The sequence below is a fragment of the Pseudomonas sp. SJZ080 genome (genome assembly GCF_007828295.1).
In the GTDB taxonomy this organism is placed as follows: Bacteria; Pseudomonadota; Gammaproteobacteria; order Pseudomonadales; family Pseudomonadaceae; genus Aquipseudomonas; species Aquipseudomonas migulae_A.
Genome location: NZ_VIUK01000010.1, coordinates 1 through 115,343 on the forward strand (window position 1 = coordinate 1; position 115,343 = coordinate 115,343).

At 57.6% G+C, this 115,343-nt stretch carries 82 protein-coding genes and 2 pseudogenes; 42 read left to right on the top strand and 42 right to left on the bottom strand.

The window, feature by feature from the left end; all coding sequences use genetic code 11:
* Nucleotides 1-174: 174 nt before the first annotated feature.
* The gene (locus FBY04_RS14915; RefSeq protein ID WP_084318863.1) at nt 175-1,056 is read right to left on the bottom strand and encodes a LysR substrate-binding domain-containing protein; all 882 of its coding nucleotides are present in this window, start codon (nt 1,054-1,056) and stop codon (nt 175-177) included.
* A gap of 160 nt (nt 1,057-1,216) precedes the next feature.
* Between FBY04_RS14915 and FBY04_RS14920 the strand changes: the two genes are divergently transcribed.
* From FBY04_RS14920 to FBY04_RS14945, 6 genes are all read left to right on the top strand, one after another.
* Nucleotides 1,217-2,854 carry a 5-guanidino-2-oxopentanoate decarboxylase gene (locus FBY04_RS14920; RefSeq protein WP_145315682.1) on the top strand — a complete coding sequence of 546 codons (1,638 nt, stop codon included), beginning with the start codon at nt 1,217-1,219 and terminating at the stop codon, nt 2,852-2,854.
* Complete coding sequence (locus FBY04_RS14925; protein ID WP_084318867.1) at nt 2,851-4,311, top strand: aldehyde dehydrogenase family protein; 1,461 nt, start codon at nt 2,851-2,853, stop codon at nt 4,309-4,311. The genes FBY04_RS14920 and FBY04_RS14925 overlap by 4 nt, the downstream gene beginning before the upstream one ends.
* 217 nt (nt 4,312-4,528) lie before the next feature.
* Nucleotides 4,529-5,632, top strand: a complete 1,104-nt coding sequence (locus FBY04_RS14930) for an extracellular solute-binding protein (protein ID WP_084318869.1) — start codon at nt 4,529-4,531, stop codon at nt 5,630-5,632.
* 142 nt (nt 5,633-5,774) lie between these two features.
* The gene (locus FBY04_RS14935) at nt 5,775-6,683 is read left to right on the top strand and encodes an ABC transporter permease (protein WP_084318871.1); all 909 of its coding nucleotides are present in this window, start codon (nt 5,775-5,777) and stop codon (nt 6,681-6,683) included.
* Nucleotides 6,680-7,528, top strand: a complete 849-nt coding sequence (locus FBY04_RS14940; protein WP_145315683.1) for an ABC transporter permease — start codon at nt 6,680-6,682, stop codon at nt 7,526-7,528. The genes FBY04_RS14935 and FBY04_RS14940 overlap by 4 nt, the downstream gene beginning before the upstream one ends.
* 17 nt (nt 7,529-7,545) lie before the next feature.
* The gene (locus tag FBY04_RS14945) at nt 7,546-8,601 is read left to right on the top strand and encodes an ABC transporter ATP-binding protein (RefSeq protein ID WP_084318874.1); all 1,056 of its coding nucleotides are present in this window, start codon (nt 7,546-7,548) and stop codon (nt 8,599-8,601) included.
* Between the two features lie 77 nt (nt 8,602-8,678).
* On the opposite strand, the gene FBY04_RS14950 is transcribed toward FBY04_RS14945, so the two are convergent.
* Entirely contained in the window at nt 8,679-9,608 is a 930-nt protein-coding gene (locus FBY04_RS14950) for an AraC family transcriptional regulator (RefSeq protein WP_145315684.1), read from the bottom strand.
* Nucleotides 9,609-9,942: 334 nt separating this feature from the next.
* On the opposite strand from FBY04_RS14950, the gene FBY04_RS14955 reads away from it, so the two are divergent.
* Nucleotides 9,943-10,296: a putative quinol monooxygenase gene (locus tag FBY04_RS14955; RefSeq protein ID WP_084318878.1), complete on the top strand. Its 354-nt coding sequence runs from the start codon at nt 9,943-9,945 to the stop codon at nt 10,294-10,296.
* Nucleotides 10,297-10,337: 41 nt separating this feature from the next.
* Nucleotides 10,338-10,568, top strand: coding sequence for a hypothetical protein (locus FBY04_RS14960; protein ID WP_145315685.1), 231 nt, complete (start codon nt 10,338-10,340; stop codon nt 10,566-10,568).
* Here FBY04_RS14960 and FBY04_RS14965 read toward each other — a convergent pair whose 3' ends face one another.
* The 8 genes from FBY04_RS14965 to FBY04_RS32775 form a co-directional block, all read right to left on the bottom strand.
* Nucleotides 10,569-11,198: a flavin reductase family protein gene (locus tag FBY04_RS14965; protein ID WP_084318881.1), complete on the bottom strand. Its 630-nt coding sequence runs from the start codon at nt 11,196-11,198 to the stop codon at nt 10,569-10,571. It abuts the gene before it with no gap.
* Between the two features lie 179 nt (nt 11,199-11,377).
* A complete protein-coding gene (locus FBY04_RS14970; protein WP_084318883.1) occupies nt 11,378-12,697 on the bottom strand; it encodes an MFS transporter in 1,320 nt (439 codons plus the stop codon).
* A 310-nt stretch (nt 12,698-13,007) separates the two neighbouring features.
* Complete coding sequence (locus FBY04_RS14975; RefSeq protein ID WP_145315686.1) at nt 13,008-14,333, bottom strand: sigma-54 dependent transcriptional regulator; 1,326 nt, start codon at nt 14,331-14,333, stop codon at nt 13,008-13,010.
* Nucleotides 14,327-16,093, bottom strand: a complete 1,767-nt coding sequence (locus tag FBY04_RS14980; protein ID WP_145315757.1) for an ATP-binding protein — start codon at nt 16,091-16,093, stop codon at nt 14,327-14,329. The genes FBY04_RS14975 and FBY04_RS14980 overlap by 7 nt, the downstream gene beginning before the upstream one ends.
* Before the next feature lie 103 nt (nt 16,094-16,196).
* Entirely contained in the window at nt 16,197-18,662 is a 2,466-nt protein-coding gene (locus tag FBY04_RS14985) for an RHS repeat domain-containing protein (RefSeq protein WP_256666906.1), read from the bottom strand.
* A gap of 293 nt (nt 18,663-18,955) precedes the next feature.
* Entirely contained in the window at nt 18,956-23,563 is a 4,608-nt protein-coding gene (locus tag FBY04_RS14990) for a SpvB/TcaC N-terminal domain-containing protein (protein WP_145315687.1), read from the bottom strand.
* Nucleotides 23,560-30,342, bottom strand: a complete 6,783-nt coding sequence (locus tag FBY04_RS32365; RefSeq protein WP_256666907.1) for a neuraminidase-like domain-containing protein — start codon at nt 30,340-30,342, stop codon at nt 23,560-23,562. Before FBY04_RS32365 ends, FBY04_RS14990 begins: the two co-directional genes overlap by 4 nt.
* 49 nt (nt 30,343-30,391) lie before the next feature.
* A complete protein-coding gene (locus FBY04_RS32775) occupies nt 30,392-31,918 on the bottom strand; it encodes a Tc toxin subunit A (RefSeq protein ID WP_256666908.1) in 1,527 nt (508 codons plus the stop codon).
* 281 nt (nt 31,919-32,199) lie between these two features.
* Here FBY04_RS32775 and FBY04_RS15000 point away from each other — a divergent pair, with 281 nt between their 5' ends.
* A complete protein-coding gene (locus FBY04_RS15000) occupies nt 32,200-35,973 on the top strand; it encodes a hypothetical protein (RefSeq protein ID WP_145315688.1) in 3,774 nt (1,257 codons plus the stop codon).
* A 116-nt stretch (nt 35,974-36,089) separates the two neighbouring features.
* On the opposite strand, the gene FBY04_RS15005 is transcribed toward FBY04_RS15000, so the two are convergent.
* On the bottom strand, nt 36,090-37,613 hold the full coding sequence (locus FBY04_RS15005; protein WP_084318891.1) for a fumarate hydratase: 1,524 nt from the start codon (nt 37,611-37,613) through the stop codon (nt 36,090-36,092).
* Nucleotides 37,614-38,001: 388 nt separating this feature from the next.
* Between FBY04_RS15005 and FBY04_RS15010 the strand changes: the two genes are divergently transcribed.
* The 4 genes from FBY04_RS15010 (at nt 38,002) to FBY04_RS15030 (ending at nt 43,924) form a co-directional block, all read left to right on the top strand.
* Nucleotides 38,002-39,108: a GGDEF domain-containing protein gene (locus tag FBY04_RS15010; protein ID WP_084318893.1), complete on the top strand. Its 1,107-nt coding sequence runs from the start codon at nt 38,002-38,004 to the stop codon at nt 39,106-39,108.
* Nucleotides 39,101-40,036, top strand: coding sequence for an iron-sulfur-binding ferredoxin reductase (locus FBY04_RS15015; protein WP_145315689.1), 936 nt, complete (start codon nt 39,101-39,103; stop codon nt 40,034-40,036). Before FBY04_RS15010 ends, FBY04_RS15015 begins: the two co-directional genes overlap by 8 nt.
* Nucleotides 40,037-40,065: 29 nt before the next feature.
* Nucleotides 40,066-40,815: an enoyl-CoA hydratase-related protein gene (locus FBY04_RS15020; protein ID WP_145315690.1), complete on the top strand. Its 750-nt coding sequence runs from the start codon at nt 40,066-40,068 to the stop codon at nt 40,813-40,815.
* Nucleotides 40,816-41,137: 322 nt separating this feature from the next.
* Nucleotides 41,138-43,924 carry an RHS repeat-associated core domain-containing protein gene (locus FBY04_RS15030; RefSeq protein ID WP_145315691.1) on the top strand — a complete coding sequence of 929 codons (2,787 nt, stop codon included), beginning with the start codon at nt 41,138-41,140 and terminating at the stop codon, nt 43,922-43,924.
* Between the two features lie 75 nt (nt 43,925-43,999).
* Here FBY04_RS15030 and pyk read toward each other — a convergent pair whose 3' ends face one another.
* A complete protein-coding gene (gene pyk / locus FBY04_RS15035; RefSeq protein WP_084318901.1) occupies nt 44,000-45,451 on the bottom strand; it encodes a pyruvate kinase in 1,452 nt (483 codons plus the stop codon).
* A 157-nt stretch (nt 45,452-45,608) separates the two neighbouring features.
* Here pyk and FBY04_RS15040 point away from each other — a divergent pair, with 157 nt between their 5' ends.
* Entirely contained in the window at nt 45,609-45,986 is a 378-nt protein-coding gene (locus FBY04_RS15040) for a hypothetical protein (RefSeq protein ID WP_084318903.1), read from the top strand.
* 242 nt (nt 45,987-46,228) lie between these two features.
* The gene (locus tag FBY04_RS15045) at nt 46,229-46,588 is read left to right on the top strand and encodes a PilZ domain-containing protein (protein WP_145315692.1); all 360 of its coding nucleotides are present in this window, start codon (nt 46,229-46,231) and stop codon (nt 46,586-46,588) included.
* On the opposite strand, the gene FBY04_RS15050 is transcribed toward FBY04_RS15045, so the two are convergent.
* The 5 genes from FBY04_RS15050 to algG form a co-directional block, all read right to left on the bottom strand.
* Nucleotides 46,585-47,916, bottom strand: a complete 1,332-nt coding sequence (locus FBY04_RS15050) for a DUF58 domain-containing protein (protein ID WP_145315693.1) — start codon at nt 47,914-47,916, stop codon at nt 46,585-46,587. The genes FBY04_RS15045 and FBY04_RS15050 overlap by 4 nt on opposite strands.
* Before the next feature lie 115 nt (nt 47,917-48,031).
* Nucleotides 48,032-49,033 carry a MoxR family ATPase gene (locus FBY04_RS15055; RefSeq protein WP_084318916.1) on the bottom strand — a complete coding sequence of 334 codons (1,002 nt, stop codon included), beginning with the start codon at nt 49,031-49,033 and terminating at the stop codon, nt 48,032-48,034.
* Nucleotides 49,034-49,708: 675 nt separating this feature from the next.
* Nucleotides 49,709-50,245, bottom strand: coding sequence for an HAD domain-containing protein (locus FBY04_RS33220; RefSeq protein ID WP_371927817.1), 537 nt, complete (start codon nt 50,243-50,245; stop codon nt 49,709-49,711).
* 164 nt (nt 50,246-50,409) lie between these two features.
* Nucleotides 50,410-50,859: an antitoxin Xre/MbcA/ParS toxin-binding domain-containing protein gene (locus tag FBY04_RS15060; RefSeq protein ID WP_145315694.1), complete on the bottom strand. Its 450-nt coding sequence runs from the start codon at nt 50,857-50,859 to the stop codon at nt 50,410-50,412.
* Between the two features lie 780 nt (nt 50,860-51,639).
* Nucleotides 51,640-53,157 carry a mannuronan 5-epimerase AlgG gene (gene algG / locus FBY04_RS15070; protein WP_145315695.1) on the bottom strand — a complete coding sequence of 506 codons (1,518 nt, stop codon included), beginning with the start codon at nt 53,155-53,157 and terminating at the stop codon, nt 51,640-51,642.
* A 584-nt stretch (nt 53,158-53,741) separates the two neighbouring features.
* Between algG and FBY04_RS32780 the strand changes: the two are divergent.
* Nucleotides 53,742-53,879 (top strand): annotated as a pseudogene (locus FBY04_RS32780) (transmembrane anchor protein); the annotation flags it as partial.
* Between the two features lie 397 nt (nt 53,880-54,276).
* Here the strand turns inward: FBY04_RS32780 and FBY04_RS15080 are convergent.
* The gene (locus tag FBY04_RS15080; RefSeq protein WP_145315696.1) at nt 54,277-55,359 is read right to left on the bottom strand and encodes a 2OG-Fe(II) oxygenase; all 1,083 of its coding nucleotides are present in this window, start codon (nt 55,357-55,359) and stop codon (nt 54,277-54,279) included.
* A 522-nt stretch (nt 55,360-55,881) separates the two neighbouring features.
* Here FBY04_RS15080 and FBY04_RS15085 point away from each other — a divergent pair.
* Nucleotides 55,882-57,256, top strand: a pseudogene (locus tag FBY04_RS15085) (transposase).
* 484 nt (nt 57,257-57,740) lie between these two features.
* Here FBY04_RS15085 and FBY04_RS15090 read toward each other — a convergent pair.
* On the bottom strand, nt 57,741-59,195 hold the full coding sequence (locus FBY04_RS15090) for a TrkH family potassium uptake protein (protein ID WP_145315697.1): 1,455 nt from the start codon (nt 59,193-59,195) through the stop codon (nt 57,741-57,743).
* A gap of 743 nt (nt 59,196-59,938) precedes the next feature.
* Here FBY04_RS15090 and FBY04_RS15095 point away from each other — a divergent pair.
* The gene (locus tag FBY04_RS15095; RefSeq protein WP_371927818.1) at nt 59,939-63,289 is read left to right on the top strand and encodes an Ig-like domain-containing protein; all 3,351 of its coding nucleotides are present in this window, start codon (nt 59,939-59,941) and stop codon (nt 63,287-63,289) included.
* Nucleotides 63,290-63,418: 129 nt separating this feature from the next.
* Here the strand turns inward: FBY04_RS15095 and nhaA are convergent, their stop codons facing one another.
* Nucleotides 63,419-64,756, bottom strand: coding sequence for a Na+/H+ antiporter NhaA (gene nhaA / locus FBY04_RS15100; protein WP_145315699.1), 1,338 nt, complete (start codon nt 64,754-64,756; stop codon nt 63,419-63,421).
* A gap of 228 nt (nt 64,757-64,984) precedes the next feature.
* On the opposite strand from nhaA, the gene FBY04_RS15105 reads away from it, so the two are divergent.
* Nucleotides 64,985-66,262 carry a DUF2254 domain-containing protein gene (locus FBY04_RS15105; RefSeq protein ID WP_145315700.1) on the top strand — a complete coding sequence of 426 codons (1,278 nt, stop codon included), beginning with the start codon at nt 64,985-64,987 and terminating at the stop codon, nt 66,260-66,262.
* Between the two features lie 6 nt (nt 66,263-66,268).
* On the opposite strand, the gene FBY04_RS15110 is transcribed toward FBY04_RS15105, so the two are convergent.
* The gene (locus FBY04_RS15110; RefSeq protein ID WP_145315701.1) at nt 66,269-67,591 is read right to left on the bottom strand and encodes a chloride channel protein; all 1,323 of its coding nucleotides are present in this window, start codon (nt 67,589-67,591) and stop codon (nt 66,269-66,271) included.
* Nucleotides 67,592-67,816: 225 nt separating this feature from the next.
* Here FBY04_RS15110 and FBY04_RS15115 point away from each other — a divergent pair, with 225 nt between their 5' ends.
* The 3 genes from FBY04_RS15115 to FBY04_RS15125 all read left to right on the top strand — a co-directional run bounded on the left by FBY04_RS15115 (nt 67,817) and on the right by FBY04_RS15125 (nt 71,251).
* Nucleotides 67,817-68,767 (top strand): TAXI family TRAP transporter solute-binding subunit, encoded by a 951-nt coding sequence (locus tag FBY04_RS15115; RefSeq protein ID WP_145315759.1) that lies wholly within the window; start codon nt 67,817-67,819, stop codon nt 68,765-68,767.
* Nucleotides 68,768-68,840: 73 nt separating this feature from the next.
* Complete coding sequence (locus FBY04_RS15120) at nt 68,841-70,868, top strand: TRAP transporter permease (RefSeq protein ID WP_145315702.1); 2,028 nt, start codon at nt 68,841-68,843, stop codon at nt 70,866-70,868.
* Nucleotides 70,865-71,251, top strand: a complete 387-nt coding sequence (locus FBY04_RS15125) for a DUF1850 domain-containing protein (protein ID WP_145315703.1) — start codon at nt 70,865-70,867, stop codon at nt 71,249-71,251. The genes FBY04_RS15120 and FBY04_RS15125 overlap by 4 nt, the downstream gene beginning before the upstream one ends.
* 102 nt (nt 71,252-71,353) lie before the next feature.
* Here the strand turns inward: FBY04_RS15125 and FBY04_RS15130 are convergent, their stop codons facing one another.
* Nucleotides 71,354-71,578, bottom strand: coding sequence for a hypothetical protein (locus FBY04_RS15130; RefSeq protein ID WP_145315704.1), 225 nt, complete (start codon nt 71,576-71,578; stop codon nt 71,354-71,356).
* Nucleotides 71,579-71,831: 253 nt separating this feature from the next.
* The gene (locus FBY04_RS15135) at nt 71,832-72,035 is read right to left on the bottom strand and encodes a hypothetical protein (RefSeq protein ID WP_145315705.1); all 204 of its coding nucleotides are present in this window, start codon (nt 72,033-72,035) and stop codon (nt 71,832-71,834) included.
* Between the two features lie 384 nt (nt 72,036-72,419).
* On the opposite strand from FBY04_RS15135, the gene FBY04_RS15140 reads away from it, so the two are divergent.
* From FBY04_RS15140 to FBY04_RS15160, 5 genes are all read left to right on the top strand, one after another.
* Nucleotides 72,420-73,100 carry a response regulator transcription factor gene (locus FBY04_RS15140; protein WP_145315706.1) on the top strand — a complete coding sequence of 227 codons (681 nt, stop codon included), beginning with the start codon at nt 72,420-72,422 and terminating at the stop codon, nt 73,098-73,100.
* Nucleotides 73,078-74,493 (top strand): HAMP domain-containing sensor histidine kinase, encoded by a 1,416-nt coding sequence (locus FBY04_RS15145; RefSeq protein WP_145315707.1) that lies wholly within the window; start codon nt 73,078-73,080, stop codon nt 74,491-74,493. The genes FBY04_RS15140 and FBY04_RS15145 overlap by 23 nt, the downstream gene beginning before the upstream one ends.
* A gap of 119 nt (nt 74,494-74,612) precedes the next feature.
* Nucleotides 74,613-75,788 (top strand): D-alanyl-D-alanine carboxypeptidase family protein, encoded by a 1,176-nt coding sequence (locus FBY04_RS15150; RefSeq protein WP_371927819.1) that lies wholly within the window; start codon nt 74,613-74,615, stop codon nt 75,786-75,788.
* A gap of 67 nt (nt 75,789-75,855) precedes the next feature.
* A complete protein-coding gene (locus tag FBY04_RS15155; protein WP_145315708.1) occupies nt 75,856-76,152 on the top strand; it encodes a DUF6388 family protein in 297 nt (98 codons plus the stop codon).
* A gap of 26 nt (nt 76,153-76,178) precedes the next feature.
* Nucleotides 76,179-76,712, top strand: coding sequence for an inorganic diphosphatase (locus FBY04_RS15160; protein ID WP_145315709.1), 534 nt, complete (start codon nt 76,179-76,181; stop codon nt 76,710-76,712).
* Nucleotides 76,713-77,297: 585 nt separating this feature from the next.
* Here the strand turns inward: FBY04_RS15160 and FBY04_RS15170 are convergent.
* From FBY04_RS15170 to FBY04_RS15205, 8 genes are all read right to left on the bottom strand, one after another.
* Nucleotides 77,298-77,726 (bottom strand): TetR family transcriptional regulator, encoded by a 429-nt coding sequence (locus tag FBY04_RS15170; protein WP_145315710.1) that lies wholly within the window; start codon nt 77,724-77,726, stop codon nt 77,298-77,300.
* The gene (locus FBY04_RS15175; RefSeq protein WP_145315711.1) at nt 77,723-79,621 is read right to left on the bottom strand and encodes an integrase; all 1,899 of its coding nucleotides are present in this window, start codon (nt 79,619-79,621) and stop codon (nt 77,723-77,725) included. Before FBY04_RS15175 ends, FBY04_RS15170 begins: the two co-directional genes overlap by 4 nt.
* A complete protein-coding gene (locus FBY04_RS15180) occupies nt 79,618-81,291 on the bottom strand; it encodes a hypothetical protein (protein ID WP_145315712.1) in 1,674 nt (557 codons plus the stop codon). The genes FBY04_RS15175 and FBY04_RS15180 overlap by 4 nt, the downstream gene beginning before the upstream one ends.
* A complete protein-coding gene (locus tag FBY04_RS15185; protein ID WP_145315713.1) occupies nt 81,291-82,439 on the bottom strand; it encodes a site-specific integrase in 1,149 nt (382 codons plus the stop codon). The genes FBY04_RS15180 and FBY04_RS15185 overlap by 1 nt, the downstream gene beginning before the upstream one ends.
* A 148-nt stretch (nt 82,440-82,587) precedes the next feature.
* The gene (locus FBY04_RS15190; RefSeq protein WP_145315714.1) at nt 82,588-83,751 is read right to left on the bottom strand and encodes a DUF4350 domain-containing protein; all 1,164 of its coding nucleotides are present in this window, start codon (nt 83,749-83,751) and stop codon (nt 82,588-82,590) included.
* The gene (locus FBY04_RS15195; protein WP_145315715.1) at nt 83,748-85,292 is read right to left on the bottom strand and encodes a DUF4129 domain-containing protein; all 1,545 of its coding nucleotides are present in this window, start codon (nt 85,290-85,292) and stop codon (nt 83,748-83,750) included. Before FBY04_RS15195 ends, FBY04_RS15190 begins: the two co-directional genes overlap by 4 nt.
* Nucleotides 85,279-86,256: a stage II sporulation protein M gene (locus tag FBY04_RS15200; protein ID WP_084318922.1), complete on the bottom strand. Its 978-nt coding sequence runs from the start codon at nt 86,254-86,256 to the stop codon at nt 85,279-85,281. The genes FBY04_RS15195 and FBY04_RS15200 overlap by 14 nt, the downstream gene beginning before the upstream one ends.
* Complete coding sequence (locus tag FBY04_RS15205) at nt 86,253-86,978, bottom strand: RDD family protein (RefSeq protein ID WP_084318924.1); 726 nt, start codon at nt 86,976-86,978, stop codon at nt 86,253-86,255. Before FBY04_RS15205 ends, FBY04_RS15200 begins: the two co-directional genes overlap by 4 nt.
* A 271-nt stretch (nt 86,979-87,249) precedes the next feature.
* Between FBY04_RS15205 and FBY04_RS15210 the strand changes: the two genes are divergently transcribed.
* Together FBY04_RS15210 and sbcB are read left to right on the top strand one after the other, a co-directional pair.
* On the top strand, nt 87,250-87,858 hold the full coding sequence (locus FBY04_RS15210; protein WP_145315716.1) for a hypothetical protein: 609 nt from the start codon (nt 87,250-87,252) through the stop codon (nt 87,856-87,858).
* A 273-nt stretch (nt 87,859-88,131) separates the two neighbouring features.
* Complete coding sequence (gene sbcB / locus FBY04_RS15215; protein ID WP_145315717.1) at nt 88,132-89,562, top strand: exodeoxyribonuclease I; 1,431 nt, start codon at nt 88,132-88,134, stop codon at nt 89,560-89,562.
* A gap of 87 nt (nt 89,563-89,649) precedes the next feature.
* On the opposite strand, the gene mvaT is transcribed toward sbcB, so the two are convergent.
* Nucleotides 89,650-90,027: a histone-like nucleoid-structuring protein MvaT gene (gene mvaT, locus FBY04_RS15220; RefSeq protein ID WP_007933316.1), complete on the bottom strand. Its 378-nt coding sequence runs from the start codon at nt 90,025-90,027 to the stop codon at nt 89,650-89,652.
* Nucleotides 90,028-90,366: 339 nt separating this feature from the next.
* Here mvaT and purU point away from each other — a divergent pair, with 339 nt between their 5' ends.
* Both purU and FBY04_RS32380 read left to right on the top strand, forming a co-directional pair.
* Nucleotides 90,367-91,215, top strand: coding sequence for a formyltetrahydrofolate deformylase (purU, locus tag FBY04_RS15230; RefSeq protein ID WP_017340494.1), 849 nt, complete (start codon nt 90,367-90,369; stop codon nt 91,213-91,215).
* An 85-nt stretch (nt 91,216-91,300) separates the two neighbouring features.
* Nucleotides 91,301-91,468: a hypothetical protein gene (locus FBY04_RS32380; RefSeq protein WP_178118286.1), complete on the top strand. Its 168-nt coding sequence runs from the start codon at nt 91,301-91,303 to the stop codon at nt 91,466-91,468.
* Between the two features lie 107 nt (nt 91,469-91,575).
* On the opposite strand, the gene FBY04_RS15235 is transcribed toward FBY04_RS32380, so the two are convergent.
* From FBY04_RS15235 to FBY04_RS15250, 4 genes are all read right to left on the bottom strand, one after another.
* Nucleotides 91,576-92,571, bottom strand: coding sequence for a lysylphosphatidylglycerol synthase transmembrane domain-containing protein (locus tag FBY04_RS15235; protein WP_145315718.1), 996 nt, complete (start codon nt 92,569-92,571; stop codon nt 91,576-91,578).
* A complete protein-coding gene (locus FBY04_RS15240) occupies nt 92,568-93,344 on the bottom strand; it encodes a DUF2334 domain-containing protein (RefSeq protein ID WP_145315719.1) in 777 nt (258 codons plus the stop codon). Before FBY04_RS15240 ends, FBY04_RS15235 begins: the two co-directional genes overlap by 4 nt.
* Nucleotides 93,337-94,458: a glycosyltransferase family 1 protein gene (locus FBY04_RS15245; protein WP_174602653.1), complete on the bottom strand. Its 1,122-nt coding sequence runs from the start codon at nt 94,456-94,458 to the stop codon at nt 93,337-93,339. The genes FBY04_RS15240 and FBY04_RS15245 overlap by 8 nt, the downstream gene beginning before the upstream one ends.
* Before the next feature lie 218 nt (nt 94,459-94,676).
* Complete coding sequence (locus FBY04_RS15250; protein WP_084318932.1) at nt 94,677-96,566, bottom strand: methyl-accepting chemotaxis protein; 1,890 nt, start codon at nt 96,564-96,566, stop codon at nt 94,677-94,679.
* A 173-nt stretch (nt 96,567-96,739) separates the two neighbouring features.
* Between FBY04_RS15250 and FBY04_RS15255 the strand changes: the two genes are divergently transcribed.
* Entirely contained in the window at nt 96,740-98,227 is a 1,488-nt protein-coding gene (locus FBY04_RS15255; protein ID WP_084318934.1) for a helicase HerA-like domain-containing protein, read from the top strand.
* 120 nt (nt 98,228-98,347) lie between these two features.
* On the opposite strand, the gene FBY04_RS15260 is transcribed toward FBY04_RS15255, so the two are convergent.
* On the bottom strand, nt 98,348-98,803 hold the full coding sequence (locus tag FBY04_RS15260) for a DUF721 domain-containing protein (RefSeq protein WP_084318936.1): 456 nt from the start codon (nt 98,801-98,803) through the stop codon (nt 98,348-98,350).
* A gap of 307 nt (nt 98,804-99,110) precedes the next feature.
* On the opposite strand from FBY04_RS15260, the gene secA reads away from it, so the two are divergent.
* From secA to FBY04_RS15280, 4 genes are all read left to right on the top strand, one after another.
* Nucleotides 99,111-101,846 (top strand): preprotein translocase subunit SecA, encoded by a 2,736-nt coding sequence (gene secA / locus FBY04_RS15265; RefSeq protein WP_084318938.1) that lies wholly within the window; start codon nt 99,111-99,113, stop codon nt 101,844-101,846.
* Between the two features lie 122 nt (nt 101,847-101,968).
* Nucleotides 101,969-103,186 (top strand): bifunctional glutamate N-acetyltransferase/amino-acid acetyltransferase ArgJ, encoded by a 1,218-nt coding sequence (gene argJ, locus FBY04_RS15270; protein ID WP_017340485.1) that lies wholly within the window; start codon nt 101,969-101,971, stop codon nt 103,184-103,186.
* A gap of 167 nt (nt 103,187-103,353) precedes the next feature.
* Nucleotides 103,354-103,986, top strand: coding sequence for a glutathione S-transferase family protein (locus tag FBY04_RS15275; protein ID WP_145315720.1), 633 nt, complete (start codon nt 103,354-103,356; stop codon nt 103,984-103,986).
* A complete protein-coding gene (locus FBY04_RS15280) occupies nt 103,983-104,933 on the top strand; it encodes a Nudix family hydrolase (protein WP_145315721.1) in 951 nt (316 codons plus the stop codon). The genes FBY04_RS15275 and FBY04_RS15280 overlap by 4 nt, the downstream gene beginning before the upstream one ends.
* A gap of 96 nt (nt 104,934-105,029) precedes the next feature.
* Here the strand turns inward: FBY04_RS15280 and FBY04_RS15285 are convergent, their stop codons facing one another.
* Genes FBY04_RS15285 through FBY04_RS15295 form a run of 3 tightly spaced genes read right to left on the bottom strand, consistent with a single transcriptional unit; the run spans nt 105,030 to nt 108,613 of the window.
* Nucleotides 105,030-105,611 (bottom strand): cob(I)yrinic acid a,c-diamide adenosyltransferase, encoded by a 582-nt coding sequence (locus FBY04_RS15285; RefSeq protein ID WP_084318944.1) that lies wholly within the window; start codon nt 105,609-105,611, stop codon nt 105,030-105,032.
* Between the two features lie 2 nt (nt 105,612-105,613).
* On the bottom strand, nt 105,614-107,650 hold the full coding sequence (locus FBY04_RS15290) for a HAMP domain-containing sensor histidine kinase (protein WP_145315722.1): 2,037 nt from the start codon (nt 107,648-107,650) through the stop codon (nt 105,614-105,616).
* Between the two features lie 45 nt (nt 107,651-107,695).
* Nucleotides 107,696-108,613, bottom strand: coding sequence for a putative 2-dehydropantoate 2-reductase (locus FBY04_RS15295; protein WP_145315723.1), 918 nt, complete (start codon nt 108,611-108,613; stop codon nt 107,696-107,698).
* 140 nt (nt 108,614-108,753) lie between these two features.
* On the opposite strand from FBY04_RS15295, the gene FBY04_RS15300 reads away from it, so the two are divergent.
* Together FBY04_RS15300 and FBY04_RS15310 are read left to right on the top strand one after the other, a co-directional pair.
* Entirely contained in the window at nt 108,754-109,239 is a 486-nt protein-coding gene (locus FBY04_RS15300; RefSeq protein ID WP_018926510.1) for a YajQ family cyclic di-GMP-binding protein, read from the top strand.
* 221 nt (nt 109,240-109,460) lie between these two features.
* A complete protein-coding gene (locus FBY04_RS15310) occupies nt 109,461-110,303 on the top strand; it encodes a mechanosensitive ion channel family protein (protein ID WP_084318951.1) in 843 nt (280 codons plus the stop codon).
* 77 nt (nt 110,304-110,380) lie between these two features.
* Here FBY04_RS15310 and FBY04_RS15315 read toward each other — a convergent pair whose 3' ends face one another.
* The gene (locus FBY04_RS15315) at nt 110,381-111,727 is read right to left on the bottom strand and encodes an OprD family porin (RefSeq protein WP_145315724.1); all 1,347 of its coding nucleotides are present in this window, start codon (nt 111,725-111,727) and stop codon (nt 110,381-110,383) included.
* A 903-nt stretch (nt 111,728-112,630) separates the two neighbouring features.
* Here FBY04_RS15315 and FBY04_RS15320 point away from each other — a divergent pair.
* The gene (locus FBY04_RS15320; RefSeq protein ID WP_084318955.1) at nt 112,631-113,056 is read left to right on the top strand and encodes an HIT domain-containing protein; all 426 of its coding nucleotides are present in this window, start codon (nt 112,631-112,633) and stop codon (nt 113,054-113,056) included.
* 3 nt (nt 113,057-113,059) lie between these two features.
* On the top strand, nt 113,060-113,266 hold the full coding sequence (locus FBY04_RS15325; RefSeq protein ID WP_008029236.1) for a SlyX family protein: 207 nt from the start codon (nt 113,060-113,062) through the stop codon (nt 113,264-113,266).
* Between the two features lie 85 nt (nt 113,267-113,351).
* Here the strand turns inward: FBY04_RS15325 and FBY04_RS33040 are convergent, their stop codons facing one another.
* Complete coding sequence (locus tag FBY04_RS33040) at nt 113,352-113,954, bottom strand: cold-shock protein (protein ID WP_017340476.1); 603 nt, start codon at nt 113,952-113,954, stop codon at nt 113,352-113,354.
* 310 nt (nt 113,955-114,264) lie between these two features.
* Between FBY04_RS33040 and FBY04_RS15335 the strand changes: the two genes are divergently transcribed.
* Together FBY04_RS15335 and FBY04_RS15340 are read left to right on the top strand one after the other, a co-directional pair.
* Nucleotides 114,265-114,735: a Dps family protein gene (locus FBY04_RS15335; protein WP_084318959.1), complete on the top strand. Its 471-nt coding sequence runs from the start codon at nt 114,265-114,267 to the stop codon at nt 114,733-114,735.
* A 256-nt stretch (nt 114,736-114,991) separates the two neighbouring features.
* On the top strand, nt 114,992-115,330 hold the full coding sequence (locus tag FBY04_RS15340; RefSeq protein ID WP_084318961.1) for a ribbon-helix-helix domain-containing protein: 339 nt from the start codon (nt 114,992-114,994) through the stop codon (nt 115,328-115,330).
* Nucleotides 115,331-115,343: the final 13 nt, after the last annotated feature.

The following is a 115,343-nucleotide window of genomic DNA, read 5'->3' on the forward strand; positions in this document are numbered from 1 at the left end:
CATGCGAATATTACTGATCAGACTGAATGCCATGCTGAGAGACGGCACCGAATGGCGGTGACGAATGGCAGGGTGAAGACAGTTGCTCCCACATTGGGTCTCCTGTGAACACAGAAATGTGAACACCGCAGATCAATTGTGGGAGCGGGCTTGCTCGCGAAGCTTTTGAGCTTTTCAGCGGTTCTGAGCCTGCTCCACCAACCACCCCATCAATTCGCGCAACTTCGGCGAAGGCGCCGGTTTCTCCGGGAACACCAGGTAATACGCCAACCCCGTTTTCACCTTCAATTCAAACGGCATGACCAGCCGCCCGGCACTCAGGTCATCGCCAATCAATGACCAATCGCCGATCGCCACACCGGTTCCTTGGGACGCCATCGACATCGCCAGGTCCAGGGTTTCGAAATGCTGGCCTTTGCTGACGTTGCTCAATTGAAGATCCGCCGCTTTCAGCCAGGCATTCCAGTCGCGCTCGTCCCGTGTCGGGTGCAGCAACAAGTGCTGTTGCAGATCCGCCGGCGTCTGCAACGCCATCGGCCCATCCAGCATCGGCCGAGAACACACCGGCGTCAGCTGCTCATCGAACAGCAGATAAGACGTCAACGCGCTGTCCGGCGGCGCGCCATACATCACCGCGGCGTCGAATTGCTCGCGGTGGAAATCCACACCGTGCTTGACCGTGGTGGTCAGCTCCACCGGCACATCCGGGCGTTCCCGTTGCCACTGCAAAAGCCGCGGTAACAACCAACGCATCACGCAGGTCGGCGCTTTGAGTTGCAGGGTTTCGCGCTTCTCGCCGATCTGCTCCACGGCCTCGTCGATCAAGCCGAAAATCTGCTGCACCCGTGGCAGCCATTCCCGACCTTCTGCCGTCAGGTCCAGCCCGCGAGCCTGGCGAATGAACAGCTCATAACCCAGATGTTCTTCCAGCCCGGCGATCTGTCGACTCACCGCGCCCTGGGTGATGAACAGCTGTTCGGCCGCACGGGTGAAGTTGCAGCACTGCGCGGTGATCAGAAAAGTGTGCAGCGCCGGCAGGGGAGGCAATCGTTTCATTGAGATCCAAGGTATGACGTGAGGACATGGCTAGTATGACTTTTTATCCATTGTTGCGGCTATGTGTCGCCCGTTCCAATGAGGCCATCCCTGGACCTGCCCATTCATCATAAACACTGCGCAGGCCCGGCGTCTCAAACGAACAAAAAGGGCAAAAGACATGGCGACGTGTGGCGAAGTATTGGTCAAGTTACTCGAAGATTACGGGGTTGAGCAGGTGTTCGGCATTCCCGGGGTTCATACCGTGGAGCTGTATCGCGGGCTGGCCCGTTCGAGCATCAACCACGTTACTCCGCGTCACGAACAGGGCGCCGGTTTCATGGCCGACGGTTATGCGCGCACCAGCGGTAAGCCGGGTGTGTGCTTCATCATCACTGGCCCGGGCATGACCAACATCACCACCGCCATGGGCCAGGCCTATGCCGATTCGATCCCGATGCTGGTGATCTCCAGCGTGCAGACCCGCAACCAGTTGGGCGGCGGTCGCGGCAAGCTCCATGAACTGCCGAACCAGAGTGCATTGGTCGGTGGCGTGGCAGCGTTCTCCCACACCCTGATGTCGGCGTCCGAATTGCCGGGCGTATTGGCCCGCGCTTTCGCCCTGTTCCAGGCCGGTCGCCCGCGTCCGGTGCACATCGAAATTCCGCTGGACGTGCTGGTCGAAGAAGCCGATGACCTGCTCACCAGCCTGCCGGTCAACATCGATCGTGCCGGTGCTTCGCCAAGTGCGATCAGCCGCATGACCGACCAGCTCGCCGGCGCCAGGCGCCCACTGATTCTTGCCGGTGGCGGTGCCATCGATGCCGCCGCTGAATTGACTGAACTGGCTGAACTGCTCGACGCGCCGGTGGCGCTGACCATCAACGCCAAAGGCATGCTCGCATCCAGCCATCCGTTGCTGATCGGTTCGACCCAAAGCCTGGTCGCGACCCGCGCCCTGGTGGCCGAGGCCGACGTGGTGCTGGCGATCGGCACCGAACTGGCAGAAACCGACTACGACGTCACCTTCGCCGGTGGCTTCGAGATTCCCGGCGTGCTGCTGCGCGTGGACATCGACCCTGACCAGACCGTGCGCAATTACCCGCCGAAAGTCGCCCTGGTGGCCGATTCGCGCAATGCTGCCCAGGCCTTGTTGAGCGCGCTGTCGCACAAGTCGCTGGCCGAGCGCAGCAACGATTGGGGCCAGGCCCGTGCCGCACGTCTGCGCGAAGATCTCGCCGCCACTTGGGATGCCCCGACCCTGGCCCAGACCCGCTTCCTCGAAACCGTCCTGCACGAATTGCCGGACGCCGTGTTCGTCGGCGATTCGACCCAACCGGTGTACACCGGCAACCTGACTTTCAACCCGGAACGCCCGCGCCGCTGGTTCAACTCGTCTACTGGCTACGGCACCCTCGGTTACGCCTTGCCGGCGGCGATTGGCGCCTGGCTTGGCGGCAGCGTTGAAAACGGCACGCGTCCTCCGGTGGTGTGCCTGATCGGTGACGGCGGCTTGCAATTCACCCTGCCGGAACTGGCCAGCGCCGTTGAAGCGCGCACGCCGGTGATCGTCCTGCTGTGGAATAACCAGGGCTACGAAGAGATCAAGAAATACATGGTCAACCGAGCCATCGAACCGGTCGGCGTAGACATCTACACCCCGGACTTCATCGGTGTCGCCAAGGCGTTGGGCTGCGCGGCTGAAGCGGTCGACGGCGTTGATCAGTTGCGCACTGCGCTGCGCTGCGCCACCGATCGCCAAGGCCCGACCCTGATTGAAATCGATCAGACGTCGTGGATGAAGGCGGTGTCGAAATGAATTTCTCTGCGAATTTACCGACCACTCTCGATGGTCTGTTCATTAACGGCAAATGGTCCGCCGGCAGCGAACACCTGCGGGTGATCAACCCGGCCACCGAAGCGCTGTTGACCACCGTGAATGGCGGCGATGCGCACTCGGTCGATCAAGCCGTGAAGGCTGCGACCGAAGCCTTCAAGGCCTGGTCGCAAACCACCGGTGCCGAGCGTGGCGCGATCCTGCGCAAAATCGCCGCAGGCGTGCAGGGCGGTCGCGAGCAGTTGATGCAGTTGCAGTCGAGCAACAACGGCAAACCGCTGTTCGAAGCGGCCATTGACGTCGATGACGTGATCGCTACGTTCGAGTACTACGCCGGTCTGGCCGAAGGCCTCGATGCGAAACAGGACAGCGCAGTCGAGCTGCCCACCGACGACTTCAGCGCCCGTGTGCGCCGCGAGCCGTGCGGTGTGGTCGGCCTGATCGTGCCGTGGAATTTCCCTATGGTGACCACCGCCTGGAAACTCGCACCGGCCCTGGCCGCCGGTTGCTGCGTGGTGCTCAAACCTTCCGAAGTGACGCCACTGCCGGAGCTGGAACTGGCGGCGATCATTGCCGACGCCGGGTTGCCGAAAGGCGTGTTCAACCTGGTCTGCGGCACCGGCCTGGCAGTGGGGGCGCCGCTCTCGGCAGACCCGCGCATCGCCAAGATTTCTTTCACCGGCAGCAACGCAGTCGGCGTGCAAGTGATGCAACGCGCCGCCGAAACCGTGAAGGGCGTGAGCCTCGAGCTGGGTGGCAAATCTTCGTTGCTGGTGCTCAAGGACGCCGACATCGCATTGGCGGTGGAAGTGGCCTGCGGCGGTGGCTTCTTCAACGCCGGGCAAATGTGTTCGGCCACCAGCCGTGTGCTGGTCGCCGATGAGCTGGCCGACGAGTTCCTCCTGCGCCTCAAGGCCCGCGCCGAAGCCATTCGCGTCGCCGACCCGTTCGACCCGAACGTGGAAATGGGCGCGCTGGTCAATCAGGCGCAATACCAACGCGTGCTCGGCCATATCGATCGCGGTTTGAGTGCCGGCGCCAAACTGATTTGTGGCGGCAATCGTCCTGCAGATCTGACCCGCGGATATTTTTTGCAGCCGACGATTTTCACCGAAGTGCCCCTCGACAGTGCGTTGTGGTGTGAAGAGATTTTCGGCCCGGTGATCTGCGTGCGCAGTTTTGCCTCTGAAGCCGAGGCGATTGCCCTGGCCAACGACAGCCAGTTCGGTCTGGTGGCCAGTGTGGTGACGCGCGACGCCGAGGCGGCAGATCGGGTCGCCAACGCTTTGCAGGCGGGACTTGTGTGGATCAATGCGCCGCAAGTGATCTTCCCGCAGACCGCCTGGGGTGGCTACAAACAGAGCAGCATCGGCCGCGAATTGGGGCCGTGGGGCTTGCAGGCTTTCCAGGAAATAAAACACGTGGTTCGCGCGGTCTGACGGCACGAAAAAGGTGAGCGCATGCCTCGTATCGAGGCATGCACTGGCGTCATGGCTTCAATGAATTTTTATCGATAGTCAGGTGTTTTACACGACCTCAGGATGAACTCACTGGTTCAGCCAAGCCCCCGAAAATACAAGGGATAACGCTGATCCGGCCGCGCGGATGCAACAGTTTCGACCTGCCTTATACCTACAAAAACAAAGGGAGTCCGTAATGGGCGAGCATGATCTGAACAGACGTCAATTTATCAAAACCGTGGGCGTGGCCTCGGTGGCAGCGGCGGCCATGAGCTTGCCCTTCGTCAAGGCCAACGCCAGCGACACCCGTTTCCAGGGCAAGACCCTGCGCTTGCTGACCTGGTCCGATGACACCGGGCTGGCAGCGCTGCGCAACATCGCGGCGACCTTTGAAGACAAGTACGGCTGCAAGGTCATCGCTGACCGCACCGGCAGTACCTCGGAAATGGTCGCCAAACTGAAGGCCGCCGGTGATCGTCCACAGTACGACATCATCACGTTGGCCGGTGTCGGTGCCGAAGGTCTGGCCGCCGCCAACCTGCTGGAAAAACCCGATCTCAACCGCATTCCCAACCTGGTCGACGTGCCGGAGAAATACCGCACTGGCGCCAATGGTCACGGGATCGGTTACCTGCTGTGGTGCAACAGCCTCGTCTACAGCACCCGCACTATCAAGGAAGCGCCGGACAGTTACGCCGCCCTGTGGGACGCGGAGCTGTCGCCGAACATCTTCCTGCCGCCGCCGAACTGGACCGAGGCCATGGACCTGATCATCATCGCCGCCAAACTGGCCGGTGGTGACGAGCACAACATCGAGCCAGGCTTCAAGAAACTCGCCGAGCTGAAAGATCGTGTGGTGACCCTGGGTGAAAACCCGAACCAGATCGCCGAGCTGTTCCGCACCGGCTCCCTGGACATGGGCGGCCTGTATGCCCCGGCGTTCTTCCCGAAACAGATCCGCGATCCGGCCTACGGCCTGGGTGCCACATTCGGCATGAAGGAAGGTTTCTACACCGACCTGATGTTGTCGGTGATGCCGAAGAATCGTCCGGGCGATACCGACATGACCTACGCCTTCATCAACCACTCTCTGGACCCGCTGGTGCAGGGCAAGATGGCTGAAGACATTTACAACGGCCCGGTCAACGCCAAGGCGATCATCTCCGCCGAAGCGCGCAAGAGCCCGTACATCCTCACGCCTGAGCAGATTGCCGAGAAAGCGATCATGCACGACAACGCCTTCCTGGCCTCTGTGCATGACCAATGGATTCGTCGTTACACGGAAATCTTTTCTTCCTGATCCGTAGGAGCTGCCGAAGGCTGCGATCTTTTGATCCTGTTCTTCGGCGGTATTGAAAAGATCAAAAGATCGCAGCCTTCGGCAGCTCCTACAGGTGCCAGGCGCGAGATATTCCTGATCTTCCATTGACGAGACCCTTGCTATGGAACACCAACCTCTGACTCATCCGGTCGTTACCGCTCCGGCGCGCGCCCACCGGGGTGTTTCGCCGACGACTCGCGCCTGGTTTTTCCTTTCGCCGTCGATGCTGTTTCTGGGCGTGCTGATTGCCGCCAGTCTGCTGGTGCTGCGCATGAGCGTGGGCACCAAAGGTGCGGAATGGACCGGGTTCAGCCTGGCCAGCTATGCACAGTTGCTGGAACCGTATTACCTCAAATCCTTGCTGCTGACCTTGCGCCTGGCGCTGATCAGCGCAGTGATCGCCGTGGTGCTGGCGATCCCGGTGGCCTACACCATGTCGCGCCTGACCTCACCGTTCGTGCGCCGGATCTTCCTCGCCGCCGTGCTGTTGCCATTGCTGGTCAACCTGCTGCTGCAAAGCTACGGCTGGCTGGTGATTCTCGGCCCGGGCGGGATGCTCAACCAAGCGCTGATGGGCCTGGGTCTGATCAAGCGCCCGATCATGCTGCTGTACAACCAGAACGGCGTGCTGATGGGCCTGGTGCAAACCGCGTTCCCGCTGGCCGTGTTGCCGATTGCCAGCGCCATGCGCGGCGTCGCCCGTACCTACGAAGAGGCCGCCGCCACGCTGGGCGCCAGTCGTTTGCAGGTGTTCCGTCAGGTGGTGTTGCCGATGAGTTTTCCGGGGATCATTACCGGTGCGACGTTGGTATTCGCCTACAACGCCAGCAGTTTCGTGGTGCCTTTGCTGCTCGGTGGCCGGCGCGTGCCGATGCTGGCTGTGATGGTCCATGACCAGATTGCCCCGCTGATGAACTGGCCCGCCGCGTCCGCCGCCGGTGTGGTGCTGATCGTCACCACGCTCGCGATCATGACCTTGTCCGAATACATCACCGGCCGTCGTCGCCGCATGCTGGAGGCTTCGCAATGAGCGCTGTGATCAAGAAGCGTCATTCACTGTTGCCGGGCGAAACCGGCAAGTTCGCCGGCATTCTCTCGGGTTTCATTCTGCTGCTGGCGGTGCTGCCGATCCTGACCATGATCGTCATGTCGTTCAGCGGCGCGTCGAACCTCGACTTCCCGCCGAGCAGCTACAGCCTGCAATGGTACAAGGCCGCCTGGCACACCTTTGTCTCGCCGGACTCCAGCGATGTGCTGAGCCTCGGCAAAGCCATGACCACCAGCCTGATGGTGGCGTGCCTGACCATGGTCTTCGCCACGATCATCGCGGTGCCGGCGGCCTACGCGCTGACCCGTTGCGAGTTCCGTGGCAAAGCCGTGGCGTTGCAATTGATGTCGCTGCCTCTGGTGTTTCCGATGGTGGTGTTGGGCCTGGCTTTGTTGCTGGTGTTCGACAGCCTGCCGTTCCAGATGACCACCTCGCGGCTGGTGATTGCCCACGTGATTCTGGCGCTGCCCTTTGTGGTGAAAAACTGCACGGCGGCGATGCTTTCCATCGGCAGCGAAGTCGAAGAGGCCGCGCAAATGCTCGGCGCCTCACCGCTGCGGGCGATTGTCGATGTGGTGGTGCCCTTGATGAAATCGGGGATTCTGGCGGGGATGCTGCTGGCGTTCATCGTCTCGTTCAACGAATTCACCGTGACCTATTTTCTCTACACCATCGACGTGATGACCGTGCCGATCTGGATGTACAGCCGCACCGTGTCTTCGCTCGACCCCACTGTATTTTCGTTTGCCGTGCTGATCGTGCTGATCGACTTCGTCCTGATCTGGGCGCTGGAGAAGCTGGTCGGTGAAGGTGGCGTTTCGTTCTGATTCTTGAGGTGATTCATATGTCTGGTCTGATTCTGGAAAACGTCGAGAAACACTACGGCTCGGCCTGCGCGGTAAAGGATGTGAACCTGCATTTGCCGGAAGGCAAACTGGTGTGTTTTCTCGGCCCGTCGGGTTGCGGCAAAACCACGTTGCTGCGGATGATCGCCGGGCTCGAAACCCTGACCGGCGGCGAGATTCGCCTGGACGGTGAAGACATCGGCCACACGCCGGCGCATCAGCGCAATTTCGGCATGGTGTTTCAATCCCTGGCGCTGTTCCCGCACATGACCGTGGGGGAGAACATCGCTTATCCGCTGAAACTGCGTGGGGTCAGCAAGGCTGATCAGCAGAAGCGGGTGGTGGAGCTGCTGGAACTGATTCAGTTAAAGGAAATGATTGATCGCCCGGTGGCGAAACTGTCGGGCGGCCAACGTCAGCGCGTGGCGATTGCCCGGGCGATTGCCAACCACCCGAAAATCCTTCTGCTGGATGAACCGCTGTCGGCGCTGGACGCCAAGCTGCGTGAGTCGATGCAGGTGGAAATCCGTCAACTGCAACAGCGCCTGAACATCACCACCATCATGGTGACCCACGACCAGCGCGAGGCCATGACCATGGCCGATATCGTCGTGGTGCTGGGGGAGCATCGCGTGCAGCAGGTCGGCACGCCGATCGAGATTTATCGTCATCCGGCGAACGAATTCGTCGCGGACTTTATCGGCTCGGGCAACATTTTCCCGGCCACGGCGCTGGGCAACGGCAAGGTGGGCCTGCCCGGTGGCGATTCGCTGGAAGTGCCGATCTGCAGCAGCATCGTGGTCGGCGAAAAAGTGAAAATGCTGATCCGCCCTGAAGACCTGCAACTGTCGCACCCGCAGGCGACGGCGGGGAATCGGTTGCTGGGCAAGGTGACGTTCGTGCGCGATATCGGTGCGACGATCGAGACGACCGTGGAGTGTTCGGGCGTTTCGTTTACGGCGCTGAGCACGCCGTGTCAGGGATTTGGGTTGAGCATTGGCAATCCGGTGTCGGTGACGTTGCCGGCGGAGGCTTGCCGAGTGCTCGGTGCCTGATCCGGATTTGATGTTGGCCTTACTGGCCTCTTCGCGAGCAAGTCGAAGAGGCCAGTCGCAACACCGCAAAAATCAGATCAAACGGTCAACCGCAACCGCGCCAAATCCCGCAACGGCGGCGCTCCGAACAACCGGCTGTACTCCCGGCTGAACTGCGACGGGCTTTCATACCCCACCCGATAACCTGCCGCCGACGCTTCCAGTCCTTCCGCCAGCATCAACCGACGCGCTTCCTGCAACCGCAACTGTTTCTGATACTGCAACGGACTCATCGCCGTCATGGCCTTGAACCGGTGATGCAGCGTCGAGACGCTCAAATTCACTTCCTTCGCCAATTCATCAATGCGCAGCGGTTGCTCGTAATTGCCGTTGAGCCATTTGATGGCCTGGCTGATGCGGTGGCTCTGGCTGTTGGCGATGGCAATTTCGTACAACCGATAGCCCTGCTGGCTGCGCAACAACCGATAGAGAATCTCCCGACGAATCAACGGCGCGAGCATGGCGATGTCTTTCGGTGTGTCCAGTAATCGCGCCAGGCGCAGCACCGCGTCGAGCATCGCCGTGTCGATCCGTTCGACATACAAACCGCGACCGGTGGGGCGGGTCGGCACCCCAAGCGGACCGGCGTCGGCAATCAGCGCGGTGATTTCCGCCGGGTCGATGTCCAGCCGGACCGAGAGGATCGGTTCTTCAGACGTGACATTCACAATTCGCCCGCTCAGGGGCATGGAGACCGACACCACCAGGTAGTTCAGCGGATCGTAATTGAAGAATTCGTCGGCCAGCCTGACCTCTTTGCGCCCCTGCGCCATGATGCACAACGCCGGTTGTGCCAGTACCGGGGCGAAGTCATGGGACTTGCTGTGTTTACCCAGAAACAGAGAGCCGACGGCGGTCGCATAATTGCCATCTTCCGTGGTGTTGCGACGGATGATGGCCGCCAGTTCCGCGCGCTGCTTCTCCATGTCGGCGTCCAGCGGGGCTTGAAAGTGATCGAGCGACGACATGCAGGGCATCCTCGGCGGAGCAGTGGGAATGAGCTGAGCTTAAATTTGTGCAAGGTGCAGCGGTAGACACATCCTGCGAAAAGCTTGCCTGATTCTGCACGGGGTTGCGCCGGCGGGTGGCTCTGGCTGTTTAACGCAGGGAAAACTTGCTCGAACCTCGTGTTTCAGCCCCGTAACAGGTTTTACACATTGTTACAGGTGCTGAAGGCAGCTTCGCAGGATTGTGCAATAAGCCGGCAGGAATCGACTAACGGGGCAGCGTGCCGACGCTTAACCTTGGATCCTGTCGCAGCCCGTCCCACGGCTGCCACTCGAGTACCTGGGAGGGTTGAACATGTCTACGCAGATCCCCGTCAGTCATATGGCCTTTGTCCGCGCCCGCGCCGGGCGTTCGGCGGAACTCGGTGCGCGCCTCAGCGCCTTGATCGAACCGTCGCGCACTGCGCCAGGCTGCCTGAGTTTTTCCCTGCAGCATTCGCAATGCGATCCGGAGTTGTGGCTGGTGTCGGGTTTCTGGACCCATCAGCAAGCCATGACGGCCTATTTCAGCACGCCGGCGATGGAGATTTTCGCCGAGCTGGTGCAGGAGCTGGTGGTCAACAGCCTCGATTTTCATACCTTCAAAGAGGTGTCGGCCGTCCAGGCGCTGGGCCAGACCCAGTCCTGGGTACACAAAATGGCGGGTTGAGGGTTTAATGGCTCGACTTTCCATCAGCCAGGATCCGCGACATGGCACGCAAAGCCTTTGAACATTTCGAAGCTGTTTCCGCTGTAGTACCGGGCGAGGGCGGCTACCACGCCGCGATTGCCGTCAAAACCCTGGGTGGTTCAGGGGCACCGCGCTTTCACAAAGTGCTTGCAGGGCAAATCTTCAAGACAGCCAATGAAGCCGATCTGGCTGCCGCCAAAGAGCTGACCCGCCTTAAAGACGTCAAAGAAGACACCGACCTGCTCTGGTAATTACTTGACCGCTCCCGGGCGGAACATCTTGAACAAGGCCTCAGGCCCCAGCTGAAAATAATCCGCGGGCCCGCCACCGCGCAGAATCGGTTCTGCCGCGGCGGTGTCGTACACGCCGTCCTTCAGCAGCCATTTGGCAATGTGCACGGCCACCACTTCGCCAAGAATCAGCCAGCTCGGCACCACATTGCCGTCGGCGCGCTGCAACTGGATGATCTGCGTGACCTTGCACTCGAAGGACACTGGGCTTTCGGCCACCCGTGGCACCTGAATGACCTTCGACGCCACAGGCGTCAGCCCGGACAACTCGAACTCATTGACCTGCGGCCCGACCATCGCGCAGCTCTGGTTCATCTGCTCGGCCAGTGGCCGGGTCGCCAGGTTCCAGGCGAACTCGCCTGTCTGTTCGATATTGTTCAGGCTGTCTTTACGCCCGACGCTGGAAAACCCGATGATCGGTGGAATGTAGTTGAAGGCGTTGAAGAAACTGTACGGCGCCAGGTTCAGGCGTCCGTTGGCATCCTGCGAAGAAATCCAGCCGATGGGGCGCGGGCCGACGATGGCGTTGAACGGGTCATGGGGCAGGCCGTGGCCGTTGGCGGGTTCGTAGAAGTGGATGTCGTCGGGCATGAAGGGATTCCTGTTGGTGTGGCGTTCATAGTGCAAGGATGAACTCATAATTTCCAGCGCACGCAATCCCCTGTAGGAGCCGGCTTGCTGCGGGCGGCTCCTACAGGGGGTTGTGTTTCTTCAATGAAAAAGGGGCAGACCTGCGAAGGTCTGCCCCTGTTTTTATTGCGCGAACCGAATCAGTCCGTCTCGATCCGCGAATGCTTGCGGGTGTCTTTCATGGTGATGTACACCAGCAACGACACGGCAATGCACGCGGTGACATACCAGTAGTAACCGGTTTCCATGCCGATGCTCTTGAACCACAGCGCGATGTATTCAGCGGTGCCGCCGAAGATCGACACGGTCAGCGCATACGGCAGGCCAACGCCCAGCGCACGGATTTCGGTCGGGAACAGCTCGGCTTTCACCACCGCGTTGATCGAGGTGTAACCGCTGACGATGATCAGCGCCGCCATGATCAGGAAGAACGCACCCCACCAAGACTGGATGGTGTGCAAGGTGGTGAGGATCGGCACGGTGAACAGCGTGCCGAGGATGCCGAAGGCAATCAGGATCGGCCGACGACCGACCTTGTCCGACAGCCCGCCGATGATCGGTTGCAGGCACATGAACAGGAACAGCGTGGCAGCGGAAATAGTGGTGGAGTCGGAGATGCTCATGCCGACGGTGTTCACCAGGTATTTCTGCATGTACGTGGTGTAGGTGTAGAACGCCAGGGTGCCGCCCATGGTCAGGCCAACCACGGTCATCAGTTCCTTGGGATGGCGCATCAAGGTGCGCATCGCGCTTTCCTTGGCCTTCTCTTTCTTGGTGAACGACTCGGTTTCTTCCATGCCACGACGCAGGTAGAGCGCGACTACGGCACACAGCGCGCCGATGGCGAACGGGATGCGCCAGCCCCAGGCGTACAGCTCTTCGGTGGTCAGCACTTGTTGCAACACGATCAGCACGGCCAAGGCTATGAGCTGGCCGGAAATCAGGGTCACGTACTGGAAGCTGGAATAGAAACCGCGACGTTCCTTGGTCGCCATCTCGCTGAGGTAAGTCGCCGAGGTGCCGTACTCGCCGCCGACCGACAGGCCCTGCAGCAGGCGGGCGAACACCAGCAGGATCGGCGCGCCGATGCCGATGGTTTCATAACCCGGGCTCAAGGCGATCAGCAGCGAGCCGAAGCACATCAGGTACACCGAGGCCATCAACGCGCGTTTGCGACCGGCCTTGTCGGCGTAGAGGCCCATCAGCCAGCCACCGATCGGGCGCATCAGGAAGCCCACGGCGAAGATCGCAGCGGTGTTCAGCAGTTGTGCGGTGGTGTCGCCTTTGGGGAAAAACGCTTTGGCGAAGTACAGGGAGAAGGCGGCGTAGACGTACCAGTCGTACCACTCGACCATGTTGCCGACCGAGCCGCTGAAAATCGATTTGATGCGACTGGCGGTGGTTCTTTCTTTAGCCGGCACGGCAGCCGACCCAAGGGGCAGGGCGTTGGAGTTATCCATTGAAGGATCCTTCGTTTAATTGTTTTTGTGGAGCGCGTTGAAACGCAGCCTGCGTGGGCTATAGCAGGAGCTGTGCCAAGGGGAGGAGGGCCGGTTTAGAGGGGTTTAGAGGTTTGAGTGAGCGGAAATCCGCTGATTGAAGCGCGATCGTGAGCGGAAAGTCGCTGATCGGACCTGTGGATTTGTCTTGTTGGTACGGGCCTCTTCGCGGGCAAGCCCGCTCCCACCGTGGTCAGTGTCGTACACAAATTTACGTACGACGCCGAACCCTGTGGGAGCGGGCTTGCCCGCGAAGGGGCCCGTCCAGACACTACAAAAACATTTCCCGCGTCAGCCCATGCCGCTGCATCTTTTCATTAAAGGTCCGACGCGGCAGTTGCAGCTCTTCAAGCACCGCCTTCACATCGCCCTTGTGCCGGGTCAGCGCAGCGCGCAGGCAATGCGCTTCAAACGCTTCCTGCTGCGCCGCCAGCGATTGCCCCGGGTCGACGCCTGCGAGTGCGGGCTCACCCAGCCCCAACACCTGCCGCTCGGCCACGTTCGCCAGTTCGCGCACATTGCCCGGCCAGTCATGGCTCAGCAAATGGCTCAACTGCGGGCCGCTCAGCGGCGGGAATGTGCGCCCCAATCGTTCGGCGGCGCTTTGCGCAAACGACTCGAACAACAGCGGAATGTCTTCGCGGCGCTCACGCAACGGCGGCAAGCGCAACTCGGCGACGTTCAGCCGATAGGCCAGATCCTCGCGAAACCGCCCGGCCCGCGCCTCATCCAGCAGATCGGGTTTGGTCGCAGCGATGATCCGCAAGTCCACACGAATGCTCTGGTTGGAACCCAGCCGCTCCAGCTTCTGCTCCTGCAACACCCTCAGCAATTTCACCTGCTGGGCCAGCGGCATGCTTTCGATTTCATCGAGAAACAGCGTGCCGCCATCGGCGTATTCGAGCTTGCCGATGCGTTTGCCCTGAGCGCCGGTGAACGCGCCGCTCTCGTGACCGAACAGCTCGGCCTCGAACAATTGCTCAGGAATCGCCGCACAGTTGAGCGCGACAAACGGCTTGCCGGCACGCGGCCCGAAGTCGTGCAGGCAACGGGCAACCAGCTCCTTGCCGCTGCCTGTTTCACCACGGATCAACACGTTGACCGGTAACGCCGCCAGGTCCAGCACTTGCCGACGCAGCGTCTGCAAACCACGGGACACACCCAGCAACGTGGCATCGAGTTTGGCGCGGTTGTCGGCCTGTTCGTGCAAGGCGCGGTTTTCCAGCACCAACCGGCGCTTGTCCAGCGCACGGCGCAGGCTGCCCAGCAGGGTTTCCGGGCTAAAGGGTTTTTCGAGGAAATCGTAAGCACCATCGCGCATGGCATCGACGGCCATCGGCACGTCGCCATGGCCGGTCAGCAGAATCACCGGCAAGTCGGCATCGCGGCGCTGCACTTCGGCCAGCAGTTCCAGCCCGGTCATGCCGGGCATGCGCACGTCGCTGAGGATCACGCCGGGGTAATGCGCTGGCAGTTGCGCCAGGCATTCATCGGCGCGGCTGAACAGTTGCACCTCGAAACCCGACAGGCTCAGCCATTGTTCGACGGCGCTGCGGATGCTGCTTTCGTCGTCGACCACCATCACTGAATTCAGCATGCGTCAGGCGCCTCCGGGTCGATGGGCAGGGTGAGTGTGAACACCGCGCCGTTATCGTGATTATTGGCGCTCAGGCGTCCGCCCGATTCGTGAACAATGGCAAAGGATACGGCCAGACCGATGCCCAGGCCATCGCCCACCGGTTTGGTGGTGAAAAACGGGTCGAACACCTTCGACAGGTTTTCTTCGGCGATACCACTCCCGTTGTCGATGACGCTCAGGCGCCACAGTTGTTCGTCGGCTTCGAGGCGGATTTCCAGGCGTTTGCAGGGTTTGTCCTGCATCGCGTCCAGCGCATTGCGCAGCAGATTGATCAGCACCTGTTCCAGACGAATCGCATCGCCGCGCACCCACGCCGGGCGCGTCAGGTGCAGCACCGTGCTGACCTGTTCATCGCGCAGGCGAGTGTCGAGCAGCTCAAGCGATTGGTCCACCACCGCCGCCAGGTCCAGGCGTTCACGCAAGCCGCTGGGGCTTTTGCGGGCGAAGGTTTTCAGGTGGCCGGTGAGGGCGGCCATGCGCGTCAGCATGTCGTCCACCGGTTTCAGTGCCTTGTAGGCGTCATCGACCCGGCCGTGATCGAGCAGCAGGCGCAGGGTCGCGAGCTGCATGCGCTGGGCGGTCAACGGTTGATTGATTTCATGAGCCAGGGCCGCCGACATCTGGCCGAGGGCCGCGAGTTTGGCCGATTGCACCAGACCGTCCTGCGCCGTGCGTAAATCGCGAGTGCGTTCTTCCACCAGTTGTTCGAGTTCCTCTCGACTGCGCTGGCGCATTTTCGCCAGACGCCAGCGCTGGTTGAGGAACAGCAGCAGGAACACCAGCGTCAGCCACAGCCCGGCGGCGGCGAGTGCGGCGTTGCGGCTGTCTTCGAACGCCACCTGCGGGCGGCGCAGCAGGTGCAGCGTCCAGCCTTCGGTGGTCAGCGGCAGGGATTCCCACAGGTAATCCGTTTTGCCGTCCGGGCCATCGACCCGCGCCAGCTCACTGTTGTCGTCGAAGCGGCGCAGCGATTGATAATCCAGCAGCGTCAGGGGTTGCTTGTCGTATTGGCGGGTGGCCTTGAGCTCGGCGTGATCGCTGTCGCTCAGCGGTTTCAATTGGCGATAGCGCCAGCCCGGCTGATTGGCGATAAAGATGATTCCGCGTGCATCGCTGACCAGCAGCGTATCGCTGCCCTGACGCCATTCGCGTTCCAGTTCCGGAAACTCGAGCTTCACCACCATCGCCCCGAGAAACCGGCCATCGTCATCGGTCACGGCGCTGGACAGGAAGTAACCGGGAATCCCGCTGGTCACGCCCACTGCATAAAAGCGCCCGGTGCCCTGGGTGCGGGTCTGGCTGAAGTAGGGACGGAAACCGTAGTTGTGGCCGACGTAGCTGCTGGGCAAACGCCAGTTGCTCGCCGCCACGGCGAGGCCGGTGTGATCGAGCAGTTCCAGGGTCGAGGACTCGGCAGCGCCGTTGATTTTTTCCAGTTTGCGATTCAACGCATCCTGTTGCTCGGGGCTCACCGAACCTTTGAGCGCTGAACGCAACTCCGGGTCCAGCGCCAACACGGCGGGCAGGGCACGGTAGCGTTCGATCAGGGTGTGCAGGGAGGTGGCATACAAACCCAGTTGCTGATTGGCGCGGGCAGCGTCTTCCACCAGGGCCTGACGCTCGGCGTGACGCATGGCCAGGGTGGCTGCGAGGGCCGCGCCGGCGAGGATGATGAAGGTGTAGAGCGTCAGGCGCAGGGTTCGGGAAATCGGAATCATGGAGCGCGAGTCGGACTGGTGATAGGACGCGCAAGATAGCATGTGGGCTGTCTTGAACGAGCAGTCATCGCAAGTTGAGCTGCTGCATTTGATCAATGATGAGTTAGCGGTTCAAAGTGTTTCGAAAATGTGCCATTTCATTGCTAAGCAGTCCAAGCGAACGAATGGGTACCGCATGATTCATCAATTCATCGTAGTTTAAATGCGCCTCATGCATACCGTTGGCCAATCCGGTTTGATTGGATGGACTGACGTCTGTGGTTTGACCAAGGTGTTCGAGCATTCCCTGATTATTCAAAACCAGGTTTTCAAGTAAGGAAACTCCGCTCACACCGTTAGCATCAAGTTCATAAAAATAGTAATCACCGCCTCCTTGTATTGCATAGAACATCACACCTTCAAGAGCCTCTGACACAATCAACGCCTCCTGGTCATGTTCGCGACTGAGTTTTTCGAGCATGTTTGGAATTGCAGTGAAGTCATGCGAGGGGTTGAACCCATTCAGTTCTATTTCATTGGGTGGGCGCCGGCTCACCCGATAGACCTTTCCGCCAAAATCATCTCTGACCAGCAAGTTTCTATTGTTTAAACGGTAAGGCTGCTGATCGGGGTCGGTGCCGTTGTTCAGTATGTCAAGAACGGTATGTTGCTCCGCCGTCTCCGGAGCCGTGCTTTCCGGGGAGCCTGGAGACTCTGGAGCGGCTTCCTCTGGCGAGTTACTACCCAGTGACGCGGTGGGTGAATCCTGGTAGTCCATTGACTCATCATCGTCTTGTTCTGAAGCAGACTGTACGATCGGCGGCAGGCCAAACGCAGCCCTCAGATCCGGTTCGACGATTACAAACTCATCCAGAAATTCATCATCGTACGGCTGCCACATACGCCCATCAGGATCGATCCTGCAGATCGGGTTGTTTCCACAAAACCGATAAAAATTCAGGCCGTCAATCGAGCCGGCCGGATCCGGACTCACCCACCGCCCCAGCCACGGCGCGTAATACCGAAACCCATAGTAATAAAGCCCACAAGCATCCCGCTCTTTACCCGAATACCGAACGGTCTTGTAATCGGCATCAACACGCGAACGGGCCGCCCACCAGGCTGTACCGCCAAATGGGTAATAGCCTTCATGACTGATCACACCCGCGTCTTTATCCAGTTCCAGACTGCAAGACCCCACATGATCGTCGACGCTGTATCGCAGTTGATCAGCGTCGATATCAACGGGTTTGCCCTTGACCCAATGCAGGCACCGCACGCTGCCACGAGCCAGTGCAACGCAGATGACCTGCAACTCTTCATCGTCATCGGTTGTACGCACTTCCAGCCCCGGAAGGTAATGAACGACACGTCGATGAGCTACGGCACGGGCCTGCTGGGTACTGAATTTAACCACCCGTTCACCGCCAGCATCGTAGCGATACCACTCAGCATCATCGACGGCTGTCGGGCGGCGAACCGTGGTCACGCTTTGTAGCTGATTCAGCGCATCCCAAGTCATCGTTCGAGCACCGGGAGCCAGCCGTTGCAGATTGCCGTTTGCATCGAAATCGCGCCGATAATCCGGCTCGTCATCACCCTCGTTCCAGGGCAAGGCGCGGTTGCTCTGCGGATCGACGCGCAGCTGTTGCCTGAACGGGTTTTTATCGCTGACATGGCGCAACCGGGTGCGGTTGCCGACCGCGTCGTACTCGTAATGCTCGGTGTAGTTGAGTAGCCGGTCAGGGTCGATGGGACCGGGAATGATGAGTTCCGGCAAACCGGGATTCTGACCGGCATTGGCGGTCTCACGACCTGTGGCGCAGATGAGTTGGTAAAGGCTGTCGTAGGAAAAAGTGTTTGCTGCCTCTACACGCTGGTTGGCGAAAAACGTGACGGGTTGGGTGTGGTCCAGTAGTCGCAGGATGTTGCCGACCGGGTCGTACTCATAGCGCAGATCCTGCAGGCGAACACTTTTCAGGGTGGTAGCGGTCAAACGTTTCAACCGGCCGCTCGCCGCCTCGTAGGTCGCGCTGCTGGTGACGTCGTTGCCGGTCACCTGCGTCAGCAACTGGCCTTCGGCGTTGTAGCTCGCCGCTTTCAACAGCTGTTTCAGGCCTTGAGAGGCGAGGATCAGGTCAATGCGTTGCAGTTGCCCGGCGCGATCAAGGTAGAAGTGTTGTCGATGACCACCGGCATCGGTTTGCTCAAGTACTTGCCCCAACGGTCCGAAACGGCTCGCGGTGATGTAGTCCGCGCCGGGTTGCAGCAGCGCGTCGCGTTCGGCTTCGACCACGGGCCAGTGGGGAAGGACTTCAGCCTGATCCGGTAAAAATCGCCGGCGTTGGCGGATGACGCCGCCGCCGAGCGCCTGCTGGTCGAGCCAGACAACACCGGCTCGATCATCGTGGCGGATCAGCTGCCCACACTGATTGCGCTCGGCGAATTCGTCCGTGTTGTCGGCGTAGGTCAGGCGTTCAACGGTACGTACGGTCGAGCCCTGCATGTGTTCATGAACTGCGGTCAGCCGTTGCTGGACGTCGTACTCATTCTGCCAATGGCTGCCTCGGCCATCCCAGTGCTCGCGCATTTGCCCGGTCCCGTCGGGTAACCCCAGACGCCATCCGGCGTCGCGACTTTCAGTGCACAGCGTAGCGCCAGACAAGCTGTAAACCATGGCCACGTTCGGACGGGACCCCGGCGCGAGGAAGCGCGGATCCCGTTGCGCCACCAAGCGGCCGGCGACGTCATGTTGCTGAGCCGTCACCAGCGCAACGGGACTGAGTTCAGCAGCGTCCCGCCGCCAGTACGCGACCTGACGGACTGACAGGCCACGGTTGTCGATGACGCCAACGTGCGGAGTCTGCGAGTGTATGCTCGAGATCAATGCAGCGTCCTGTTGGTGCGCCGTGTTGCGTCGGGTGGCGGGTCAAACAAATCGTTTTCATCGAAGGCCACGGTGCACCAGATCCAGTACCATATCTCCCGGCGCAACGGTTTTAACTCCGCCGGATTCCCTTGCAGCATTTTCCTGGCCAGTATGGTTTTGGTCGGACGGCCTGCTGCATCGTAGAATTGCTTGTCGTGGAAGGCATGCTGGCGCATCGACTGATCATTGATGTACCCCCACCAATCAGCGAAGTACGGACGGTAAATCCGCACCTTCTCACCCTTGTTGTTGTATTCGACCGGCTCACTGACCCGCCAGCGCCGCGGTACTTCTTCCTCTATCGGTTTCCCGTCGGGGCCGAGGATCAGGCAACCCTTTTCGTCGACTCGCCACGATTTTCCCGGTTCGACCTCCTGTTTGGTCTGCAGGACCTGGCCAAAACCGTCCATGCAGGTGATGCTCACCCGGATTTTTCTTTCGTCAAAGTCGATATCGGTGACGTACCGGTCGGAAAGCAGGACGATGGCATAAGGCGGTTCACGATGTGTGGCGTCGATTTGTTGGCGCAGAATCTGCTCGTTGCCAACGAGTGTTTCCACGCCTTCAAGATGTTGCCGGGCCCTTTCACAGATGTGCCCACTGGGTAGCACAAAGCCGTTTGTCCTGGCCCAGGTCAGCCAGTCAGGGGAGGGGGGCGCGGTCCGGGAAATACGGCCCATCCAGCAGAAAGTGTCCCAGAAGGATGCGCTGGCGAAACGGCCGATGGCTGTTTTCTTATCGTTGATGGCGATAGCCGGATCGCGGTCCTGTGGTACGTAGCTTTCGAGAAGGTCGAAGCCCACGGGGACGCCCAGTTCCGTGCCATGAACACTAGTGACCAGCGGCTCACCGAACGCACTGTAACGGGCCTCCTGGATATTGCGGTTGGCGTCCTCGATGGCCGCTGGCAGGAATGTCCGGTAGTCGATGTCGAGGATGCGGGTGGTACAACCGTCCGGCAAGGTGACGGATTTCGTGAGGATACTGTAGGCGTCGTAGACAACCGCGGTTTCGCCATGGCTCTGCGTTTCCCGGAATTTCTTGACGTTGTAAAAGCGCTCCGGATCGTCATAGACGGGGAAGCTCTTGTGTACGGCCCACAGGTAATTTTTCGCGTCTTCCCGGTCTTCGACCGATTCCTTTGCCACCTCGGGCAGGAACAGCTCCATGATGTGATAACCGACAGATTCGAGTTTTTCCTTCAGGTTGAAGGGCATTTCGCCCTCGGGGTTTTTGAGTTTGTCGTAGGCACTCAGGGCTGCTTTATCCAGTTCCGCCGTTACCGTATGGGCTGTCAAACCCTCGAACGTTGCCTTGCCCGGGGCCAGCGGCTGCTGAGTGGCGGGGTCCATGTAAAGTTGCATGGACAAACCAGCCAGCACCGTTTTTTCGGCCCATGGGCCACCGTCCTTGCACCATTCAAGGACATTTTCATGGTTGATCTGCCCGGCGCTCAGCTCTGTTTTTTCCAGGACCATGGCATTGCTGCGTTGTTGGTAGGGCAAATCCAGGCTCCACGCTTCAAGGTTCGCGATGTCTTCGCCGAGATGGTGAATGTGGCACGCCTTGTTTTGCGTTATGTACCAGCGTTGCTGAGCTTCGTCATGGGCGTCTTTCCAATACCGTTGTTCGTGTTCATCGGTAAAGGGCGGCGTGTCGCCGGGAACCTTGCGTCGGGCGCAATGGATCGTGACGCCGTGGGTGACTCTGCCGTACTGATCCCATTCCAGGTTGAGGCTGTGCTGGCATAACGGGTCGTCCGGGATTTGCGGCTCATAGTGATAACTGCGGGTTTCCAGCTCCAGGACCTGCAGTACCGCGTAGGGTTGGTACTCGCCTTTTGGGCGTAACACCCACACCAGGGCTCTGCTCTCTGTTACGACGTAGGGGACGGCAGTGGCTGGGTCATCGTCCGCCGCGTAAACCTCCGAGCGCAGTAGTCTTCCGCTCAGGCATCGAGCTATTTCACGCTGAGTGTCTTCGTCCGGCGCGGTGAGCAGTTGCGCGGCGCGGTCGTTGAAATGGTACTGCTGCAGCAGTGTCGGTTTAAGGCTCGGGGCCTGCGAGTCACCTTGGTAGTAGCCGTTCCTCTGCTGGTCGATGGTGTCACCGATGTGGAAATAGCTCATGCTGCGGATGGGAGCCGTGAACCCCTCGGTCGCGCGTTCGGCCGGCGTTGCTTCGGTGTCGGTCTGTTCCAGCAGGCGAAAGCCGCGGAACTCTCGTTCGTGGCGGTCGTAAAAGCCGCCGCGGTAGTTGAATGCCTGGGTCAATCGGTTGCCGGTGATTTCATCGATCTGGGTCTGCTGACACACCAGGTGCATGGCGAATGGCAGCTGGCATACCGGATTTTTGATGCCCTTTTTGCGCTGCTCCAGCTTTTCATCCTGCCAGTATTGAGCTGAACTGCGATACGTCACGCGACTGCTGGCACCCATGTTGTTGCAAGTTGCATTGACCAGGTAGGGTTTGGCGTTGACGAAGTCATAGCGCCAATGCCGGGGACTCATGTGGGGCACGGTCAGGATCAGGCTCGAGCAACCGAGCCCTTGCAAGTCGGCGGTGCTGACCTGGCAGAGCGCGTCGTAGCGTACGCCGTCAGGCCAGGACAGTTCTTCATCAGCTTTTGGTTCATAACCATTACCGGCATGGTTCATGAAGACCTGAAAATGATCCGGCATCAGATAGATCAGGTCGACGGCTCCCGAGCCATCGAGGTCGGCCAGCAACACCTGCGCAGCATTGAACGTGTCGTAGGCAAACGGCAGGGAGCACAGGACAAATCCCTTGCCGAAGCGCCCGTGACCCAGGTTAGGCCAGCATTTGACTTCGTTGTGGCGGATGCGCACCAGCTGCGCCTGCCCGCTGCCCCGCATATCGGCGAAGGCCACCAGCTCGGTCGGCGTGTTGCTCAGCAACGGCAAGTCATCGTCGTCATGGGGGACATCAATGCCGCTGGCAAATCCCCCTTCGCGACGATTGGCATACAGACGCACGCTGCGGGTGCCGATGAGCGCCATGTCGCTCAGACCGTCACCCACAAGGTCAGCCATCTTCGCCATGGGGTGGAAAAATTCGCCGGGGAAGGCGTCGAAGGGGACGAAGTTCGACCAGTTGCGGTCCGGGTCGAGGGTGAAAAAACCGCACATGCCAGGCATGGCCACCACCCAGTCCAGTTTGCCGTCGCCCGTCAGGTCGGTGAGGGACTGGTGAATGGGTTTGCTGCTGTCGGCGGGCGGTATGTGAGGCAGTTGTTGCCAGTCGCTGTAATAGACGTCATCGCCACCGGTTTCGCAGCGCAACGGCTCGCGGTAATGCCAGGTATTGTCTTCGCGGCACAGCACCCCTGGCATCCCTTCGCCGTACAGGTCCACCAGTTGATAATGCTGACCGTCGTTCAGCCCGGGCATGTCCGGGAGTCGAGTCCAGCCCGGGTGAAGCGGATCGAGCTTGAACGGGTTGTAGCTAAATTCCATCGGTGGCCGGCTTTCTACCTGGCCCAGACTGTCATAGGCCTGGATATGGGCGGCTGTCAGGTGATGGTAGCCCAGTGAGTCCATGCGGTGGTCCAGTAACAGGCGCTGAACCAGCACAGGCTCACGCCCCAATTCCTTGATGAAGTGATGGAACATCAACACTTGTCGGCACAGGCGTCGGGTGCCCAGTTCAAAGCCGTAGGCGTAGTTCCAGAACGGGTCGCCGCGCTCGGGCCATGGAACTTGCTCGTCAAAGGTCGGCACCTGCTCGAGATCGGTGCTGCGCTCGCCATAATCGAACACCAGGTGGAAGTGCCAGTGCTGGGCTTTCCAGCTGTCGGCGATCCAGGCATACAGATGGGGATGGGCTTTTTCATTGCCATAGTGCACGCACCGAAGATAGCGCTGCGCACGGTAGTCGCGGTTTTGTGGTGGCGCAGGAAGTTCCGTCTCTTCCTTGTACTCGAAGACAATATGTTCGCCACGCGTGTTGAGGCTTTCGCAGATCATCCATACGCCAACGTGCGCAGGTTCATTCGGGTCGGCCCGACGCGAGTTCGTGGTTTTGCCATAGATATGCAGGCTGCCATCGGTGCCGTGAATCAGCCAGAAGCCTGCCGGATCGGCAGTTGAATACCAGTGCTCGATCAAGTCGAAACCGCCTTCGACCCTGGGCCAGTGGCGCACCACGAAAAAAGTATCGCCCAATGGCGTACCTTTGTATTCCGTCACCTCTCGGGAAGTGACGTCGCCGTTGTGATCCCGCTCTGGCATCCATACATCGCCGCCGGGGCCGACCACCTGATCGTTACCGTCGTAAGTCGGTACACCCTTGGTGGTACGCAGCGTGATGGCGTTTGTGTTGAGTGCCCAGCCGATACTGAAAGGGCTGTTACCCACACCGCTGCGGTAATCCAGACTCAGGGCAGGTGCAAAACCGCGGCCTGGGGAGATGGGCAAGCCTATGTTCAGCGACGCGCCGCCATCGGTCCCCACCGCCCCCCAACCCTTGCCGATGCTTTGAATGGCGCCGCCGGTCTTGGGCAGGGCCGGGGTATTGATTTCAATTCCGGATTGCTCGTTCATTGCGTCCCCCCACCGCGTCTGGCGGTATAGAGGATATGAATGATGACGTCGGTAAGACTCTCCAGGCAGGCTTTCTGAGCTTCAGGATTGGGGAAGGTCAAGGTCCATTTAGACACGGCTCCGCTGAACTCGAAGGGCAGGTAACGTTCGTCCTGGAAATTGAGCTGGAACAGCCCGTTGTCATCCACACCGGTAGAAATGGCAATTTGTTGGTGGGGACGCTTATCGTCCTTGGGAGTGGCCCCCACCGTGGCGGACATCTCGACCTTGCTCCAGGTCTGCTCGAGTATTGCGCAAATGTCCTCGTGAGGCCCGCGGACGTTTGGCAGCGACACGCTGATGCTGCGGATCCGGCGCATGAAATGGCCTTGGCCCTGGTAGTCATCGTCGAACATTTCCTGGGTCAGTTCGAACGTGCAGCTCCCGGCCTTTAACTGCTCGTGAAAGCCTCCTTCCCCGCCCCATTCTTTATTGATAACCGAACCCTGATGCTTGGCTTTCAGATTTTTCAGCGACACCGTCTTGCGGATTTCCAGTTCGCGCTTGTTGTTTTGCAAGTATTCACGGTGCATCTGCTGCAGACTGGTTTTCAGTTCTTCCCCGGCACCCAGGCCGCGGTAGGACGAGTTCCATGCTCCAGGCTGGATAAATGTCTGCCCGTAATTGCCCATTTCGTATTGCCAGCAGGCTTCGGCGGCCTGGCACAGTGATTGTGCGGTGGTGTAAGCCGTGTAATAGAAACTGGCGAATTTGCTGTTGAGCCAGTTGTAGGTCTGGGACTTGCTGAAGCGGTTGTTGCTGAGCAGGAATTCATGGGTAGCCCTGGCCTGCTCCAGTGCGGTTTGCGCCTGGCCCAGTTGCAGACCAGTGGCTTTGTGTTGTTCTTCGTAGACGGCGAGTTGGGAGTTGATTTGCTTGAGTTCGAGCTTCGCCTGGTCGTGAGCGTGCGTCCTATCTAGCAGTCGCAAGCGATATTGTTCGTAGAGTGTAATGGCATCTGCTGCCGAACTTACCTGCAGGCTCGCCATTTGGCTAAGCTGTGCAACAGTGTTGAAAGGACCTTCCGTGCGATGTCCACCAGTAGCTAAACCTATTATGTTCGGTACAGCTATGCTTCCCTGGCCGGCTGCAGCCGCGACGAGTGAGGCAGTATCCGCTACACGCCCGACAAGTTTTAAGCTCCCAGCAATAATTTCTCCGGGACTCGCCCATTGTTCTGCAAGTTTCGAGTGATGTATGACCCTCGCTTCAATACTGGCTTTACTGGCTTCCAGTACCTTTTTGTTTTCTAAATCGATATTCAGAGCCTGGGTCTGAATATCCACAGCCACTTTTGCCAGGTTCCACGCCTGCTGCTGTTGCAACTCCAGGTACTGCGCCTGTTCCTTGCGTTCGATAAGCGATAACAAGGTAGAGCCGAACTGAACGACGCTCTCCACGGCATTCTGCGCAAGCGCGAACATGAAGCTGAAGCGGTAGTGCGGAATCTGCGGGCTCAGCAGGCGACTCAGCGCCGCACCGGACAACCCCTGACTCCAGGCCGCGAGCAGGGCACGTGGGTCCAATGGTTTGGCGAACAACGGCAGGTTCAACTCGTTGCCCGCCATGTCCAGGTTATGTCGCAGGTGGAACAGCCGGCTTTCGGCCCTCTCCCAGCACTTGATCAGCTCAGGGTTGAATGGACGACGTAACCAGTGATTGTCGACACCGGACAAAGAGGTGTCCGTGCTGGTAGGCAGCAGGCACAACAACGGCGCAGCCTGGGACTCCGGCGCGCGGCCAATGCGCAGCGGCGGGTTCTGCTGGAGCGCACGCTGATCCGCGATCAATCGTTGTTCGAATTCGCGCAAATCCTGGTTTGTTGCGTTGCCCAGCTCCAATAGTGTGATTGGCTTCCAATCGTCAACTTGTCGGACGTCCGGTTTGCGCCCCAGTAAATCCAGAATATGGACATAGCGCAACTTGGCTTCTGCCAGCCCGTCCGGCGTCAGTTCCATATAGGCCTGGTCACCTTGGTTGCCTTCGATATCGAGGTAAAGGCGATACAAAGCCTTGCGAAGGTATTCCGGAGCGCTAAGGGCGATCTCGTGCGGGTCGTCCGGATACAGCACAGCGCGACTCGGCTCGATCGCGTGCGGCGATTCGTGCGGTATCAGCGGTACGGCTTGCCAATAGCCGGGACTCCCTGGGTCTTTGCTTTGGCGCGCGGGATTGAAGAGGTAAGCCAGCCAGCTTTTGGCTTCGTCGTAACGTTGCTCTTCGTTCAGGCGGGAGGCGACCAGCCATGGCAAGTACAGAAACAGTTCCAGGAAGTACAGGTGATAAGCGCCAGAGAAGTCCATGGCCTCCGGGAGGTTGGCAGGAGGGAGGGGGGGGTCGGTCTTTTGCATCTGAGTCTCCCAACCAAGGAGGTGCTCCATGCCTAACTCGGCATATTCGATCAGTTGCCTCGGGAAAGTCGTGTTCATGCGGATTGCCGCCCGTGCTGGAAACCCCCCGGGACTGTCGCTTGTTTTTACCTCGCTGTGAGCGATGCTCGAACCCTTGAAATCAATGAACTGAGCCTTGCCCAATGAAGGACTATCCCCTACTGACGGATTTTTCACGTCGTTGATACTCGGAGCGATTTGCAGGGGACCGTCGACTTCCGCTCCCCAACCGACAGTCAATGCTCGGAGGGCTCCGCCTAGGGGCTGCCATCCAAAAAAAGGAAATTTATCAGCGATTACCACCCCATAAATGAGCGGGATTTTTATCTTGTCGAGATCTGGCCATTCTCCAGGCCAGCCGGGGTTAAGAGTATTCTGATCAATATAGAGTTTCAGTTTAAGTGGCACGTCCTTGGCCAAACGGGTTTGGTAGGCGGTCTCTGCCAGCGCATGCATTTGTGCGAGTGATGCAGGCGCGGGAGTATTAATGTCATAGGGATGTGCGATGAATAGTTTATAACTATAGGCCGAGGTTACGTCCATAGCTTCAGAGATAGGGGCGGAAGCAAAGTTGAGAGTCATTCTCTCCTGGCCAATAGTGCGCCCTAAAACCTGAAGTGCAAGTCCAATGTCTCCGTTGGGAAGTTGGCTTTCATTAAAAAGAATTTTTATGAATCTCGAATCTGCGATCTTGTCTTTCAGGGACATCGACAATTTTTCTGGATTGTCAGGAAGAGTGAAGTAATTCTTATTAGGATCCTTGATGAAAGATTGGGCGTACCCTTTAGCTCCGTCGAACATATAGTCACCGGCGTTTTCAAAGAAGTCGGTACCTATTGGCCTTATGTAAGATCCCTCAAGTAGTGTGACTGTTCCTTTGTTCTGGAGATCCGTTTCGTAATAGACCAGACTCAACGAGAGGTTCTGCCGTGAAGGGTTACTTCTGTCGTGAAGAATTATTCTGAGCTTAGTGGCTTCGTTGAAGCCTTCATTCAACTTCAGTGTCAGTTCAATTTGGTTATCGACTCGGTTGTAAACGATATCGACGTCTTTGTGGCTCGGTTTTATCCTCGACTGCCAGTCGCCGTAATTCCATACATTTGAAATCTCAGTCGGGGTTCTGTCTGCAACGTCACCGAATACATTGGTTTTGACTGGCAGTCGATATTGAAAGCGGCCGGCGTTGTCACCCGCGAATATGCGGCCGATCAGTTGAACTTCTTCCTTGGTATCGTCATCTTCGACGAGCGGCTCTTTCGAGTTAACTCCAACTTGGCCGTTCTTTGGATACAGCGCCGTGACATTGAAGTTTTTGTCGATGCGTACGGTTCGTAGAAAGTCGTACCTGTCTTTACCTCCCGTAGTATCTGAAACGTCGCCTGTGTAGTTGGAGTAAAGTGCAAGAAACAGCGACTCGGGCGTGTTCCAGTGGTTGTACACCGCTATTGTGTGAGTTTGCTTTGCAATCTCCTCTGGTGTCTTTTCGATCATGTCCTGGTTCAGGCAGTAATTGTCAATGTAGACCCGTGGCGTGCTCCAGTTGTCATCGTACTTCTTGTAACTGCCATATAATCGGAACCGCGGGTGCAGTTTGACGGTGTTTTCCGCTAACGCCCCGGCAACCGGAGCGATAGCGTTGGGGTCCTGATACTCAAACTCGACCCAGACGATGAACAGACGGTTATTGAACCAGCAAGCGCGAACCGTGTGCAGCAGTGCCTTCTCCGAAATTGGCACATTGGCTCTTTTCCAGTCTGTCCAGGCACGGGGCAAAGGCTTGTCGAACTTCGGCACATTACCGCTCGCTGTGGTGGGGGGCTCAGCCCGTTGGCTCATGTCCAGTGACCGCCAGAAAAAAGCGTTTTCGGAAGGCGATTTTCCGATGAAGTAATATGTAGCGTTGGCGAAGTCTTCACCATTGATGTAGCCATTGCAGACCTGCACGTTGGACACTTCCTCGAACCGGGCGAGGTAGGCCAGTATCGCTGTCTGCACGGTTTTGGGCTCGATTCGGGCTTGGTTGATGTCGTTTTTCAATTGCTCGAAGCTATCGGTCGTGGTCAGGCGCAGATTCGGGTCCAGATAAATGTCTGGGAAGTAATGCAACTGCTGCATGGCGGCCCAGATCGGGTAGCGATTCAGTCCGTCTGACCAGGTTTTTTCCAGTTCCGCAGTAATACTGACGTGGCCGTAGCCGGGCTCCATGTTCATCATGATTGCGTTGATGAGTTGCTGAAGGCTGGCAATGGCACAGGCCACCGGGCTGGTGGGCACGTTCTGGCTGACCTGCACGTCCAGCAACCAGAATTCGTACAAGTCGTCGGCGGTCTTGATTTTTTCGGTCAGCCCCTTTTCGATCAGATAGGGGTTGCAGGGGACGACCTCATTCAGATACAGCGCGAGCATCGCATCACGCAAGGACTCATTGAGTGGCGCGTCCAGGCCAAGTGATAGGTCTGCGGAGTCGGGGGTCATGACGGCGTGGCCGACAACTTTCCAGTCATCGAGTTCGCTCTGCTGATTCAGACGTGTGGCCTGCAGCAGTGACTTGGCGGACAAACCACTGGCCTGGCAGGTCGTCTGGCAACGGCGTATCCAATCCACTTCCTTCATTGAACACGCTTGATTGCCGTCGAGGGTGAAAGTGAGCGTCGCCACTTCTTCCTCGGACCACGCCAGCAGTCTAGCCAGCGCAGCGTTGGCCGTTTCGCTGGCCACTTTGCGCAGGGCCTTGTTCTTCTGCCGGGGCTTGGGTGAATTGGCCAGGCTGAAGTAGCTCAGCACGGTGTCTTCCGATTCGCTCTGGGCGTGCAGCCAACGGCTGAAAGACTCAAGCAGATACAGGCAGGCTAACGTTGGGTCGCTGCCGCTGTCATCATATTGATCGGCGCCAAGCCAGTCTGGGTTGATCAGAAACATGCGCAATGCGCTATCGCTCAAACGCAAATGAACGATGATCTCGGCATGCTGCAATACACGCTGGAACTTGTCGAACAGACGGTCGGTTGCTTTATCGAATGCATCCACGAGAATGCTATAGACCGAGTAGCGAGCCCAGTGAATGACGGCGGCGGTGCGGTCCACTGGGAGCTTGGCGGTTTCCTGGAACAACCCTTCCAGCAATTGCACATGCTTGTCATGGGCACTCAGCAACAGCCCGGTGAGTTTTTCCTTGTAGGTTTGTTTTACCTCGGCTGACAACTTTTGCGCATCGAGCAATTTGTCTAGGCCGGTCTCCAGCCAGATGATGGGCTCGTCGACCAGTTCCAATTTCCGATCAAGCCCAGGCAACAGGCCTCTGTTATCGATCAGCCTGTGGTTGATCAGTAATGGATGCCATTCGAGTTTATCAGTGGAATCATTGAGAGGTGGGAGGCCAAGGGCCGCGACCTGTTGAGTGGTCACAACGCTTGCGCGAGTGTCGTCCTGCAATCGGGTCAGGCGTTTGCTCAGGTCGTCGGGCAGTGGTGGGTATTGAGTAACCGTCTCGGTTGCGCTGCCTTCGGCTAGATCGGCGATTGCCGGAGGGACATAAGGACCCAATCGTGCTTGCAGCTGCGCAACGGACTGTTGGCTTTCCTTCAGCCAGTCGACAGCCCAGACCAGTTGCATCAGCACATCGAGGATGTCAGGCGTATCGGGATTCGCCAGTGACCTCAAGCTGCCGCTGGCCAGTGCTTTTTTATAGGTCGATCCACCCAACAGTCCCGCCAGTGTCAGCAGGTCGGCAACCGGGTAACCGAAAAGCTGCGCGATGCGGGCCTGGCGATAGAGAGACGAGACCGTCGGTAAATCACGCTTTAATGTCGTTAAATAATCTGTGGTTTGTTTGGCCAACAGCAACAGGGAGTCTTCGGTCGGTTGCAAACCCAGGCCAGCGCACAGTTGCAGCACGGTTTTCTGCGTCTCGACATCCGTTACTGTCAGGTCGATTACCGTTTGATCGAGGATCAGCGGTGTGTCGAACAGCTGCACCCGGTTAAACACCTGATCGAACAAAGGCACTTCTCCCTTACCGCTGGCATAAGGCGGGAGATGGTCCAGCAGCGCGGCGAACTCTTCGGGGGCGATGGCGTAGTGCTGGTTCAGGTAGCGATAGACACCCAGTGCGCGCAAGGTGTTGTCGTTGAGTTCCATGCCAGGGTTGTGAGTGCCTTCAGAACGGATCACAGACATGACCAGCGTGTCCAGGTGCGTGAAGCTCATGCCGGTCCAGCGCTGTAGGCGGATCATGCGTTGCAGGCGGTCGAAACGGGTGGTCGAGGTCTTGGTCAGTTGCCAGCGGGTACTTTCGACTTTTTCCAGATCCATGGCGTCGTCGGGCGAGGCATCACCGTCCGTGCCGTTCACGTAGCACGCGCCATATCTGGACGGGGAAACGGGTTGCCCGGTCTTGCTGCTATTCGGGTGATAGGCCTCGATCTGCTGCATGGGGGGGGTATTGGCAGTTGGGCGACAAGCGCACGCTGTACCTCTGGCGCGCCAAGAGCTGTTCGACCTGTTCGGCGTGCAGGTCGCTGCGATGCATCAAATCGTCCAGATCAGGCGTGGTCCACCCAGGCGTGGTCGACTGCTCGCCAAGCGTGAGCTCGAAGGTGTGTCTTTCCAGCTCCTGCGGATTTTCCACGGGGCCCGCGACAGTGAGCACGTTGAATGTTGCGGTATATCCCTCTTCGATTTCCGGGAGCTCCTCATGCGCGATAACTTTCAAAACGAAAGGGGTCGCTGCACCGCCGCGGGTCCGGTTAACCAATTGGTAATTACTGCCATCGAAATTCAAGGAGCTGAATGCCAGGTTAACGATCTTGATTTGATCGCCCTTGCGAAAGGTCACAGGCACCACGTTTTCTGTTGCGTGGAATGCGGTGGGAATATTCGCCTGGGGGGTCGGGGTACCCACATCCGCTTGCGACTGCGGAATGACGTAGCAGTACGGCTGGATAGCGGGTGAAGGCAGATGCTTACTTTTAATACCCTCCCAACCGTGGATCAAATCATGGCGGGTCAGCTTGATATCGCCGCTTGGCAGTGATGCTGTAGTCAGCAATTTCTGTTGCTCTGGACTCAGCCCCGACAACAATTGTTGTGTTTGCAGAACAGCGTTGCCTACAGCCCCGTATTGGTTGTCGGCCGCTTGTCCAATCGGCAGCAGTTTGCTGGCCCGGTAATTCAACTCTCCCAGTCGCGGCTTGTTGCCGCTCAGGCCAAGTTGACACTGGTGATGGTAGAAGTTGTAGGGCAAGACGAAAGGAAAGTGACGTTCGCTCAACACTTGGTAAATGGTTTTGTCCTTGTCGGCCGGATCGACCTTGAGGTATTCGTGCAGATTATCGGCCAGCACATCCGTGACGATTTGCAGCATCGGTCTGGGAGTGAAGGTACTTTCACGGCTTATCAACAGCTCCTGCATATCGGGGCGACGCTCGGCCAGCAAAATACGCGTTGGGTCGATGGAGGTATTGAGGGCTTCGTCGTCGTCGTGTGTTGCTTCCAGTCGATGGATAAATGCCCAGAGCGCGGCCAGGTAGGCCACTGGCGAATCGATAGCGGCCATGGCCCCGACCTTGACGAACGAGTCCCAATCTTCCTTGAACTCCCTCTGCCAGGTAGCTCCTTCTCCCGTCATCGACCGAATGCCGGCGTGCTGCGCCAGTTGTTGCATGTTAGTGGAAGAGGTTTTGTACTCTCGGTACAAACGTCCGACCAGCGCCGCGTACCGGGTAGCATTTTTATAGGCCAGATCCGGATCGGCATCGCTATGACTCCTCAGGCGCAGAGCGAACTCGGATGGGGACAGACGCATGATGTCGAAGACTGATTCAATTCCCAGTTTCTGCATGGCCGTCTCGAAATCGACCCGCCCCTTTTTCGGTGACATGTCGCGTTCGACAAGCGCATTCATCAACGAACTTTTTTTGACGGTCATCTCGACGGCTCCGCTGCCAGATTAGGTTAGGGCTCCACAAAATGGACGGCCCCGCGGAGTTCAATCTAGCGAGAAAGCAAAGGGGTGTGACCTGTCAGGTTTGACAGTTCGGACATTTACATTTAGATCGATTAGTTCTTTGTGTTTGTTTTTTTAGTTCTAAATAAAAATAGCGACCGTTTGTCTGAACTGTCAGATATGACAGGTGGACATTGCGTGGTGGAGGGATAGAAATAGCGCCAATGACATGGTGAAAAATTGAACTATGGAGCGCTGACATTATGGCCAACGAAATGGACGAATCTGTGGAACCGCTTGTTTTCGCACCCGACATTATCACGCCTCCCTTCGCTAGCACGGTGGAGGATGGTTTTTTGATTTCTGCATCGGCTGCGACGGTCTCGTTCATAATTGGATGGAGGGTAGAAATTTGGTTCTCCGGTGAAAGTTATATGTATTACCCGACCGACTTCAACCCTGGTCCTTACTCGAGAATGAATTTTTACTTTCCCAGGAATTTGATTCCTGCAGGGCGGAAGTTCCATTTTGAAGTTGATTACCAATATGGGATCTTCAACAGCCCATGGGCTCTTTCCGGTGATCTGACAATGACATTGCCCAAACCCGTAATAACCAACGTAATATATTCTGGTGGCGCAGTTAGAATAGAGGGACGAAACGGGGTTTTTGGTGCCAGAATGATGGTCTGGGAAGGGTTGGGAAGCCATCTGTTTGATGCAGATATTGCACCCGACGGGAGTTGGACTAGATCTATCTCAATGAGTTTAACCCCTCGGAAAGGATTCCCATTCACTGCGCAACAATCTAATGATAGTGGCTTATCCGAGTATGCTGATAATTATTTTATCGACATACTCCCCCCCAAACCGGTGATTACCGGAGCCGAAACGTCTCCCGACGGATACCTTACCGTTCATGGCACAAATGGCTACCGAAATGCCCAGATCAAGATCTGGCGCGAGGGAGGGACGGATGGCGTTCTGTTCATTGTGGATAATCCATCAGAAGGGGCCTGGACGGTTAGCGATACCAGACGACGTTGGGTCTTCCCTCCCCAAAAACATTCCATCACGGCGCAACAATTTTTTTATCTGGACTCCGCTTATGCGGATACTTACGAATTCTATGTATTGCCGCCTACGCCGGTGATTACCCAAGTCGAAATATCTTCCGACGGATACCTTACCGTTCATGGATCGAATGGCTACCCAAATGCCCAGATCAAGATCTGGCGCCAGGGAGGGACGGATGGCGTTCTGTTCAGTGGGACTATCAGTTCAGCGGGACCCTGGACGGTTAGCGATACCAATCGACGTTGGATTTTCCCCCCCCACCCGAAGCATGTCATCTTGGCGCAACAGTATTTTAATCTGGACTCCGCTTATTCATCCGAATTCGAATTCGAAGTACGGCCGCCCAAGCCTGAAATCACCCCCCCGGCCAGTCCGATCGGCCTGAAGCAGACACTGGACGTGACCAACATTGGCTTGAATGCGGAGACGCTCAAGATGCTCCGAAGTGGCATCGAGGTGCCCGGCAGTTTTACCGGCACTGGTAGCTCTCGAACGTTTACCCCGAGTCAGAACTGGCTGTCAGGCAGTAACACGGTCAGTCTGGTTCAGATTGTGGGTGGTGTGTCCTCAGATCCAAGCGAGCCGTGTACTTTTACCGTATCGCTGGAGGCGCCCGAAATCAGCGGGCCGACAACACCCAGCAGCCCACGACCTACATTCGCAGGCAAGGGCGTCGATGGCGCGACGGTCGATGTGGTCCAGCACCATTTTGCGAGTCCAATCCTGGCAACGGCGACAGTGGAAAACGGCCAGTGGACAGCGACGCTGGCTGAAAGCAGGCCAGATCTTCCGGCCGGTTCTTTTTTGGTCACTGCCATGCAGACCCTGGATGGATTCTCTTCAGGCTGGTTCACTCCGGCATTTGAAATCAAGGTGAAGCCACCCAAGCCTGTGATCACCCCACCCACCGAAACTGTCGCACCGAACCAATCACTAACCATTACCCGTGTTTATTCGGGCGCTGCCACAGTGGCGTTGTTCGATGAGCACAATCTTTCGGTCGCTGGCGAATTTTCCGGTACAGGGGCTGTTCGCACGTTCACGCCCGCCGAGGAGTGGGTAACGGGATCGCACACTGTCAAGGCGAAGCAGGCCGTGGCCGCCGTGGATTCCGACTTCAGCGAGGAGTGCACTTTTATCGTAGAAGAGCAGGGGGAGAGGCCTGAGATCCCCACATTCGAACTTCCACGAGCGGGTACGGCAACCTCCACGCGTCCAGATATCAGGGTCAAGGGTTCGCCCGATGCATTGATCACCGTGAAACTCGTAGGCGCAGAAGTGTTGTGCTCGGCAAAGGCAGATCCCACTGGCGTATTGGAGTTCAGAGTCGCGTCCGCCCTGGAGCCCGGCCGGATTGACCTGGAAGTGAAACAGAAAGCGAGCGGGCCAGATTCCGGCTGGAGTGAGGCGCATACGTTTGTTGTCAACGCGCCACCGAAAACGCCGAAGATCAGGAATCCGCGGGGCTCCACTACTCCCGTGATAATTATTTCGGGGGAGGGTGAAACCCGAGGCTCAATCAAGATCCGCCATGAAAAGGAGCCGGAGGAGACGGAAATTGCCATAGTCGAGGGGTTCAGGAACTGGAGCTGGAAAGCCACCGAGCCATGGTCCAAGGGGAGCTACGCCATTGTTGCCCAACAGGTGGATGAAGGAGACCACTCGGGATGGTCTGAGCCGGCGCGCACCTTTGATGTGATCGATGCCCGGTATGGCATCAGGGACGGTGGCCGGGTACTCGGCCAGCCTGTGGTGGAGGAGAAGCAGAGCGTGCTGTTGCGGGTTCAGGTGATGTCCGGCATTACCGGTGAACCGTCCGCTGGTGTGCAGGTGCAGTGGCGTCTCAAAGGTGGGGATGATGTCCTGGCGACGACCGAGACGGGCCCGGATGGCTGGGCCAATTATCGCTACCTGCCCGGTACGGAGGGCCTTCACGAAGTGCTGGCGGACATCACCAACGATAATGACGGTGTTGCCATGAGTTGGCTCTTCGAAGTTACCGCCTTGTTGCACGATGAATGGGCGCAGGAGGCCAGGCTTTATCTGGACGGCGCGTTGGTTGATCTGGCCAAGGACGACATCGTCCTGTTGAGGGGCAAGCCGTATTCACTGGAACTTCGAGTCAACAGTGGCAGCCGGCTGATAGGGTCCCCGGTCATATTGCAAGACCAGTGGGGGGCGGAGGAAGCCGGGCTGCGGTTCGATCCGGCCATCGGCGTGCCACGGTTGGTAGAGGAGGGGAAACCGGTGGTGTGGTCCATCTCATTCAATGAGGGCGATGGTGCCTACTTTGGGTTGAACCTGACCTGCCCGTTATTGTCGGATTGGCCTTTGCCGGGGAAGGTTGAGACAGTTGATTTTGCTAAAGTCGTTGATCTTGTCTTCATAGGTAATCCCAAGGTCTTCGTCTTCGGTGGGGAGCCGGCTTATCCATGCATCGGTGGTTTGTACCGCATCAAGGTGCGACCTAGCGCTAACAGTCCATTACTTGGAAAATCCGTAAAACTTCAATTATCCCCCGAAGCTGCACCACTCGGTGTATTCACAAGTCCTCCCGGGTCCTATCAAAAAATGGTGGAGGGTGGCGTGGAATGGGCCCTAGATTGTCACTCCAGTGTCGAATCTGGAGCATTTTCAATCGGATTGCGTGTCTCTGACTGGGATGTCAAGGACTTGGATTTGTCGATGTGTTTAGGGCATAACAAGGTGAAAGTTGTAGCTTGGTCTCCACCTTCGCAGGACGTGCCTGGAGGGAAGTGGAAGTATGGTGCTTTCGTGAGATCCGTTGGGACGGAGCTAAAAGCCTCTGGTGTTCCGGTGACGATCGACGTGTCCGGGGTGGTTTCGCAAGGGTCTACGAATAGTAATGGTTACATAGAGGTTGAATATGATGACGGCCAATCGGCCAGACTGGAGTTTCACAATCGTTATGACGGAAGCTCCGTTTTCTCCCCGGAATAGCTCTAGTGAGAAGCTGCAGCCTTGCGCCTCAAGGGATTAGCCTCGAGCCTCGCTGCTAAAAAAAAAGCCGCGCTGTTTGTGAAAACAGCGCGGCTTTTTTACTATCGGTTAAAGCCTTACTGCACTTCCACCGCCAGACTCTCACTGATCTTCTTCTGCCAGATAGCAGGCCCAGTGATATGCACCGACTCACCCTTGCTATCAACGGCAACGGTGACCGGCATGTCTTTCACGTCGAACTCGTAGATCGCTTCCATGCCCAGTTCGGCGAAAGCCACTACGCGGGATTTCTTGATCGCTTGCGCCACCAGGTAAGCCGCGCCGCCAACCGCCATCAGGTAAACGGCCTTGTGGTCCTTGATCGCGTCGATCGCGGTCGGGCCGCGTTCGGATTTGCCGATCATGCCCAGCAGGCCGGTTTGCTCGAGGATCTGACGGGTGAACTTGTCCATCCGCGTGGCGGTGGTCGGACCGGCAGGGCCCACCACTTCTTCGCGCACCGGATCAACCGGGCCAACGTAGTAGATGAAGCGACCCTTGAGGTCTACCGGCAGGGTTTCGCCCTTGTTCAGCATCTCGACCATGCGCTTGTGCGCGGCGTCGCGACCGGTGAGCATCTTGCCGTTGAGCAGGACGGTTTCGCCCGGCTTCCAGCTCTGCACGTCTTCCGGGGTCAGGGTGTCGAGGTTGACGCGACGGGCCGACGGGCCGGCTTCCCAGACGATTTCCGGGTAAGCGTCCAGCGGTGGCGCTTCCAGGGTCGCCGGGCCGGAGCCATCCAATACGAAGTGCGCGTGACGGGTGGCGGCGCAGTTCGGGATCATGCACACCGGCAACGAAGCGGCGTGGGTCGGGTAATCCATGATCTTCACGTCGAGCACGGTGGTCAGGCCACCCAGGCCCTGGGCGCCGATGCCCAGTTGGTTGACCTTCTCGAACAGCTCCAGGCGCATCTCTTCGATACGGTTGGACGGGCCGCGCTTTTTCAGCTCATGAATGTCGATGGATTCCATCAACACTTCCTTGGCCATGACAGCGGCTTTCTCGGCGGTGCCGCCGATGCCGATGCCCAGCATGCCCGGTGGGCACCAGCCGGCGCCCATTTCCGGAACGGTCTTCAGCACCCAGTCGACGATCGAGTCGGACGGGTTGAGCATGGCCATTTTCGACTTGTTCTCGGAACCGCCGCCCTTGGCCGCCACGTCCACTTCCACGGTGTTACCCGGAACGATGGAGTAGTGGATAACGGCCGGGGTGTTGTCCTTGGTGTTTTTGCGAGCGCCCGCCGGGTCGGCGAGGATCGAGGCACGCAGGACGTTTTCCGGCAGGTTGTAAGCCCGGCGCACGCCTTCGTTGATCATGTCGTCCAGGCCCATGGTGGCGCCATCCCAACGCACGTCCATGCCCACGCGCACGAACACGGTGACGATGCCGGTGTCCTGGCAGATCGGGCGGTGGCCGGTGGCGCACATGCGCGAGTTGATCAGGATTTGCGCCATCGAGTCACGAGCCGCTGGCGATTCTTCGCGCAGGTAGGCTTCGTGCATCGCCTGGATGAAGTCAACGGGGTGGTAATAGGAAATGAATTGCAGGGCGTCGGCAACGCTCTGAATCAGGTCGTCTTGCTTGATCACGGTCATGAGTCGCGCTCCTCTAAAAGACGGGAACATTCAATAAGGTGCTTGCAGCTTGGGTGCATCGGTCGGTTGCAAGCACCTTTCAAGGCACGCCGGGCATGCTGGCGCGACGCTAAAAAGGCGCGGCAGTATAACGCGCCTCGGTGCCCGGTACACGCGTCGACAGTCAATCGTTGGTCGTACAGATTCACAGGCACTCCCCGCAGCAAGCCGGCTCCTACACGATGGTGAGGTTTATGCACAAATCCTGGGAGGGTCTAAAGTCATGACCTTGACGCTAGTTTTCCGGCCTGAAAATTGAATGGTCATTTGTCAGACACGCCACTAAAGTGGCATTCGGTCTGTAGAGTAGGACACTCGGTCAGCCTCCTTTCGCACGGTGAGTCAACGATTGACCCATAACGCCATCCAGCGCCTTTTGCTCAAACGTTTTGCCCTCGCAGCCGGCACCTACGCCCTGGCCCTGCTGCTGCTGTGGCTGGCGTTTTTCACCGGCCATTACGATGAACCCCTGGCCAATGTCGCCGTTGGCAGCGCGCTGGTGGTCATCAGCCAGGCGACGTTGTTCGCGGTGTTCTACAGCGGCTGGAACCTGCGGTTTTCCGACCCCAGCCTGACCGAAGCGCAAGTGTTGCTAGGACTGGGCTGGCAAACCTGGCTGATCGCCCATCTGGATGAGGCACGCGGTGCGTTTCTGGTGTTCTACGTGCTGATTCTGCTGTTCGGGCTGTTTCATTTGTCACGCCGGGCCTTTGTACGGTGCGCGCTGTTGGTGTTTTTCAGTTTCAGCGCGATCACGCTGTGGGAGGGCTACCACTTCCAGCTGGCCGACCCGGCGCTGGCCGCGTTGCAGGTGTGCGTGCTGTTTATCGTACTGGTCTGGCTGGAGCTTTACGCCCGCTACGTACAGGCCTCGCGCCAGCGGATGCGGCAACGCCGCTTTGCGTTGCAGGCGCATCAGGACACCCTGCGTGGAATGATGCGCCAGCTCGAAGACCTGGTGGCCACCGACGAGTTGACCGGGCTGTTCAACCGTCGGCATTTCCTGCGCCTGGCCTCCCGCGAACTCAACGCCATGGAAATCGGTGTCGTGCATGGCCTGGCGCTGATCGACCTCGACCATTTCAAACGCATCAACGATGTACACGGCCACGCTGCCGGCGATCAGGTGTTGCAAGCGTTCGCCGGTGTGGCCAGCGCCTGCTTGCGTGAAGGGGATGTGCTGGCCCGTTATGGCGGCGAAGAGTTCGTGGTGCTGCTGCCCGATTGCGGCCCTGAACGTCTGACGTCCTGTTGCGAGCGGTTGCGGATTGCCTTCACCGACGTCGAGTTGATCGGCCTGAAAGTGGGCAACCTCAGCCTGTCGGCGGGCATGACTCTGCTGGAATTGGGCGATGATCTCGACGACGCCTTGCAGCGTGCCGATCAGGCGCTGTATCGCGCCAAGCGCGACGGCCGCAATCGTTGCGCGGCGGCGTGGGAGAACGTCGATGCCTGAATTGCGGGTCGGCGATCGTCAATGGTCGGTAGCGCCTGGCAGCAACCTGCTGGATGCGTTGAATCAAAACGGTGTGTCCGTGCCCTACAGTTGTCGCGCCGGCAGTTGCCATGCGTGTCTGGTGCAATGTACGCAAGGATTGCCGAGCGACAGCCGGCCCGATGCGCTCAGCGCAGAGCAGCGTCAGCAAGGCTGGCGCCTGGCGTGCCAGTGCCAGGTGGTCGAGGATTTGCAGGTGCATGCCTTCGACCCGCAACAGGACGGCCGTCCGGCCGAGGTCGCCGCCGTCGATTGGTTGAGCAGCAGCGTTTTGCGACTGCGCCTGACGCCACAACGCCCGTTGCGCTACAGCGCCGGTCAGCATCTGGTGTTATGGGCCGGCAACGTAGCGCGGCCTTATTCCCTGGCCAGCCTGCCGGAAGAAGACCGCTTTCTGGAGTTCCATCTCGACTGTCGCCAACCCGGCGAATTCAGTGATGCTGCGCGTCAGTTGAAAATCGGCGATCCGCTGCGACTCGGCGAATTGCGCGGCGGGGCCTTGCATTACGATCCGGACTGGCACACCCGGCCACTGTGGCTGATGGCCGCTGGCACCGGACTGGGCCCGTTGTTCGGCGTCTTGCGTGAAGCCCTGCGGCAGGATCACCAAGGCGCCATCCGCGTGATTCACCTCGCCCATGACGCCGATGAGCATTATCTGGCCAAACCCTTGCAAGCCATGGCCGCCAGCCGCCCGAACCTCAGTGTCGAACTGTGGACACCGACCGAGTTGCCTGCGGCTTTGGCGCAACTGCGGCTTGTTTCGCGACAAACCCAGGCCTTAATCTGCGGATCCCCCGACAGCGTCGATGCCTTTGCCCGGCGCCTGTACCTGGCGGGACTGCCGCGCAATCAACTGCTGGCCGACGTCTTCCTGCCTCGCGGTTGAGCGCTGATTTTTCAGACGCGAGACCTTCCATGACCGATGCCATCCAGATTGAACGCGAACGCGGCCTGCTGACCCTGCGCCTGAACCGCCCCGACAAGAAAAACGCCCTGACCCGTGCGATGTATAGCCATCTGGCCGAAGCGCTGAAGCAGGCTGACACCGACCCCGAAATCAACGCGGTGCTGATCACCGGTTCCGCCGAGTGCTTCACCGCCGGCAACGATATCGCCGACTTCCTGCAGCAACCACCGAGCAACCTGGATAGCCCGGTGTTCCAGTTCATGCTCACGCTGCTGGAATGCCGAAAACCGGTGATCGCTGCCGTCGCGGGTGCGGCGGTGGGCATCGGCACGACGCTGCTGCTGCATTGCGATCTGGTGTATGTCAGCCGTGATGCGCGCTTGCGCATGCCCTTCGTCAACCTCGGCTTATGCCCGGAGTTCGGCTCCAGCCTGCTTTTGCCTCGATTGCTCGGGCATGCCAAAGCGGCGGAACTGTTGCTGCTCGGTGAAGGTTTCAGCGGTGAGCAAGCGGCCGAGTGGGGCATCGCAACCGAAGCGCTGGGCAGTGGCGAAGCCGCATTGGCCAAGGCGCGGGAGATGGCGCGGCGTTTCGAATCGCTGCCACCGGAAGCGGTGCGTATCAGCAAACAATTGATGAAAGCCCCGGACCGCGAGCAATTGCGCAAGGTGATAGAAGAAGAGAGCGCATTGTTCACCCAACGGCTGCGTTCGCCGGAAGCGGTTGCGGCGTTGTCGGGGTTTATCAACCGGCATTGAGATATCGCTGGCCGGACGGGCCCCTTCGCGGGCAAGCCCGCTCCCACAGGGATTGGAGGTGACCACAAATTTAGAGTTTCACTCAGGAACCTGTGGGAGCGGGCTTGCCCGCGAAGGCGGTCGTCCAGACAGCCTGTCTTCCAGATCAAAAAAGGCCCTGCCGTTCACACGGCGGGGCCTTTGCGTTTCAGCGGCTTCGGGGCAACCCGTTCATCGCTGCTGTCAACCTTGACAGTAGCGCCTACGCGCCAGTGAGGGTAATGAGAGGGAAGTTGTTTTCGGGCTGCTATCTTCGCTATGCCACGGCCACCAATGGATTGAAATGTCGATGCTCAATACCTTGCAAATCTCACTGGACGCATTCACTCCAAAAGTGACATCGGTAGATCCTCGTGGATTGGCAGTCAGAATGATCGACTACCACCGTGCGCAGGCAGGGTCGCCAGCAGAGTCCAGAATCACTCGTCAGAAGCATGACTGGCATGGACGCTTAAGCGCTTCCATCGATCCGAGACTCGGGCGTCAAGCAGAGTCGGATCCAGCAGTGAAGGAAAATCTCTGCGGCCATTTCAGCTTGTCCGCTGCGACGGTTTTTTCTGACAGTGTGGACTCGGGTTGGCGTTTGATGCTGTTCGATGAAACCGGGGAATCAACATGCTTCTGGGACAGTCGCGGACATTTTCGCCAGCAAACACACGACGCATTGAACAGGCTTGTCGCTGTGACAGAGAGCATGCCGGATCAACCTTCGGCAGTGGTCGAGCGATTGAGTTACGGCCAGGCCGATGCCGAGTCGGTCAGTCGAAATCAATGCGGTCGACTCATTCGACATGACGACACCGTCGGTAGTGAAACGACTTCAGACTTCGGGCTACTGGGCGCACCACTTGTGCAGACGCGACGCTTCACCCATTCCCTGCTCTCCGCGGACTGGCCGTTGGATGAATTAGAGCGAGAGACCTTGCTTGAACAGCAGCCCTTCACAACACGCTGGGAATTAAGTGCGCTGGGCGAAACGCTTCGACAGATCGACTCCCGCCAAAACATCCAGCGCAATATCTATGACCTGGCCGGAAATCTGAAACAAGCGCATCTACAGATCAAAGATTCTGTCGAAAAGCTTGTCGTCGAATCCTTTGAATACAACGTGGATAACCGGATTGTGCGCGAAGTCGCTGGCAATGGTGTCATAACCACTCGCGTGTACGATGATCGTGACGGGCGGCTTGCTCATCTGCATAGCGCAGCAAACGCTCAACGGCCCTTGCAAAGTCTGCGTTATGCCTACGATCCGGTGGGCAATGTGGTGGAGGTCAATGACGAGGCCGCAGCAACTGTTTACTTTCGCAATCAGCAAGTTGATCACCGTTGTACCTATGGTTATGACTCGCTCTTTCAACTGATCTGGAGTACGGGGTTCGAGGCACTCGATACCCAGGACTCCGCTCAGGTCGCCAACTTCCGTGAAGACTATGAATTTGACGAGGCCGGCAATTTGCGCAGGCTGGTTCATGTCGGCGGCAATCAGTACACGCGGAAAATGGTCACCGCGATTCACAGCAATCGCAGCCTTCCGGTTCACGATGACGAGGTGCCCGGCGAGCCCGAAATTGCCGCTGGTTTTGACCCTAACGGTAACAGCCGAGCCTTATTGCGCGGACAGGCGCTGGAGTGGGATGGCAGGAATCAGCTGCGGCGTGTGACGCCGGTGTTCAGGCCCGACGAAGAAGACGATAGCGAAGTGTATGGCTATGACAGCAAAGGACAGCGTCTGCGTAAATCCACTACCCGTTTAGGCAAAGTCGGAAACGTAATTCGAGAAGTTCGTTATTTGCCGGGTGTCGAACTAAACACTGATTCAAACACTGGCAAAGCGTACCAGGTGGTCAGGTTTATGGCAGGTCTGACCAGAATCAGCGTCATGCGCTGGGAATCAGAACCACCCTCCGGGATGGAGCCAGAGCATTGGAGTTACAGCCTGTCGGACCACCAGGGATCCAGCACCTTTGTATTGACTCAGGCGGCGCAGGTGCTGAGTCAGGAATGTTATCTACCTTATGGCGGAACGGCCTGGAGGGCAGATAACGGACGTCCCGAGGCCAGTTACAAGACCATTCGTTATTCAGGTAAGGAGCGCGATGCAAGCGGGCTTTATTTTTATGGATTGCGTTATTACGCAGACTGGTTGCAACGTTGGATAAATCCGGATCCTGCGGGTGCTGTCGATGGGCTGAATTTTTACCGTTTTGTGAGGAATAACCCGGTCACTCTTACGGATACCGATGGCTTGGCTCCCGTCACCCTGTTGTATGGTTTTGAACACGCAAGGACCCGGGTATTGCCCAACCTCGCAGCAGCGTTCCCACAGCAGAGTTTTGTACGGATAGATGAAATTAATGATGCCTTGCAAATAAATATGGACAACGCCTCTCAGGATTTCGAAGGGTTCAATGAAATGATCCGGGAGGGCGTCGAGGTTGAGGATGACAACGTTGATTACTTTCTACAGGCCACCCCGAGCTACAAGGGGGCGCGGGGCGATGCCAAAGGGTTGTTGCAAGGCTGGTCCGACTATTTGAAAACGCATTCCGCAGCGTTTGATATCACCCGCAAACTTCAAACCTACGAAAACAGTAGCGTAAAAGATGTCTCCCAATTCTGGAAAAAGAACCTTCGTCAGTCACTGTCTGAGCAGGAGGCGCAAGGCTTCACTGCGACACTGCGAAGCGATCCCGGGACATTGTTTTCTCAGCGGGACACCAGTTCTATCGCGGCAGGAGATGCACTCATAAACTGGCAATTCAGGAAGTTTTCAAAGCTCGCACTGGACTGGATGACCAGCACTCCAGACTTTGGTGAAGAGGCCGGGGTGGTGTTTCTTGATGTCGTTGCACGGTCCCCTCATTTTGTTTTTCAGGAGTTTCCTGAAAGCGTGTTTACGGCCAAGAGCTACAAAGAGGCAGGAGCGGAACTCGGCAAATCCTACAACCCAATAACGCATTCGGAGCGTCGCCATCTACAACGCAATACGCAGTTGGCCGACTCAAATTATGCCAAACGTGTCCGGCTCATTAACCTTGATCAAATCAGGAGCATGGTAAATAGCTGATACACAATACTTTGCAGATGTAAAAAAGCCCCGCCATTCACATGGCAGGGCTTTCTTTTTTCAGCAACCGGTCACTCAGACCTGCGGATCGCCAACGTGCAGGATTTTCATCCCGTTGGTGCCGCCGGTGGTGTGGTAGCTGTCGCCCTTGGTCAGGATGACCCAGTCGCCTTTCTCCACGACGCCGCGCTTGACCAGCTCGTCGATCGCCTTCTGGCTGACTTCGTGTGGCTCAAGCGAAGCCGGGTCGAACGGAATGGTGTACACGCCACGGAACATCGCTGCGCGCGCCTGGGTTTCGCGGTGCGGCGAATACGCATAGATAGGCACCGAAGAACGGATGCGCGACATGATCAGCGGGGTGTAACCGCTTTCGGTCAAGGCGATGATCGCTTTCACGCCCGGGAAGTGGTTGGCGGTGTACATGGTCGCCAGCGCAATGCTCTCGTCGCAGCGGGTGAATTCCTTGCCGATGCGGTGGCTGGAGGTCTTGCCGGTCGGGTGCTTTTCAGCGCCGACGCAGATGCGCGCCATCGCTTGCACGGCTTCCAGCGGATACAGGCCGGCGGCGGATTCGGCGGACAGCATCACGGCGTCGGTGTAGTCGAGCACGGCGTTGGCCACGTCGGACACTTCGGCGCGGGTCGGCATCGGGTTCTGGATCATCGACTCCATCATCTGGGTCGCCACGATCACAGCCTTGTTGTGGCGGCGTGCGTGCAGAATGATCTTCTTCTGAATGCCCACCAGCTCGGCGTCGCCGATTTCAACGCCCAGGTCGCCACGGGCAACCATCACGGCGTCGGAAGCCTGGATCAGACCGTCGAGGGTTTCGTCGTCGGCCACGGCTTCGGCGCGTTCGATCTTCGCCACCAGCCAGGCAGTACCGCCGGCCTCGTCACGCAGTTGACGGGCGTAGTTCATGTCGGCCGCATCACGCGGGAAGGACACGGCCAGGTAGTCGACCTGCATTTCTGCGGCGAGCTTGATGTCGGCCTTGTCTTTCTCGGTCAGGGCTGGCGCAGTCAGGCCACCGCCGCGACGGTTGATGCCTTTGTGGTCCGACAGCGGGCCGCCGATGGTCACGGTGCAGTTCAGTTCGGTCGCGGTGGCGGTGTCGACGCGCATTACCACACGGCCGTCGTCGAGCAGCAGTTCGTCGCCGACGCCGCAGTCCTTGACCAGGTCCGGGTAGTCGATGCCGACCACTTGCTGGTTGCCTTCGGTCAGAGGATGGCTGGTGGAGAAGGTGAATTGATCACCGATCTTCAGCTCGATCTTCTTGTCGGCGAATTTGGCGATACGGATTTTCGGGCCTTGCAGGTCACCCAGCAGGGCAACGAAGCGGCCGTGCTTGGCCGCGAGGTCACGCACCAGCTTCGCGCGAGCCTTGTGCTCGTCGGGGGTGCCGTGGGAGAAGTTCAGGCGGGCGACGTCCAGGCCAGCCAGAATCAGCTGTTCGAGAACTTCCGGCGAGTTACTGGCCGGGCCAAGGGTAGCGACGATTTTGGTACGACGGACGGACATGCATAGACTCCTGAGTTCAAGCGCTGAGTGAGGCTACTATGGTCTCCGGTTGTAGTCATTGTTCGTTTGCACTACTTATTCGTTTGTTTCTTTAAACGAACATTCCTGAAGATTTTGCACCACGGGTCGATACAGAGCTCAAGACAGGAGAACCCCCATGCGATTCGTGCTCATAGCCATCCTTGCCCTCAGTGTTGTGGGCTGCACCCGTTTTTCGATGAACCATCATTTGAATAATGCCTACAAGGCTTATGACCGTGGCAATTGCGAGCAAGTGACGCTTGAGCTGTCCAAAGTCGAGCGCGCCAGCCGCGCGCGGTCTTATGTGTGGCCGGAAGTGTCGATGCTGCGCGGGTTGTGTCTGGAGCGGCAGAAACTGTTTGTCGATGCGGCGCAGACCTACCAGTTCATCATCGCCTCCTACCCGCAAAGCGAGTACGCCTACCGCGCACGCGCCCGGTTGGAGACCTTGCAGTCGCTGGGTCATTACCCGCTGCGCAGCACCGCCGCCGTGGTTCGCCCGACCCGGTTCTGATTGCATTCGACGGCTGGCTCGCTGGCGGTGGTGAGCTATAGTCGAATAAGCCGGTTTAGAGCCTTGCTGTTAAGCCGACGTAACACCTGTGATCGGCAGAATCAAGCGACAGCGGCTCCATGGACTGTCGCACCGGGATCGGGGAGAGCGCGCCCATTGCCTAAAGTCTTGTTTGATAAAGGCAGGCCCGTTCCGAAGCATTAGTGCGGCCCTGCTTAAGGGCCTTGCTGGGCGTATTGCGCATGTTCACCGACCGCCGGATCGAGCGGCATCAACTGCCGTATTTTCTGAGAGTATTCAACAGCGTCACTGATAAACCGATCGGCTTCCTGGGCAATGTCTCTGAAGACGGGTTGATGCTCATCAGTCAGTTGCCAATCATGATCGGCGCCGATTTCGATTTGCGCCTGAAAATCCCCATGGCCGAAGGCTGCCAGCAGGTGATCGACCTCAACGCCTGCTGCCTGTGGTGCCATGAAGACGCAACCCCCCACCATTACGACGCCGGGTTCAGCCTGCAACGGGCACCGCCGGAATATGGGCAATTGGTGGCGGCGCTGAAGCAGTACTTCAGTTTTCAGCCGTTGCCTGCGTCTGCCTAAAACACCCCGGCCTTCTTCCATTGCAGGTACCGCGTCACCAGCGCGGCGCCCAGTTCATGAGTACTTGCATCCAACATCGGCACGCCATGGGCATTCAGTCGTTCGTGAAGTTCGGCCCGCGCGTTCAGGTAGTCCATCGTCCCGCAATAAACCAATGCTTCGTTCAAGGTTTGCACCGGTGCCTGACGCAGATGGTCGAGCACATCTTCCCTGAGGCTCGCCACCAGCACCCGATGCTGCTTGCCCAGGCGTTTGACTGCCGTGAGTAATTCCTCATCATCTTCATCCCGCAAATTGGTCACCAACACCACCAGTGCCCGACGTTTCTGCCGGCCCAGCAGTTGAGTGACGGCGGCTGAATAGTCGGCGCTGTGTTGGGTGCTATGAAGGTCGTAAACCGCATTGAGCAAGACGTTGAGTTGGCCGGCACCTTTTACCGGGGCGAGGTAGCGAGGCTGTTCGCTGGCAAACGTGCTGAGCCCCACCGCGTCGCCCTGACGCAACGCCACGTAACTGAGCAGCAGGCATGCATTGAGCGCGTGATTGAAATGCGCCAGTTCACCATCCTGGCTGCGCATGCGTCGACCGCAGTCGAGCATGAAAATGATCTGCTGGTCGCGTTCGTCCTGGTACTCCCGGGCAATCGGTGTGCGCTGGCGGGCGGTGGCTTTCCAGTCGATCTGGCGCAGGCTGTCGCCTTCGCGAAATTCCCGTAGCTGGTGAAACTCCAGGCCCAGGCCGCGTCGTTGTCGCTGGCGCACGCCGAGCTGGCTGAGCCAGTTGTCCACGGCCAACAGTTGACCGCCGTAGAGGCGGGCGAAGTCGGGGTACACGCGGGTGTGGTCGGACACGTTTGGCAGGCGTTTGTCGGACCATAGACCCATGGGGCTCGGCAGGTTGATTTCGCAGTGTTCGAAGGTGAAGTGGCCGCGCTTGAGTGGACGCAGGCGATAGCCGACCTGGCTGTGCCGGCCGGGTTGAAGTTCGAGCGACAGGGGCAGGTTTTCGAAGCTCAGGCCGTCGGGTACGTGGTCGAACATCCGGATAGTCAGTGGCTGGAGAAAGTCGTGTTCAACCTCCAGTCGCACTTCACTCCAACGGCCGAGCGCGAGGCTGCCGGGCATTTGTCTGGTTATCCGGGGTGAGGGCAGGCGTTTAAGGCGTACGCCATCGATTATTGCCAGAGCCAGTAGCGCCAGCAGCAACCCCCAGTTGATCGACAACAGCGTTGAAGGAACGGCGATCTCCAGCGCCCGCAGTGTGCCGAGTACGATGCCAATGGCCAGCAGCGCGGCGAGCCAGATCAGCAGCAGGCGTGAGGGTTTCATGATTTGGCACCGTGCGGGCAGGTCAAAAGATCGCAGCCTTCGGCAGCTCCTACGTCGAATGCGTGCCCCTGCAGGAACTGCCGAAGGCTGCGATCTTTTCCCCTGGCGACGATGTTCACAAACGCGGCGCCGGTACTTGATCGAGCAATTGCTGCAGCACGTGATCGACCTCCAGCCCTTCGATATCCAGCTCCGGCGCGATGCGTACACGGTGGCGCAACACCGCCAGCGCGCAGCCCTTGATGTCATCCGGAATCACGAATTCGCCGCCGCGCAACAAGGCTCGCGCCCGAGCGCAGCGCACCAGCGCAATGGAAGCCCGAGGCCCTGCGCCGAGGGTCAGGCCGGGCCAGCTACGGGTGGTGCGCGCCAGGCGTACGGCGTAATCGAGGACCTGGTCGTCCAGCGGCAGGTCGCTGGCGATGCGTTGCAATGCCAGCACGTCCTTGGCTTGCAACACGGTGCGCAGCGGTTGTACGTCGAGCATGTCGGCCCGGGTCGAGCGGCTGACCTGGCGCACCATGTCCAACTCCTGATCGATGTCGGGGTAGTCCATGCGCACCTTGAGCATGAAGCGGTCCAGCTCGGCTTCTGGCAGTGGATACGTACCTTCCTGCTCGATGGGGTTCTGCGTGGCGAGCACCATGAACGGCTGCGCGATGGGCAGGGCCCGGCCTTCGAGGGTGACTTGGCGTTCCTGCATGGCTTCAAGCAACGCCGCCTGGGTTTTCGCAGGGGCGCGGTTGATTTCGTCGGCGAGCAGCAAGTGGGTGAACAACGGACCTTTGCGCAGTTTGAATTGCTCTGTCTGCAGGTCGTACACCGCGTGCCCGGTGACATCGCTGGGCATCAGGTCCGGGGTGAACTGGATACGCGCGAATTCGCCGCCGAAGCAGCGGGCGAGTGCACGCACCAACAAGGTTTTGCCCAGCCCCGGCACACCTTCGAGCAGCACGTGGCCGCCGGCAATCAGCGCGGTGAGTACATCGTCGATCACTGTGTTCTGGCCGATGACGGCTTTTTGCAATTCAGTTCTGACGGCCTGGGCCAATTGGCTGGCGCGCTGGCGTTGCTGCGCGGCGTGGCTCGGTGCGCCGGGCTCGATCTGTTCACTCACGCGTTCCGGAGCCTTGCTAACTGTTATATGTGTTTTATCTTCCATAAATCAAGCGCTTACCTAATCTAACTTTTTTCGGGATTTTTACTTACGGAACGAGTGAGCTGCTGCCAATCTGCAAATTGCAAATCCATGGCTATCTCCTCATTTTTATTGCTCGTCAGAAGCAGAGGTTACGCCGCGATGGCCGACCGCTGTTTGGAGGTAATACCTCCAAAAGGCCATGTTTGTCCGTTCGTGTTTGTATGTCCAGATTCATCGCGTGACGTGCTCTGGTACTTCAGCAATGGCGTCGAATAAAGATTATCCCAACCAATCGTAATGCATTTTGCGGTTTTTGCGCTTGATGTAGGCGTTCTAGCGTGACCGTGCGGCATGAGTTAATGACCCCTGAGTCTGTAGACTATTAACGTTCGCTACCGGCCGGGATTCTGCCGGTGTTGACTGCGTGCAATGGGGTGGAAAGGGACGCTATTTACGCTGGTCTGGGTGAGGCGGCGGTCGGGATGAAGTGATGGACGAATGCAGCCCATTGCAACAGGCAGCGATCTAGCCCGAAGCGGAGGCTCACCTCCTCATGAAAGTTTCCGATCGATCTTGAATCTCGACGCGCGTCGTTTGTGCTTTCGCTGTAGGCGCTGAAAGTCATGAGGAAGATGTCCAAGCCGAACCGCCTCATTTTTCGCTTTTTATCGCTGCTCGGAGGTCTATCTCTTCCTCTTGGCGAAACCCGTCGTCACAAAGGATAAGTTTGGAAAGGCTAAACCAACAGACGGCGCAATCATCAATTGCAACCCAGTTTGTATGTTCAGGATGAGAGTCAAGCCAGCTGGATGCTTCGGCTTCTCGTCCTCCCGGCTGCAGGGAATCTTCCAGAATTGGAGTTGAGTCAATGATTCGATCTTGCAGATCTGAGGGGAACAGGGACTTTAGTTCATCCAAGGTGCGATTTACGCGCCAAGTGCTGCTGATTACCACGTACGTGTGCGGGTAATCACGCAGAACTGACGATAACCTGGGGAGGTACGCAAATGGCGCAGATTCCTTCGCAGGCCGGTCTTTTCGGGGGAAAAGAGGATGCAGAACGCCATCGATATCTAAAAAAATTATCAATCCATCTCTCCTGAGAGATATGAGATGGTCATCCTCCGAGCAAAAAATACAACGAATGCCATGTCTAATTCCATTCAGTACGCTAAGCGTAATGACCACTTTGAGAGTGCTGCACGAGAAGCTGTTTGGAAATTTGGCTTTAGCGAATTCTTCTTAGGTGTTGGTTTCGACAGTCACCGACCTACTCTCGGAGGTCGTAGATTGTCCGGTAATCCAAAGCCAACACGAGATACTTACCTTCATCGCGCTGATGCATCACAGAATCAAAAAACCAACCCCTCTGCTACCTGGACCAGCATTTCTTCTACGCGACGGGTGCCCTGTATTGTGGAGAGCATTGCAATAGGGCTTTTGTCCGAAAAACGGAATTTTGATTTGGTAAGCCAGTTTTCGGCCTTCTCGCTGTCTCCGAAAAGCACTCCTGCCATGGCCGTAATATGTGCAACACGAAATAGTCGATCACTTTCGTCTACTGTTAGTCGCTGACTAAGCATCAGCCTAGTTTTGAGGGTTTTGAGCGGAATGATCAGGTCACGCGCTTCAATGCTTATGATTCCATTGTCGCAAAGCTTATCGACAATGCTGGCTGGGAAGCCAGCCTCGATCAGATCGTGGATATCCTGATCTGAAGCGCGGATTGGAATATGAAGAATCACTTCCAACCGGAGCCGATAGGTGCGGTAAGCATCTTCACGAAAAATATCTGTAAACATGGGGGACGCCTATTATGATTCGTCTCTTTTATTTAGTATTAGCAATTTTTACACATTTTGACGATGGGCAAATTTATTCACACTAGTTCTTCAGTCCTCACTGTCGAGACTTACAAATCTTTGTGGTCTCGGAATGGGAGAGTCGCCACGTAACGCCGCTTTGACCGATTCGGCCGCTCGTTCAAGGCTATCTCGATCGGCCGCGTACACCGCCTCTATAAGCCTATCCCTGGCTGTTCGTTTGGCGTTGAGTATCTCTTCGACGCTGGGTTTTTTCGAAAGCTTCTTGTCTACGCCCATTGGAAGACTCTCTCAGAGGTTGTTGACCATGCTAACAAACTTATCCTAGTGTACATTCTGCCTGAACGTCCGGAGGCGCTAGGATCCAATGACCGAACGGTTATGAGACCAAGGAGAGTCGAAGGCAGGTGCTGGGCGTGGAGTTGTGTTGCACAACTGCGTTTTTAACTGCAAAGGCACGCGGGAAAGATGCGAGAATTAACCACAATTTCATTACAGACCGGTAACGAACGGTCTGATACAGGCAGATCTGCATCGTTTCGACGGTAGAGGAACGTTTTTATGACGCGAGCGTTTTGGGAGATTCTAGGCAGAAGCAAATCTAACGATCCTATCCCTTAACTACGGCGGGGATCTTCGCTCCGCGTGTATGTAAGCTCATCCTCAATCTGACCGGTTTCAGTATGAATCTTCACTGACGCGGGCACCGACAGCAGGCACCGCGCGGAAATCCAAAGAGGGTGTTCATCGGCAGACTCCTCACAGTGTCTCGGGCAGAATCAACGCGGCGGCATGGCGGCGCAAGAGAATGTCCATCAAGTCGCCCTGCACCTCCCCGAGCAAACCGGTGAAGGCCAGGCCGTCTTTTTTCTGCGGCGCCAGAAAGGTCAAGTCATAGAGTTCAAGACGCGAGGGCGAAAACACGGTGATGGGGCTGGAACCGTTGCCGATCAGCTTGCCGCCTACCACGGTGAGCGACAGCCTGGCTTCGTAGGGGTCTTCCTTCATGTCGCGGTCGCTGCCACGCAAATCCTTGATGTGGCCGTAGATCCCGGTCAGGGCATTGGCCATCAGCTCGTTTTCATAAAGCCGCACGCCGGTGCTGTTGCGCACCCGGATCCCGTGCCGGTCATTGTCGGTCACACGGTTGCGCCAGAGCAGATTATTGCCGCTCTCATACAGGGTGATGCCGTCGGATCTGTTTTTGTAGGTTTCGTTGTAGGCCACCAGGTTATTGACGCTGGAACGGTCCAGGACGATGCCTGACAGATGGTTGTTGTAGGCGCGGTTGTAGATGATCCAACTGTCATTGACCTCGCGGGATACAATAATGCCGTGCTTCTTGCGGGTACCAAAGGCATCGTTGTGGGCAATGATCAGCCGACGCGAGCGGTCATGCGGGTCGATGCCATAGACGATATTGTCGCGGTAGGAGTTGCCGAGAATCACCACGTCGTCTGCTTCATAGCAATAGAAGCCGTACCAGTTGTCGACGAACTGCGAATTGAGCAACCAGCCGGTCGGCCGCTTGCGCTTCATCTTCGGCGACATGCTCGGGCTGTACTGCGAAATACTCACCCCATAACTCTTGCTCGCGGTGTAGCCGAAGCTGGTGATGGTGCTGTTGACGATGTAAGTCTCGGTGCCGCCCCAGGATACCAAAAAAGGCCGGAACACCCCCTCTTGCTTGTACCAGGCCGGACTGTCGTCCTTCTCGCTCCAGGCGCTGACCTTGGTGTCGGTGATAAACAGCTTGCCGTCATTGACGATGAAAGATCCGCCCTCCTGGGACAAACGCAACTCCTTGACCGACTTATCAATATGCAGGGTTCCGCCCGGACGTATGACGATCGGCAAGCGTGCCAAAAACACCCCCGGCGCGGTTTCGCGCAAAGCCGTCGGTGGCAGGTTGCGCGCCAGTTGCGTCAGGCTGATGTAGCCACGGTCGATGAAGATCGCCACGGGCATTCGCTGCTGGCGCACCACCCATTCCTTTAAGCGGTTCTGGCCGCCAATGAACTCGTCGAGGGTTTTTTCCTTGAGCATCGGCTGGATCATTGCGCGACCGGCGGGCTTGTAAGAAATTTTCGCCATGGCTGCTTCGGCCGTATAGCCAGACAGGTCGGGCATTTGCGGCTCTTCGATCAGCAAGGGCTTTCCTGGCGTCTCGCTGATAGTGTAGAGCGGCAGCAGGACCTCATCCGCCGCGTTGACATCTGCGGTCTGCCCCAATAACAGTCCCGTGAGTAAAAACCCTATCTTGACGACACTACCCATAAGTCTCCCTCATCAAAATAATGCAACCTGGTGTGATCAAGGCGCCGATGACCACTATGGCATCGCTAAGGGAATGCCACTCACGCCGAAATTCGTTCTACCGAGCCAACTAGCCGGAAGTGAGGAATCACTTGATTTTCGACGTTACTCGAAGAATTAGGAGTGTAGACAAACATGACATTGCCACTGTCATTTTTTAAAAAAAAAGTCGAACACTTCGCGCCGACAATATGTGTAGCTACATCAGTAAAGCGAGCGCCCGAACTGATATATTGAGTTTTAAAAAAAACCACTATCGAATCAACTAGATATAAAAATCTTATCAAAATTGGCAATTTGAACAGAAAAAACCATTAGCACCCAAAAAAACTGTCGCTTGCGGATAGACACACCTAAAGCCGCTGGCGCGGCGCAACGCCAACATCACAACTTTCCGCTTGCTTTTTTAAACTCATGGCACAGTGTAAAGCGGCTGAAACATGTCAATAGTTTAATAACTGTTTATTGGCGCTCACATCACACGTGATAGTTAATACCTTTTGAAATGCAAAAATAAGAATTGGGTAATTTCGCTACCCCCATCCAATCAGGTCAAAAGTGATAAGGGCGAATTCACTGCCATTTTTGATGGCACCCATGGTTGGTTTTGGCGCAATCGCAGCAACAACGACGTGACCATCGCACTGAAAACGACCGGCGATTACTTGAGCGTCAAACAGTAATCCGAAGCAGCGATGGCTGTTCTATTGACGAAAATGCACCGTTCAGCCTGACCACAGACCATTTATTTCATCCATTTTTTGAAGAGTCCTTCCATGAAAACCACAACAACACTGATTCGCTCAATGCTCCTGATCTGGTTCCTTGGCCTGATGACGGCATACGGTGGTGGAGAGAAAGGAGCAACCTCCGAGAGCGCTGAGCACGGGCATTCACACGAGTAACACCCTGAGTAAAACAAGGCCGCATTTGCGACCTTGTTTGTTTCTACATCTCAACCTGGATTTAGGCCACTGAGCGCGGTAATGACCTTGGGTACGCAGGGTCGCGGTACTGCACTGACAACGAGCTAGCGTTCACGGCCATCCGTAATGACAGCCGAATTATGTTGAGCACGAGTCAATTTTCAAGAAATGGGAGATTCTCGTCTCGAATGAGGCGAGCAGCTTCATCGTATAGAAACGGGAGGAACATATAGCGGCGACCTTTGGTTACAGGAGTGGCTTCGTGCAAAAGAGAACACGAAAATACCACAGCCCCTCCAGTTGGGGCGCTGTACAGGGCTTTCCCAAACTCTGGAAAATGCAGGAAACCTCCTTCGTACTCTTCTGAATTAAGAAACAAGGAAACGGCAAAGCGGCGGTGCGCTGTACCCTTGGTGGTGTTATCCCGATGGGGCCGGAAATGCCCGCCTTCCTCGCTATTGTAGCAGGCCACCAAATAGCGCTCCATCCGAGTGGCATTGAACTGGAACGCTTTGTGTATCTCCGGAACCAGGCGGTTGGTTATACGCAGCGAGCATGCTTTGGACAGAGTGTCGTCCTCTATCGTGCAGTCGCGACGCTGTTTGTGGCTATGGTCGGCGATTTGGACGGTTTTACCCGACCGCTCCACCATAAACCCGGATTCCTCCCCGCCACGTTCGTCGTAAAAACTGATTAGCGCTTTACACAGCGCGGGCTCAAATATACGGGGAACCACTAGGACGGGTGCGTGTGGAGTGACAACATGTGTGGGAGCCAGTGCGGGCAATCTATCCAGAAAGCGCATTAGCGAGGGCACATGGTTATCAACCGGCTCCTCTATCGGAACGATGGCCATGACTCGTAGCGCAGGGTCCAGCACATAGGTCATTGGCCTGATGCTACCGTCTAGCTGCAATGTGTCGTAGAGCGCACTAACTGATCGATCAAAATCCCAGATGAAGCGCATGCCAGGTATCGAATCTTTTACCCGTTTCAGCTTTTCATCATCTGGATCTATGGAAACACCAAAGAAGCAGACTTGATCATCATCGAACCGTTGGCGGTGAGCCCGAACTCCTTCCAAAACTTTAATGGATGCAGGATCAGCCACAGAGCCCAAGAAAGAAATCACTACATACCGACCGGCAACAGTGTCGAAACAAAAGCGCTCTCTTAGTTGAGTGCGGCAGTAGAACCAAGGGGCAGGCTCACCGACTGAAAACGCCGTGGCGCGCATCACAACTCCTTGCCGGTAGGCAGTGGATCGTTATTGGGAGCAAAGCCAAGAGACTCATCCCGAATGCCGCCGCTTTCCCAAACGTACAAATGGGCCTGTGCTGTCGCCAGCTTCGATACCGAAGCAAGAAAAACTCCAAGCTCTCGGCTTGTAGGTAACGCTAGTTCAGCCTCTTTGACGCTGTCAAATGCGCTGATGCTCGGTAGAGCCCGCTGCCCCTTGGCGCTGGGAGCATGGCCTGGCTGGAAAACCTCGGCTAGCTTGCGCCACTGCGCAAAGCCTTCGAACCTCGGCGCGCTATTGCTGATTCTAGCCGGGCTTTACCTGTTGAACGCCTATTTCGTCGTCGTGCCTTGGCTTGCCGTAAGAGAGTTAATCGAGACGCTTACGAATGACGACCCAAAGGCGCTTATATAAACGGATGATTTGACTGGCCGCTTCTGGCCGATTCTGTTGAAAAAGTAGCTCCCCTGTCTGGCCTGCTGCAAAATCCGCGCATAGGCCAGCAGGGAAGCACGCAGCATGATGGGACAGTTATCGAGTGGGCAGGAACGGCTGTTTTACTCATTCAACCTTGAAGACCACATCCCCCGCCAATCACCTTCTGCGTAGCATTGATCGGTGTCTCGATCTGAGCGACTTGCGCCATTACCTCGCCGATTTTTACAGCCCGATTGGGCGTCCGACGATTGATCCCGAACTGATGATCCGCATGCTGATCGTGGGCTATTGCTACGGCATTCGCTCAGAGCGTCGGCTGTGCGAAGAGGCCCATTTGAACCTGGCGTATCGCTGGTTCTGCCGGTTGAGCCTTGAAGATGAAGTCCCCAATCACTCGACCTTTTCCAAAAATAGACACGGCCGTTTTCGGGACAGCGATCTGTTTCGCTGGCTGTTCAATGAAGTGCTGCGTCGTTGCATGGACGCCGGCCTGGTCAAGGGCGAAGGCTTTGCCGTGGACGCCAGCATCATCAAAGCGGATGCCAGCCGGCAGCGCGGCGTACCGGGTGGTGAACCGGTCAACTGGAGCGATCCAGCTCTGAGCACCCGCGCCGTGCGTGAGTATATTGAGGCACTCGATGAAGAGGCTCTGGCCGAAACGCTACCGAAGCGCCTATCGCTGACTGATCCTCAAGCCCGCAGGACCGCAGCTCCAGGTGGCCCAGCGTTCTACGCTTACTCCACGAATTATCTGATCGATACCGAGCACGGCGTGATCATGGATGTGGAACCCACACCGGCTCATCGAACCGCAGAAGTCGAGAGCACCAAGACGATGATCGATCGGCTCGAAGTGCAGTTCGACATCAAGCCGGAACGCCTGATTGGCGACACCGCTTACGGTACCGCGCCGATGCTGGCCTGGATGGTGGAGGAAAAGGACATCGAGCCACATGTGCCGGTGTGGGACAAAACCGAACGCAAGAACGACAGTTTTTCGAACAACGATTTCCGCTGGAATGAAGAGACTGAGGAATACTGCTGCCCGGCTGGCAATGCATTACGTAGCGAATGGCGAGCCTTCAAGAACGAGTGTTCGCACGTCACCAAAGCCAATACCATCATCTTCCGATCCAGGCAGACCGACTGCGTTGCCTGTCCGATGAAAGCCAAGTGCTGCCCGAACACTGCGTTCCGCAAGATCGCCCGCAGCATCCATGAAGCCGCGCGCGATGTGGCTCGGCGAATCGCAACGACACCTGCGTACGTGCGCTCTCGCCACGAACGTAAGAAGGTCGAAATGTTGTTTGCCCACCTCAAGCGCATCCTGAAACTGGATCGCCTGAGACTACGTGGCATGAGTGGCGCGACTGATGAATTCACGCTGGCCGCTGCGGTACAGAACCTGCGACGGCTGGCTAAATTTACATCTCAAGGGCCACCTGTCACGGGATAGGTGCGCCTGCACTCAGTAAAAAACCTCAAATTAACCCACTAACTGAGCAGCAACGGTCAACGAAGGGCGGAGAAATCACTCAATGTGGTGAGTCGGTTCTTAGGCGATGGTCGTGCCTGAGTTCAGGCCAGCTGAAAAACCGACTTTTTCAACAGAATCGGCCTATAGCTGCCCGTCAGAACCGGCGAAGAAATCGGAGGCGATTCAGTATTTGCCGACAGGCTAACGAATATCCAGACGAAAAAAAGCCCGCGTATGGCGGGCTTTTTTTCGAAGGGGAACCAAATCCTTTGGTCTTGGCCCAGTATTGCGCAGCAATACATAATGTATCAAGGCAAACCAATTGGAAGTTTAAAAGATTTGGATAGCTGGACTAAGTTGAGCTTCTCGCTAACGCACCCGATGAAATTGTCACAACTGGTATTGCGAATCCGGACGCTAGGACGTGGTAAACGGGCTTCCTGGCGACTCAAAGGCGAAGCGATCAATATCTCCAGAAGACAGGTGTCAGAATCACCAGCACCGTCAGAATTTCCAACCGCCCAAGCAGCATGCCGACGGTCAGCAGCCACTTAGCAGCGTCAGGCAACGAAGCAAAATTGCCCGCAGGCCCAATGACCGTGCCAAGCCCCGGCCCAACATTGCATACTGCGGTGGCGGCCCCACTCAAGGCAGTCGTCCAATCCAGTCCAATCAACGCCAACCCCAAAGCGATCACAGCAATAGTAATTGTGAAGAAAAACGAGAAGGTCAACAGCGAACGCAAGACGTCCTCATCGATGGAATGGCCGTTGTACTTTTTCTGGATCACCGCACGGGGATGAATCAGTTGTTTCAAGCCACTCAGGAGCAGCGCAGCGGCAACCTGAAAGCGGAAAATTTTAAGGCCACCGGCGGTTGAACCGGAGCATCCCCCGACGAAGGTCAGGTAGAAAAACAACAACACGGAAAAACTGCCCCACAGTGTGTAGTCACCCACTGCAATGCCCGTTGTCGTGACCACCGAAGTCACGTTGACGGCCACGATGCGAAAGGCTTCCCACCAGCCGTAATCGCTGTGTAAACACAGCCAGGTCCCTACGACCAACCAGGTCACAATCAAGAACCCGACAAACCCGCGCACCTGGTGATCCTTCAGTAGCGCGCGGCGATGACCGCGTAGCGTTGCGACGTACAGGGTAAAGGGCAGGCTGCCCAATATCATGATAAGCACTGCCACCCAATGTATGGCTGGCTGAGTCCAATGCCCAAGTGAGGCATCCGACGTAGAGAATCCACCGGTGGAAATCAATGACATCGAATGATTGATCGCTTCAAACGGTGTCATTCCTGCAATCCACAGCGCCAGAGTCCCAGCGCCTGTAAGCCCCACGTACAGCAACAAAATATATTTGGCGGCCACATGGGATCGCGGCGTCACCTTCTCCGACCAGTCTGACGACTCCGTCTGGAACAGGCGCATGCCGCCAACGCGCAACAGGGGAAGAATCGCCACCGCCATACCGATAAAGCCGATACCGCCCAGCCAGTGCAGCATCGAACGCCAGATCAACAATCCCGGTGACGCAGTATCCAAACCACTCAAAACGGTAGAGCCAGTAGTTGTGATGCCGGACATGGTTTCAAAGAAAGCATCGGTGTAACCGATATGGCTGATGAACACCATTGGCAAAGCCGCGAAGGTACACACCACCACCCAACTGCCCGTAGTCAACAGGTACATATCCCTTGGACGAAGCACCACGGTATCTGGACGTCCTCGCACGACCAACAGTAGGCCACCAGAGAAAGTGATCAAACTCGACCAAAGAAACGCGGGAAGGTCATCGCTGTACCCGTAGGCCAAGAGCGTAACCATAGGAATGGCCATGCTGACAGCCAGCGTGATCAGAAATACACCGAGGATGAAACCAATAAGCCGCATTGCCGCGATGGACATAGGAATAGCCTGCCAGATTTAAGCTGCGAAGCCTTTCAATCAGGCCTTCAGAGCGCTACCGACCATCCAACTCATAGCCAACGAGTGGAGAGTATCTGCAACGTAATTGAGTAATGTTTCCTACAAATAAAAAACCCGGCACAGGGCCGGGCTTGCCTGTACTCCCCTACTACACAGTTCCCAAATGAGAGGGATGGAGAACCGACTGAGGAGCACAGGTCGCCGATATTGCCAAAGCACGTTTAGCAAAGCAATCCATCTATGAAAAATGCTCCGACAGCTAACTGTCGCTACACCACTGCAATGAGCAGACTAAAAAACCGCTAATTCATTGCGCCGACAAATACCAGCTCCAACTGAAATTGTAGGTTTAGAGGGGATCGCGGGTTGGGACGAATTTCAAACAGATTGCCCCGAGCTTTGTAGGCTGATCATTTTTTCCAAAAATGGGGAACTGCCCCATTGGTTGGGGAAGACCCACCAATTTATAGGAATATGCCCCATCATGTTCTGTAAGCGCGCAGAAACACTCTGAAACAACTTACTAATTCATTAGTACTTTTTCTTCGAGGCCAGATGATGGCCTAACAGTTGCAATTTCCCCACTACCGCAGCATCTGCCGTCACTGAACAGTGATGGCGGGTTTCGCCGATAGGCATGACGCGAGGGGAATAAAATGAAATCTGCAACACAACATTTCCACTCAGTGAGCTGTTTACGCAGGGCAGGCCTAACCTCTGCGATGCTCGTGACCCTGGCAACGGCCAACGCGGTACCGCTTGACGATGTCAGCGAGCCGCCACCCACAGACCCCTCAGCATACTACAAACCTCCCGCCGACCCGCTGGCAGCCGCAGCCGCGTTGGAAGCCTTGAAAGGTCTGCCCGAAGCCAACCAAGGCGCAATCGCCTATCCCAACGGAGTGTACGGCGACCGAAACACACCGCGCGCCGAAAACGTGCTGCCGCCGAGCGTTCAGACCTCGTTTAATTTCCCTACCAACGGCAAGCCCAGCCCGTTGTTCGGAGCGCAGCCTTACACCCAGCAATTGCTGCTGTTCGAGGAGTTCGGTACGGAAAAACTCGACCCCACCCTGCCTGCACCACCACTGACATTCCCGGTACCCACCGTCGGCCCATTGCCGCAGCAAGACCCGAACAATGTCGCCCGCAGCGGCCCTTCGAGTTCGGCATTGGAAGCCTTCATGCGCCAGCCCGGGCTGTACCCGTTTCCATCGCAGTTCTCCAACGTGCTGGACCGCAACCCGTGGAAGGCGCAGATCGAAACCTTCCTCAACCGCCATCCGGTGGGTTCGCCGGCAGAGGGCCGGCCACCGGGAAAAGGCTGGTCGCATCAACGCTGGAACGAGTTCTATCCACAGGTCGCCTTCAAAACCGTGCAAGCAGGCGCTAAGCTCAATGGCGGCATGCGTGACCGCCGGCAATTGCACAACTATGCCGTTGGTGAGTTCGGGCCAGGCGGGCTCTACTACCAGACCTCGGACATTCCGACCACGACGGGCACGACCAAAGGCATCGATACCCGATTCCACCCCAGCATGCCGGTTCAGAATCACAATGCACTGTGGACCTTCGACGGCACCTTTCCGCCCAAATTGCTCATGGTGCGTTACGGCCAACCGGTGCTGATGCGTCACTACAACGCCCTGCCGATAGACCCGGCCGCCAACATGGGCTTCGGCCTGCACACCATCAGCACCCACGAACACAATGGCCACTCCCCGGCCGAAAGCGACGGCTACACCAACGCGTTTTTCTTTCCGGGGCAGTACTACGACTATCGCTGGCCGCTACAGCTGGCCGGTTACGACACCATCAACACCACAGCGCAGGACCCGCGGGCGGCGTTCCCATGCGCACCGGGTGAGAAGCTGTTCGTCAACGACGCAAGCCCCGGTCTGAAGACCTGCGAAAACGGCACGATTAAGATTCGTGGCGACTGGCGCGAAACCATGAGCACCCACTGGTTCCACGACCACATGCTCGATTTCACCGCGCAGAACGTCTACAAGGGCAACGCGGTGATGATGAACTACTACAGCGCTCTGGATCGCGGCAACGAAGCTGTCGAGGACGGCGTCAACCTGCGCCTGCCCAGCGGTTCGGCGCTGCCATGGGGCAACCGCGACTACGACGTCAACCTGGTGGTCGCCGACAAGGCCTGGGACGCCAACGGCCAGTTGTGGTTCAACCCATTCAATACCGACGGCTTTCTCGGCGATCAGATCCTGGTCAACTGGCAGTACCAGCCACGCTTGAAGGTACGGGCACGCAGTTACCGTTTTCGCATTCTCAACGGCTCGGTGTCGCGCTATTTGAGGATTGCCCTGGTACGTGAAGTCGCCGGCAACGGTGGCGAATTTCCAGGGCCGGCCGGCTCGAATCTGTCTTATACCCGCGTGCCTTTTCACTTGATCGGCAACGACGGCAACATCATGGAACACGCTGTGCCGTTCGACGGAAGCATGGATCTGGACGGCGATGGCGATAAGCAGAACCACAACGCGATCCTGCCCACACAAGGCATTGCCGAGCGCTTCGACATCATCGTCAACTTTGCGAAAAACGGGATTAAGACCGGCGACAAGCTGTACTTCGTCAATCTGATGGAACACAAGACCGGCAAGGGTCCAGAGAAGAACGCCCTGAGCCTCGCGGACGTGCTGTCCGAGAAGTACAAAGCGGTGATCAAGCAAGGCAGCAAAGGTCCGGAGTGGGACAAGGGCGATCCGGTAGTGGGCAAGTTCATGCAAATGATCGTGCAGCCCTACACCGGTACAGATGTCAGCATGAATCCTGCCGAATATGAGCCCGCCAAACCGGGCAAAGCCGCCGGTAAAGTCATGATCCCGCTGACCCTCGACCGCGATGACCCAGCCGTTCAGGCCAAGCTGAAACTGGCGCGGCACCGCGAGTTCATCTTCGGCCGCTCCGACGGCACAGACGAAGCTCCGTGGACCATCAAGACCGACGGCGGTTTTGGCTACAGCATGGACCCACGCCGGCTCAACGCGGCCCCGCAACTGGCCAACGGCCCGACCGATGGCGGCTACGTCGGCGACGGTACGCTGGAAGTGTGGAAAATCAAGAACGGCGGCAACGGCTGGAACCATCCGGTACACGTGCATTTCGAAGAAGGCATCATCCTCAGCCGCGACGGCAAGGCACCACCGGAATGGGAAAAATGGGCACGCAAGGACGTGTACCGCATCGGCCAGGGCATCGACAGTTCGGTCGATGTGGAAATGGCGATCCACTTCCGCGAATTCGCCGGGACCTACATGGAACACTGCCACAACACTCAGCACGAGGACACTTCGATGCTGCTGCGTTGGGATATCGAGCATCCCGGGCAGTTCCAGTTGATGCCGACGCCTCTGCCTGGATGGGACGGTGTCACCTACGTCAACTCTGCCGCGCTGCCGACCTTCCGCACTGGCGACGCGAAGAACAATGACGATGATGACGATCAGGGTTCGAACAAAAAACCCGTCGCCAACCCGGACAGCGCCGCCAGCGCCAACGGCCAAGCGGTGACCATCAATGTGCTGGCCAACGACACCGACCCGGACGGCAATGTGCCGCTAAAAGTCGTCGGTCTGGAGCAACCGGACTCCGGGCTGGGCACAGTCAGCACCGATAGTGTGCGGGTGATCTACACGCCACCCGCCACCATCGCCGCACCATTCACCACAACCTTCACCTACCAGGCCAGCGACGCCAAGGATGCTGTTTCGGATCGGACGACGGTCTCCGTGGCGGTCTCGGCACCGGCAGCGGTCAACGAAGACTTGGTTGTCACCAGCGCAACCGTCACCGCCCGCAGCAACAGCCGCTACACCTGGGACCTGGCAGGCACGACGTCGCGAGGCACGGGCAACAGCATCACGGCCACGGCCTCGACCACCGCCGGGCCGCTGAGCCTCGGCACGGCCACTCTCACCCCGACCGGCACGGGTGCGCGCTGGCGGGTGTCGGTGACTACCACCGGTAGCGGTCCGTCGCCGAGCCCAACAGTCACCATAAGCTCGGCGTTTGGAAAAAGCACCACAGCGCCCGTCAGCAGTCGTTGAACTGCATTTAGGGGAGTTTGCGCCACTAGCAGTAAGTTGGCCGCGCTTTCAATCACCACGGGGCAATGGCTAGTCTGCTTTTGCCCGGTGGTGATCACAGCGCTGAAAAATGGCACTTAGTAAAAGGGCTTAGTACCTCAGCTTCCCCCAAATCAATCCGATGAGTGCGGCTAAGCCAGACGCCGCGAGCACGCTAAGTTTCGCCGTTGAGAGTAACGCCGGATCAGGAAACGCTAACGACGCTATAAAAATGGACATGGTGAATCCGATACCCGCCAGCAGTCCCACCAAGCCGACACCCGCCCAGGTCACGCCCTCAGGTAGCTCACAAATTTTGAGTTTAACGAGGGTTACGCTGGCCAAAACGATTCCGAGAGGCTTGCCCAGTACCAGTGCCAATACAACCCCAATGAATACATTCAGCGAGACAGCATCTTCCAGGCTGCTGCCCTCTAGACTCACCCCAGCGTTTGCCAGTGCGAAAAGAGGCATAACCCCAAAAGCTACCCATGAATGCAGTCCTGCCTGGACGCGCTGCACTGGGGGCAGTATTTCCCGCTCGGCCTGTCGGAGTTGTTTCAGCGGTGCCGCCACGGCCTGCGGACTATTCCCGGTCTGGGCAAGTCGATCCATCAGTTCATGGAATGTACGCCCGATGGTGTCCAGCGGGCGCTCCGTTGTAGGCTTGGAGCTGGTCGGAGTCATCAGCCCAAGAATTACCCCTGCGAGCGTTGGGTGCACCCCCGTCTTCAGGAGGCCAAACCACACAATGGCGCCAGGCAGTATGTAGGCGTAGGCCTTGCTGATACCCATTCGCTGAAAAGCCAGCACCAATACCAGTCCACTCAACGCCACCACCAAACCGATATAATCCAGGCTTGAGGTATAGAACACGGCGATGATGAGGATGGCGACTATGTCGTCGATGATGGCCAGTGCCAACAGCAGCACGCGAATACCACCCGGGATCGACTTCCCCAAAAGTGCGAGAACACCCACTGCAAATGCGATATCAGTGGCCGTCGGCACGGCCCAACCTGCACTGCCCTCGGTTCCATGATTGAACAACGTGTAGATGATCGCCGGCACCAAGACGCCGCCCAATGCGGCTCCTAGAGGCAGGGTCGCCAACTTGAAGTTCGCAAGCGCGCCGTCATGAATCTCCTGGCGTATCTCCGCGCCAACAACAAGGAAGAAAACTGCCATCAAGCCATCATTGACTAAGAAGTGTAGTGAGCAAGCGACTTTGAATTCACCGAGCCCTAAAGTGAGTTGGGTGTTCCAGAAATGCTCGTAGGAGCCGGCAATCGGGCTGTTCGCCCAGATCAGTGCTACCAATGCCGCGAGTAATAGAACGACGCCGCTGACGGCTTCGATATGGGTAAACCGCTCAATCGCTGTCAGCGCGCGTACGGTCAACTCTTGGGGACGTGGAATCGAGGGTGACGCCAAGTTTTTATCAGGCACATTAACTCTCCGCTGGCGGCCCGACCAACGTTTGAGCATTAACCTGCGATGTGCCGTATGCAGCAACGCACCCGGCTCGATGATAGGTAGCTTAACAGCGGGAAGCAAATGACTCCGCCAATGAACCTTCCGCCGGCAATGTCACTCCATCAAAGGTGATCGAGTTGTTGCATTGGCAGACCGAACTTAAATCGTGGACCAGTGACGTCGCTATAAAAGGTATTGAAGATGATCGCTCGTTGGCGCTGGCAGCTACATCAGATGACGAAACGGCTCTGGTTCAGAGCCAGTTTATTTTCTGTACTGGGTGTGGCGACCGCATTGCTCGCCGTGGTCTTCAATGACTACATTCCCGCCTCACTGCCAGCGCGTATCGGCGCTGACGCTGTTGACAAAATTTTGGGCATCATCGCCTCCAGCATGCTCGCCGTGACCACCTTTTCGCTCAGCACAATGGTGACGGCCTACGGTGCCGCTAGCAGTGGCGTAACACCCCGCGCCACCACACTGGTAATGGAAGACCGCACCACCCAAAATGCCCTCGCCACCTTTATCGGTTCATTTCTGTTTAGCCTGGTGGGGATCATTGCATTAAGTACTGGAGCCTACGGTGCGCAAGGAAGGGTTCTGCTTTTTGCAGTGACCATCGGCGTGGTGATTCTGATCGTGTACACACTTCTGCGTTGGATCGATCACCTATCGAGATTGGGGCGGGTGGGTGAAACCATTGATCGCGTCGAAGCGGCCACCATCCATGCGATAAAAAATCGGGTCGAATGGCCTTATCTGGGCGGCGCCGCCTACCCTGCCGATGGGAGTGTTCCGTGCTCAGCGAAAGCCATTACGAGTCTTCAGACCGGGTATGTCCAACACGTCGATGTGCATGCATTGGGTGCGATTGCTGAAGAGCATGAGACGCAGATTTATCTCGATATTGTTCCCGGCAGCTTTGTGCATGAAGGCATGCGTCTGGCCCAGGTCGTGATTTTAAGCAATGAACACATCGGAGATCCGGGGGCCTGCGCTGAAAAAATCCTGGGTGCCTTGACCATTGGCGTACGCCGAACCTTTGAACACGATCCACGGTTCGGGCTTTCGGTGCTGTCTGAGATCGCCTCACGAGCCTTGTCGCCTGCGGTCAATGATCCTGGAACTGCAATTGACGTACTGGGACGCGGGGTCAGGAGCCTTACCTGCTGGGGTAAACCAACAGAACAGATGGCGGAAATAGGTTCAGGGTGCGAGCGAGTCTTCCTGCACGGACTGGATGTTGGTGACCTGTTCGACGATTTTTTCGCTCCCATCGCCAGAGATGGTGCGAGCTTGATTGAAGTGGACGTCCGACTGATGAAGGCCCTGATCAGTCTGGCGCAGATAAATCCGGATATTTTCAAAAGTGCCTGTACCAGACATATGAGCCTACTACTCCAACGAGCGGAACATGCGCTCACATTGTCGGAAGACCAGGCGAAGCTCAGTGCACTGGCCCGAGCACTGGTCCACTAGAACACCCTAAGGATTTGTCTTTCGGGTTGTGACGTCATTATCCGGCGATTGCAGAAAGCCACGAGCCAGTTGCTGATACAACTCGGGCCCCATCCGTGCGCTGACCGCTTTAGCAATCAATGCGACTGCCATGAGGCTGATCACCATCCCATGGCTGTCGATCATCTCCATCACGATAATTGCGGAAGTGATCGGGGACTGTGTTACTGCGGCCAGAAAACCGACCATGCACAGCGCAATGATAGGCTGCGTCGCCAAACCAAAGAAGTCCGCGACGTTGGCTCCTACAGCGGCGCCGACTGCCAGGGACGGGGCAAAAATGCCGCCCGGGATACCGGAGAAGTAAGTCACTACCGTCGCAAGAAAACGCGTGATCGGTGCGTGCCATGGCAGGCCGACATCGGACACGATGATCTGCGACGTGATCCCGTAGCCGCTGCCAAATGACATACCGCCACTCAACCAGCCCAGTATTGCCACGATCATTCCACACGCGCCGGCGAACCATACAGGATGCGTGCGCCGCCATTCCCAGAGGACGAATCGATGATGGCGCTGGGGCCACAGCAAGATCCGACTGAACAGGCCGCCCAGCAGCCCGCAGCCAATTCCGATTACCAGCACCGGGGCAATGATATCCAGGCCGATTTCGTGTATGTCGAAGTGACCGAAATAGTTGTAGTTGCCCTGCAAGGCGATGGCGACCATCCCCGACAGGATGATCGTACTGAGCAAGACCCCGCTGGTGCGGGTCTCCAGCTTGCGCCCCAGTTCTTCGACGGCAAAGGCCACACCGGCTAGCGGCGTATTGAAGGCTGCCGCGATGCCTGCCGCCCCTCCGGCCAGAATGAGATCTTCGCTGCGGATGATTCGCGCATTGGGCAGGTAACGGTGGAAAAAATGCATGATCGAAGCGGCGATTTGCACCGATGGCCCTTCACGTCCAGCGGAAAAGCCACCGGTCAGCGCCAGCGTACCAAGGCCGATCTTGGCGAAGGCAATGCGCAGCGACACCAGTTTGTCGACACGTTTGCCTTGATGCGCCAATCGCGTAGCGGCTATCACCTGAGGAATGCCGCTGCCTTGGGAGCCAACAAAAAAACGGGTGGTCAACCACACCACCAGCATGCCGACCAAGGGTGTGTAAATAAACGGCAACCAGGGTCGTTCGGCGGTCTGTTGCGCAAATTGCGTCAGCGCCAGATCGGCCAGCCGGGCAAACATCACGACAAGCAGCCCCGCCAAGGTTGCGGCAACCCAGAGAGTCACTCGTGTGCGCCAGCGGATGGAGGCGAAGCGGCGACGCAGTAGCACTATCGGTTTGATCACCCGAGCGAATTCCCATTGAGTTTCAGGACTGTGGAGCTGGCAAGACTAACCGGATATGCGCTGTCGTCCAACGGCTCTAGCTCCAATGCGCACAACCATCCCGTCACTGCAAATCTTTATCAGGACTTCCACCGCCGAGATTGGCTCAATCCACCGCTGTCCTCGCCTGAATCAACTACAGTGGAATCACTCTGCATACAGACAAAAACAAGACGGAGATTTCCCATGCGAGTAATAAGCCGCTTTGCCCTGTTAGCCGCCGCTACGTTGGCGGTCGCCACCGCAGCTCAGGCCGCCCCGGTGTTCATCAACATCCTGACTGGCGGAACCAGTGGGGTTTACTACCCGATTGGTGTTGGCCTGTCGCAGATCTATAACGACGGCATCCCAGGCGTGAAGACTTCGGTTCAGGCCACAAAAGCTTCGGTGGAAAATTTGAACCTGCTGCAAGCCGGTCGTGGAGAGTTAGCACTCGCACTGGGTGACTCCGTAGCCGATGCGAAGAACGGCGTGGAAGACGCCGGTTTCAGTGCGCCGTTAACCAAATTGCGCGCCATTGCGGGAGCCTACCCTAACTACATTCAAATCGTGGCCAGCAAAGAGTCAGGAATCAAAACCTTAGCGGACCTCAAAGGTAAGACCATCTCCGTCGGAGCGCCAAAATCAGGCACTGAACTGAACGCGCGAGCAATCTTCAAAGCAGCAGGCCTGTCCTATGAAGACATGGGTAAAGTGCAATACCTGCCCTTTGCCGAATCAGTCGAATTGATCAAGAACCGGCAGTTGGATGCCACCCTGCAATCTTCCGGGTTGGGCATGGCTGCTATTCGCGACTTGTCCTCTGTCATGCCGTTGAACTACGTTGCCATCCCGACTGAGGTGGTCGAAAAAATCGGCAACCCCGCCTACCAGGGCGCGATGATTCCGGCCAATACCTATGATGGGCAACCTGAAGCGGTGCCGACAGTGGCGATCACCAATATTCTGGTAACGCGTGCAGACGTGTCCGATGAAGTGGCTTATGAAATGACCAAGCTGTTGTTCGAAAACCTGACCCGCCTGGGCAACTCTCATTCGGCGGCCAAGGACATCAAGCTGGAAAATGCAGCCAAAAACCTGCCGATAGCACTGCACCCGGGCGCGGAACGTTACTACAAGGAAAAGAGCGCGTTGTAATGACAAGGCGCGGCGACCGGGGCCGCAGCGCCTTCGTTCGCTCTTTTCAATGTGGTCATGAGGTAGGCAACTAATGAGTGAAGAGCATCAGGGCATCTCCGCGAATCCGCGAGACTGGCCAAAAACCCTGTTTTACGTGGCGTTGCTGTTCTCGATTTTTCAGATCGCCACCGCAGCGTTTGCACCCATCTCAAGTCAGGTTTTACGCGCCGTACACGTCGGCTTTTTGCTTTGGGTAGTCTTTTTGAGCTACCCCGCTTACGGCAAGGATCGCCCTTGGCAACCGCTGGCTTGGGTACTCAGTCTGGCTGGGATTGCCACGGCTTTGTATCAGTGGGTGTTCGAGGCTGACTTGATTCAGCGTTCCGGCGATCTGACGGCGGCAGACACCGTGGTCGGCCTCGTGCTGATCGCACTGGTGTTCGAAGCCGCCCGACGGGTGATGGGAATTGCGCTGCCGATCATCTGCGGCCTGTTCCTGGCCTATGGCTTGTTTGGCGAGTATCTGCCCGGTGACCTCGCACACCGCGGATATGGACTTGACCAGATCATCAACCAACTCTCATTTGGTACCGAAGGGTTGTACGGAACACCAACCTACGTTTCCGCCACCTACATTTTCCTGTTCATCCTGTTCGGTGCCTTTCTGGAACAGGCTGGCATGATCAAGTTGTTCACCGATTTCGCCATGGGGTTGTTCGGTCACAAGCTGGGCGGTCCGGCCAAAGTCGCAGTCGCCTCGTCGGCCCTGATGGGGACCATAACCGGTTCCGGGATTGCCAACGTCGTGACGACAGGGCAATTCACTATCCCGTTGATGAAGCATTTCGGTTACCGGGCTGCGTTTGCCGGCGGGGTCGAAGCGACCTCCAGCATGGGCAGCCAGTTGATGCCACCCGTGATGGGGGCCGTCGCCTTTATCATGGCTGAAACTATCAACGTGCCGTTCGTGGAGATTGCCAAGGCAGCGTTGATTCCCGCGATTCTTTACTTCGGATCCGTGTTCTGGATGGTACATCTGGAAGCGAAGCGCTCGAATCTCAAAGGCCTGCCCAAGGACCAATGCCCCAGTGCACTGGGCGCGGTAAAGGAGAATTGGTACCTGCTAATTCCCCTATTGGTCCTGGTCTACCTGCTGTTTTCCGGTCGCACGCCCCTGTTCTCCGGCATGGTCGGGCTGGCACTGACGGCCATCGTCATTCTCGGTTCGGCGATCATTCTCAGAGTGCACAGCTTAGGCCTGCGCTGTGCGTTCTGGATCGCCCTCGGCGTTCTGTGCACCGGATTCTTCCAGCTGGGAATCGGCGTGATCTTTTTAGTCATCGCGGTGCTGGTATTGGTGTGCGGATTCATCAAAGGCGGCAGGGAAACGCTGACGATCTGCCTGCATGCGCTGGTCGAAGGTGCGCGACATGCCGTACCGGTGGGGATCGCCTGTGCGCTGGTGGGCATCATCATCGGCGTAGTGTCACTGACAGGCGTCGCATCAACTTTTGCGGGTTACATCCTGGCCATTGGCCGGGACAACCTGCTGCTGTCACTGGTGCTCACGATGATCACCTGCCTGGTGCTGGGCATGGGCATTCCGACCATACCCAACTACATCATCACCAGTTCAATCGCAGCACCTGCACTGTTGGAGTTGGGTGTCCCCCTGATCGTGTCACACATGTTCGTGTTCTATTTCGGCATCCTAGCCGACCTAACGCCACCTGTAGCCCTCGCCTGTTTTGCCGCAGCACCGATTGCGAAGGAGACCGGATTCAAGATCAGTCTATGGGCGGTCCGTATTGCGCTGGCTGGATTCATCATTCCGTTCATGGCCGTCTACAACCCGGCGCTCATGTTGCAAGGTGGCAATTTATGGATGACTGCCTACATGCTGATCAAGACGACTTTGGCGGTCGGTCTGTGGGGAATGGCGTCAACGGGGTACTTGCAACAGAAGATGGCGCTGTGGGAACGCTTCTTGAGTGTTGGCGCAGGTGCGCTGTTGATCGTGGCTTTGCCGTTGACCGATGAAGCTGGCTTCGCACTTGGGCTGCTGGTAATCCTTCAACACGTGTGGCGGTCGAAGCAGGTCGGGACGGCTAACGCATGATTGGATTGTGTCTGGGCTTGGCCGGTGTCGTCTGGGCTCAGCTACCCATTTCGCAGTTCACACTGGCATGGGACCACACTGTCGAGAAGATCCGTTGGGAAGAGGACTACCACGTCACCAAGCAAGGCTTGGTGTTGGTGGAAGCCAGAATCCGGGGTAATGGTGCGGGAATGGAAGTTCCTGAGGACGCCCGACTGGACAACGGCAGTTGGCACTACCGACGACAGCTGCCACCGCTGCAACCTCTGCGCTTGGGGCGAACGCCTGAGGCTGGAGACTACCAATTGTGTGTTGATGGGGCGTGTCACTTCATGAGCCAATGGATTGGAGTACCGACCAATAGCCAACCGTTCATACAAATTTGGAGTTGTGAGACAGGTTGATGCTTGTGTATCCGAATGCGGTTTTCGAACGGCAGTCATCGAGTCGATTACCTGAAAAAGTACGTATGCACAGGTCGAACGAATTTTGCCAACGACTAAAAGCTAGGGCTGATCACCTGCGAGGTTATCGCGCCCCATCAAATTTAAACTTTCGCAGACGGCCTCTGCTTCTTCGCGCACGAGGTACTTTTCACTGACGAAAATACCTGTAATCGTGTTGATGATTCTGTAATAAAAATCTGCGCGGTTATTGCTCGCCGAATCTCGATCAACCTGCCCCTCGACTTCAAGTAGAGGTCGCTTTTGCACGACAAATATTTCGTCCATATCGCCCCCAGGCTTGGTACCCCGATCGTGGAAGCCACTACCTCCAATACACTCACACGATTCGAAGTCTATCGTGTAGCAAGGTACCTCAGGCGGGGAATCACGTCGGCTGGATGCGGAGGGGCGTAGTCAATTTTCGGTGGAAACAATTGCCGAGACGTATATCGCACGAGACGCAGACACCGAGTGACCACTCACCCCGGGGACTCCACGCCTGTGGTGAACACCCATGATCTATGCAAAGCGCAGGCAATCAGGGGGCAGCCCGGAAGTCACCATAACCTCTCGGCAGCTCCATCCAAGTGTCAAGAGCTGCAAGCTGCCTGGTGACAGCAGCGTCCCACTCAGGACCCCGTGCCATGTTTTTACTCATCATGTCGAGGATGACAGCTGTCGCCTGTTCGTACTCATGGTGTATTTCCAACGCTTTTGCTAAAAACTCTTCTTGCCGAGTCATAGGGGCTCCAAAGGCGGAAACCGAGCATTGATCCGCATCCATACACAATGGACATCGGTACGAATTCATTGGTTGCAAGAGGCTAATTGTTAGCCCCAACGCCACATCCGTTACACCTGATTGCTTCGCGCAATGACCCGACTGGCGTAGGTACACACCAAACCAAAGGCCAACAAAAAGAACGCCAAATAAGGGGTCATGTTTTCCCTCCTCTCGGTGTGGGGCATATCTGTTCGTGAATATATCCGTGCTTTGGCAGGCATCGAGGTTAAGGTGGGTTAAGAAAATTTAATCTTCGGCCGCAGCGCTGGTCACTAAGGTAGACCTGCTTAGGCTCTCGGCATTGAGTCGCAAGCGTTAAAAGCAGATTGAGCGGAGAAACGTATGAGTTGCGCATTGGTCATAGAGGACGACAGGGTGACGGCGGAAGTCATCATCGCTGAACTCCAACGCCATGGTTTCAGTTCGAAATGGGCTGCAACTGGACGCGACGGTTTGGCACTGGCGATTGCAGGAGGTTATGACGCCATTACCCTAGATCGAATGCTTCCCGATTTTGATGGCCTGACCATTGTCAGTACGTTACGTAGTCTTGGGATTCAAACACCGGTCCTGATGATCAGTGCACTTTCAGACGTCGATGAGCGCGTTCAGGGCCTGCGGGCTGGCGGCGATGACTATCTGACCAAACCCTTTTCTGCTATCGAGATGGTTGCGCGTCTTGACGCGTTGCTTCGGCGCACCAGCGCAGACACAAGCCATCCGCAACTCTGTTGCGGAAACCTGCAACTGGATCTGGTTGAGCACAAACTGACTCGAAATGACGAACACATCCTGCTGCTACCGACCGAGTTTAAGCTACTCAATTACCTGATGCGCAATGCCGGTCAGTTGGTCACCCGGACCATGCTGTTTGAAGAGGTCTGGGGTTATCACTTCGACCCTGGGACGAACATCATTGATGTTCACATTGGTCGGCTGCGCAAAAAAATTGAGGGCGATGAAGGTACTCCCGTCATTCATACAATACGCGGTGCCGGCTATGTCCTTGCTACCAAAGACTGACGAATGGCGCTCATCCGGTAGTCGATTGATCGGGTTCTACGCCATATTTTTTGTGGTTTGGGGGGCTCTCTTCACCGGAGTATTGTACTGGGAAATCTCCCACTACCTGGGAACTGTCGCAGAACGGACATTATTGCAGCGTGCCCACTACTATCAAAAAATCGATGACAAAAAACTGGTGAAAGAACTGGCTGCCAGTGAAGCCTATTCAACGCCCGGGATCGATGCTTACGGATTGTTCACTTCCGACGGGCAACACGTTGCAGGAGACCTGCTCAAACTGCGCTCCAGTTTGCCCGATGACGGCAAAGTTCATTATCTTGAGCGCGGACTGAGCATTGCGTTACCTGACAAAGAAACCAGAAGCAGTTATGCCCTGTTAGCACGTCGCCCCGACGGGCATATTCTTATTCTGGCGCGTGACGGCGGCTCGATTTTAGCCGTTGGCGGGATTATCGAGCAGGCATTGATGTGGGGATTTTCGTTAACGCTCATCCCCGGATTGATTGGCTGGCACTTGTTGCGGCGTCTGCCGTTACGCCGTGTCAAACGCCTACAGCTTTGTACCGAGAGCATCGTTTCAGGCAACTTATCGGAGCGTTTACCCATATCCGCCCGTCGCGATGAATTGGATATGTTGGCAAGCGCCGTGAATACGATGCTCGATCATATCGAGCAACTGATGCATGAAGTCAAAAGCGTTTGTGATGGTGTCGCCCACGATTTGCGTACGCCACTAACACGGCTGCGTGCAAGGCTTTATCAGCTCCAGCAACTGCCTATGGACAGTGATCACGAGCAAACATTGAACCAAGCCCTTGAGGAAAGCGAATCGATCATGGTGCGTTTTCAAGGATTGCTTCGGGTTGCTGAACTCGACGACATTCGTCGCCGCTCGGCATTTGCACCTTTCCAAATCATGGCGCTGTTACAGCAAGCGCATGAATTTTATGAGCCTTTGGCACTGGATCGTTCTCAGACGCTCTCCTTAGAAACTACCAATGACCTGCCTCAGCTGTATGGCGACTCTTCGTTGATGTTTGAAGCCTTGGTCAACCTGCTCGATAACGCCATCAAATTTACCCCGGAGGGAGGGCACATCAAGTTGCGGGGAAGTATCAAGGATTCAACGGTCATCATTGAAGTTGCTGACGATGGGACTGGCATACCCGAGACAGACCGTACACACGTCATCCGAAGGCTCTACCGAGGGAGCGCTAGCAGAATGCAACCCGGCCATGGCCTCGGATTATCCTTGGTCGCGGCCATCGTGAAATTGCACGGCTACACGCTAGATATCCAGCCCGCCGCTATGCATAGCGGTACCCGTGTCTTGATTCTCTGCCCTATGGTGTCCAGTAGATCTACGGACTTATCGATATCTGCACATTAAATTTAACTTAATCCAGCTTAATTTGAACCCCACCGCCCTCAGGGCTAGCTTTGCAGCACATTCTGCTGAACCAGGGCCTCTTCCTTGTGAAATACCTGTTGTCCCCGTTTGTCTTAACCATGTTCTGTCTGACGATGCCTCTAGTCTTCGCCAAGCAGGCGCTGGCTGAAACCCACTCGCCAGGGGCGATGATCCCAGCCCCGCCAAAGCTTGGGGCTGAAGCTTGGATACTGATTGACGCGGCCACGGGTAGCGTGATTACCAGTCACAACAGCGATATGCGACTCCCCCCCGCAAGCCTGACAAAAATGATGACCGCGTTTGCCACTACCGGAGAAATCAAGGCCGGACACCTGAAAGCTGATGACAGCGTCTCTGTCAGCGAAAATGCGTGGCGTACGGGTGGTTCACGAATGTTTCTTGACCCGGGTAGTTCGGTTTCTGTTCACGACTTACTGAACGGTGTGATCATCGACTCTGGTAATGACGCAAGCGTTGCACTCGCCGAACATGTGGCCGGAAGTGAGGACGCCTTCGTCCGGATGATGAATTCGACCGCATCTGTATTAGGTATGGGTAACACGCACTTTGTAAATTCCACCGGGCTGCCTGATCCAGATCATTATTCATCTGCCCGCGATATGGCTTTGTTAGCCCAGGCAATCATCAGCCAAGGGGTTCAATCCTACGCCCTTTACTCCAAAAAACACTTTTCCTGGAACGGCATTCGGCAAGCCAATCGCAATCTACTTTTATGGCGCGACGCAAGCTTTGACGGATTGAAGACTGGCCATACCGAGGCCGCCGGTTATTGCATGGTGGCTTCGTCGCACCGAGCCGGGCGGCGCTTAATTAGTGTGATATTTGGCGCTAGCAGCGCACATAAACGCACGGCAGAGACGGAAAAGCTCATGGGTTATGGCTTTCGCTTCTTTGATACCCAAACCTACAAAAAAGCAGGGGAGATACTCACGTGGTCTGCGCTATGGAAAGGCAAAGAACGATTGATCGCCGTGGGATTGCTGGAGGATCTGATCCTCACCTTACCCAAGAATGAAAATCGTGAAGTAGAGACACGGCTGGAGATTGACAGACCACTCGAAGCGCCTATTTCTGCTGGCACCATCGTTGGAAAACTGGATCTGTACGAAGCTGAGCAAAAACTTGGGAGCCTGCCATTGGTAGCACTGGAAGATGGTGAGCCAGGTGTTTGGTGGATACGTTGGTGGGACACAGTGCATCTGTTTTTTTACAATACAATCCGCGGTTGGTTCGATGAATCTGTGATTGCATGACCGTAGCCGACGCTACATCCACACCGAGGTGGAAATCCTCGGACGACTCACGGAGCTGGAGTATCCGATGAACTCAGATGACTTGCGAAGAGAATTAGCACTGTCGAAGTTCTTCAACGGCGACTCAGCACTGAATGACGCCACCCAGGGACTGAGTCAGGATGAGAAAAAATTGTGTATCGAGTTAGCCTTCGAACAAGAGGCCACGCGCCTGGGTATCGAGGTGTGGGAACTCACTCTTACACTGATTTCAGAGTCTCCCGAAGAACTTAAATTTCTGATCCTGGAATTTCACCGAGAGGTAGCAGAAATGGTAGAAATGGAGTGGGAGGAGTATTGCAAGCTGAATGGAGTTAACGGGTAGTCTTCTTAAGTCACTGGGGTGCGATTATGAGTTATCAGGATATTTCAGCAGGTATCGAATTTCCCGATGACTTTTTTTTTACCGTTATAGATATCCCTGCAAACCACTCTCCAGTTAGTTACGAAGTTGATAAAAAAAGTGGGCAAATTTTCGTTGGCCGGTTCCTTAGTACATCAACATTGTATCCGGCCTACTACGGATTTATTCCAAATACGCTGAACGATGATGGCGATCCTCTGGATGTACTATTGATTTGCCCATGCCCAGTATCATCTGGCGTTGTTGTTCGCAGTCGACCAGTTGGTGTAATTTACACAACAAGTGAAACTGGTACGGGAGCCATAATAGTAGCGGTAACACACGAAAGGCTAAGCACTACGTACAGTAATGTGAAGGAATGGGAAGACCTTCCTGTACTGTTGCTCGCTCAGGTCCAGCATTACTTCGAGTACTGCAAGGTGCAAGAGCCAGGCAAGTGGCTGAAGATGGGGCGTTGGGGAACCGCAGATGACGCAAGGGCGGAGATTTGCAAGTCGGTAGCCACCTATATCAAAGGTTAGTTTTTGAAACTCCTGAGTCAAAGGGATATACGTTGTCCTTACTTATGACGTAAAGCATAAGCGGGCCAAGGCCTATGGCACATTCGCAGTCTTCGTCATCGTTTACTTCATTTTCTCGATTCCAGTCGCCAGGGTGTGGCGGATGCCTTGGCACAACTAGATGAAGGAGATGTACTGGTGGTTTCCAGCTGCTTCCCCTATACCCCAAGCGTGCTCGCCACCGCGAGAAAAAACTTCTCCGAGCGTATACAATGAGATGAAGCTTTCGGAGCGAAAGCATTTGTCTTGTAGAGGATAGGCGCTTCGATGCACGAAGACCGAAGTTCGAAGCTAGATAGTCTTAAATCAAGCGACCTACACTGAATAGCGTAGAGCGGACTGAAACAGGGTGGCGATTATAAGAAGCTACTGGGAGGCTCCAGAAGGGTGCTCATATGGACCTGAATAAAAATGGGGATGAGATCCTACAATGTTTAGGTACGGCCTGTGCGAGGCGAATTATTACAAGATTTAACTGAGACATATGTTGTTGCTTTACTTTTTAACCTATTGATACTGCAAAAAACGCCATCTGTGAGAGCCTGCTTATCCATGCGGCTTCTTTAAAGCCAGATCGACTACTTTACGGTCGTTCATCTTAGCCCTGAGAACACGATTCTGGTCCATTAGTACTTCATTGATGGACGCGAGACTGGCGACTTTGGTACGCAACTCCTCGATCTCCTGACGGTAGGCTGCGGACTTCTCGCGCTCTGCGATCAGATCCTGTTGTTTGACATCACGCATGGCGCGACTGGAGCGCCCTTGAGCCTCGCGGATAGCCTCGGCAATATTTGGGTAGTGGTTGTGGATCAGCGCCGTCGATACTCCCGCCTCGCGGGCTACTGCGGCGATGGTAACCTTGGTTTCCCCGGTGTGGGCACGACCCCTCTGGATGCGGTAGAGGGCGAGTTTCAGATCCTTCTCTCGGTCCTCCGCCCGCTTGTAGTTAGTTGCCTTGCCTATGAGCTTCATGCAATTAAAGTCTCCGGGGCCATCCCCAACTGGACCAGTACGTCACGGCAGCGAGTCAGGTCGCGCTCAACGCGCTGGCGGCCGCCCTCGCCGATGCTCGGGCAATGCTGCAGCCCTTTTAGGTCATCGTAGAGTCGCTGGTAGATGGCCGCGTGGCCGTGCCCGATCACGGCATTGTTGCAATTGCCGCAGCGGGTGCGCTCAAGGGTATTACCGACGCAACCGTCATTGTCCGCCGTACACCAGGCATGGCCGTTGCTGCGAATCGCGGTGCTCTCGGCAATGGCTTTCAGCATCGAGGCGTGATCCTTGAAGATCAGCAGGTTCTCCGGTTCACGCTGCCACTGTTTGAGCGAGCGTCCATAGCCGCCGGCTAGGGTTTCTTCGCCCAGCCAGTTATCGACGACGCTGAGCTTGATATCTTCCAACTCCATCTGAATATCGGCGTACAGATCAAGGTCCAGGTGCTGTCCCCAGCTGTCGTCCATAGCGTAGCCCAAGGTCATGTCCAGCGACCGGTGCGCGTAATGCTGCTTGAGGTAGCGCAAATCACCGAAGCGGCTGTGCGCGGCATAGGTGGCAAACTTGCGGCGGAACTGATGGCTGGCGAGATTCCAGTTCAGTCCGCAATCCTTGGCGAATGCCTTAAGGTTTGAACCCAAAGACCAGCCGGCAAGCGTGCGCACTCGGTTGCCCTCTTTGGAATATACGGCAAGAAAGAGCGCATGGCGGTGCTTTTGCGCCTCGAAGATCTGCGGATCATGCGGGTTGGCGCGGCGCCGCTGCAGGATCTCGGCGGCGATCATGGCCTGATAGGGTACGCACCAGCGCTCCATCACGCGCAGGGTACGCACGGCGACCTCGGGGATCATCCAGTCATGGATACCGACATCGGTCTTGTCCGACCTTGAGCGCATCCAGTGGTAGACAGTGCCCTCATCGTCTTGAGTGCGGTGGTGCGCACCCGACTGCACGTTTGCCAGCTCATGGTAGCGACAGCCGGAGGTACTGGCCAGGATGATATAGCAGGCCGTGCGCAGGTCGCTCAGCTCCCTGTTGAATGCCTTCAGACCGCCCTCCCGACCAAGGGCGCCTAGGTGGCGGTTCTTGGCCGCAATGACAGCTTCACGACGCCGCCCCTTTCGCTGCTCCGCAATGACATCCAGCGCGTCGCGTAGGTCAAGCAATTGCTGGCCTCGTTCAACCTGCTGATAGGCTCGCTCGAACAGAATGCAGAACACATCATCGGGTATCAGCGGGGTCTTGCCGCCTTGGTCGTGGTGGGAGCCGCTGCCAGTAAGCCCTGCCATCGCACTTGCAGAAGTTTCGGGCCAGGGATGCTGTGGCATGGGGTCGGCGGTATAACTGCTCAGCTCATGGAGCGCTTCAACGGCTTTGAAACGGCCAACCAGCCCAGCCTGCGACAGCGTCTTGCCCTTGGAGCGGTGGGGCTGCCGGTGTGCCTTGCAGGCGGCTACGTAGGTCGCGCATACCTGGGGTGTCACGGCGCTCAGGTGGTCGAGCTTGAGCGCTTCCAGATGGCGCAGGAATGGCCTTGCATCAGAGAAACATTGCAGCAATGCACGGCCTTTAGGACGACCCGCCCCACGACGCCCACGCTTTAAATAGCGGTACAGTATCGCCTTCATCACCGCGCGAAACGCCGGTGGCACGGTGCCGAAGTTCAGCCGTTTCTGGTTGGCCGGCATGTTGCTGGTGAAGCCGTTGAGGTGCCAAGTGTCGTCGCCGTAGCGGCTGAGGATGACCCATTGCCCATCGACCTGAGTAGCGCTGATTATCAGTGCGTCGCGCTCGGATTCGCGGAGCCCACGCACATCGCCCGGCTGGGTGGCAAGGGGTGCCCAGGGTAGCGCCTCCGGGGTGTTGTCGCTCATGCAAAGATCTCCAGGCTGTCGATCAGATCAACCGACCAGAACGGGTGCGGCAGGGTGCGGGCGCGCTCACGGGCGGCCTCCACCGCTACGGCCTTGAAGGTGCCGCGCCGCAGCCCCTCGGCGATAATGTAGTGATCGATTAAGCGGGGGATGTGAACGTACTCCCGGGCCCAGCGCCGCTTGTCCATGCGCGAGCGCTCGGCCAGCACGCGGAAGTAGAAGCTGAACAGCTTGTACAGATCCTCAGCGGTCACCGCATAGTGCTTGCAGCGCAGGCAGTTCATGAAGTTCATGCAAGTAGCGCCTTCGCGCTTCGGGGCGTACTGACCGTTCATTGGGTCGGCGCAGCGGCCCATGGGGGTGTCCTTGTAGGTCGCACCGAGGGTCCGAGTCAGCAACTCCTGTACCAGTACCTCTCCCATGAACTGCCAATTGCGACGAGCATTCTCGTCGGGCGCCAAGTAGTTTTGGTCGGTCACCTGCGAGGTATTGCCGAGAGCCGCGGCGGTGGTCGCCAGATCGCCGTCGGTCAGCTCGAAGATGCGGTTGGCGAATGTCTTGCGTAGACGCGAGATGTTGATACGCAGTGGCTTTCCGTCGCCGTCGACCAGACCATGCTCGGCTACGAGGCGGTTAGTCGCCCATGCCAACGCTTCTTGGCTCAACGCCGTGACTAGACCCTTTTCGCTGCGAGTGCGATACAGCCACACTCGGCCCTTGAGGCCGTCCGGGGCCTCTGCATCCACGGGTTCGGTTAGGGCCATCACGCGGCGGATCAGGCGTTCCACGTTGGTTCTCACGCTCGGCGTGGACTCCAAAAGGCGTTCGGCATCCGACTCGGGGCGCAGAGCCACCTTGCTGGTGTTGTAGCCGCGCCGCTTCCAGAGCACCAGGAACACAGCGTTGTCCTTGGGGTGCGGGCGCAGGCAGTCGCGGCCCATTTCCAGCAGTGGGGTGGTATTGCGTCCGGTGTGAAGCGCCACGACCAGCAGGGCCAGGCTTAGAAGTTCGCCGGTCAAAGGAGTGTTTTCGGTCCAGATTGGCCTGATTGCCTGCTTGAGTGCGACGGTGAATGCATGCCGCTCGCGCTTGGTTAGCGCCGTTTCACCCCTGTGCTTGCGGTTGCTGTTCGGAAAGGGGTTGCGCGGGAAAGTGCTCGCATCGCCGGTGGCGACCAGGGGGATCAGCCCACGCCTTCCCAAGGCGAGCAGCACTGGCTTGGTCTGCGTGTAGAGGCTCTTCTGAGTGGTAGTCGCCACGCCCAGCCCGGCTAGATGGCTGAGATAACCGTCGATCAGCTCTCGGTTCAAATCGGCGAGGCTCAAGTCTCGGCCCATTGCCGTCGCGTGCAGCACGCAGCAGTCGAGGAAATTGCGCAGCCCGTTCAAGCAGTAGCTGGCCACGGTGCTGGTCGCGACAGCGCCCTCCTGGGCGGCGAGGAAGCGTTCGATCTGACGCTGACAGGAGTAGGTGATGGGGTCGATGCCAGCTCCGTACCAGCGGGCAAAGTTGAAGCTACGTTTATTAGAGGCGTTCCGCCCGAATTCAACCGTGGTGTTCGTTGGAGGAATGGCCTCAGGCAGAATGACCACATTGTTCGCCGCATCGTGGCTGTGTTCGACTTGGGGGATGCTGAGGTCGGCCTGGGCAAACACCTTGCGCTTGCCCATCAGGCCGCCCCCACCAGTGCGTTCAATTCATCGTCATAGGCCAGCACCGCCTCGTCGGCTATTTCGTTGACCAAGTGCAGGTACACCATGGTCGTCTGAATCGAACTGTGGCCAAGTTGCCGTTGAACGAATACCAAGGGCTCTAGGCCGCAAGCAGGGTTACGCTGAAGGCTGACTAGGGTATGGGTGGCATAGGAATGCCGAAGCATGTGCGTATGGACCTTGATCCCAGCCCGCTTGCCGGTCTCGCTGATGATCCGGTTGAGACTCTTGCCGTCGTCGCCATAGGGTTCCCCGGACTGGTTGAGGAACAGTGCCTTTTGCTGGGTCTTGCTCTGCGAAGCGCGCTCGCCGCGCACCTTCGTCACATAACGATAAAGTTCGGCCATGAACTTGCGGCTGACGTAAATATCTCGCGGCTTGCTGCCCTTAGTCACCATGCCTCTGCCGTCGAACGGATCGAGTCGAACGCGGAGGTTGCGCTCGGTTCGCGCCGCCTTGTTCGGGTCGAAGACATAGGCTACCGGGAAGGCGGCGATTTCCTCGCGGCGCATACCCGTATGCAGCCCTAGGCGCATCATCATCCGGTGATGGGGGTTCTCCGCTGCGGCCAAAAGCGACTTGATCTCGGCCATGTTCAAGAATTTGGGCAGGGCTTTGTGACTACGCGGCATAACATCGTTTGCCATGACCTTACCGCCACTGGCATCGATATGCGCAAGGAAGCCAGACTCTCGCCTCACGGTGCGTTCTTCATAGGCGAAAGGCAGGCGCTTCACCCACCCTTCCTTCAGCGCGAATTCATAAAACTTGCAGATGTAAGTCAACCGCTGGCGAGTGGTGTTCGGTGCCAGTTCGCATGTCATCAGGCAGTAGTCCCGATAGGCCGCCACAAGGCTCTTGGCCTCGCCACGATCCACGTCAAGCCAGTCCATCTCATGCGCTTGCAAGAAGCTGAAGAAATCGTAAAGAGCGCGTCCATTACTGGGCCAGGAACGCTTCGAGCCGATGGCCCCGCGAAGCAGGTAGTGACGAAAGAACCGATTGGCCGGGACGCAACTTTCCATCGAGTCCCAAAGCAGAATGGGAAACTCCGGATAGGGTTGCCCAGCGATCACCAATTCCTCAGTAGCCCACACAAGCTCCATCAGCCGTCCTCTGCGCTAGTAAGATATCCAATCCCTTTGTCTGCTTTGACAGAGATAAAATCATCAGACTGTCTCTTGAGCAATGCCTGTGAGCTTCTAAAGGTTTGTTTCTAATATGGCAGATTTCTAACGCTTTCCAAGTACCGGATCATAAGGCGTTCCTCAAGGTTTGCAGGTGGGCGACCTGACGACTGAATTCAACGCTGGACAGCCGTTGCTTCGGTCGCGGGCTCATGGCCTGGCTGATAGCGCGTGTGGGTTGGCCGGTGAGGCGTGCGAGCACCAGCCATTGTTCGGCGACGCCGAGGTGTTCAAAACCGGGATGACGGCGCCGCACCCGGCGCAGGATGTCGTGCTGCAAGGCTTGCAACAGGCTGGCTTGACCGGTGCGGCGCCACATGAAATCGGCGCTGGCGCGCAGATGCTCGTGGAGTTGCCGACGGGCTCTCGGGGCGGGTTCGATCAACGGGCCATGGCGCACGCCAACGTGCCAGAGACCCAGGCCGATCAGCGCCATGAGCGCAACCAGCGCCTGGGGGAAATAGCGCAGCAACAAGGTCAGCAGGCTGTCATGGTCGGTGTTGAACAGCAGGGTCACGTTCGTGTCTGCGGTCAGGTACCACAGCAGCCAGGCGTTGTCGTACCGATCGATGGCCGGGGTTTTCCACAGGTCGGCGTCGGTGACCACGATGATCGAACCGAGCCCGTGGCTCAGCTGCATCATGTGCGTGGCCTTGCCGCTGTTGGCCCAGGCTTGCGCGAGGTTTTTCGGGTCTTCGAGATGGAACGCGGTATCGAAGGTGGCATACGCCGGCGCGTCTTCGTTTTCAAGGTACAGCTTGGTCAGTTTGGGGTAGGGATCCTTTTCGATGTCGGTTGGCGGGTCCTTGAGGTCTTTGCTCAATGACTGATGCACCTGGACCCGGTCGAGCAACAGGTCATTGCTCTGGCCCAGTTTTTCATCCCACAACGACTCGGCGATGAACAAAAGACGTCCGCCGGCGCGGGTCCAGTTCAGCACTTGATCGATCTGGCGCGGGGTCATGCCGGAGCGGTCGCCGAGCAACAACAGGCTGCGTTGCCGAGGCTCCAGCGTGGGCAGGATGTCGAGGCTGTTGGCATGGCTGACGGTCAGGCCTTGTTTGCGCAGGAAATGTTCGGCGGCCAGATAAGGGTTGGCCTGGGCTTCGGGCGACGGGCCGTGATCGATGTCTGCCTGATAGGGCGTCGCCCTGGCATACAGATAAAAACTCAACGCGCCCAACAGCACGGCGATGAATACGCCGGCGGCGAGCCACACTCGCCGGTTCAATGCGTAGCCCCCGGACCGAACAAGGACCGCCAGCCGTCACACAGTTCCTGTTGCAAATGCGCCGGTGGCAGGCGATGCCCGTAGGCCATGTTCTGCCAGTGCCCGGTCAGGTTTTTGCTGAAGGCCAACAGGGCGGGTTGTTGCAGTCGTTCGACGCGCGCCAGGACCTGGCCTTCGGTATCGGCGGGTTTCAGCGCCATGTTGTAATCGTGCAGCAAGTGACTGAGCAGCGCGCGATAGAGCAAACCGAGCGCCTCGCGAGGGTTGGATTGCCAGAGGCTTTCGGCGCTGGCGGCAATGTCGGCGGGCAGGGTTTCGCGGTTCAGGTCCAGGCCGAATGCCTGCTGCGGCAGCGGCCGCGCGACCTTGCCCTTCAGCGCCGGTCGACGACTGACGAACGCCTGCAACCATGCCCGGTAACGCCAGATCAACCAACCGATCGCGCCAATGACGGCGCCCCACAGCACCCCTTCAATCAAGGTCGCCAAGGTGCCGAAGCGCTGGTTATCCAGCAACTTGAGCAGGGCCTTCAGCCATTCGGGGGCTTTGCCATCGTCGGAGGTTTCGGCGGATGGCTTGTCCTCGCCAAAACGATAGCGTGTGACGGTTTCCTTGTTCTTGAACGGCGGCTGATCGAGGATCGCCTTGATGCTGTCCCGGGACGCCTGGCTGGTCAGTGGCTGGTCCAGCAGACGCGGACTGTCAGGGGTAATGACCGGCTCGTCGGCCCAGACGTTTTGCCCGGTCGGCACCAGAAAAAAGGCCGCCAGCAGCAGGGTGAGGGCGGTGCCGCTCAAGCGTCGGCGCAGGCGGCGGAACACCAGTTCGATGTCCCAGGCCTCCAGCACCGTGCGCCGATTCAGGTAAAGACTGAAGCCGCAGGCCACGTAGATCGGTTCCCACACCACCAGCACCAACACGTAAAACCCATTGGTCAGGTGTTCCAGCCAGCGCCAGTCCTGTGTGGCGGCGGACAGCAATGTCTGCCAGCTCCAGTCGAGTTCGACTTGTGGCGGCAGGAGCAGGTAAAACAGCACCATCAGGCCGATCCACAGCGCACTTTCCAGATGCACGCCGATGATGGTCAGCCAGCGCGCTGCACCGCCGTCGCGTTGCAATAGCACCTGCAAGCGCTGTTGTCGTGCCAGGCCATTCAGGCCTTCGAGTTGCACCACCGGCAACAGGAAACTGCGACTCAGGCTCAAGCGTCGCCAGGTCAGGCTGGCCAGCAATTGTGGTTTGAGCAGTCGTGGCCACTGGCGCAGCGCCTGTTTCAGCGTGGGCGTTTCACCGAACATCGCTTTGGACAGGATGTACAGCGGCAGGCGCTCGAACGCCGGTTTCAGCCACCAGAAGATAAACACGGCGAGGGAGGGCGAATCCCACAGCAGCAAGGTGAGCAGGACGAAAACCGGCAGGGTCACGATGGCCCAGCTGGCCATCAGCAGGCGTCGGTGCCGCTGGCTCAGCAGCACGCCCAGGTCCATGGCTTCCCAGGTGGTTCGAGGGCGGATCACCACGGTCGCGTCACTCAGGCGCATGGCGGGTCCGTCCGGCGAACAGCAGGTACATCGCTACCAGGAACCACAGCGCCGCGCCGACCAGATATTTGGTCATCGGTGCTGGCCCGGTCATCGACGACCAGTAGGCTTCGATAAATGCCGCGATCAACAGAAACAGCATGACCCCGCAAATCAGCAGCACACTTTTACGCGCCGCCACACGCAAGGCTTCGGCGCGCGGCAGTCGTCCCGGTGCAATCAAGGCCCAGCCCAGTTGCAGGCCGGCAGCACCCGCCAGGGCAATGGCACTGAGTTCGAAGGCGCCGTGGCCGATCACAAAGGACCAGAAGGTTTGCCCGTAGCCGATCTGAGTCAGGTGCCCGGCCACCGCGCCGATCATCAACCCGTTGAAGAACAGGAAAAACGCGCTGCCCAGGCCAAACAGCAAACCGCTGGCAAAAGTCTGAAAGGCAATGCCGATGTTGTGCATGATGTAGAAACCGAACATCACCCAGTCTTCACTGGCTGCCCGTTCCGCCGAGCGCCCAAGGCGACCGGCGACAGGGTCGTACATGCCTTGCATTTCGCTGACCTGTTCGGCCGGGATCAGGTTGTAGACCAGGTCCGGGAACAGATACACCAGCACCGCAAAGCCGATCAGGCTACCGAAAAACATCAGGCTGGCGGCGAGCACGAAACGCCACTGTTCACGCACCAGTCGAGGGAAATCCGCCAGGATGAAACCCAGTGCGTTGGCACCCAGGCGGCTGCGATGCTGATAAAGCTGTTGATGCCCGCGCAGCACCTGTTGCTGCAGCGAGTCGATCAGAAAACTGCTGTAGCCGCGTTCCTGGGCAAGCGCCAAATGCTGGCAGAGCCTCCGATAATCTTTCGGGAAACTGGCGATTCGCGAGGTGTCCTTGTTCCGCTCCAGCCTGTCGAGCAGGAGGGAAAACTGCGCCCATTCAGCCTTGTGGCGATTCTCGAAAAGACTTTGCTTCATGCGGGGCCCAACAAACCGCGGGCGATGCCGTTGAGTTCCGCCACGGCGCGTGGCGCTGAAACCTTCAACGGTTGCGCGAGGATGGAGGCGAGTTCCGTGACCCGCGCTTCGGAGAGTTCACCCTGGCGTTCGGCAAACCCGAGGATGGCGCGTTGCTCGGGCAGCGTCAGGGCAAACGACGGACGCCGTGGCTCGGCGTCAGGCAGTTGCGGTCGGGTGAGCGGCTGTTCGCGGTAGATTACCAGCGTACCGGCAGCCAGGTCGCCGAGGCGTTTGAAGTTGGGGTGTTGCAGGCAACTGATGGCGCCGAGGAAATAGCCGAACGGCAACAGGTCGACAAAGCGCAGCAGGTTGCGCAACAGCGACGCGGACCAGCCGATCGGTGTGCCGTCGTCCTGCACCACCCGCAGGCCCATCCATTGCTTGCCCGGCGAGCGTCCCTGGTTGAGCACCTCGAACAACACCATGTACCACCAGCTCACTACGAACAGCAGGATCGAGCCCAACCCGGCGCCGAGTTTTCCCAGGAACGCGAGGACAATAAACAGCAGGCCCAGAATCAACCCGCGCAGTCCGAGGTCGATGGAGAACGCCAGCGCACGCACCATCAACCCGGCCGGGCGCAGTGGCAAGTCGATGCCTTCCGGCGTTTCAACCTGATACCGCGTATCCAGTGGCGGGGACAGCGTCGCTTTCCTTGGCAGTGCTGCGGTCTCGAGCATGGGCAACCTGATGATGTGGCCTGATCGGGATTCTCTGTGCGGCCGATGCTAGCAGCCTCTTGGGGGGAAACGACATAACTATGTATTGGATCCAGAGGGGCTTTAGGCAATGACGCCAGTCGCCGTAGTGATATTGCGGCGCTTTCTGCTGACGATGTTGCAGCGTTACCGTTTGTCTGGACTGTCACTTTTAACAGGTTAGAGGGAGGTTCCAATCAGCGTAGAACGTAAGTTCAAATCGTGTTTGAACCACTGTTTCAGGAGAAGGATCATGTCTAACTTTGAAAACGAATTGCGCAGCATCAATGATTCGGAGGAAACCCAGGCAGACGCCATCCCGCATATTTCCAGTCCGGCAAACTCATCCCAAGTGGGGGCCAGGATAAGGGTGATAGGTAGCGGGCATGCCAGACGTAACATCCGAGCGGTGACGCCCGGCATGGAAGATGGACTCAGCAATTCGATGCAGATGGGTGGGGATGGTTACTTCGAGGTAAATTTTCTCCAAGACCCGAAGCGTGGAAGAAATGACTTTCAAATGCTGCAGTGGGAGATGTATCCAGAAAGTCATCGGCGCTCTGCCGTTTGGACTGTTTATTACATGCCTAAGCATGTCCCTACTGCACCTGTTCTGGGCGCTGTAGTCGGTAGACGACCAACCTTTTCGGGGTATGGCGCGGCACCCGGTGCAATCTTGCAGATCGTCCAGGCTGGCTCTGGTGCCGTTGTTTATGCCAGCCTCGCTGTGGCAGCCGATGGCGCGTTCAGCGGCCCCGCCACGACGGATTTACCTTTGGGACAGTTTATTTATACCGGACGTTATACGCTCGACGGTCACATGAGCGAGTGGGCTGAAAGTGTCCTTGTAACTGTCCAGTAGTCTAACCAACCTGCCGCGGACCGAACTCATAAGCGGTTAACCGCTCATAGGTTCGGCCCGCGCATTCAACCAGTCCGTCACCCCGCAATGAGCTAGCGCTTCGCTAAAGGTTTGCATTGCTACCTGGCGCAGGTTGTCGGGCGGCCTGATCGGGGAAAACGACATAACTATGTATTGCACGGTGCGTGGCCAGAGGTGATTGAATGCAAGATTGCTGGCCGTGGCGGGATGCAAACGCCTAGACTTCGCCGATCTTCAGTTCAGGAATAGCCCGTGACCTCGATCTTCTGGTACGACTATGAAACCACCGGCATCAACCCTCGTTGCGACCGTCCGCTGCAAGTGGCGGGGCTTCGCACTGACTTCGATCTCAATGTCATAGACGAGCCGGTCAATCTTTACTGCCAGCCCAGTGAGGACATCCTGCCGCATCCGGCGGCCTGCGCAATCACGGGCATCACACCAGGCCAATTGACCGGGCACGGTTTGAGCGAAGCCGATTTCATGACCCGGGTGCACGCCCAACTGGCGGCGCCGGGCACTTGTGGCGCGGGTTACAACACTTTGCGTTTCGACGACGAGATGACTCGTTACAGCCTGTACCGCAACTTTTTCGACCCTTATGCACGTGAATGGCAGGGCGGCAACAGTCGTTGGGACCTGATCGATGTGGTGCGTGCGGCGTACGCCTTGCGACCGGATGGCATCACCTGGCCCAAGGATGACGAGGGGCGGGTAACGCTCAAGCTCGAACGCCTGACCGCCGCCAATGGCATCGATCACGGCAATGCTCACGAAGCGCTGTCGGACGTTCGCGCGACCATCGCGCTGGCCCGTCTGATTCGGGAAAAACAACCGAAGCTATACGACTGGCTGTTCCAGTTGCGCAGTAAACAAAAGGTGATGGATCAGATTCGGCTGTTGCAGCCGATGGTGCACATTTCCGGGCGCTTTTCGGCGGCGCGCAGTTATGTCGGCGTGGTGCTGCCGCTGGCCTGGCACCCGCGCAACAAGAATGCATTGATTGTCTGCGACCTGCACCTGGATCCCCAAGGCTTGCTTGATCTGGACGCCGACGCTTTGCGCCAGCGCCTGTATACCCGTCGCGATGATCTGGCCGAGGGCGAGTTGCCAGTGCCGCTCAAGCTTATCCACATCAACAAATGCCCGGTGGTCGCGCCCCTGTCAGTACTTCGTCCCGCTGATCAGCAACGCCTGGGGCTGGACATGGCGCTATATCAGGAGCGCACGCTGCGGCTAAGTGACGCACAGCAAGTTTGGCGAGATAAAGTTCAGGCCATTTATGCCAGCGAAGATTTCACCCAGAGTCAGGACCCTGAGCAACAGTTATACGATGGTTTTATCGGAGATCGGGATCGGCGCCTTTGTGAGCAAGTCCGAGCGGCTGACCCGGCGCAATTAGCCAAGGAACAATGGCCTTTCGATAATGAACGTTTACCCGAATTATTGTTTCGATATCGAGCACGCAACTTTCCCGATACGTTGAATTTCGAAGAGCAAGAACGTTGGCGAATATTCTGTCGGCAACGTTTGTCAGACCCTGAGTGGGGAGCGCCCAATACGCTGGAAACTTTTACAGAGGCCACGGCCCAATTGAACATGACGGCAACGCCGTTCCAGCAAGAGGTGCTCAACGAGTGGAGCAATTATGTCCAGGCATTGCGCAAACGTTTGAATCTTTGAAAATGAAAATGCCCGGCACTGAATACCGGGCATAAAAAAACGCCAGCGTTTGCTGGCGTTCTTTTTTGCAGAAGAAAGCGTTGCGGCTTAGCCCAGCAGGGTAGCCCAGCCTTCAACCACGTCACCGCCCCACTTGGCTTTCCACTCTTTCAGAGTCTTGTGGTTGCCACCTTTGGTTTCGATGACTTCGCCGTTGTGCGGGTTTTTGTATTGTTTAACTTTGCGAGCGCGCTTGGTGCCAGTAGTTTTTACTGCGCCGCCGCGTGGTGCTTTGGTTTTGGATTCTGGATCCAGCAACGCGATGATGTCACGCAGGGACTTGGAGTATTCGCCCATCAGGGTGCGCAGTTTGCCTTCGAATTCCAGCTCGGTTTGCAGTTTGTCGTCTTGGGACAGGTTCTTCAAACGGGCTTGCAGCTCTTTGATAGCTTCTTCGGTGGCACGATATTCGTTGATCAAGGACATGGGGACTACCTTATGTTGGTGCACTGGATGTCAGGGGACAGTGCCGCAATAATAGTCAGGGTGTTTCATCAAGTAAACATTAAACCGGAGTTTATTTAAATTAGTTGTCGTGAATAGGGCACCCGCGGGATGTGCAGTTAAATAGTGTGACGCGGGTATCACAGATATTCACAATTGAGTACTTGAAGATGGGCAATAAGAGCACCATTGCGCGGGTGAGCGGGCGCTTTCACGCTTGTGCCTGCAGCCCTCGAGCAAGGCAAGGTGTCATCTATACTGCAGTTTTTTCGCGCAGTCGCTAGAATGGCGGCCTTTGCGAAGTTCTGGAGTTTCCCCCCCATGCGCACTTTTCGGCTGGTGATTGCTTGCCCGGACCGCGTCGGCATCGTTGCTAAAGTCAGTAACTTTCTGGCGTCACATAACGGCTGGATCACTGAAGCGAGCCATCACTCGGATAATCTCAGTGGCTGGTTCTTCATGCGTCACGAAATTCGAGCCGATTCTCTGCCTTTTGGTATCGAAGCCTTCCGCGAAGCGTTCGCGCCGATTGCCGAAGAGTTCTCGATGAACTGGCGCATTACCGATACCGCGCAGAAAAAACGCGTGGTGTTGATGGCCAGCCGCGAGTCTCATTGCCTGGCCGACTTGCTGCACCGCTGGCACAGTGACGAACTGGACTGCGAAATCTCCTGCGTGATTTCCAACCATGACGATTTGCGCAGCATGGTCGAGTGGCACGGTATTCCTTACTACCATGTGCCGGTCAATCCACAGGATAAAGAACCGGCGTTCGCCGAAGTCTCGCGTCTGGTCAAACAGCACGAAGCCGAGGTGGTGGTACTTGCCCGTTACATGCAAATCCTGCCGCCCGAGTTGTGCAGTGAATATGCGCACAAGGTCATCAACATTCACCACAGCTTCCTGCCGTCGTTCGTCGGCGCCAAGCCCTATCACCAGGCTTCCCTGCGTGGGGTGAAGCTGATCGGTGCTACGTGCCACTACGTGACTGAAGAGCTGGATGCCGGCCCGATCATCGAGCAGGACGTGGTGCGTGTCAGCCACAGCGACAGTATCGAAGACATGGTGCGTTTCGGGCGTGATGTCGAGAAGATGGTGCTGGCTCGTGGTCTGCGTTATCACCTGGAAGACCGGGTGCTGGTGCATGGCAACAAGACCGTGGTGTTCTGATACCCGCACGGCACGGTTGAAATTCGAAGGGCCTGGGCGTTCAATCGCTCAGGCCCTTCGCCGTTTCTGCACTGAGGACATGACCATGGCCGATCCACTGGACAAAGCTACTTCCAAAGCCCCCGACACATTGGGGGAGGGGTGTTTGAGCCGCTACGACCCGGATGACTTGAGCCCTGACGATGGCACGGAGTTTCCGGGGGCGGCGGAGTTGTGGGAGGCGTTGAATCCGGACTCTGACCCTGACTTGTAGGAACCGGCTTGTTGGCGAAGCGGCCTTGAAGTTTGGCGCGCGGACGCTTTTTGTGTGCATATCCGTTGCTGCGGTAACGGATAGGTACACAACAAAAAACACCCCCGCTAAGCCTGCCTGAACCTCATCAACTTCTTCAACAACGGCCGTCCAAGCATCAACAAAAACACCGGCCCCCCAACCGCCAGATAAAAGTAATAAGTCACCGCCCGCCAAATCAGAATCGCCGCCGCCGCGGTGGATTTCCCCACCATGGGCGCCAGCAGCGCGGCCGAAGTCAATTCCGCAGCACCAGCGCCGCCCGGCAACAGGCTGAATTGCCCCGCGCTCAGCGAAAGCATCTGAATCAGAAAACTCCAGGCCCACTGCAAATCCGCGCCGAGCCCACGCAACGCCAGATACAACACGCTGTAACGCAGAAGCCAATGCACACAGGTCAGGGCAAACACCCTGATCAACGTCTGAACAGGCAACTTCAGCGTGTCAGTGAAAGCCGCCAGAAAATGCAGGAGCTTTCGCGCCCAACGCATTCGCGTGCTGCCTTTGACATTCAGGCGCACGAGCAAGCGTCCACTCAGGCGAATCAGCAGCCGATGGTAGCGCGCGATTACCACGCAACTGAGCAGCCCGCCGAACATCGAAATGGCGCTGACCGTCAGCAGCCATTCCATACGTTCGCTGAGGTGCTGGAACAACGCATAAATCAGAATCCCGCTTAACGCGCAGAGAAAGAACAGCAGATCGCTCAGTTGATCCATGGCGAAAACCGCGCTACCCCGTGCCGGTCGCACGCCGTTGCGTGCCAGCAACGCCATGATCGTCAGCGGTCCGCCGCTGCCGCCCGGTGTGGCGCAGTAGGCGAACTCGGCCGCCATCACCACGCCAAGGCTTTTGACCGGGCTGACCTTGTCGCGCTGATCGCCCAGCAACAGACGCAAGCGCATCGTGTTCACCACCCAGCACAGCAGGATCATGCCGAACATGATCAACAGCCAGCTCAATGGAAAACTCTGCAGTCGCGACCAGGTCTGGTTGCCGCCCAGCAACAGAGGAATCAGCACCGCAGCGAGCAGCGCGACAAACAGCACAATTGCGCGACTCATGCGGAGCGACCGACACGGTCGTCGTGCAGCGCCAGCCACCGCGCCTTGGTCAACGGCACGCGGCCCTCGGCGAGCAGGCGCTTGAGGGTTTGCAACCAATAATTGCGTGAGAAAGGGTGACGCATGTCCACCGGATGCAACCCCAGGCGAATCACTTGCGCTTGACGCCAACGCTGTTCGCGCTGATCGCTGACCAGCTTCGACAAACCCCGACGCCAGGCACTGCGCGCACTCCATACCAACCCCGGCGCATCGACCGGGGTGAAATCCGGCAGGCGATACAGGTGTTGCGGATCGCTGGTGTAACTCAAGGGTAACTGGCGCAAGGCCCGGCGCGTTCCTTCACTCATCAGCCAGGCCGGGGCGACAAAACCCTCCAGCGGCCAGTGATAACGATGGAACACTTCAATGCCGGCACGCAGACGTGCGAGCGCTGCTTCCTGAGACAGGCTGTAAAACTCGCCTTCGTGGGTGTAGATGCGGCGCATAAACCAGTCTCGCGGTGTGTGGGGGGCCGGGCTTTCATCGCAATGAAAATAGCCGTGCAGCGCCAGTTCGTCCCCTCGGCCGACACGGCCGGTGAGCATCCGCCGAAATCCCGGATGGGCCTCAAGATCGTTGTGCTTGTGAAAATCCGGCACAACCAGCCAAGTCATCGGCACTTCGCCCAAGGCGTCAACGGCGTCGACGAAGGGTTGGTAGTCGGCCCAGGTCTGCGGCGCGACGTCGTGCAACACCAATAGCAGACTGGACGCGTTCATGGGCTCAGCCATTGGCGATCCGCGGCCATTGGCTGCCGAGGACGGCGTGATAATGACCCAGCAGACTGTCGACCACTGCGTCCCAGGAATAATGTCGCTCGACATGACTGCGGGCCTGTTGGCCCAAAACCGCACTCCCCGAAGCGAACAGCTCCCGAACGGCGTTGGCCATCGCCATTGAGTTGTTTGGCGCGCAAAGCAGACCGCATTCTGTGGTGATGATTTCCTGAAAGGCCCCGGCTGCCACGGCCACCACCGGAATGCCGCACGCCATGGCTTCTAGAATCACCAGGCCGAAGGTTTCCTGATCGCCGGCATGCAGCAACGCATCGGCACTGGCCATCAGCCTTGCCACTTGCGTCGCCGGGCAGAATTCATCGATCACCGTCACGTTTTCCGGCACCACCGCAGGCATAGACGAACCCACCAGCAGCAAGTGATAGCGGCGACCCAGGCGTTTCATGCAGTCGAGCAACACCGGCAGGTTTTTTTCCTTGGAGCCGCGCCCGGCAAAAATCAGCAGATGGGTATTTTCATCGATGCCCAGTTCTGCGCGCAGGCCCGGGTCTCGGGCATCGGGATGGAAGGTGTGCAAATCGACACCCAAGGGTTGTACGAAAACGTTCTTCACCCCGAGGCCGATCAATTTGTCGGCCATGATCCGGCTCGGCGCCAGCACCCGGTCGAAGTTACCGTAGAGCTTTCTGACATAGGCCTCGACATTGGTGGTGACCCAGTTGCCCATGCGGTTACTGACCAGCAGCGGCAGGTCCGAGTGATAAAAGCCGATCACTGGCACATCGAGTTGCCGCCGAGCATCGAGCGCTGCCCAGGCCGTGAGGTACGGGTCACCGACTTCAATCAGATCGGGCTGTAAATCCTGCAGGACATTGCGCCAGGGGGCGAGACGGAGAGGGAAACGGTAACCCTTGCCGAAGGGCAGGGCGGGAGCCGGTACCGTGTAAACGCCATCCAGTTCACTCAGGTGTGAACCAGGGACCAGCAGACTGTGGCGAATGCCCGGCTTACTCCCCAGGCGACGGTGTTTTGCATCCAGATACGTGCGCACGCCACCGCTGGCAGGGGCGTAGAACATGGTTATGTCCGCGATATGCACGATGAGCATCCCTCCGGTCCGTTGTTCTCCCTTGGTTGACCTTTATGAAGGATAGATGTTCGGCTGGGTTTTGTGGCGGGGATGTCGGCGAGGTTTTTGCGGTGTGTTACAGGCCGCCTTCGCGAGCAAGCCCGCTCCCACGGTGATCTCAGTCGTACACATAATTTGTGTCCACCAAAGATCACTGTGGGAGCGGGCTTGCCCGCGAAGGGGCCCGCAAGAGCGACTTAAATCCTGAAACTGCCTACCAACTGTTTCAGCCGCGCCGCCTGCTGCTCCAGGTCAGAGCACGCCCGCAATGTCGATTGCAGGTTTTCCACCCCTTCCTGGTTCAGCGTGTTGATCTCGGTGATGTCGACATTGATCGACTCGACCACCGCCGTCTGTTCCTCGGTCGCCGTGGCCACCGACTGGTTCATTCCGTCAATTTCGCCAATGCGCAAGGTCACGCTGTTCAGGCGCTCGCCCGCCAGGTTGGCGATTTCCACGCTGTCCTGGCTGTGACGCTGACTGTCGCTCATGGTGCTGACGGATTCGCGGGCGCCGACTTGCAGCTCCTCGATCATGGTCTGCACCTGTTGCGCCGATTCCTGTGTGCGGTGCGCCAGGTTGCGGACCTCATCGGCCACCACGGCAAAACCACGCCCGGCTTCACCGGCACGGGCGGCCTCGATAGCGGCGTTGAGCGCCAGCAGGTTGGTTTGCTGGGAAATGCTGGTGATCACTTCGAGGATCTGCCCGATGTTCACGGTTTTGCTGTTCAGCGATTCGATGTTGGTGCTGGAGGCGCTGAGCATGCTCGACAGTTGGTTCATCGCGACAATGCTGCGATCTACCACTTGCTGGCCATCTTCGGCCAGGCTGCGGGCATCACTGGCCTGACTCGAGGCCTGGGCGGCGTTGCGCGCAATTTCCTGGGCCGCGGCACCGAGCTGGTTGATGGCGGCGGCGACGCTGCTGGTGCGCGAAGCTTGCTGGTCGGAGTTGTACATCGACGAGTTGGAGGCCGCGACCACACGCAACGCCACTTCGTTGACCTGGCCGGTGGCCGAGGACACTTCGCGGATCGAACCGTGAATGCGCTCCACGAAACGGTTGAACGCGGTGCCGAGGCTGCCGAATTCGTCGTTGTTCTGGATAGTCAGGCGTTTGGTCAGGTCGCCTTCGCCGTCGGCGATGTCGGCCATGGCGCGGGTCATGACGTGCAGCGGCTGGATCAGGATGCGGATCAACATACCCAGCAGGGCGATGATGATCGCGACTGCAATGACAGTCGCAACCACCGCCGAGGCGCGGAATTCGCTGAGCTTCGCGAAGGCTTTATCCTTGTCCACCGACAGACCGATGTACCAGTTGACGGAAGACAGGCCTTTGATCGGGGTGAACGTGACGATGCGGGTTTTGCCATCGGCTTCTATTTCACTGAAATCGCTGCTGATGCGGGGGGTATTTTTCGGGTACGCCTCAGCCAGGGGTTTCATCACCAGCGCTTTGTCCGGGTGGACCAGAATCTTGCCGTCGGCGCTGACCAGGAACGCATAACCCATACCGCCGAAGTCCAGCGCATTCAGGCTGTCAGCGATCACTTGCAGGCTCAGGTCGCCGCCGACCACGCCGATGTTCTGGCCGTCCTTGAGGACGCTATTGACGATGGAGATGACCAGTTGGCCGGAGGCCAGATCGATATAGGGTTCGGTCAGTGCCGAGCCGCTGGTGCTTTGGGCGCTTTTGTACCAGGGACGGGCGCGAGGGTCATAGCCATCCGGCATTTTGCTGTCCGGGCGAATGATGAAGGTGCCATCCTTGTTGCCCAGATAGGCGCCCATGAAGGTCGACGTCACCGCTTTCTGCTCCAGCAGCTTGGCGACGTTGCCGATGTCAGCGTTCAGCGCGACGTTTTGTGAGAGGTTTTCGACCAGCAGGCTGCGGCCGGTCAGCCAGGTCTGGATATTGTTGGCAGTCACACTGCCCATTTCTTGCAGATAGTTGTCCAGGTCCTTGCTGATCGCGTTGCGCTGCAGATAGTCGTTGTACAGCGTGAACGAGGCGAACGCGGCAATAACGATGAGGGCGGCGGCAAGCAGGATTTTATGGCTGAAGCGCAGGTTTTTGTTCATGGCTTGGGGTTCCGCTAAGGTCTTAATGCCCAAGGCGTGCTTTTATAAAGAAACGCACAGTGGGCGGTCATGAAAACAAGCTGATATTTCCTTCCTTCCTTAGGGGGATAACCGATGCTTTTCAGTCTTTTATATCGGCCGCACAGAATCAAAGATTAACCAAAGGTGACCAAATGCCTGATTCCTCGCAACTCGTTATCGGTGCCGATCTCACGGGGCAACCGATCGCCCAGGCCATGCGCCTGGCGAACCGCCACGGTCTGGTCGCGGGGGCTACCGGGACCGGCAAGACCGTCACCTTGCAAAAACTGGCCGAAGCGTTCAGCGATGCTGGCGTGGCCGTGTTTGCGGCGGATATCAAAGGTGACCTGTGCGGCCTCGGCGCAGCCGGTAACCCTCAAGGCAAAATAGCCGAGCGTATCGCCGGGATGCCCTGGCTGAACCACACGCCTCAGGCCTATCCGGTCACCCTGTGGGACATTCACGGTCAGTCCGGTCATCCATTGCGCACAACCTTGAGCGAAATGGGCCCGTTACTGATTGGCGCCCTGTTGGAGCTGACCGACAGCCAACAGTCGGCGTTGTACGCGGCGTTCAAAGTCGCGGACCGCGAAGGCTTGTTGCTGCTGGATTTGAAAGACCTGAAGGCACTGCTCAATCACCTGCGTGACCACCCCGAATTGCTGGGGGACGACGCGGCGTTGATGACCACAGGGTCGAGTCAGGCGCTATTGCGACGCCTGGCGATTCTGGAACAACAAGGCGCCGAAGCACTGTTCGGCGAACCGGCGCTGCAACTCGAAGATATTTTGCAGCCGACCGCCGAGGGGCGCGGGCGGATTCATCTGTTGGATGCCAGTCGTCTGGTGCACGAGGCGCCCAAGGTCTACGCGACATTCCTCTTGTGGCTACTGGCCGAACTGTTCGAGCAACTGCCGGAGCGCGGCGATGCCGACAAACCGCTGCTGGCGCTGTTTTTCGACGAAGCACATTTGTTGTTTGCCGATACACCCAAGGCGCTGCAGGAACGTCTGGAGCAAGTGGTGCGGCTGATTCGCTCGAAAGGCGTGGGCGTGTATTTCGTCACCCAGTCGCCGGGTGACTTGCCGGATGACGTGCTGGCTCAACTCGGCCTGCGCGTCCAGCATGGCTTGCGCGCGTTCACGGCCAAGGAACAGAAATCCCTTCGGGCCGTGGCCGAGGGTTTCCGGCCGAACCCGGCGTTCGACGCCTTGTCGGTGTTGACTGAGCTGGGGATTGGCGAAGCGCTGGTCGGCACGTTGCAGGACAAGGGGACGCCGGAGATGGTCCAGCGCGTATTGGTCGCGCCGCCGCAATCGCGGATTGGGCCGTTGAGCGAAACCGAGCGCACGGTGTTGATCGCCGGGTCGCCGTTCAAGGGACGGTATGACAAGCCAGTTGATCGCGAATCCGCGTATGAAATATTGATGGGGCGTAAAGGTCTGGCGCCGGAGGCAGAAGCGGTGCCCGGCAAACCGGCGCCAGAGGAGCCGAGCTTCACCGACAAGGCCGGGGAATTCCTCGGCACAGCGGCAGGGCAGGCACTGAAATCGGCGATGCGACAGGCGGCCAATCAGTTGGGGCGGCAGTTGGTGCGCGGCCTGATGGGTTCGCTGCTCGGTGGCAGTAAACGCCGCTAGCGAGTGGGCCTAATCAAAATGTGGGAGCGGGCTTGCTCGCGAAAGCAGTGTGTCAGGCGATACAGATGTCGACTGACACTCCGCTTTCGCGAGCAAGCCCGCTCCCACATTTGATGTGTATTAATCCTTGGGTTTGGCGTGAGCCGCCAATCGCTCAAGCGCCGCTCGCAGGTTGGGGTCGGTAATCCCCTCAGCCGTCGCCTGAATGGTCGCGCCCGCATCGCTGGACAAACTGATGGTATGCCCCGCTGCCCCTTGCTGGACGGTCGGCGGCTGCACCTTGAACAGAATCCGCGTCAGGCTGGCGAATTCATCGAACATCTGTAACTGCCGTTGCAGACGCTTTTGTTGATAACGCAGACGGGTTGCCCAATGACCATCGGTGACGATCAGCAACAAACTGCCTTCGCGCCACGATGCCACATGGCAATGCTCGCGGGCGGCGGGCTGCAATTGGCTTTCCAGCAGACGTTGTAAATGACCCAGGCGTTGAGCATGGCCAAAAATGGCTTTCAGCGGTTTGGCTTCGCGAAGCAGAACGGCGGGTGCTCTGGCCGTAAGAGGGCGAAATGCCATGATCAGACACCTGAAGTAACAGAGCCGCCATGGTAGCAGAAAGCACTGGATGCGCCCGACCCATTGCTTTGCGCGCGCTTTACCCATTAAATCAACAAGTAACTTCTGCTGTAACCGGCTTGAAGTTCAGCAAAAAGCCCTTATTTTAAGTGAGCCCCGTCACAGCGCAGTGCATGCATCGTGGAACAACGCCACTTTCCTCACCATCGTTTCCGGGTAGAATGCTCGTTCGCATGCGGCCATGAGGGCTGCACGGGCGACTCACGGGGCCGCCCTCCATCCCTTTAGTGTGGAAGATCCTGCCGATATGTTTGCGCCTTTGTTAAAGAAACTTTTTGGAAGCAAGAACGAGCGTGAAGTCAAACGCATGCTCAAGACGGTGCAACTCGTCAATGCCTTCGAAGAGCAAATGGTGGCCCTTTCGGACGATCAATTGCGTGCCAAGACAGATGAGTTCAAGGCCCGCATCGCCAAAGGGGAAACCCTCGACAAACTGCTGCCAGAAGCCTTTGCGGTCGCCCGCGAAGCCGGTAAGCGCGTCATGGGTATGCGCCACTTCGATGTCCAGCTGATCGGCGGCATGACCTTGCATGAAGGCATGATCGCGGAAATGCGTACCGGTGAAGGCAAGACCCTGGTGGCCACACTGGGTGTTTACCTCAACGCGCTGTCCGGCAAGGGCGTGCACGTTGTGACTGTGAACGACTACCTGGCCCGCCGTGACGCCAACTGGATGCGTCCGCTCTACGAATTCCTCGGCATGACGGTCGGTGTGGTCACGCCATTCCAGCCGCCGGAAGAGAAACGCGCCGCTTACGCCGCCGACATCACGTACGGCACCAACAACGAATTCGGTTTCGACTACCTGCGCGACAACATGGCGTTCAGCATGGAAGAAAAATTCCAGCGCGAACTCAACTTTGCCGTGATCGACGAAGTCGACTCCATCCTCATCGACGAAGCCCGTACGCCGCTGATCATTTCCGGTCAGGCCGAGGACAGCTCCAAGCTGTACATCGAGATCAACAAACTGATCCCTCAGCTTGAATTGCATGTCGAAGAAGTCGAGGGCGAAGTCACCAAGGCCGGCCATTACACCGTCGACGAGAAGACCCGTCAGGTCGAGCTCAACGAAGCCGGTCACCAGTTCATCGAGGACATGTTGACCCGCGTCGGCCTGCTGGCTGAAGGCGAGAGCCTGTACTCTGCGCACAATCTGGGCCTGCTGACCCACGTTTATGCCGGTCTGCGCGCTCACAAGCTGTTCAATCGCAACGTCGAATACATCGTGCAGGACGGTCAGGTCGTCCTGGTCGACGAACACACCGGTCGTACCATGCCGGGTCGCCGTTTGTCCGAAGGCCTGCACCAGGCCATCGAAGCCAAGGAAAACCTGAATATCCAGGCCGAAAGCCAGACACTGGCGTCGACCACGTTCCAGAACTACTTCCGTCTGTACAACAAGCTGTCCGGCATGACCGGTACCGCGGACACCGAAGCGTTCGAATTCCACCAGATCTATGGCCTGCAGGTCATGGTCATCCCGCCGAACAAGCCTTTGGCGCGTAAAGACTACAACGACCTGGTGTTCCTGACCGCCGACGAGAAATACGCGGCGATCATCAACGACATCAAGGAATGCATGACCCAGGGCCGTCCGGTGCTGGTGGGTACTGCAACCATCGAAACTTCCGAGCACATGTCTGCGCTGCTGCAGAAGGAAGGTATCGAGCACAAGGTCCTGAACGCCAAGTTCCACGAAAAAGAAGCCGAGATCATTGCCCAGGCCGGTCGTCCGGGTGCACTGACCATCGCCACCAACATGGCCGGTCGTGGTACCGACATCCTGTTGGGCGGTAACTGGGAAGTGGAAGTCGCGTCGCTCGAAGATCCAACGCCGGAGCAGATTGCCCAGATCAAGGCCGACTGGCAGAAACGTCACCAACAAGTGCTCGAGTCGGGCGGTTTGCAGGTGATTGCATCCGAACGTCACGAATCGCGCCGTATCGACAACCAGTTGCGTGGTCGTGCCGGTCGTCAGGGTGACGCCGGTTCCAGCCGTTTCTACCTGTCGCTGGAAGACAGCCTGATGCGCATCTTCGCCTCCGACCGGGTGAAGAACTTCATGAAAGCATTGGGCATGCAGTCCGGTGAAGCGATCGAGCACCGCATGGTGACCAACGCCATCGAGAAGGCTCAGCGCAAGGTTGAAGGCCGCAACTTCGACATCCGCAAGCAACTGCTCGAGTTCGACGACGTCAACAACGAACAGCGTAAAGTGATCTATCACATGCGTAACACGTTGCTGGCCGCCGACAACATCGGTGAAACCATCGCCGACTTCCGTCAGGACGTACTCAACGCTACTGTCAGCGCACACATTCCACCGCAATCGCTGCCTGAACAGTGGGACGTGGCCGGTCTGGAAGCCGCGTTGCAGAGCGACTTCGGTGTGGCACTGCCGATCCAGCAATGGCTCGACGAAGACGATCACCTGTACGAAGAAACCCTGCGCGAGAAGCTGATGCAGGAGCTGATTGCGGCGTACAACGAGAAAGAAGATCAAGCGGGCGCGGATGCGCTGCGCACCTTCGAGAAGCAAATCGTTCTGCGCGTACTGGACGACCTGTGGAAAGACCACCTGTCGACCATGGACCACCTGCGTCATGGCATCCACTTGCGTGGCTACGCCCAGAAGAACCCGAAGCAAGAGTACAAGCGCGAGTCGTTCACGCTGTTCTCCGAGCTGCTGGATTCGATCAAGCGCGACTCGATCCGTGTGCTGTCGCACGTTCAGGTTCGCCGCGAAGACCCGATCGAAGAAGAACAACGCCTGCGCCAGGAAGCCGAAGCATTGGCGGCGCGCATGCAGTTCCAGCACGACGAAGCGCCTGGTCTCGAGCAACCGGAACTGCTCGGTGAAGAGGTCGATGTAGCCCTCGCCACCGCACCGGTACGCAATGAACAGAAGCTGGGCCGTAACGAACTGTGCTACTGCGGTTCGGGCAAGAAATTCAAGCATTGCCACGGGCAGATCCAGTAAACCCCGTTTCATACGCTGAAATACCCGCGCCGCGACCGGCATCAGCCGTCGCGGCGTTTTGCCATTTACACCACCGTTCTTCCTGAAAGCGGTGCTGACATCATTTATTAAGGAGCGCATTCATGGCTGTTGGTCTTGGTCCTTTGCCAACGTTGCACCCGGTTGCCGGTTTTGAACTCGGTATCGCCTCGGCCGGCATCAAGCGCCCTGGGCGCAAGGATGTCGTGGTCATGCGCTGCGCCGAAGGTTCCACGGTGGCTGGCGTGTTTACCCTGAACGCTTTTTGCGCAGCTCCGGTGATCCTGGCCAAGCAGCGCGTGCAAGGTCCGGTGCGTTACCTGCTGACCAACACCGGCAACGCCAACGCCGGCACCGGCGAACCCGGCCTGGCCGCCGCCGAGCGCACCTGCGCGAAACTGGCTGAATTGACCGGCGTCGATGCCAGCCTGGTGCTGCCGTACTCCACTGGCGTGATCGGCGAGCCGCTGCCGGTCGAGAAGATTGAAGGTGCGTTGCAAGCCGCCCTGGACGACCTGTCGGTGAACAATTGGGAAGCTGCCGCCACCGGCATCATGACCACCGACACGCTGCCGAAGGGGGCCAGTCGCCAGTTCCAGCATGACGGCGTGACCATCACCGTCACCGGTATCAGCAAAGGCGCGGGCATGATCCGTCCGAACATGGCCACCATGCTCGGCTACATCGCCACCGACGCCAAAGTCTCCCGTGATGTATTGCAGAACCTGTTGCTGGACGGTGCCAACAAGTCGTTCAACCGCATCACCATCGACGGTGACACCTCGACCAACGACTGCTGCATGCTGATCGCTACCGGTCAGGCTGCGCTGCCGGAAATCACCAGCGCGAGCGGTGAGTTGTTCGCCAAACTGAAACAGGCCGTATTCGAAGTGTGCATGGACGTGGCCCAGGCCATCGTTCGCGACGGCGAAGGCGCGACCAAATTCGTCACCGTTGAGGTCAACGGTGGCGGCAATCATCAGGAATGCCTGGACGTCGGTTACACCGTGGCGCACTCGCCGTTGATCAAGACTGCATTGTTCGCGTCCGACCCGAACTGGGGCCGCATCCTTGCCGCCGTCGGCCGTGCCGGCGTGCCAAACCTGGATGTGAGCAAGATCGACGTGTTCCTCGGCGACGTGTGCATCGCCAGCCGTGGCGCCCGCGCATCGACCTACACCGAAGCCCAGGGCGCAGCGGTGATGCAGCAGGAAGAGATCACCATCCGTATCGAACTGGGTCGCGGCGATTGCAGCGAAACCATCTGGACCACCGACCTGTCCCACGAATACGTGAAGATCAACGCCGAGTACCGTACTTGATCACTCGCTAGACCGAGTTGCCCCCTTCGCGAGCAAGCCCGCTCCCACATTTGACCGAGTTCTTCCCGTAGAAATACGATCAAATGTGGGAGCGGGCTTGCTCGCGATGGCGGACGACCAGACACTAAAGCTTCTGGCCTGTTCCACTTACCAAAAGGCGCCCGAACATGAGCCTCCACCTGATCATCGGCGACAAACTGCTTTCTTCCTGGTCCCTGCGCGGCGCACTGGCCCTCGATCTGGCCGGCGCGCCGTACACCGAAGAGCTGATCAAGCTGAACCAGCCGGACACCCGTGAACGTGTGCTCAAGCATTCGCCGACCGTTAAAGTCCCGCTGCTGAAAACCGCACACGGCACCATCGCCGATTCCCTGGCGATTGCCGAGTACCTGGCCGAACAATTCCCTGACGCCGGCCTCTGGCCCAAAGATGTCGCCGCCCGCGCACAGGCACGTTCGGCGTGCGCGCAGATGCACGCCGGGTTCTTCGCCATGCGTGGCAACATGCCGTTCGACCTGAGCCGCGACGCACCGCTGTCGCCGGTGCCGGCTGACGTTCAGGCAGACATCGAGCGGATGCTGGCCTTGTGGGCCGAGTGCCGCGCAGCCGCGACTGAAAGCGGTCCGTTCCTGTTTGGCGGCGCGACCCTGGCAGATGCCTTCTTCGCACCCATTGCCGTACGCCTGCGCACCTATCAGGTGAAATTGCCGGCGGCGGATGAAGCCTACGTCGAAACGATCTACCAATGGCCCGCCTTCAAGGCGTGGCAAAAGGCAGGTCTGGAGGAGATCGGGCAGTGAAACGAGTACATGTAGCGGCTGCCGTCATACGCGATAACAGCGGCAAGATCCTCATCGCACGCCGTGCCGACAATCAGCATCAGGGCGGTTTGTGGGAGTTCCCCGGTGGCAAGGTCGAGGCCGACGAGTCCGTGACCACGGCGCTTGGCCGTGAGCTTCACGAAGAGTTGGGCATCGTCGTCGATGTCGCGCGACCGCTTATCAAGGTTCAACACGACTACCCGGACAAACAGGTGTTGCTGGACGTTTGGGAGGTTTCGGCCTTCACCGGCGAACCCCACGGCGCCGAAGGCCAGCCTTTGGAGTGGGTCGCGCCCCGAGATCTGTTGAATTACGATTTCCCGGCCGCCAACCAGCCGATCGTGGCCGCCGCACGGTTGCCTGCGCAGTATTTGATTACCCCCGATGACCTGGAAACCCCGGCCCTGCTACGTGGTATTCAGAAAGCCATCGCCGGTGGCATCAAGCTGATCCAGCTGCGGGCACCCAACGGCTACGACCCTAAATACCGCGATCTGGCGGTGGACGCGGCGGGGCTGTGTGCCGGCAAGGCGCAGTTGATGATCAAGGGGCCGTTCGAGTGGCTGGGCGATTTCCCGTCGGCCGGTTGGCACATCACCTCGGCACAACTACGCAAATACGCGGCTGCCGGCCGTCCGCTGCCGGCGTCGCGCTGGTTGGCGGCGTCGTGTCATAACGCTGAAGAGCTGGCGCTGGCCGAGCAGATGGGCGTGGACTTTGTGACCTTGTCACCGGTGCAGCCGACCTTGACGCACCCGGGAGCTCTGCCGTTGGGGTGGGAACAGGCTTCGACCCTGATTGAAGGCTTCAGCAAACCGGTGTTTTTGCTGGGTGGTGTCGGACCAGCACAGGTTGATAAAGCCTGGGCGGCAGGCGCCCAAGGTGTGGCGGGGATTCGGGCGTTCTGGCCTGATTCTTCGGTGTAGCTGCCGGCCTCTTCGCCAGCAAGCCGGCTCCTACAGGTTTACGCGAACCATCTGTAGGCGCGGGCTTGCTCGCGATGGCGACCTGACTTGCGCCGATTAAACCCCTGGCTTCACCGCCGGCTGCCACAAAATCTCCGCAATCCCCTGGCGCTTGGCAATCAACCGCGCCACCACAAACAACACATCCGACAGCCGATTGATATACGCCAATCCAACCCCGGCCAACGGTTCAATTGCATTCAACTGCTGACACCGCCGTTCGGCACTGCGTGCCAGACTTCTGCACACATGAGCCTGGGCAATCAGCGCGGATCCCCCCGGCAGAATGAAATTCTCCAGCGGGCCCAGCTCTTCATTCCACACATCAATCGCCGTTTCCAGGCGTTCAATTTCTGCCGCGTTCAGCGCCTGATACACCGGCATTGCCAGCTCTCCGCCCAGATCGAACAACCGATGCTGACAAGGCGCCAACACCTCGATCACTTCGTTCAACCCCGGAAATTGGCCACTTTCCGCTGCCAACCCGGCCAACAGCACGCCGACCTGACTGTTCAACGTATCGACTTCACCAATGGCTTCGATCCGGGGATGGTCCTTGGGCACGCGGCGGCCGTCGCCCAGTCCCGTTTCGCCTTTGTCGCCGGTGCGGGTGTAAATCTTCGACAAGCGAAAGCCCATGGTTACCTCGATAGCTGATTGAGTTCTTGAGAGACGAGCGGGGTGCTCGCCAACGGCAGACGCAAGGTGAAACACGTGCCCTGGCCCGGCGTCGATTGCACTTCCATCTGCCCCTTGTGGTTGTTGGTGATGATGAAATACGAGACCGACAGCCCAAGCCCGGTGCCCTGGCCAATTTCCTTGGTGGTGAAGAACGGCTCGAAGGTGCGTTTGCGCACACTCTCGCTCATGCCGATGCCGTTGTCCTCGACCTGGATTTCCGCCCACGGCGGATTCAGCTTGGTACGCAGGATGATCCGCCCGGGCTCACGGTCATCTTCACGCTGGTGAATGGCTTGCGCGGCGTTTTTCAGCAGGTTGAGCAGCACTTGTTCGAGTTCGTTGGCGGTGCCGGGCACCGGGCCCAGCGCCGGATCGAACTGGCGAATGATCGCCTGGCCCTTGAAGTCGAAGCCGATCGCCAGGTCGAAATCGTTGCCGGCGATTTCCACGGCCTGATCGATCAGCGCCGGCAGATCGCACGGGGCCATTTGCCGGGTGCTGCGGCGGCTGAAACTGAGCATGTGAGTCACGATCTTCGCCGCCCGGGCACCGGCCTGCTGAATGCCGTCGAGCAGTTGCGGCACTTCACGTGCTTTCAGGTACTCGTTGACCGTGTCCAGTTCAATGCCGATTTGCTCGGCTTGCTCGAGGTTCTTCGGCAGATCGGGGGACAGGCGTCGGCGAATGTTCTGCACGTTATGCAGGATCGCGCCCAGCGGGTTGTTGATCTCGTGGGCCATGCCGGCGGCGAGGCCACCGACCGAGAGCATTTTTTCCGACTGCACCATCATTTCTTCCAGGGACAGACGCTGGGTGATGTCATCGATCCGGATCACCACCCCGCGCCCGGCGCCGCCCATCAACGGATAAAAAGTCAGGGCGTAATGTTTGGGTTCGTCATCCTTGAACCAGGTTACGCGCTCGATTTTCGCCACGGTGTGTTGCTCGACGGTCTGCTTGAGCTGCGGCAGAAACGGCTTGAGCGGTTCGAAGGCGAGGAAGATCGGCTGGTTCAGCGCTTCGTCCAGCCGCGTGCCGGAGAGGGCGCTGGCCTCCTGATTCCATTGCGTCACGTAAAGCTGCTCATCCAGGGCGATCAGCGCTGATGGCATGGAGTCGATGATGCTGTTGAGATAGTTCTGGAACCCGGTAAGTTTCTTTTCGATCTTGCTGCGCACCTGGACTTCAAGTTCCAGTTTGCGGTTGGTGTGACGGGTTTCCTCGGCCAGCCCCTGGGCCTGATCGTAAGCCGCCTGGGAATCGTCACGCGCACGTTTGAGTTGCTGCTCCCGCGCCTCGATTCGCGAGAGCATGGTATTGAAGGCCTCGGCCAGGCTGCCGATTTCGTCGTGGTTGCCGCGGGAAGCGCGCAGGGCGTAGTTCTCTTCCCGGGTCACTTGCCGGGACAGCTCCTCCAACTGATGAATCGGCCGGGTAATCAGGCGTTTGATCTGGCGGGCGATCACCAGCCACAACAACACACTGAAGATCAGGATACCGAGGCTGGCGGTCAACGTCCCGGTGTAGAAAGCCATTGGCAACTCGCTGCTGGCGACCAGTAACAAGTGGCCAGGCGCAGTGCCGGGGCGGGGCAGGGTGATCACCTGATTGCTGCGAAATTCAGTGGCTTGCCAGGATTCGAGATGGCGGAAGTGCTCCGGCAGGTTCAAGTGATCGCCACTTTGTAGCTGCGCCAGTCGTTCACCCTTGCCGTCATACAGCGCCGCTGCGCGCAATGGCGAGTAACTGTTGAGCTCATTGAGCAGCCGTTCGGCACTTTGCGGCGACTGCAACGCCTCGGACACCAGGCTCGGGTTGGACACCAGCCGGCCGATGGTCTGCAAGGCCTGGGGCGCCATGCTTTCCTGGGAAATGTAGTACGCGGCGCTGATGAAGGTCAGGTTGGCGACCAGCAAAACGGTGGTCAACAGCACCAGCAGGGCGGCCAGCAGTTTCTGGCCGACCGGAAGGTTTTCGAGGCGCTGGCGCAATGGCATCAGTTTTATCGCAGAAAAGGAACAAGTGGCCAGCGTAGCCGCTGCTCAGTCGCTGGGCAATCCAAGGCTGTGCAGATGGGTGATCAACCGCTGTTGCAACTGGTTGAGGTGCGGAAGGTTCAGCTGATGGCGCGAGGCAACTTTGCAGACGTAGCCCAGCAGGTAGCTGATTTCGGTTCGGCGTCGATTGGCGACGTCCTGGTACATAGAGGAGAAATTGGCCGCGGTCGCGTGAATCACCCGCTCGACTTCCTGCTGGAGGTGCTCGGCCGCTGCCGGCTGGCCGCAGCGTTCAAGCACTTCGGTCAGTTCACCGCAGAGGGTGGCGACTTCGCAGTGGTGGTTCTGCAAGCCGCCGTTACGGCAATCGTGCAGCACCGTCAGCGGATTGATCGCACAGTTGAGCGCGAGTTTGCGCCACAGCCTGGTGAGAATGTCGGTGCTCCACTCGTGGGGAATGCCGGCGGCACTGACGTCGTCCAGCCAGATCGGCGCCACCGGATGCCCGGCATCACCCAGCCAGGTGTAGCCGTGGCCGGCGAACACGACGCGCCAGTCGCCATCGCGAAACGCGCCTTCGGTGCTCGACGCATAAATGCAGCGCGCCTGCGGAATCTGCGCGGCGACGGCGTCCTGACTGCCGAGGCCGTTCTGGAGCAAAATCAATTCGGCATCGGGCGCCAGACGCGGCGCCAGTCGGGCCACGGCCTGCTCGGCGTCGTAGGCTTTGCAGGCCACCAGCAGGCGATTGATCGGCTCGTCGCTGTCGGCAGTCTCGCCCGGTATGTCCCAGGTTGTTGCTTCGCCATGCTCCACCAGCGTCAGCCCGCCCGCCGCCTGATAAGCCTGTAATCGCGCCGCATCACGAATAATCAGCCTGACCGGTACCCCGGCCCGCGCCAGACGCGTGGCCCATAAGGTGCCGAGGCTGCCGGCGCCCAGAACATGCCAGGTGGTGGACATCAGCTTTTTGCTCTGTTTGAGGCGCGCATCGGAGGCTCGCAGTGAATGATGGGAAAGACCCGTTATAATCAGCGCGGATTTTAACCGCAAGCCAGGCGTGCTCCATCTTGATCGAGCGCGCCCTTTATTGGAGAGATTACATGCCGTCGTTCGACGTGGTATCCGAACTGGACAAACACGAAGTCACCAACGCGGTCGAGAACGCCGTCAAGGAACTCGATCGTCGTTATGACCTGAAAGGCAAAGGCAGCTTCGAGTTCAAGGAAAAGGACCTGACCGTCAACCTGACCGCTGAAGCCGATTTCCAGCTCGAAGCGATGATTGAGATCCTCAAGCTGGCGCTGGTCAAGCGCAAAATCGACGTGCAGTGCCTTGAAGTCAAGGATGCCTATGCGTCGGGCAAGCTGATGAAGCAGGAAGCCGTCCTCAAGGAAGGCATCGACAAAGAGCTGGCGAAGAAAATCGTCGCTCACGTCAAGGACGCCAAGCTCAAGGTTCAAGCGGCCATTCAGGGCGAGCAAGTGCGCATCACCGGCAAGAAGCGTGACGATTTGCAGGAAGCCATTGCGGCCCTGCGCGCCAAGACGTTCGACATGCCGCTGCAGTTCAACAACTTCCGCGACTGATTGTTCAGGCGGGAACCTGTGGGAGCGGCGGTGCGACGATCCGACTTGCTCGCGAAAGCGGTGTGTCATTCAAAAGTGATATCGACTGATACGCCCACTTCGCGAGCAAGTCGGATCGTCGCACCGCCGCTCCCACTTCGATTGTGCTCAATCCGGTGGTTTTTTTCTGCCGCATAATTTTTTTTCGCGTGCCGGGTAGCCGGGAAATCAGGAGAATGTAGATGGACTTGAACGCTGAAGTGGACAACCTGGTCAAGGCGTCCCAAGCCTGGATTCCGATGATCATGGAATACGGCAGCCGCGTACTGCTGGCGATCATCACCCTGGCCATCGGCTGGTGGCTGATCAACAAAGTGACGCAGAAACTGGGCGGTTTGCTCGCGCTGCGAAACGCCGACCTGGCGCTGCAGGGGTTTATCAGCAGCCTGGCGAATATTATTCTCAAGGTTTTGCTGATCGTCAGCGTGGCCTCGATGATCGGCGTGGAAACGACTTCCTTCGTCGCGGCGATCGGTGCGGCGGGATTAGCCATCGGTCTGGCGTTGCAGGGCAGCCTGGCGAACTTCGCCGGTGGCGTGCTGATTCTGTTGTTCCGTCCTTTCCGTATCGGTGACTGGATCGAAGCCCAAGGGGTCGCTGGTACGGTCGACAGTATTCAGATCTTCCATACCGTGCTGCGTACGGGCGATAACAAAACCATCATCGTGCCTAACGGCAATTTGTCGAACGGCATCATCACCAACACTAACCGCCAGCCAACCCGCAAGGTTGTGTTTGATGTAGGTGTGGATTACGAAGCGGACTTGCAGAAGGCCCGTGAAGTGTTACTGGATCTGGCCAAGGATGAACGCATCCTGGCTGAACCGGCTCCGCAGGCAGTCATTTCTACCCTCGGTGACAGTTCGATCACTGTTTCCCTGCGCGTATGGGTGAAAACAGCGGATTACTGGGACGTGATGTTCATGTTTAACGAGCAGTCCCGTGACCGTTTGAAAACGGCCGGTATCGATATCCCGTTTCCACAGCGGGTGATTCGTGTGGTTCAGGAATCTGCCGTGCAGTAAGTGACAAACAGGCAACAAAAAAAGGCCCATCCGAAGATGGGCCTTTTATTTTGTTACCGCAAACTAACTGAATGCGATTACAAGATCGACAGTGGGTAGTCGACGATCACACGGAACTCTTTCACGTCGCCTTCACCTTCGTCGGCGTTAGCAAAGTGCCAAGCTTGACGGAAGCGAACGGACAGGTCTTTTGCCGGGCCAGACTGAACAACGTACTTGGCTTCGAAGTTGGTTTCGTTGTGCTTGCCATTGTCACCGTACAGGCCGGTGTAAGCGCTGCCTGCTGGAGTGTTGGTGCCGTCGATGTCCCAACCTTTCACGTAACGGGTCATGAAGCTCAGACCTGGAACGCCGTACTCAGCCATTTTCAGGTCGTAACGAACCTGGGCAGACTTCTCGCCAGGGGCGTTGAAGTCAGAGTACTGGATGGAGTTGGCGAGGAAGATCGAGTCGCCGCCGCGGTTGTTCTTGCCGATACCGATGTAGTCGAACGGGGTATCGCCATTAACCTTTTGGAAAGCCAGGGTAATGGTGTGCGCTTTCAGGAACGACAGAGCGGTTGCCAGCGAGAACGCGGTGTTGCTGATGTCACCAGCTTTCGCGTCACCGGTATCGGTGGTGCGGTAGATGTTGAAGTCAGTGTTCAGCGACGTGTCACCACCAAACGGAGTGGTGAGGTTCACGTTGGCGTAGTACTGGTTCCAGATGTCTTCCAGCTTGGCGCCATACAGCGATGCGGAAAGGTTATCGGTAATGCCGTACTTGCCACCGAAATAGTCGATGGTGTTGGCTTCAACGCCAGCGTAGGTTGCGTACAGGCCGCCGTCACGGGCGTTTTTGTCCTGGCTGGAACCCGAGTAGAAGTGACCGGCTTCGAGGTCAAGGTCTTTGACTTCGCTGCTTTGCAGTTGGAAACCGCTGGCAACTTGCGGAAGGATACGGGAACCGCCAACTGCAAACACTGGAGCAGTGCTTGGGGACATGTCGCCGACTTTCAGCTCGGTTTTGGAGACGCGGAATTTAACGGCAGCGCCGGCTTTACCCTGGCTGTCGTTGACGTCGCGGCCACCGTTGGCGTTGACGGTGTCGCTACGGCTCATGTTGCCCGAACCGGAAGTGCCATCGCCGCCATCCAGTTTGATGGCCAGGTAACCGAATGCATCAACACCAACGCCTACAGTACCCTGGGTGTAACCGGAGTTGTAGGTACCCCAAAGACCTTGGGTCCAGTCTTTGACGTCGCGGCCGCCGTCTTTGTTGTCACGGTTGAAGTAGTAGTTGCGAACCAGCAAGTTCAGCGAGCTGTCTTCAACAAAACCTTTGGCTTCAGCCTGGTCACTTACGAAAGGTGCGGCCATAGCCACTTGAGTACTGGCTGCTGCTGCAACTGCCAGTGCGATCATGCTCCACTTCATCACGCGCATCGTGATTTGCTCCTTTGGTTTTAGAAGAGTACTGCCGTCCCACCTGTTTTATTATCTGGGCGGCTCTTTCTTTTTGTGTCGGCGCAAACTTATATCACGCCGACCATGTTGGCGATACTTGCGCATCTAACCTTTCAGCTTCTTTACGACCCTGTCGCAAACGGCTTGGTAGATGTCGCAAATTTACAGCCCCAATGCAATAGGAATGACAACTTCAACGCTGTTTTCCGGGGGTTGAGCATCGGTAAAAAGAGTCCTTGGTGAAACGTGTGAATCTCCATCGGGCAATCCTGCCACTGTTTTTATTGCCTTGAAGGCTTCCACTTCCAGCGGACGCTTTGAAGGCGATGTGAGTGTGAATGCAACAAGCGTGCACAAATCAGAAATTCGCTGTTTTTTTTTCTGAACGCCTGCCTGTTACCGTAAAAACCTCATAAAACCGGGGGTTACAAGCACCTTTTGATGAGACTTGACGCCATGGTTTGCATCGTGTTGCACCTCCCTGGCCGACTGCGCGACAACCAAAAACGTTACCGGTTCACCCCCTCAGTGAGTACTTGGCGGATGCCCGACGCACTGAGCGTAGACGCACTGTGCGGTTTTGGTGCAAAAAATCTTAATCGCTGTACTGAATTCATACAGTGTTGCCTGTCGTAGAGCGTGAACAGGCCTTGGTTTATTGGTCACTTCAGTGTTTTTTGCGTGGCTGGCGGTTCTGTAATGGTGCGCTCACGCAAAAAATGTCTCATGTCGGAGCGGTCTTGTGGGTGATGGCTGCGCTTCGACAGTCGTACGTCGTGAAGCCGGCGACGTTCGCAGGTATGCTGCCGTCCTGTCGCTTGGTGCGCCGTCTCTCAGAATGGGCGCTAAGCTGAAAATGATGAGCTACCGGGAGTGCGCGCTGTGTTCGCTTTAGATCCACGACTTCAACAAGACACGTTACCGATCGGGGATTTCCCGCTCAGCCGGCTGCTGTTGTCCAATGATTCGAACTACCCGTGGTTCATCCTGGTGCCGCGTCGCGATGATATCAGCGAGATATTTCAGTTGGATGTCGCCGATCAGCGGCAGCTGTGGCAGGAAACGACCGCGCTGGCCGAAATGCTCAAGGACTCGTTCGACGCGGACAAGTTGAATGTCGCGGCCCTGGGTAACGTTGTCAGTCAGTTGCACATGCATGTGATTGTGCGTAAGCGCGAGGATGCTGCCTGGCCCGCGCCGGTATGGGGTAAACACCCGGCCAAACCGTACACGGCGGAGCAGATCGCGGTCATTCGCGAGCGGTTGCGTCTGGTGTTGACCGATGATTTCACGTTTCTGGAGGGTTGAATCATGAGCCTGGAAGAACGCGTTACCGATCTGGAGAGCCAGCTGGCGTTTCAGGATGACACCATCCAGGCATTGAGCGATGTGCTGGCGACGCAACAGCGTGCGGTGGAACGCCTGCAACTGCAAATGGCAGCCCTGCTCAAGCGGCAGGAGGAAATGGCCGGTCAGTTCGAAACCTTTGAAGAAGAGGCGCCACCGCCGCATTACTAGCTTTTGTTTCAAGGTTTCTTGTTAAACAAAAGGCAATAAAAAACCGCGAACAGCCAGGCTGCTCGCGGTTTTTTTTAGCCTTGAATCAGCGTCGCGGCAACGCGGCGATCACGTCTTCGGCTTGCAGGCCCTTGTCACGATTCATGACGGAGAACTCCACGCGCTGGCCTTCGACCAGAACGCGATGGCCTTCGCCACGGATGGCCCGGAAATGCACGAAAATATCATCGCCGGAATCACGGGAAATGAAGCCGAAGCCTTTGGAAGTGTTGAACCACTTGACGGTGCCGGTATCGCGGTTGCTCATGTCATAGCTTGGCGAGGCGGTGGCCGGTGAGGATTTGTAGAAACTGATGGCCAGGTGCAGAAGAACGGCGATCAGGGCAGCCACCAGGCTGAACAGAACGGCAGGTTGACCGGCGATGACAGGCATCGGCGCCAGCAGCGTCAGCGTTTGCAGAACAACAGTCAGAACCAGCAGGGCGCTGACCAGGTTTTGCAGTTGATGACGCGGACCTTTGTTCCAGTACGGAATGACAGGTGCGAGGGTGAGATTGAGCAGGCCGAAAAAGGCCAGGTACAGCGCATCGGGTTGTTGCAGGTAAGGAACAGCTTCGGATCGCAGGCTAGGGATGAAGGACAGCAGCAGGGCTGCTGCGCCCATTAGCAGGTGGACGATTTTCAACATTTTGATTAACTCACGTTAAGACGGATCGCAAGGAAGAGCTGATGGGGGTGCGGTTCGCTTCAGAACTATAAGAGGCGTTGGGCACGCACCCGGTATCAGCCTATGCGCAGCGCCCCGAAAAAATAGGCGCCAGCGACACACCGTCTATTTAACAGCAAAGCTTGCAGCTACTCAAATCAGGGAGTCCAGCGGTGCATCGGAGGCGATTTGTCGCAGGTCTCGGGGGCTATCCGGGCTGCGGTTGCGCGACAGGCTTGCTAGAGTGGTCCTGCACCTGTCGGATGAAATTCATCACCTTTAGGGGAAAAACATGGCAATCGATATCGGTATCAGTGAAGAGGACCGCAAGTCCATCGTCGACGGACTTTCGCGTCTGCTGTCGGACACTTATGTACTTTATTTGAAAACCCATAACTTCCATTGGAATGTCACCGGTCCCATGTTCCGGACCCTGCACCTGATGTTCGAGGAGCAATACAACGAGTTGGCCCTGGCGGTCGATTCGATTGCCGAACGAATTCGTGCGCTCGGTTTTCCTGCTCCGGGCGCCTACTCGATTTATGCGCGCCTTTCTTCTATTAAGGAGGAGTCGGGCGTGCCAAGCGCAGAAGACATGATCAAGCAACTTGTCGAAGGGCAGGAAGCCGTCACGCGGACTGCGCGCGGGATCTTTCCCTTGCTCGACAAAGTCAGCGACGAGCCAACGGCGGACTTGCTGACCCAGCGCATGCAGGTTCACGAGAAAACCGCGTGGATGTTGCGTTCATTGCTGGACCAGTAACGCTGCCGGTGCGCGGATGACGCTGCCCGGTGTCGTTCGCGCCCTGTCCTTCGGAGCCTGTTCGTTGAAGGATCTTGCCCCCGATCGTGTAGGACGTTGTCCTGACTAGGACGGTCTCCATGATCCGCCTTCAGTTGTTGGCTTATCCTACGTTGATGGTCATAAAGTCATCTGGATATAACTTTGCGCCTGCGCTTTTATAAGACCCGCAACATGGCTCTTATAGAAACCAGGGATGGCAAAGGAGTGTCAACGGATGGTTTATGAAAGCAGGTTAAACGAGGGGAGGCTGGGTCCGTTCAAGGAAGTAAGGATCGATCCGTTTGTCAGTGAATTCGACATGGGCCTGGCTCGGCCATTATCACGCTCGGTACGTTTGAATGGCTTTGCCACCTGCTTGCGACTCGAGCAGGTGTATTGGAATATTTTGGCAGAAATGGCCAGGATCAATTGCTGCTCGGTCAGTGCCCTGCTGTCCCAGGTGGATCGCGAAGTGCATTTGCGGCACGGCGGGGTGAAGAACTTCAGTGGGCTGGTACGGGTGGTTTGCGTTGTGCACAGCCTGAAGGAGGGGAGTTGCGTCGTCATGGCGTAGCCGTGGCAGTGGA

Bases quoted from the DNA above. Each gene is read 5' to 3' on its own strand.
- FBY04_RS14915 (WP_084318863.1), bottom strand. From the start codon at position 1,056: ATGAAACGATTGCCTCCCCTGCCGGCGCTGCACACTTTTCTGATCACC.
- FBY04_RS14920 (WP_145315682.1), top strand. From the start codon at position 1,217: ATGGCGACGTGTGGCGAAGTATTGGTCAAGTTACTCGAAGATTACGGG.
- FBY04_RS14925 (WP_084318867.1), top strand. From the start codon at position 2,851: ATGAATTTCTCTGCGAATTTACCGACCACTCTCGATGGTCTGTTCATT.
- FBY04_RS14930 (WP_084318869.1), top strand. From the start codon at position 4,529: ATGGGCGAGCATGATCTGAACAGACGTCAATTTATCAAAACCGTGGGC.
- FBY04_RS14935 (WP_084318871.1), top strand. From the start codon at position 5,775: ATGGAACACCAACCTCTGACTCATCCGGTCGTTACCGCTCCGGCGCGC.
- FBY04_RS14940 (WP_145315683.1), top strand. From the start codon at position 6,680: ATGAGCGCTGTGATCAAGAAGCGTCATTCACTGTTGCCGGGCGAAACC.
- FBY04_RS14945 (WP_084318874.1), top strand. From the start codon at position 7,546: ATGTCTGGTCTGATTCTGGAAAACGTCGAGAAACACTACGGCTCGGCC.
- FBY04_RS14950 (WP_145315684.1), bottom strand. From the start codon at position 9,608: ATGTCGTCGCTCGATCACTTTCAAGCCCCGCTGGACGCCGACATGGAG.
- FBY04_RS14955 (WP_084318878.1), top strand. From the start codon at position 9,943: ATGTCTACGCAGATCCCCGTCAGTCATATGGCCTTTGTCCGCGCCCGC.
- FBY04_RS14960 (WP_145315685.1), top strand. From the start codon at position 10,338: ATGGCACGCAAAGCCTTTGAACATTTCGAAGCTGTTTCCGCTGTAGTA.
- FBY04_RS14965 (WP_084318881.1), bottom strand. From the start codon at position 11,198: ATGCCCGACGACATCCACTTCTACGAACCCGCCAACGGCCACGGCCTG.
- FBY04_RS14970 (WP_084318883.1), bottom strand. From the start codon at position 12,697: ATGGATAACTCCAACGCCCTGCCCCTTGGGTCGGCTGCCGTGCCGGCT.
- FBY04_RS14975 (WP_145315686.1), bottom strand. From the start codon at position 14,333: ATGCTGAATTCAGTGATGGTGGTCGACGACGAAAGCAGCATCCGCAGC.
- FBY04_RS14980 (WP_145315757.1), bottom strand. From the start codon at position 16,093: ATGATTCCGATTTCCCGAACCCTGCGCCTGACGCTCTACACCTTCATC.
- FBY04_RS14985 (WP_256666906.1), bottom strand. From the start codon at position 18,662: ATGCGCGAGCACTGGGATGGCCGAGGCAGCCATTGGCAGAATGAGTAC.
- FBY04_RS14990 (WP_145315687.1), bottom strand. From the start codon at position 23,563: ATGAACGAGCAATCCGGAATTGAAATCAATACCCCGGCCCTGCCCAAG.
- FBY04_RS32775 (WP_256666908.1), bottom strand. From the start codon at position 31,918: ATGACCGTCAAAAAAAGTTCGTTGATGAATGCGCTTGTCGAACGCGAC.
- FBY04_RS15000 (WP_145315688.1), top strand. From the start codon at position 32,200: ATGGCCAACGAAATGGACGAATCTGTGGAACCGCTTGTTTTCGCACCC.
- FBY04_RS15005 (WP_084318891.1), bottom strand. From the start codon at position 37,613: ATGACCGTGATCAAGCAAGACGACCTGATTCAGAGCGTTGCCGACGCC.
- FBY04_RS15015 (WP_145315689.1), top strand. From the start codon at position 39,101: ATGCCTGAATTGCGGGTCGGCGATCGTCAATGGTCGGTAGCGCCTGGC.
- FBY04_RS15020 (WP_145315690.1), top strand. From the start codon at position 40,066: ATGACCGATGCCATCCAGATTGAACGCGAACGCGGCCTGCTGACCCTG.
- FBY04_RS15030 (WP_145315691.1), top strand. From the start codon at position 41,138: ATGTCGATGCTCAATACCTTGCAAATCTCACTGGACGCATTCACTCCA.
- pyk (WP_084318901.1), bottom strand. From the start codon at position 45,451: ATGTCCGTCCGTCGTACCAAAATCGTCGCTACCCTTGGCCCGGCCAGT.
- FBY04_RS15040 (WP_084318903.1), top strand. From the start codon at position 45,609: ATGCGATTCGTGCTCATAGCCATCCTTGCCCTCAGTGTTGTGGGCTGC.
- FBY04_RS15045 (WP_145315692.1), top strand. From the start codon at position 46,229: ATGTTCACCGACCGCCGGATCGAGCGGCATCAACTGCCGTATTTTCTG.
- FBY04_RS15050 (WP_145315693.1), bottom strand. From the start codon at position 47,916: ATGAAACCCTCACGCCTGCTGCTGATCTGGCTCGCCGCGCTGCTGGCC.
- FBY04_RS15060 (WP_145315694.1), bottom strand. From the start codon at position 50,859: ATGTTTACAGATATTTTTCGTGAAGATGCTTACCGCACCTATCGGCTC.
- algG (WP_145315695.1), bottom strand. From the start codon at position 53,157: ATGGGTAGTGTCGTCAAGATAGGGTTTTTACTCACGGGACTGTTATTG.
- FBY04_RS15080 (WP_145315696.1), bottom strand. From the start codon at position 55,359: ATGCGCGCCACGGCGTTTTCAGTCGGTGAGCCTGCCCCTTGGTTCTAC.
- FBY04_RS15090 (WP_145315697.1), bottom strand. From the start codon at position 59,195: ATGTCCATCGCGGCAATGCGGCTTATTGGTTTCATCCTCGGTGTATTT.
- FBY04_RS15095 (WP_371927818.1), top strand. From the start codon at position 59,939: ATGCTCGTGACCCTGGCAACGGCCAACGCGGTACCGCTTGACGATGTC.
- FBY04_RS15105 (WP_145315700.1), top strand. From the start codon at position 64,985: ATGATCGCTCGTTGGCGCTGGCAGCTACATCAGATGACGAAACGGCTC.
- FBY04_RS15115 (WP_145315759.1), top strand. From the start codon at position 67,817: ATGCGAGTAATAAGCCGCTTTGCCCTGTTAGCCGCCGCTACGTTGGCG.
- FBY04_RS15120 (WP_145315702.1), top strand. From the start codon at position 68,841: ATGAGTGAAGAGCATCAGGGCATCTCCGCGAATCCGCGAGACTGGCCA.
- FBY04_RS15125 (WP_145315703.1), top strand. From the start codon at position 70,865: ATGATTGGATTGTGTCTGGGCTTGGCCGGTGTCGTCTGGGCTCAGCTA.
- FBY04_RS15130 (WP_145315704.1), bottom strand. From the start codon at position 71,578: ATGGACGAAATATTTGTCGTGCAAAAGCGACCTCTACTTGAAGTCGAG.
- FBY04_RS15135 (WP_145315705.1), bottom strand. From the start codon at position 72,035: ATGACTCGGCAAGAAGAGTTTTTAGCAAAAGCGTTGGAAATACACCAT.
- FBY04_RS15140 (WP_145315706.1), top strand. From the start codon at position 72,420: ATGAGTTGCGCATTGGTCATAGAGGACGACAGGGTGACGGCGGAAGTC.
- FBY04_RS15145 (WP_145315707.1), top strand. From the start codon at position 73,078: ATGTCCTTGCTACCAAAGACTGACGAATGGCGCTCATCCGGTAGTCGA.
- FBY04_RS15150 (WP_371927819.1), top strand. From the start codon at position 74,613: ATGTTCTGTCTGACGATGCCTCTAGTCTTCGCCAAGCAGGCGCTGGCT.
- FBY04_RS15155 (WP_145315708.1), top strand. From the start codon at position 75,856: ATGAACTCAGATGACTTGCGAAGAGAATTAGCACTGTCGAAGTTCTTC.
- FBY04_RS15160 (WP_145315709.1), top strand. From the start codon at position 76,179: ATGAGTTATCAGGATATTTCAGCAGGTATCGAATTTCCCGATGACTTT.
- FBY04_RS15170 (WP_145315710.1), bottom strand. From the start codon at position 77,726: ATGAAGCTCATAGGCAAGGCAACTAACTACAAGCGGGCGGAGGACCGA.
- FBY04_RS15175 (WP_145315711.1), bottom strand. From the start codon at position 79,621: ATGAGCGACAACACCCCGGAGGCGCTACCCTGGGCACCCCTTGCCACC.
- FBY04_RS15180 (WP_145315712.1), bottom strand. From the start codon at position 81,291: ATGGGCAAGCGCAAGGTGTTTGCCCAGGCCGACCTCAGCATCCCCCAA.
- FBY04_RS15185 (WP_145315713.1), bottom strand. From the start codon at position 82,439: ATGGAGCTTGTGTGGGCTACTGAGGAATTGGTGATCGCTGGGCAACCC.
- FBY04_RS15195 (WP_145315715.1), bottom strand. From the start codon at position 85,292: ATGCGCCTGAGTGACGCGACCGTGGTGATCCGCCCTCGAACCACCTGG.
- FBY04_RS15200 (WP_084318922.1), bottom strand. From the start codon at position 86,256: ATGAAGCAAAGTCTTTTCGAGAATCGCCACAAGGCTGAATGGGCGCAG.
- FBY04_RS15205 (WP_084318924.1), bottom strand. From the start codon at position 86,978: ATGCTCGAGACCGCAGCACTGCCAAGGAAAGCGACGCTGTCCCCGCCA.
- FBY04_RS15210 (WP_145315716.1), top strand. From the start codon at position 87,250: ATGTCTAACTTTGAAAACGAATTGCGCAGCATCAATGATTCGGAGGAA.
- mvaT (WP_007933316.1), bottom strand. From the start codon at position 90,027: ATGTCCTTGATCAACGAATATCGTGCCACCGAAGAAGCTATCAAAGAG.
- purU (WP_017340494.1), top strand. From the start codon at position 90,367: ATGCGCACTTTTCGGCTGGTGATTGCTTGCCCGGACCGCGTCGGCATC.
- FBY04_RS32380 (WP_178118286.1), top strand. From the start codon at position 91,301: ATGGCCGATCCACTGGACAAAGCTACTTCCAAAGCCCCCGACACATTG.
- FBY04_RS15235 (WP_145315718.1), bottom strand. From the start codon at position 92,571: ATGAGTCGCGCAATTGTGCTGTTTGTCGCGCTGCTCGCTGCGGTGCTG.
- FBY04_RS15240 (WP_145315719.1), bottom strand. From the start codon at position 93,344: ATGGCTGAGCCCATGAACGCGTCCAGTCTGCTATTGGTGTTGCACGAC.
- FBY04_RS15245 (WP_174602653.1), bottom strand. From the start codon at position 94,458: ATGCTCATCGTGCATATCGCGGACATAACCATGTTCTACGCCCCTGCC.
- FBY04_RS15250 (WP_084318932.1), bottom strand. From the start codon at position 96,566: ATGAACAAAAACCTGCGCTTCAGCCATAAAATCCTGCTTGCCGCCGCC.
- FBY04_RS15255 (WP_084318934.1), top strand. From the start codon at position 96,740: ATGCCTGATTCCTCGCAACTCGTTATCGGTGCCGATCTCACGGGGCAA.
- FBY04_RS15260 (WP_084318936.1), bottom strand. From the start codon at position 98,803: ATGGCATTTCGCCCTCTTACGGCCAGAGCACCCGCCGTTCTGCTTCGC.
- secA (WP_084318938.1), top strand. From the start codon at position 99,111: ATGTTTGCGCCTTTGTTAAAGAAACTTTTTGGAAGCAAGAACGAGCGT.
- argJ (WP_017340485.1), top strand. From the start codon at position 101,969: ATGGCTGTTGGTCTTGGTCCTTTGCCAACGTTGCACCCGGTTGCCGGT.
- FBY04_RS15275 (WP_145315720.1), top strand. From the start codon at position 103,354: ATGAGCCTCCACCTGATCATCGGCGACAAACTGCTTTCTTCCTGGTCC.
- FBY04_RS15285 (WP_084318944.1), bottom strand. From the start codon at position 105,611: ATGGGCTTTCGCTTGTCGAAGATTTACACCCGCACCGGCGACAAAGGC.
- FBY04_RS15290 (WP_145315722.1), bottom strand. From the start codon at position 107,650: ATGCCATTGCGCCAGCGCCTCGAAAACCTTCCGGTCGGCCAGAAACTG.
- FBY04_RS15295 (WP_145315723.1), bottom strand. From the start codon at position 108,613: ATGTCCACCACCTGGCATGTTCTGGGCGCCGGCAGCCTCGGCACCTTA.
- FBY04_RS15300 (WP_018926510.1), top strand. From the start codon at position 108,754: ATGCCGTCGTTCGACGTGGTATCCGAACTGGACAAACACGAAGTCACC.
- FBY04_RS15310 (WP_084318951.1), top strand. From the start codon at position 109,461: ATGGACTTGAACGCTGAAGTGGACAACCTGGTCAAGGCGTCCCAAGCC.
- FBY04_RS15315 (WP_145315724.1), bottom strand. From the start codon at position 111,727: ATGCGCGTGATGAAGTGGAGCATGATCGCACTGGCAGTTGCAGCAGCA.
- FBY04_RS15325 (WP_008029236.1), top strand. From the start codon at position 113,060: ATGAGCCTGGAAGAACGCGTTACCGATCTGGAGAGCCAGCTGGCGTTT.
- FBY04_RS33040 (WP_017340476.1), bottom strand. From the start codon at position 113,954: ATGTTGAAAATCGTCCACCTGCTAATGGGCGCAGCAGCCCTGCTGCTG.
- FBY04_RS15335 (WP_084318959.1), top strand. From the start codon at position 114,265: ATGGCAATCGATATCGGTATCAGTGAAGAGGACCGCAAGTCCATCGTC.
- FBY04_RS15340 (WP_084318961.1), top strand. From the start codon at position 114,992: ATGGTTTATGAAAGCAGGTTAAACGAGGGGAGGCTGGGTCCGTTCAAG.